We start from the raw sequence: 115343 nt of genomic DNA, 5'->3' as shown, positions 1-115343 counted from the left end.
CCTTCCTTGGCACATTCATGGCCATGCCCATGACGGCACTGGCCCTGGGGATCGAATTCACCCGCGTCGGCCATGACATGTGGTTTCCCATGGCTCTGGCCATGACGTTGTGCGTGGCTGTCGCACATGCCTGCGCGCACCTGACACACCTGCCGGGGCCATTGGTGCGACCCACCGCACCGGGAAGCGTATCCGCGCGGTCGTGAAGGGGAGGGTTTTCAGGAGGCGGTTTGAAAACAAGAAAAGTTTTTGGGTGCCTTTTTCGATCGAAAAAGGCGGCGTCTTCTGAAGCTTTTTGGAAAAAGCTTCACCAAAAACCTTTATAATTTCAGGATGTTATCGAGTCTGACTTTTCAAACAGTCCCTCAGAAGACGCAGCCTTGTTTGAAACAAGGCGCCCCCAAAAACTTTTCTTATTTTCTATCAATGGTTTGGTTTCAAACCGTCCCGAAAAGTTTCTGGCAACGGTTTTTCCCAAACGCTTCGTAAAACGTCACCATTCAGATACTCGCAACACCAGAAACCTTCCTGACCAAGGTGCCCGGCCTGTACCCTTCACTCCACCAGCGGCGGCAGGTCCAGCGGCGCCAGATCATCCGGCAGGCCCACGATCACGCAGGCCACTGCGGTATCACGGTCAACAACCAGCCGCAGATGCACCGCCCCGCCCGCCGGGTCGAACAGGTCGGAATGCACGATATACCCCGCCCCCAGCGCACGGCCCGCACGTACGTCATCGCCTGCCGCTGCTTCCATCAGGCGCGCGATCGCACGGTCCAGACCCAACATCACCCGTGTGGGCGACAGGCGGCCATCCGGCCCATCCACCGGCCCCGCACCGGTGCAATACCGTTCCAGCAGGCGCACCCATCCTGCCGTGGGGACAAAGGCAGGCAGCACCGCATCATCCCCGTCATGGCGAACATGCATGATGCGTCGCGTATTGGCCCATCCCGCCACATCCACGCGCACGACGGCATCGGTCAACCGCATCGCCCCCACGGGAACATCACCCTGCGTCATGGTGCCTAGGCCGCGATTTCAAAACGCGACGGCAGCTTCAGCAGCGCCTGCGACGACAGGGCGGGGGAAATGAAGAACCCCTGTACCCGGTCGGGCTTCATCATATGCACGATCTCGAACTGGGCGCGCGTCTCCACACCCTCGACCGTCACTTCCAGCCCATAGACCTGCCCCAGCCCGATCAGGCTGGCGAGGACCTCGCGATCGCCGGCATTGTCCACGATGCCCGTGACAAGCGACTGATCGATCTTGAGCTGGTTGAACGGCAGGTCGCGCAGGTGGCGCAACATCGTCTCGCCCTTGCCGAAATTATCCATCGCGATCTGAAAGCCCGCGGCCCCGAGTTCGCGGATATTGTGCATGCTCTGCTCCGCCCGGCGGCCCTGCAACATCGGCTCCGTCACCTCCAGCACGAAATTGGCGGGCGAGAGGCCAAAATCACGCAGCGACTGTTCCAGTTCCACGCGATATTCCGCACGCCCCAGGTCCATGCGCGACATGTTGATCGCAAGCTGGCGCGGGGGCTGGCCCGTGCGGTTCCACATCTCCACATCGCGCTGGAAGGAGGCGATCATCGACGGCCCCATCGCCTGCGTCAGGGTGGAGTCGGTGAAAACATCGGCAAAATCCTCCGCCGCCAGCAGGCCGCGTTCGGGATGGTGCCAGCGCAACAGCGCCTCGATCTGGTCCAACTGGCAGGTGTGGCAGTTCAGGATCGGCTGGTAATAAACCTCGAACTGCCCGTTCTTCACACCGCTGCGCGCCTCGATCAGGATCTGGGTGCGCACCTGCGCGCGGTGACGCAGGGCGGATGTGAACATCTGCGCCTGCTTGCCCCCCGCCCGCTTGGCCGCATACAGCGCCATGTCGGCATTTTTCTGCATGTCCTCCACGCTTTCGCGCGCATCGAGGAAGACGGCGCCAATACTGCCGGAAATGCTGACGGTGACGGTTTCGATGTCGATCGGCCGTTCCAGCGCCGCCTGCAGGCGGTCCATGTATTTTTCCAGCGGAACACTGCGCAGCGTCTTGTTCAGCACGATGGCGAATTCATCCCCGCCCAGGCGGCTGATCGGGTCATCGGGGTCCGTCAGTTCCACCAGGCGCGAGGCCACGACACGCAGGACGATATCCCCCGCATGGTGGCCATGGATGTCATTGATCTACTTGAACCCGTCAAGGTCGAACATCACCAGCGCGCGCGATTGCGGCGGCTCCTTGCTTGACAGGCCCAGGGCCGCGGACAGCGCGGTGTTGAACCCCCCACGATTAAGCAGCGCCGTCAGCGTATCGGTCTCCGCCAGTTCGGACAGCCGCTCTTTCGTCTTCATCAGTTCGGTGATCTCAAAGCGGCTGGCGACATAGCCCTCCACCTCGCCCGTGGGGCTGCATTTGGGGATGATGGTGGTCGCAACCCAATAGATCGTGCCGTCCTTCGCACGGTTGCAGATATTGCCCCGCCACGGCTGCCCCGCCTGGATGGTGCGGTACATCTCCTGGAAAAACGCCGCGTCATGATACCCTGAATTCAGCAGGCGATGGGTTGATCCCAGCAATTCCTTCGCAGAATATTTGCTGACCTTGCAGAACTTGTCGTTGACATAGGTAATCACGCCATCACGATCTGTAATGGCGACAATCAGGACATCATCAACCAGATCGGCCCAGAAATCCGCATCCTGGTGAGTAAGGGCGCGCAGCCGATCATCGTGTTGCAATGACATGTTTCCCTCAGACCTGAAAACGGGGGATCAAAAAATTCAAACAACAATCTTCATTCAAAAAATGCACGATCGCCGCCTGCCACGACAGTACGACGACCGGTATCATCATTTCGCGGCCTTGTCCCCGGCGGTGGCGGACGCCACGGTGGGGGCGGCCTTGCCCTTGATTGCGGCGGCTTCCTTTGCCGCCTTCTGCATTTCCAGCGCGCCGGGACGGTCGGCGATCGGCGGGACAAAGGTGCCCCGCGCCTTGCCTGCGCGATACCATTTCTCCAGCTCATGGGCGGGAAGCGGCTTGGCGAACAGGTAGCCCTGCATCACGTCGCACTTCAGCTCCTCAAGCAAAAGGCGCTGCTGCTCGGTCTCCACCCCTTCGGTCACGACGGTCATGCCAAGGCGCGACCCGATGCCGATCACCGCCATGGTCACGGCCTGTGCGTTGGTATCATGCTCGAAATCATTGATGAAGCTGCGGTCGATCTTGATCTCGCTCAGCGGCAGGCGCGTCAGGCGCGACAGCGAGGAATAGCCCGTGCCGAAATCATCCATCGACAGGCCACAGCCCATGTCGCGGATGGCGTGCAGCACGTCGATCGTGTCGCTGCTGCTGTCCATCATCACGCTTTCGGTGATTTCCACCGTCAGGCGATCAGGCTTCAGGTTGAACTGCCGCAACAGGTTGGAGATATATTCCGGCAAAGCGCGGTTGCGGAAATGCACCGCCGACAGGTTCACCGCAACGGTGGGGACATGCACATCCGCATCGTCCCAATGGCGCATCTGCCGGCAGGCTTCATGCAGGGACCACCGGCCAATGGCCTCGATCTGTCCCGTTTCCTCCGCCACCGCGATAAAGCGCGAGGGGAAGATATTGCCAAGGTGGGGATGATGCCACCGCGACAGGGCCTCCACCCCATACAGGCCGCCGCTCGCGGCTTCGACCTGTGGCTGGTAATGCAGGTTGAGCATCCCCTTGGCCAGCGAGTCCCGCAGCGCGGAGCCAAGGACCAGCCGGTCCTGCGCCACCTGGTTCTTTTCCTGTCCGGCAAAGCGGTAGACGCCACGCCCGTCCGCCTTGGCCTGGCGCATGGCGGAATCCGCGTTGCTGAGCAGGGATTCGCTGTCGGGGCCATTGTCGGGGAAGCTGCTGATACCGACACTGCACGAAATGCTGAGTGTGTTTTCACCCACCTGCATCGGCTTGGCGATGGTGGAAATCAGCAGTTCGGCAAACTTGACGGCCTTGGCCTGCGTGCAGTCGGGCACGATGACGATATATTCGTCCCCGCCCGAACGGCTGATGATATAATCATCTTGCACCAGATCGCGGATGCGCTGTCCGATTTCGACAAGGAACTGGTCCGCATAGACATGGCCCAGCGCATCGTTGATGTCGCGGAAACGGTCGATATCCACCATGAACAGATAGAACCGGCTGTCGCCTTCGCGCATGATCAGCGCGTCGATGATCTTGTGCAGCGACGAACGGTTGAGCAGGCCGGTCAGGGAATCAAAGTTCGACAGTTGGGAGATATGCTGGCGCGTCGCGTTCTGTTCCACCGCAAGGGCACAGAACGGGATGCAGGCGTCAACGATCCGTTCGGGCCAGCTCTGCGGGGCGTTGGGGTCGCGCGAATACAGCGCAAACAGGCCCGACACCTGGTTGTTATGCGTGCGGATCGGCGCGGAACGGCAATGTTCCAGCCCCAGCGACATCGCGATCGACTGGTAATTATGCCACAGGATATGATTGCTGTAGGACGGTTCGCGCTGGAGGCGGGCAAGGTCGGCGGGTTCGAGCTTCAGCCCCTCCAGCGCGTTGAAATAGCGCTTGGGCAGGCCGGGGGCCGAAAGGATCTGCAGGCGGTTGTCGGAATCAACAAGAATCAGGCACGCGACCGAATTGGGGACGAAACTGTCCACCCGGCGGCACAGCAGGTCCGCCACGTCCTGGATCAGAAGGTCCGCGGCAAGCGCCTGAAGCACGTCATTCTGGAGGATGAGGATCTTGCGCCGCTGGCTTTCCTCCGTCGCGTCCTTCATCACCGCGATGTAATAGGTCTTGTCTGTACCGGGAAGCTGCACCTTGGAGATCGAAAGCTCGCCGCACACATATTCACCATCGGCGCGCGTGAACTCCACCTCGCGCGAGGTGCCGACGATCTTGTTCAGCCCGGTCTTGCGGTTATGGGTGATGAAGCTGTCATGGTCCTTGCGATAATCGAGCGGGACAAGGCAGCTTACATTACGGCCAATCACGTCGGCGCGCGCCAGACCCCACATACGTTCCGCCGCAGGGTTGAAGAAAATGACGCTATTGTGCTCATCAATGATGACGATGGGGTCAATCGCCTGTTCCATGGCAGGCAACAGAATCTCGGCGTTAATCTTGGGCTGACTCACCACGCTCTCCAGCTCGCCCGTGCGGGCGGCCCCACACGTTTCAGGTTTCACATCATCTCGCACGGCCCGAAGGGATGGCCCCATGCCCGCACAGCCAGACGGCTGCGTTTTCAGACCGATATTTCCCGCCATGCGCCATGCATGAACGGACCCACATCATGCCCCACGATATCCGCTGCGCGGATGACGACACATGATATGCCTCAATGTTTACGATGTTTACAATATTTACGCGGTATTATTTTACACTGCGCGGCATGCATGCCGCACATTCAGGGGGTATGAAGATCCTGTGGCAGCAGGCCGCCAAGCGGGCGGCAGGCATATTCGCACGCCGCGGGGTCCTGTTCCGCGTTCTGCCGCAATTCGGCCGCACCCTGTGATACGGCGCGCCAGGCCGCCTGCGCCAGGGCCTTGCGGCTGGGGAAATCATCGGGGTCGAGCGCCGGGTGCAGCATGACAGTCGCCCGCATGGACCGCCATTTCACCAGCTGCCACACATGGGGGCCAAGTTCCATATCCCCATACCATGCAAAGACCGGGCGACGGGCACGGTTGACGGGCACCCCCTCCAGCCGGTCATACACCACGGAAACCGGCTGGATCAGTGGCGTCATCCCCGGCGGATGCTGGCGCATGGCCTCGGCCTCCGGCGTGTTTTCACGCCCGCGCGGAATGCGGGGCAGCTTTGCAATCGCAAAGAAGGCCGACATGAACGGCAGCACGCGCGACCCGTCCGACGACGTTCCCTCGGGGAACAGTACAAGGTTGTCGCCACCAATCAGGCGATCCATCATTTCATCGCGTTCGCGGCCGGTCGTGCTGCGCTGGCGACTGACGAAGATGGTCCGTCCAATGCGCGAGACGAGGCCCATAATGGGCCATTTCTCGATATCGCCCTTGGCCACGAAGTTCGAGGGCAGCACGGTGCCAAGCACCGGCACGTCAAGCCACGATGAATGGTTGGAGACATAGATCACAGGCCGTTCGCCGCGCGCACGGGCACGCGCGCCGCCCACGGACCCGGCCCTGCGCCCGATGACGCGGATATTCATGGACAGCAGGAAGCACAGCCCCCCCCAGACAAAGCGCGTCCAGCGGATTTTCGCCGTGCCGGGCACCAGCAGCAACACCGCCTCGAACCCGACCGACAGCGGCACCCACACCGTAATGGCGGCAAGGCGACCGATCCCGCGCGCGGTGCGTGCGCGTTCACGCCATGGCCCCTGCGGATGGATGCGCAGCGCCGCGATATCCGCGACATCGCGCGACGTCACGGGCGCAAGGGCACGACGCTCCCGCGTGGGGTGCGGCTGGGGCGTGGGTGTGGTGGAGGTATCGCGACGTCGCAGGATGCGGCGCTTAATGAAATCGGCAATCATGCCCTATCCATAGATCGGTGGGACAGACCGCGCCGACTGGCGTCGCGATCACTGTGGCAGGACCGACCCGCGCGGCCTGCACCGCAGTGCGGGTGCGCGCCGGCCTTGTATCGTCCGGCCCTTCGTCGGACGTAGCCCCCACCTCCCGGCGCGTCAAGTACACCCACCCCCGACCGGGGGCCATGGGACGGGGATGATACTTTGCGTAACGATAAGAGCAGGGCGCAACGAGAAGGGCAGGCGGCGATGGTTCCGTAAAATATTTTTTTGTCACATCCTCCATATCCCGCATTATCAGGCTGGCATTATCAGGTATGAATGACACGGTTACGCGATCACGCATCGCGGCCCCACACCCTCTTTGGCACGCCCTGCCATGCCGCGGGGCCTCTCGTACTCCCCTCTTGCCCTGTATGCCCTTTGCCCTGCGTGCCCTTTACCCTGCGTGCCCTGCGCCCCCAACCAGCCCAAGGAGTGCCCCTGATGTCCGGATGGTCCGGTTACGGCCTGTTATCCGCCGCCACGGCTGTTCTGCTTGCCACCACGCCCCTTGCCTGCCATACGGCCCGGGCGCGCGATGATGTGCTTAACATCCTGACAAGCTGCGACCACGAGGACCCGGAACTGCTGCGCCCGTTTGAACAGGCAAACGCCGTGCAGGTACATTTCCGCGACATCGACACCGTCGCGGTCGAATCCGTAATGTCGGTCATCCAGCAGGCGCAGCCCGGTGACTGGGACCTTGTCGCCACGGACGAGGCAGAGTTAATGCCCATGGCGCGCAACGGCATGCTGATGCCACTGGATGCGGCGGATTTCCCCACCACCGGCATTCCCGCCGCCGTGGCCGACCCACAGGCGGGATCGTTCGACGGGCACCTGTATGCCGTGCCGGAAAAATTCGGGTATTTCGCCCTTGCCTTCGATCAGGCGAAGGTATCGGCACAGGCATTGTCCGATATCAACGAAATCTGGAAGCCAGAGTATCAGGGCCGCATCGCGATCTATGATTCCTACCTGCCTGTGATCTCCTACGTCGCGCTGGCGCTGGGGAAGGACCCCGCGCAGCTTGGCGCGGAAGACATCCCCGCATTGCAGGCAAAGCTTGTCGCCCTCAGGGCGAATGCCGCCATCGTGGGCGACATGGCCACGACACAGCAGGCGCTGGCCGATGGGCAGGTGGATATCGTCGTGGGGGGCGGCGCATGGACCACGGCAGGCATCGGCCATGACGGCGCGGTGCAGAAGGGACAGCCCGCCGCCGCTGCCGTACAGGGCGCCAACAGCGATGGCGATGATGCCGATGCCCCGCCCCTGCCGCCCGGCGCGCATCCCCCCGCGCAGGCAGACGCCGCGCCTGTTCCTGCCGCGGCCGCGGCTTCTATCCCTGCGCAGCAGGCGGCGACGCCGGTGCTGTCGGCGCACCCGACCCTGACCTATCTCATTCCCCGGCAGGGCGCGTTGCGATGGCAGCAGGCGGTGGCGGTGCTTTCATCCTCCCAACGCAAGGACATGGCGCTGCGGTTTGCAAAATACCTGCGCACGCCGCAGGCACAGGCGCACCTTGCCACCTCCTCATGTTACTGGGGGATGCCGGCGGACATGCGCACGCCGCTCGACCCCGCGATCAAAAATGCCCTGCATTGGGAAGACCAGCCGGCACAGATCGCGGCGACACGCATGCTGCCGCAGCTGTCACCCGACATGCGCCACAGGTTGCAGGCCCTGTGGACCAGCGTGATGCAGGCCCCGTAAGACCAGACGCACGGATCATGGCAGGTGGATCATGGTGGACAGATCATGACGGACAGATCATGACGGGCGGCAGATCCCCTCCCCCACGATGATCGTCCGCAGCCCTCAGGCAGGATGGCCCTGATACCCTATATAGAGGCTGTTCAAAAAGTCAGTCTTGATAACATACTGAAATTATAAAAGTTTTTGGTGAAGCTTTTTCCAAAAAGCTTCAGAAGACGCCGCCTTACTTCGATCGAAAGGCGGCACCCAAAAACTTTTCTTTTTCATCAATGAGTTGTTTTCAAACGCTCTCGTAAAAAAGGCGTCGCATTTTCCAAAAATGCGACGCCAGCAACATCCCCGGCAACCTGTCCGGTCGCCTCAGCCGCGCACGACCCCATGGTGGCCGTGCAGTTCGGGCATACGGTCCACCAGCAGGCCGAACACAAGGCCCAGCGCCCCCCACAACACGACCTGCATGCCAAGGGCGGCCTCGCGGAAATGCCACAGCAGGGCGGCGGGGAAATCTGCCGGGACCTCGTTGATCGTGGGCAGCGCCAGTTGCAGCACCGTCACCAGCACGACAAACAGCGCACAGCCACACAGCCATGCGGACCATGCCCCCAGACGCGCCAGCAGCGCCCGTCCCGCCAGCACCGACAGGATCATCGCACAGAGCGAGAAGACGACCATTTCAAAATAGGTCGCGGTGCGTTGCCCGATTGTTTCGGGGTTCCCCACGGCGGGCGGGTTGGCGGGATATTTCAGGTCGGGCACCAGCACGACCGCCACGAACCCCGCCACCGCCAGCAACAGCGCCAGCATCCGTGGCGATACCTGTCCCACACGGCCAAACGCCACCGCAAACGCCAGCGCGAATACCCCCCCATACGCCGCGCCATACATGACGGACGCCGTCAGCAACCCGATGGAGGACTGCACCTTGCGGCTGACCAGTTCTTCTTCTGGCGGTTCACCTTCGGCCGCATCATGCGCGGCCTCGAACGCGATGGCGCGATCGACCTGGGGTTCGCCGACAATCCGCGCGAAGCCAAAGGCGAGGAACGCCGCGAGAATCCCCGCAAGCATACCGCGCAGCAGGACACGCCCGGCCATCAGGCCCGCACCGGCAAAGGGAAAAGGAAGGGAATATGCATATTCATGACTCCTGCGGGGAAATCGCGTCCCCGATGGATGGAAGAAAGGATATCATGCAAAGTATCTGGCTTGGCAGGGTGCGCGCATCGACATGATGCCATGCATGCCCGCATTACAGTGGCGCGACCGCACCGGATTTTCACCGGCTTCCTTTGCATGAAAGGCCCGTTTTCATCGCAGGGCGCACCGCACAAGTCAATGCGGGGCAAAGCCGCCCCGTCGCGCCCTGCACAGCGCATCCCCAACGGAACATCCCCAACAGGGCATCCCAAAGCCTGCATTCAGGACAGCGCATTCGGAACAATGCATCTTGGGCAACGCATTCTGGGCAACACATCCCGAACAGCCATCCGGGATGACCCGCCGATCAGGTGACAGGCAGGCGCGTGAACAGGCGCACCCTCCGCGCCCGCACATCACGCCATGCCGCGTTTACGGAAAAAACGCCGCAGGATTCTTAGAAGCTGTTTGAAAAGTCATTCTTGATAACATACTGAAATTATAAAAGTTTTTTGTGAAGCTTTTTCCAAAAAGCTTCAGAAGACGCCGCCTTATTTCGATCAAAAGGCGGCACCCAAAAACTTTTCTTTTTCATCAATGCTTTGTTTTCAAACACTCTTCTATTCATGAATCTACTGGAACTGTTTGAAAACATCCCCTTGATAATGGAAGGGGAAATTCCAGACGTTACTTTAACATTTTGAAAATACGACGATTTTCAGGACATCTCGGAAAATCTTTACCAAGAACTTTCAGGATCCCAGTGGTATATGGGGACAGATTTTACAAACAGCCTGCTCGGGAATGATCGAAATGTCCGGGCGCTGCCTGTTTGTAAAAAGGCAGCGCCTTTACACGGGGCCGTAAAAAACTTCAAAAAAACCATTGCCGTTTCAATCGGTTGCTGGTCCTGACGTTTCAAACGATCTCCTGTATTCAGGGGGCCGGGGCATGTCCCGCGCGCCATGCCCTGATCGCCTCGAGTGTGCGACGGACATGTTCGTCAGGCGAAAGCGCGCTGTAGGTAAAGATGATCTTGCCATCGGGGGCGATGACATAGGACGTGCGGCTGGCGTAATGGACCACCGGCATGCGTGAATCATACAGCCGCGCAATCGACCCCGACGGGTCGGATGCGACGGGGAAACGGCCATGGCATTCGCTGACGGAAAAACGGTCCAGCGTCTTGAGATCATCCATCGACACGCCGATCACGCTGGCGCCAAGTGCGTGGTAACTGTCCATCGCATCCGCGAATTCATGTGCCTCTATGGTGCAGCCACGCGTAAAGGCGGCGGGGTAGAAATATACCACCACCGGCCCGTTACGCAGCGCATCGGCCAGATGAAAGCTGAACTCCTTGCCTGCCTGCGCGGCGGGGGCGACGAACATCGGCGCATTGCTGCCCGCGGGCAGGGCGGCGCGCGCGGTGGACCATGCGACAATCCCGGCAAAGGACAAAACCCCCACCAGTGGCACGATAATACCCGTCCACGACCATCGCGGACGCCTGTAGAAATATTTCATTCACTTCATCCCGTCATGCATCGTGCGTCATGCGTCGTGCCCTCATGACCCGGAAATCGGTCCCATGACCTGACAGGCATGACTGCCCAGTTTCTGGCACGCCTGCAACGCGCTGGCATGCGACAGGCCCAGCAGGCGGGCGCGATAGACACGTCCCCGCCCCGCCGTGACCGAATCAACCTGTTCACGCGCGCCATGCAGCGCGGCGTTGGCGCGGGCATGCTGCAATGCCTGCAACGCCTGTCCGCGCGATCCATAGGCCCCGACCTGCACCGCCCAGTTGGCGGCATCCATGACGATGGTGGGATGCGCGCCCACCGCCGACATCGGCAACTGCCCTGCTCTGGCGCGCGCGCTCCATGCCGCACGGACGGCCGCACTTTCAGCCGACGGGGCCTCGGCCACCTGCAATGGCTGGTCCGCGCCGATCACCTGCCGCCCGCCACGCCCATGCCGGGTGCTACCCTGCGCGCGGGCCTGCGCGCGGGCCTGTGCCCTGGCCTCGATCATCAGGTCGGCCTGTGAACGGTTGACCGGCGACACACCGGCGATGCGCGGGCCGATAAAGGCCACATATTCGCGTGTTTCACGCGGCAGCGTATGGCTGCGGTCAAGGAAATCATCCAGACGCCCCGGCCCGCTGTTATAGGCCGCAAGGAACCCCGGCGAGCCATAGATGTCATACATCTGGCGCAGGTACGAAGTGCCGGCGATGATGTTGTCATGCGGTTCATAGGCATCCGGCCCAAGGTTGTAACGCCGGCGCATCTCGTCATAGGTGGGGGGCATGAGCTGCATCAGCCCCATTGCACCGGGCTGCGACGTCACGAACTGCCCATTATGGAAAAGCTGCCCGCCGGATTCACGCTGCATCACCGCACGTATCCACAGTTCGGGCACATCGAAACGCTGCGCCGCCTCGGTAATATACGGCCCCCACGGATCTTCTGGCGGACCGGGCGGGGTATAGTTCTGGCGCGCGCGGGCGCGATAGGCGTCGGCTTCCTGCATCATCTGCGCATCCGACATCGCGGCCTCGTGCGGTTTACCCGCGCAGGCCGCCAGCGCCACCAGCAGCGCCAGCGAAAGCCACCGCCCCGCCCGCGAACATGACCGCGAAAGGGGCCAGGCAGGAATTTCCGCCAGAAGCGAAGATGACATGGGCCGCTGTTATCCTGTTGCGATGGTCCGGCACGCCGGAAAGGGTCCACCATCGCGATGAAATGGCGGCGCCCCCTTGTACACCACCCCACAGGACCGATGCAACGCCGTCAGCCCTGCCCTGCGTGCCCCATGACCGGGGGGGGGGCGGTGCAAGCCCGCCCTGTGCAAACCGCCCTGTGCAAGCGGGACCCGGATGGGCCGCCCGGTACGCGCCCTATAGCAGCTTCATCAATTTGAGCAGCAGCCACGTAATGACCATGAACAGAAAGCAGATGCACCCTGCCTCCACCGTGCCGGCGCGCCCTTCGGCCAGGAACATGCCACCGGTATTCATGCCAAAGAAACCGGTCACGAACGTCGCGGGCAGCATCAGCGTCGTCACGATGGACACGGTATACAGCCGCCGGTTCGTCTCTTCCGCCTGCCCCGACGCCAGTTCATCCTGCAACGAGCGCGCACGGTCCTGAAGGGCGAGCAGGTCATCAAGGGCCGCGTGAATCTGGCGCTGCGAACGGTCACGCAGGTCGTCTTCCGCCCATTCGGGCAGTTCGAGGTCCTCGCTACGGAACATGCGGTCGACGGGGGACATGACACGACGCAGTTCGGTCGAACGTCGCCGCACCCGCCCGATCAGGCCGCTGATGCGCCCGAAATCCGTATGCTGGTCCAGCGTCAGCAGCAGGTCTTCCGCCCGGTCAAGGTGATCGTCAAGCAGCGCGATGTTACGCCGCACCGTATCCGCGAATTCCAGCAGCGTGCGGTCCACCACCTCCGCAGGGGAGGCAAACGGCTCGCCCCGCTGCATATAACGGTACACCAGCCCCAGCGCCGGCACCGGCTGGCGGCGGGTGGTGATCAGCAGCCCCGGCAGCACCGCAAACCGCCATGCCGACAGGTTTTTGTCATCTTCAGACATGCTGTCGTCAAAACCGGGCAGCGCGCCGTACACGATGTCGCCTTCCACCTCCAGCCGGGTGCCACGGTCGATATTGCCCAACGCCTCGCGCGCCTCTTCCGGCAGGCAGGGGATCTCCTGCACGCGGGCGCGCGTGGCGCTGTGGACGATATCGTAATGCAGCCATACCCACGCATCAGGCAGCGGGGGCGCACCCCCGGCCAGCGCATGCGCGACCTGTCCTGCATCCAGCTTCTCCGGCTTGTAACCGGGACGGCACGCAATGGCCCATACCAGGCCGTCCGCCTCGGGGAACGGGGCGGCGGCCTCGTGCAGGGGGGCATTCGGGACAGGGGAAAACATGTCGGACATGGGCGCTGTATCCGGAAGGCCGCAGGCAGGCGTCCCCATCTTGCACGATGGCCCCAACGGCGCAACAGCACGCGACGGGGGCCCGACCGGACATACGGGACAGGGCACGCGGCATAAGGCGGGGTACGTAAAAAAGGCGGAACCGGGGTGGCCAGCGCGGGTCGCCCGGTTCCGCCCCAAAGCCGGGCGTGAAGATTACTTCATCAGGTCAGGAGAGACCTTGCCGCCATTTTCCGCCAGCTTGCGCAGCACCTGCGCCTGCAGCCAGATGTTCATCGCGGCCGAGTCGTTCGTGTCACCGGTATAATGCAGTTCCGCCGCCAGTTCCTTGCGCGCGGCAAAGGAGCTGTCGAGGCCCAGCAGCTTGAGCAGATCGACGATGGAGGTCTGCCAGTTCAGCTTTTCCGGGTTCTTCGCGGCCATCGCACTCAGCACCGCGTTGACATCAACCGGGGCGGCGGGGGCAGCAGCCGGGGCGGCCGGGGTCGCGGCAGCAGGGGCCGCGGCGGGGGCGGCAGCGGCGGGCGTTGCCGCCTTTGCTTCGGACGAGCCAAAGATCTTGGACAGGATGGTGCCAAAAATACTCATGCAATCGTTCCTTGTTTCCTGATGAACCCCGGCAGGGCTGCCGGGGCTCTCGGGTTTGTTATAGCAGGGAAACCGGCCTCAGTAACGATACAGATCATTCTTGAACGGCCCGGCGACGGGCACGTCGATATATTCGGCCTGCTTGGGCGTCAGCTTCGACAGGTGGGCACCCACCTTGGCAAGGTGAAGGAACGCCACCTTCTCATCGAGATGCTTGGGCAGGGTATAGACCTTGTTTTCATACTTGCCCGCAGGTGCGGTCCACAGGTCGATCTGCGCCAGCGTCTGGTTGGTGAACGACGCGGACATGACAAAGGACGGGTGGCCCGTGGCGTTGCCCAGGTTCACAAGGCGGCCTTCGGACAGGACGATCAGGCGCTTGCCATCGGGGAAGACGACCTCGTCCACCTGCGGCTTGATGTTTTCCCACGTGAAGTTGCGCAGCGCGTTGATCTGGATTTCGGAATCGAAATGCCCGATGTTGCACACGATGGCGCGGTTCTTCATCGCCCGCATATGGTCGATGGTAATGACGTCCTCGTTGCCGGTGGCGGTGACGAAGATATCGCCGCGCGGCGCACCTTCTTCCATCGTCACGACCTCATAACCTTCCATCGCGGCCTGCAGCGCGCAGATGGGGTCGATTTCCGTCACCAGCACGCGGCAGCCCGCATTGCGCAGGGACGCGGCCGACCCCTTGCCCACGTCGCCGTAACCCGCGACGACCGCGACCTTGCCCGCCATCATGACGTCGGTACCACGGCGGATTGCGTCCACCAGGCTTTCACGGCACCCATACAGGTTGTCGAACTTCGACTTCGTCACGCTGTCATTGACATTGATGGCCGGCACCTTCAGCAGGCCCTTCTTGGCCATGTCCCACAGGCGATGCACACCGGTCGTGGTCTCTTCGGAGATGCCACGCACGTCATTGAGCATCTCGGGATACTTCTCGTGCATCAGGGTCGTCAGGTCCCCGCCATCATCGAGGATCATGTTCGGCGTCCAGCCGTCCGGCCCCTTGATGGTCTGTTCGATGCACCACCAGAATTCGTCCTCGCTCAGGCCCTTCCATGCGAACACGGGCACGCCGGTCGCCGCGATCGCCGCCGCGGCCTGGTCCTGCGTGGAGAAGATGTTGCACGAAGACCAGCGCACCGTCGCACCCAGCGCCGTCAGTGTCTCGATCAAGACAGCGGTCTGGATGGTCATGTGCAGGCAGCCCGCGATGCGCGCGCCCTTGAGCGGCTGCGACTTGCCATATTCATCGCGCAGGGCCATCAGGCCGGGCATTTCCCCTTCCGCGATGGCGATTTCCTTGCGTCCCCACCCCGCGAGGGAGATGTCCTTGACCTTGTAATCTGTTGTCATGACCTGTCCTGATTTCCTGTTTGACGGTTGCGGGTATAGCCCCTTGCCCTCTGCAAATCCAGAGTGCGATAGCCGGTGCGCGCGCGGCCGATGCGCATCAACGCGCGGGCGGCATGGACGTTTGCAGGGTACGGTTGCGGGGTACGTTACTGGATCGGTTACGGGAGGCCGTTATGCGGCCACCTCCTCCGCACGGCGCAGGATGCGCACGAAATTACCGCCCCACAGCGCGGCGATCTGCGTTGCGTCATAACCACGGCGCATCAGTTCCGCCGTCACATTGGGGGCCTGCGCCGCGCTGGCCCATCCGTCGATCCCGCCGCCGCCGTCAAAATCGGACGAAATGCCGACATGCGCGATACCGATGCGCCTGACGGCGTAATCAATATGGTCCACAAAATCCGCAACCCCCACACGATGGGTCTGGCGCACATCGCGCGGACACAGGAAGGCGTCCATGGCGGTGATATGGATCACCCCGTCGCACGCACGCAGGGCGTCAAGCTGCCCATCGTCAAGGTTGCGCGGGTGATCGCACAGGGCGCGCACGCACGAATGGCTGGCGAAAACCGGTGCGCGTGACAGTTCCACGGCCTGCATCATCGTCTTGCGCGACGTGTGCGACACGTCCACCAGCATGCCCAGGCGGTTCATTTCCGCCACCGCCGCGCGCCCCAGCGCCGACAGGCCGCCATGAGGTTCCGCCGCATCGCCAAGGTGCGTCATCGGCCGCGCGGAATCGGCAAGCGCGTTGTGCCCATTATGCGTCAGCGTCATGTAACGCACGCCACGTTCGCGAAACCGCGCCAGCAGGCCGATATCCTGCCCGATGGTATAGCCATTTTCGACCGCGGGGATGATCGCGATGTCCCCCGCGCGGTGCGCCGCCATCAGGGCGTCGGCGCTGTCGCACACCCGTACGCCGGGCACGTCGTCCGTGCCCGCGATGACGTCGAGCATCGCCAGCGCCTTGGCCGAGGCGGCGGCATGGCCCGCATCCCCAACCGCGCCCTGCCCCACATAGGCGACAAGGCAGGCGGCCCCCATGCCGCCTTCGCGCAATTTCGGCAGGTCCACACAGCGCGAGTCCGCGCCCGTGGCGAAATCACCACGATCAGGCCATGGGATGTCCACATGGGTATCGAGTGTCAGGACCGAACGGTGCATCGCCTGCACCGCATCGGGAGTCGGGGTGTTCGTCTGTTCATTCATGGCAGTCATCCTTTTGCCACAATGAAGCATACGCAGGGCTGTCCTGAAAACCGGGCATTAAACCGATCCACCCTCAAGGCGTTACGTTGGGGACAGGCTACTCCATCCCTCCGGTCGCTCCACGCGTCGGGGCGCAGCATGTCGCCCCCGCAGGCCGGACACTTAGCGAGGCGAAGGAACCGAGCATGCACAACATCCCCCTGCTGCCCCTTAATGACGGGCATAAGATCCCCGCGATCGGATACGGCACATACCCGCTGGACAACCCGCAGGCCGAAACGGCGGTGCGTGAGGCCTTGTCATGCGGATACCGCCTGTTTGACACCGCCGCCAATTATGGCAACGAATCCGGCGTCGGCACCGGCCTGCTCAGCTTTGACGTGGGTCGCCCCGACATCTTCGTCACAACCAAGCTGCGGGGCCGCGACCAGGGGTACGACAGCACCCTGCGCGCGTTCGACACCAGCCTGCAACGGCTGAAGATGGACTATATCGACCTTTACCTGATCCACTGGCCCCTGCCGATGAAGGACCAGTATGTCGAAAGCTGGAAGGCCCTGATACAGTTGCAAAAGGACGGGCGCGTACGCTCCATCGGGGTGTCGAACTTCCTGCCCGAACACCTGACACGCATCATCGACGCCACCGGCGTGACCCCGGCGGTCAACCAGATCGAAATGCATGTCGATTTTGCACAGGCCGAATCCGTGGCCCTGCACAAAAAGCTGGGCATCCTGACCGCGGCATGGAGCCCGCTTGGCCGTGGCGCCATATTGGAAAACCCCGTCGTCGGACGCGTGGCGCAACGCCACAACCGCAGCCCGGCACAGGTCCTGTTGCGATGGGTGGTGCAGATGGGCGCGGTTCCCCTGCCCAAAAGCGCGCATCCCGCCCGCATGAAAGCCAATATCGAGGTTTTCGATTTCGAACTGTCGGATGCGGACATGCGCGACCTCGCCACACTCGACGGCAATCACCGCACCGGCCCCGACCCGGCCACCTGTACCGAACAGTAAATAACATCCGGGGGGATGCATACCCTCCCCCCGGCCACAGGTCATGGCTCTTTGGGAACCATGGCGTCATCCCCCAGGGATGGGCGGCCATGGCCCCATATCATCAGGGCAGGCGGCTTTGCACCAGTTCCGCCTTATCGCGGCTGATGGTCCAGATGGTGCCGGGGCGCGTGGCGTCCCAGTCAAAGGCCTGCCCGCCCGTGGGCAGGGTGATCGTGCGGACATGCACCAGCCGCCCCCCCGCATCGGGCAGGCGCAGCACATACATTTCAGGGCGCGTATGCCCCGTCACATACAGCATCCCGTCACGGCCCCACCGGCCACCCGATGCGCTGAAATCCCCAAAACGTTTCAGGACATCCAGCGGGAACAGCCATGATTCGCGTTCCACGAAATCCGGCGAATATTTCACAAGGCGTGTCGATTCCGTGCCCCGACCGACCTCTCCCCCGCTGGCGGTGTAATTGGCAAAGCACGCCCACCAGAACCCGTCATGCCAGTCGATCCATGTCAGCGACCCATGGCCGGGGCCAAAGCTGTGGCTGCGGACATGGCGCATCGTCACGGGATTGAACCATTCAACCGAACTGGTCATCGGGACGTTGGGAAAGTTCGACATGGCGCAGACCATCTGCCCTGCCACTATTTCACAACTGTTGATATGGATGAACACCTGCGGGTCGCCCGACCATGATGCAACATGCTGGCCACTGGCGCGGTCATATTTGCCAATGGTGCTGTTGGAAATGGCATAGACATATTTTGCGTCATTGGTGACGCCCTGATGCGCCTCCTGCGCCTCCATGCGGGTCAGGACCATGGCGGCGGGCGCGGCCTCCGCCGGGGCATCTGCCGGGGCGTCTGCCAGGGCGTCGGCCGGGGCGCCAATCGCGGTGCCCACCGGAGCGCCCACCGCAGCGGCAACCGGGGCGGCAACCGGGGCACCAGTCTGGGCGGCATCACCGGCCCATGCCACCTCTGCCATGACCAGAAGGGCGATGAAAATTGCTGACAGGCGCAGGATGAATGCAAACATCGTCTTAAAACCCTGTTGAAACACTGGCCACGACCGCGAATGGCGCCCCGGCGAAATAGCTTGGTGTCGATGCGCTGACGGCGGTTCCGTTCATGCCCTTCATCGCCTTTGCCGTGCCGCCATATCCCGACACCGCCGACAGGTAATGATTGTCGCCCACATTCATGATGTTGACCTGGATCTGTGGCGAACGAAAGCGCGAGAAGCTGTGGAAACGATAACCCAGCGTCAGGTTGGCGGTGATGTAGGACGGCATCGCGGCATTATCCATCAACGCCGAATATTGCTTGTCCACATAAAGGATGTTGGCATTCCCGAAATAATGCCCATCATCATACTGCAACCCGATGGAGCCTGAGAATTTCGGCGCGGCAATCGCGGTTTTCCCTGCCGTGGGCAGGTAATCTGTGCCGGCGTTGAAATTATTGTCCGTGGTGGCATGCAGGAACTGCCCCGACAGATAGGGGCTGAAATGATGCCATGGCTTCATGCCGAATTCGACCTGTACGCCCCGGATCGTCTCCCCCCCGACATTCAGCGGGACGCTGGTCAGGTAATTGTCACCGGGCAGGTATTCGGACGAGCTGACCTGATGGTTCGTCAGGTTCATGTTGAACAGCGCAAGCGAGACATTGAAAAGTCCCGTGTGCCGATAGCCGACTTCCTCGCTGATGTCATATTCGGGCTTCAGGTTGCCAATCGTCGTCGTGGGCTTGGGCGATGTCAGGCTGTAGCTGTCGATATACGCATTGGCCGACGCGGGCATGCGATATGACGTGGTGCCATTGACATAGACCTGGTCATGGCGGGTGATGAAATAGGTCAGGGAAACCTGTGGCAGGGGCTCGAAATAATTCCTGTTGTTGCTGTATTGCGTGCCGGGAATGTCGTTGGTGACGGAACGCCCGACCATTGAGGCCTTGAACGCCGCATTGATGACCAGACGGTCGTTAAATGCCCTGAACGTATCGGCGATATACAGCGTATTGACCTGCTGTATATAGCTCATGTCCTCTGTCGCCAGCACGCGCCCCGACGGCAGGCGGATCGGGTTGTATCCCCCGACCGTATCGCCCGCGTCATTGACCACACCATAATCGTTCAGGACACTGTAATCCGTATATTGGTACCAGTCCCCGAATGACAGCGTATTATGCCTTGTCACCCAAGAGATTTCCGAACTCAGCCCGCCACTGTCTTCCTGCCAGTTGTTATAGGCCACAGCGGTTGCCTTGCCCTTTTGCGCATAGGGCAGGTTCAGGTTGCCATACTGTTCGCTGCCCATATATCCGCCGCTGCCGGGCACCATGGCACTGCCGAGCGTGGGGCCGGTACGATGGATGTAATAGGGACGGACCTGCAGGCGCAGGCTGTCATTCAGCCGCAGGTCGGATGGCAGCATGACATGGATTTCGTTCTCGTCCTCCATGTGCAGTTTATACCAGTTCGTATTCCCGAAATAATAATCCTTGTTATATCCGGGGCTTTTCCCGGTTTTCTGCCATGCATCCCATTTCGCCATCGTCACCGTGGGGTAACTGGCCTGATTTTCGCGGGTATAGCCGAAAATCAGCGATGTATTGCCAATCGACCAGTCCTTGGTCAGCTTGGAGTCCACATGGTAGCGATAGACACCACCCCCGCCGAACCAGTTATTGCTGCGGGTATAGGAAAACGACGCCATCCCGCGCAGGCCGGTATTGCCGATATCACCGGTTTCGAACCGGGCAAATTCCTTGTTCGACCCGTATGACCCACCCGATGCGGAAACATATCCGTGCATCTGGTGCGACGGGTCCATCATCCTGGTGTTGATTTCGCCGCCAGCCGCCCAGTACACGGGGGAATCAATACTCGAAGATCCCTGAATAACCTTGATGGAACCGATATTTTCCGCATCCACCAACATCTGGGTATGCGCGACATAGGTTGTGGGATTGGACGATGGTATCCCCTCGAACACATATCCGACTTCGGACCCGTCAAGGCCGCGCATGTTCATATGGTCGCTTTCGATCCCCATCGGGTCCTTCGCCCCAAGGACCACGCCAGGCACCATGGCAATCAGCGTATTGATATTGGCGGTGGGCGACTGCTTGGCGATGTAATCGCGTGTCAGCGTCGTCTGCGAACGGGCCTCCGTCTCCACCGACATGCGGCCGCCGCCCGGCGCATTCAGCGTCACGCCATCGGGCATCGAACGGCTGGCATTGACGTGGATATATTCATTTTTCGCGGTGGGCGCCGGCTTCGTCCCATGAACAGCCGCCGCGGTTTTCTTCTTCCCCGTGCTGCCGGCATCCGCGGCCTGCGCGGTGGAGGCCACAGCGACAGCCAGCACAAAAACAATATGCGCACATCCGGCACGATGGGGAATATATCGTAAAAACGCGGCCCCTGTATTCGCGAACATCAACATCACCTCGCGCAATTTCCTTGCTGCGCGGGACGATAGTTTTTTTCAGTCGCTGCGTTTATGAACGTTTAATGAAACATCATCTGGTAACGGAACATTTTACCACATATTTCATGGTATTCATTTTTCCAATACCTGAATCCCGGATGTGGCGTCCTGTAACACCACATCCGTGCGGCACGACCCGCAGGTTCCGTCCCCTTCAGGCATGGCCAATGGCGGGGGCAGCCGCCACGGATGTGTAATGCGGCGCGCAATGCAGCATCGGCCGCGCCACCCGCACCCCCAGCCAGTATCCCGCCCCCGCCAGACATGCGCCAAGCAGCGTGATGGCCGGCATCAGGCGCGTCACCACCCCGTCATGGTCGGATACATCACGCAGGGCGATGCGTGCTTCGTCATCATGACCGGCCTGTGCCGCCGCCGTGGCCGCCAGCAGGCGGCGTTCCACATCGGTTACATGCATCACCCCGGCCATCGCGATATCCAGCAGCGGCAGCCGCTGGCGCGCCATCCATGCCAGTGCGTTGTGAAAAGCCTGTGCCACATCGGCGAATTCCCGGCGATTGCATGGCAAGAACAGCCCAAGCGCCGAACGCGCATTGACCGACAGGCCCGCCGCACCGGAACATGAAGGCATCGGATGCACAGGCCCGACAAGACGGCGGACGGTCCATACCGCCAGTCGTTCGCCACAGGGAAGATCGGACAGAACGGTCGCATAACTGGACATGGCATTCCCGGACACGCGAAGTCCGGCTCCCTAGAGGTTTATCATGTCGCCGACCTTAGATGATAATGATTATCATTTTCAATATAAAAATCACACATACCCTCACTTCGGCGTGACCATGCGCGGATTTCCCCTTGCCAGGACAAACGACAGGACCGCGCGCAGGTTCTCATGCCGCAAGGGAACACTCCCCCGAAACAGGGGAAGGCCACAGCCCAACGGGAAACATCCGCAGTGATATATGCTGTCTTATCAACGGGCCGTTTGCACACGCCCTTTACAGGCATCGCGTGCAGGCCCCTGTTGCGCGCCGGTCGGAAATTTACGGGTCGGTTCGCGATGCGTCATGTGGTGACGCGATGGATGACGATGCAATAGACGGCGCTGCGATGGACGGCGATACCACGCGGTGCCGTACCACCTGTCCCACGATAATCAGCGCCGGGCTGCCGACCCCATTTTCACGCGCCAGCCCCGGCAGGTCGGCCAACGTGCCGGTAAAGACGCGCTGGTCCGGGCGGGTGCCGCGTTCGACGATGGCCGCGGGCCAGTCATCGGGCAGGCCATGGCGCGCCAGTTCGGCACACAGCACCGGCAGGGCCGCAACCCCCATGTAAATCACGATCGTCTGTCCCGGTCGCGCCATATTGGCCCATGGCAGGTCCAGCACCCCATCGGCGCGGGCATGGCCGGTCACGAACATGCAGGCCTGCGCACAGTCGCGATGCGTCAGCGGAATCCCGGCATAGGCCGCACACCCGTTGGCCGCCGTAATGCCGGGCACCACCTGGAACGGAATGCGTGAGTGCAACAGCGCCTCGATCTCCTCCCCCCCGCGGCCGAACACGAACGGGTCCCCGCCCTTCAGGCGCAGCACACGCTGCCCCGCACGGGCGCGACGGACCAGTTCGGCGTTAATCTCCTCCTGCGGCATGGTATGACGATTGCGCCGCTTGCCCACGAACACCAGTTCCGCATCACGGCGCACACGATCCAGCAGGTCGGGGGAAAGCAGTTGGTCATACAGCACGCAATCCGCATTCTGCATCATATGCAGCGCACGCAGCGTCAGCAGGTCAGGGTCCCCCGGCCCCGCACCAACCAGCCAGACCTCCCCCCCCGGCCCGTCCCCCGACAACAGCGCGTCCAGCACATCGCGCGCGCGCGCCATATCCCCCGCACGGGCGGCGGATGCGCCCTGCCCGTCCAGAAATGCCTCCCAGACGCGGCGGCGGCGCACGATGTCGGGACAGGCCGCGCCGACACGTTCACGCTCGGCCTGCATGAAACCGGCCAAGGCACCGGTACCGTCGGGAATCGTCGCCTCCACCTGTTCACGCAACCGCCGCGCCAGGACCGGGGCCGCGCCACCTGTGGAAATGGCGATACGCACCACGCCGCGATGAACCTGCGCCGGTGTGATGAAGGAGGAGGGCTGCGGGTCATCCACGGCACAGGCCAGCACGTTGAGGTCATGCGCAATCGCCGCGATCCGGCGATTCAGCGCGCGGTCATCGGTCGCGACATAGACCAGGCGGCAACCGGGAATGGCCGCGCGCACGGCCGCATCGGACGCATCCTGCGCGATATGGGTCAACACCCCATCTTCCACCCACCGGCGCATGTCCGCCACCAGACGGGTCGCGATGACCGAAATGCGCGCCCGGTGCGCCAGCAGCAGGCGCACCTTGTTCACGGCCACCTCGCCCCCGCCCACGACCAGGACGGGCACGTCATCAAGGCGCACCGCCAGCGGGAACCAGGCAGGATCGGAAGAAGAAAGGGTCATGCACCATTCACCGGCTGCGCGCCGGTGGCTCCAGAACACAAAGGGGCGCGCACGGAACGGGCCATGCACGCAATGGGAAAACGCGGGGCGGGCTATGGCGACTCTGCCACCGGACGGGCCGCCATGGCGCGCAGGATCAGTAGGAGGCGACTTTCTTCAGCCCCTCGGCATAGCCCCAGCGTTGCCAGTCGGCGCGATTATCCACCTTTCCCGGCGTGGTGGAGGCACATGCGGCAAGCGCAAGCACGAAGGCGAACAGGCCAAGGATATGGACGATGCGGGTCAAGTAAGCCTCCTGCTGGACACGGCGGCAACATAACAGAAAAGCGAACCATCGGTCACGACCCATCATGCAGGTGGCGTTTGCATATTGCGCGCGCTGCACGGATAACCGATCCACACGTAACCGATCCACATGGGCGACGCCACCGGCGCGCCCACCCGTCGCCCACCCCCGTAACAGGACACACGGCCCCATGACGACCACCGCGCACATGACCATCGCCCACACCGTCCACGACCTGCGCACGCGCGTCATGCAATGGAAACGCGATGGATTGCGCGTTGGCATGGTGCCAACGATGGGTGCGCTGCATGACGGGCACCTGTCGCTGGTGCGGGCCGCGCGCGCGGCATGCGACCGTGTGGTGGTCAGTATTTTCGTCAACCCGACGCAGTTCGACGATGCGTCCGACCTTGCCGCCTATCCCCGCACGGTGGAGGCCGACGCCGCACTGCTGCGCACGGCGGGGGTGGACGTGCTGTATGCGCCGGACGCCGCGCAGATGTATCCCCCCGGCTTTGCCACCACCATTTCCGTGCGTGGCGTGTCCGAAGGGCTGTGCGGTGGCGCGCGCCCCGGCCATTTCGACGGGGTGGCCACCGTGGTGTGCAAGCTGCTGATGCAGGCGCTGGCGGACCGTGCGTTCTTTGGTGAAAAGGATTTCCAGCAGGTGCATGTGGTACGCCGCATGGTGACGGACCTGAACCTGCCGGTGGAAATCGTCACCTGCCCCACCCGGCGCGAGGAAGACGGCCTGGCCATGTCATCGCGCAACCGCCGCCTGTCCCCCGATGCCCGCACCCGCGCCCGCGCCCTGCCGCAGGTTCTGGCACACTGCGCCGAACGGATCGCGGCCGGGCATGATGTGGCCGATGCCCTGCGACAGGCGCATGCCGCGCTGCTTTCAGCGGGGTTCGCGTCCGTCGACTACCTCGAACTGCGCGATGCGCGCGACCTTGCGCCAATGACGCAGACACCCACTACCCCCGCACGCCTGCTGGCGGCGGCGTGGCTGGATTCAGTCCGCCTGATCGACGGGGTGGACGTCGCGGCCGACATCCAAGAGACTGTCTGAAAACAACTCATTGATAAAAAACAAGAAAAGTTTTGGGTGCTGCCTTTTGATCGAGAAAGGCAGCGTCTTTCGAAGCTTTTTGGAAAAAGCTTCACCAAAAACTTTTATAATTTCAGTATGTTATATCGCCTGACGTTTCAAACAGTCTCTACGGCGCAGGCATATGCCGCCAGGGGGCATGGCCCCCGCACTTTCACCGGCGCTATCCGGCTTTTGCAGACCGTTGCGGCATAAACAGGGTTAAGGGGGCAGGGATCGCACTCCCCGTCGGGTCAGGGCCACGTTGGGTCAGGGCCGCGCCCGTGGCTGGTCCGTGCGCCAAGGGCGTCACATGGCGAAAGGCCAGCCCACAGATCAGTCCGCCAGGCGACGCGCCTCGTCAGGGAGCATGATGGGGATGCCATCACGAATCGGGAAGGCAAGGCCCGCGCCCTTGCTGATAAGTTCGCCGGCCTCGCGGTCATAGACCAGCGGCCCCTTGGTCACAGGGCACACCAGCACCGACAGAAGACGGGGATCGAGCGGTGGGAAAGTAGGCTTTTCGGTCATTGCGGGGCGGCCTCCTGCATAAATCATGTTGGATCAGGACGGGGATGCACCCTCGTCCGGCTCATGTCCAGCCATGTCCAGCAGCGTGCGCAACGTATTGGCGCGTTCCGCCAGCGTCGCGGATTCCAGCAATGCCTGTTTTTCCGCCGTCGCGAACGGACAGATCATCGGCAGCATCACCAGCAGGGTCACGTCGTCCATTTCATACAATGCATCCCACTGCGTGCTCAGCCCCTGCTGCGTGCAGAACCGGCGCAGCGACTCCAAAAGGCGCTCCCGGTCATAGGCGACGTCCTCGTCCGGGTCGGTCACATCGGCGGCAAAGCCTGACACGTCGATGCGCGCGACACGGTATCCCCGGCGCATCCCGGCCTCGCGCAGCAGGCGAAACCGCGCCAGTCCCGTCAGCGTGATGCCATATGTGCCATCCGCGCGTTCGGTCATGGATGTAATGCGCCCGATGCACCCCACCGAATACAGGGGCGGGGTTTCATCCGCGCCCCCCGGCAGGCCGCCAGCCCCACCGGCCCCACCGCCATCACCGTTGCCGTCACCATCGGCGAACACCCCGTCACCGGGCGTCATAGGTTCCGCCATGCCCATGCCGGGCCAGTCGCGCGTCTGGATCATGCCGATCATCCGGCCTTCACGCATCGCATCTTCCACCAATGCGACATAACGCGGTTCGAACACGTTGAGCGGCAGCTTCCCATGCGGCAGCAACATGGCCTCATTCAACGGGAACAGGCCGATTTCCGCCGGAAAATCCGCCAGCGTCATGTCCTGTATCAGCGGGATGCGGCGCGGGATGTCGTCATGTTCGACCACATGGCCGACCCGGTCATGGCGTGGCGTCATGAAAACAGCAGCGAGGACATGCGCCGACGCGCCGCCACCGTCGCGGGATCGTCATGGCCCCATGCCTCGAACAGGCGGATAAGCTGCAGGCGCGCACCGTCATCCTTCCATGCGCGATCTTCCTTCATGATCGTCAGCAGTTCGTCGGCGGCCTCGGCCTTCTTTCCCGCCGCGTTCAGCGCGGTCGAAAGCGCGAACCGGGCCTCGTAATCTTTGGGGTTGGCAACAAGGCGCGCGCGCAGGCTTTCCGCCTCCTCCGCTGCCTTGCGGCCTTCACGCTTGAGGTCGAGGGCCGCGCGCGCGCCCTTGATCTCCGCATGTTCCGCAATGGCCGCGGGCACGTCACGCAGGGCGTCGGCCGCCCCTTCCTCGTCCCCCATGACGATCAGGGCGCGCACCAGCCCGCCCCACGCGGCGGGATTTTCGGGTTCGATCTCCAGCACCTGCGAATAGGCGCCGGCCGCGGCCTCCGCCCGCCCTTCGTCCAGTTCCTTGCGCGCCAGGGCGATCAGGTCGGCCGCAGGCAAGCCCCCCCCCGCCGCCTTGAGCACACCTTCGACAAAGCGCCGGACCTCGCTTTCGGGCTGTGCGCCCTGAAACAGGTCAAGGATCTGCCCCTGCCAGAACGCCGCGACCAGCGGGATCGACTGCAACGGCAGGCCGATTTTGCCCAACTGCTGCGCCAGCGCCTGATTGGCGTCCACATCAATCTTGACCAGGCGCACGCGGCCACCGGCCGATGTCACCACCTTTTCGATCACGGGCGTCAGCTGTTTGCACGGCCCGCACCACGCGGCCCAGAAATCGACCAGCACCGGGACCGTGCGGCTGGCATCGACCACGTCACGCATGAAGGTGTTCTGGTCACCATCCGAAATCACGGCCGCCCCGGCGGACGGCGCCGCACCCGGCGTGGCGGCGGGGGCGCCGGGACGCGTGTTGGGGGACGGGGACTGACCGATGATATAGTCCATGGAAACTTGATCCTGCCTTGGCTTTGTGTCTTCGCCACCGCATCCCCTGTCGGGGCCGGTGGCCTGCGTTTCATAACGATAGATTGTCATTCCCACGGCGTCGCGCAACCTCAGACCGGGCAGATCAAAAAAAACATCCCACCCTGCATTTTCCCCCTTGCGCCACAGATGCTTATTGCGTAAACACCGCTTCACCGACACGGAGCGCGGGCGTAGCTCAGGGGTAGAGCACAACCTTGCCAAGGTTGGGGTCGTGGGTTCGAATCCCATCGCCCGCTCCAGTTTCCTTACAGGAAACAATCGGACACGAGAAAGCCGCCGCAAGGCGGCTTTCGTCGTTTATGGCCCCCTCCCCCCATCACAAAAACAGGCACCATGACCGGGCATCGACCCATCCCATGCCACCAGCACCAGATCGCGGGCCGGTCCCCTTCCCCCTGATAAGGGATGATCTGAAAGCAACCTGTTGAGAAAATAAGACAAAGTTTTTGGGTGCTGCCGTTTTTCAAAAAGGCAGCGTCTTCTGAAGCTTTTTGGGAAAAAGCTTCACCAAAAACCTTTATGATTTCATTACGTTATTAATCCTGACTTTTCAAACAGCCTGCTAAGACATTACTTGAGAAGCAAGGCCCGGCAATAACCTGAATTCGTCAATGGACCGGATGGTTTTTTAAAACTGTCGCCATTCCCAAAGCTTTTTGAAAACTCTTCGAAAGGCGTTGCCCAAAAACTTTTCCTATTTTTATCAACGGGTTGTTTTCAAACAGTCTCTCAGGAAGAGTGAAATGACGCCCGGCCGCAGTGTTTGCTCGGACTATACCACCCCCCCCGCAAATAAACGACGCGGTATCGTTATTCAGATTCCCGCATGGAAATCCCGGCATTCGCCCTTTCCCGATGCCATGAAGGCATAAGCGTGATGTACCCACCATCCGATCTTTCCTGAAAACGACCGAAGGAGTCGCGAATGGGGGCGACAGCACATGCCCCGCACCGGCTCCCTTCGCGCATGCCGGACAGATATTTTGTCGTCACCTGCCATCACGAAGAAATTCCTGAATTACAAGTAGGAAACAAATCCATCACTTCCAGACACCGAAACTGGACTCCCCACGCGGGTCCAGACCACAGGTTCTCTTGGTTTTTTCATGAGATATCCACCTCCACATAGGAAATAAATCTTGTAATTGTTTTTTGACCCCGAATTTTATTGCGATACACCACCGCATCTATTTGAAAAAATTCTTTTCAATTTGAAAAATTCCTTTACTTCGAAATAAAACCCTCCTACGTGGAAATTATATTCCCGATATATAAATGTTTTCAAAGCAACATTTTTCCGCGCATTACATGCCGAGGGCCAAATGTTACGATCAGGCACCGTTAATTTCCTTACAAAACAGGCATTCCATTCCCGGTGGGGCACATATCATGCGTGTCTCAAGGTTTCGCTTCTGTCGGCAAGCTGCCTGATTTTCGTTGTTCCGGCCCGGGGCTTTGCGCAATGCGTGCCGACCACGACGACCGTGGGCACGACCACGGTTTCAAGCATGACCTGTAGCGGTAAAGTGGGTGACACGACGACCGCCACCACGTCCGGCACCGCCCTGATCGGTAAAGGCAACAGCACGCCATCGTATAATTCCGTGACGATCGGTTCGGCCGCGACGGGCGCCACCGACACCGTCGTCAGCAATGACCGCACGGTCATCAGCCTTGCATCCGGCACGACGACCACCCCCAATACCATCACGATCAACGGCACGGTTGACAGCGGCGGCCTCAATCAGGGGCCGGACGGCATTGGCGGCAACGCCATCGAATTCGGCAGTTCCACGAACCTGACGATCAACAAGGGCGGTTCCGTCATTGTCGAGGCCACGGGGTCGACCAATTCCGAAGCCATCAACCCGACCGGGTATGACAACACGATCACCAATTACGGCACGATCGACACCAAGAACAACGCCGCCGACATCTGGCTGCAGGGTTCCGACGCGGTGGTCGGCACCAACAACGTCAACACCATCGACAATTATGGCACGATCACCGCCGGGCCGGACGGTACAGGCAGCGTCATCGGCAACAGTGACGCCAGCGTCGTGCATTTCACCAACGAAAGCGGCGCCACGATCAACGGCAACATCACGCTGGGTGATCTAGCCAATGTCGTGACCATGGATGACGGATCGGTGGTCAACGGCAATGTTGATGGCGGCGGTTCAAAGGCGACGCTTGTCCTGACGGGCGCCACGGGTGCGGATACGCTGTCGGGCACCGTCAGTGGCTTTGGCGAACTGGACAAGGATCAGGGCGGGACGTGGACCGTGGGTTCGGCCACCGCGCCGTTAACCGACCTCAGCCCCAACCTGGCGGTCAATGTCAATGACGGCACGCTGATCCTGGCGGGTGACACATCCGTGACGCAGGCACAGGTCGCGATCAATGGCGGCACGCTGCAACTTGGCACGGGCGGCACGAATGGCTGGATCAGCGGCATTACCGTCGATAACGGATTACTGGCGTTCGACCGGTCCGATACGAACACATTCCTGGGCGACATCAACGGTACAGGCGCGCTTAGCCAGATCGGCACCGGCACCACCATCCTGACCGGAACCAGCACCTATACCGGTGGGACGACCATTTCGGCCGGAACGTTGCAGATCGGCGATGGCACCACCACGGGATCCATCACCGGCAATGTCGCGGATGCGGGGACGCTCGCCTTCGACCGTTCGGATGTGTCCACTTTTGGCGGTGCGGTTTCCGGCACCGGCGCGCTTAGCCAGATCGGAACCGGAACCACAATCCTGACCGGAACCAATACCTATACCGGTGGGACGAATATTTCCGCAGGGACATTGCAGATCGGCGATGGTGGCACCACCGGCTCCATTACCGGTGACGTTGCCGATGCGGGAACGCTCGCCTTCGATCGTTCGGATGTGTCCACCTTTGGCGGTGTCGTCTCCGGCACCGGCGCGCTCAACCAGATCGGAACCGGAACCACAATCCTGACCGGGGCCAGCACCTATACAGGTGGCACGAATATTACCGCAGGAACGCTGCAGGTCGGCGATGGGGGCACCACGGGGTCCATCACCGGTGACGTTGCGGATGCGGGAACGCTCGCCTTTGACCGTTCCGATGTGTCCACCTTTGGCGGTGTCGTCTCCGGCACCGGCGCGCTCAACCAGATCGGAACCGGAACCACAATCCTGACCGGGGCCAGCACCTATACAGGTGGGACAAATATTTCCGCAGGAACGTTGCAGGTCGGCGATGGTGGCACCACCGGCTCCATTACCAGCGATGTTGCCGATGCGGGAACGCTCGCCTTCGATCGTTCCGATGTGTCCACCTTTGGCGGTGTCGTCTCCGGCACCGGCGCGCTCAACCAGATCGGAACCGGAACCACAATCCTGACCGGGGCCAGCACCTATACCGGTGGCACGAATATTTCCGCAGGGACGTTGCAGATCGGCGATGGGGGCACCACGGGGTCCATTACCGGCGATGTTGCGGATGCGGGGACACTTGCCTTTAACCGTTCCGATGTCTCCACCTTTGACGGTGCGGTCTCCGGCACGGGCGCACTCAACCAGATCGGGACCGGAACCACGGTCCTGACCGGGGCCAGCACCTATACCGGCGGCACGAATATTACCGCAGGGACGTTGCAGGTCGGCGATGGGGGCACCACCGGCTCCATTACCGGCGATGTTGCGGATGCCGGAACGCTCGCCTTCGACCGTTCGGATGTTTCCACCTTCGGCGGTGCCGTCTCCGGCACTGGGGCGCTCAACCAGATCGGAACGGGCACGACTGTCCTGACCGGAACCAACACCTATACCGGTGGGACGAATATTACCGCCGGAACATTGCAGGTCGGCGATGGTGGCACCACCGGCTCCATCACCGGTGACGTTGCGGATGCGGGAACACTCGCCTTTGACCGTTCCGATGTGTCCACCTTTGGCGGTGTCGTCTCCGGCACTGGGGCGCTCAGCCAGATCGGAACGGGCACGACTGTCCTGACCGGAACCAACACCTATACCGGTGGGACGAATATTACCGCCGGAACATTGCAGGTCGGCGATGGTGGCACCACCGGCTCCATCACCGGTGACGTTGCCGATGCGGGAACGCTCGCCTTTGACCGTTCCGATGTGTCGACTTTCGGCGGCACGGTTTCCGGCACGGGCGCGCTTAGCCAGATCGGAACCGGAACCACAATCCTGACCGGAACCAATACCTATACCGGTGGGACGAATATTTCCGCAGGGACGTTGCAGGTCGGCGATGGCGGCACCACCGGCTCCATTACCAGCGATGTTGCCGATGCGGGAACGCTCGCCTTCGACCGTTCCGATGTGTCCACTTTTGGCGGTGCGGTTTCCGGCACCGGCGCGCTTAGCCAGATTGGCACGGGCACCACGGTCCTGACCGGAACCAATACCTATACAGGTGGCACGAATATTTCCGCAGGGACATTGCAGATCGGCGATGGCGGCACCACCGGCTCCATCACCGGTGACGTTGCCGATGCGGGGACGCTCGCCTTTGACCGCGCCGACACAACCACCCTTGGCGGCAATGTATCAGGCATTGGGACGCTCAGCCAGATCGGCACCGGCACCACCATCCTGACCGGAACCAATACCTATACCGGTGGGACAACCATTTCCGCAGGGACGTTACAGGGCAATACCAACAGCTTTGGCACAGGGGATGTCGCCATCGCATCGGGTGGCGACCTGACCCTGACCAATGGCGGCACGTTCACCAATACCCTGTCCGGCGACGGCACACTGACCAAGGCGGATGATGACAGCACCCTGGTGGTGTCGGGGGATGGCACGGCCTTTGACGGCGCAACCGATGTGCAGGGCGGCGCCCTGACGGCCACGGGCACGACACTGGCGAATTCCATGGTGACGGTCGATGCCGGCGCGACCCTGAATGGTAACGGCACGATCGGCGGGGCGGACATCCGGTCGGGGGGCACGGTGTCCCCCACCAGCACGACATCCGCCACGGCCACGCTGAACGTGAACGGCAATTACAACCAGGAAAGCGGCTCCACCTACATCACCCATGTCACGCCCGGCACCGACAGTTCGGACCAGATCGCCGTGACGGGGGCCGCGACCATCGCATCGGGCGCGACGCTCGATGTGATCAAGACGGTGGCAGGGTCCTATACGCCGGGTTCGGTCTATACCGTGCTGAGCGCGGGTGGCGGCGTCAGCGGCAGTTCGACAGGCGGCACCCTGTTCCAGCACCAGGGCGAATTTGACCTGACCGCCCTGTATGGCCTGGAGGAAATCGACAACGCCAACACTGTCCAGCTTGTCGTGGTGCAGAACGCCACGACAAGCGACATGGCACAGACCACCAACGAACGTGGCGTGGCCAAGGCAGTGGACAGCATCGTCCCCGCGCAGGCAGGCACCACCACGCTGGCGACCGCGATCGGGTCCGAAGCGACGGCAACCGGCGTGCGCGAAGCCCTGAACCAGAGTTCGGGCGAAATCCATGCCTCGATCAAGGCGGCGATGCTTGATGACAGCCGCTTCAGCCGGGACGCCGCGTTCGACCGCCTTAACGATGCGTTCTGTTCCATCGGGCCGAACGCCCCGCGCCGCATCAGCCAGCAGACCAGAAACCGCGCGGCGGGGGACTGCATCCCCGATCCACGGCGCCTGTCCTTCTGGGGCGGGGCCTTTGGCGGGTGGGGCCATTATGACGGCAACGGCAACGCCGCGCGGATGGGGCAATCCATTGGCGGTTTCCTGTTCGGGGCGGATACGCGCGTGGGCGAACACTGGCGCATCGGGGCGATGGCGGGGTTCAGCCGTTCCAACTTCGACGTCAGCGAACGCATGTCCTCCGGCTCCAGCAGTGATGTCTATGCCGGGGTATATGGCGGCAGGCAGTGGGGGCGTCTGGGGCTGAAACTCGGCGCGACCTATACCTATCATGACATCTCCACCCGCCGGTCCGTCATGGCGCCCGGATTTTCCGCCAGCCCGCGCGGCCGTTACGACGCCAACGGGGAACAGGGGTTCGGGGAACTCAGCTACCGGCTGAATGCGGGGCCAGTGGTGATTTCACCATTCGCCAACGCGGCCTATGTCAATCTGCGCACCTCGGGCTTTCGTGAAAGCGGGGGCGAGGCCGCGCTGACGGGCCATGCGGGCAATACCGATGGCGTGTTCACGACCGTGGGTTTCCACAGCTTTACGGATTTCCGTATCGGACGCATGGCGGTGCGCGCGCAGGGCACGCTGGGCTGGCGTCGCACCTCGGGCATGAGAACGCCCAAGCAGAAGCTCGACCTGTCCACCGGGAATGGCGACGATACCGGCTTTGCCGTTTGGGGCGTGCCGCTGGCGGCGGATTCCGTGGTCGTGCGCGCGGGCCTGGCGATGCAGGCAGCGCCCGGCGTTACGGTCGGCCTGTCCTATGGCGGTATGTTCAGCACTGCCAACAGCTATCAGGGTGTGACCGGGAATGTCCGCGTCAACTTCTGATTCCGGCGATGAAATGAAAGTTTTTGGGGATTTTTTGCAAAGGCCGTGCTTGTTCAAGGGACAGGGCAACGCCTGAAACTTTCCCCATTCTTTAGAAATCGTTTGAAAACAAACCATTGGGAAAAAATAAGAAAAGTTTTTGGGTGCTGCCGTTTTTCAAAAAGACAGCGTCTTCTGAAGCTTTTTGAAAAAAGCTTCACCAAAAACTTTTATGATTTCAGGATGTTATTGATCCTGACTTTTCAAACACCCTGCCCTTAAAACCCGCTTTCACGGACCAGCAGCGACGCGGCCCGGCGATAGACCTGAAGGGCAAAGCTGCTTGAGGGGGCATCCAGCACCATAAGGCCGAATATCCGTGCCGCAGGCGCAGGTGCAGGCGCGTCCACGCGGGCCACAACACGATAAAGCGGAAGATCGGCCTGCCAGGTGTCATGCCGGTCACGATGCACGGCCACATGGCCGCCCGATGGCTGCGCCAGTTCCAGTTCCTCGATGGCCTCCGCATTCGCATCCGACACACGCTCCACCGTCAGGCAAAGGGGCGGACCACCCGTTTTCGACCAGAAACGCCCCTTTGTCCCCGCGTGAATCCCACGGATATCGGTTTCCCCAACATAGCCGACAACAACGCCCGGCCCCTGTGAAAGAAGGCTGAACAACGGCGTGTGCTTTGGAAAGACTTCGCCCTGATACGCCTGCGGGTCAACATCGACCACGACCCCATCGAATGGCGCGCGGATATCCAGTGCGTCGATGCGCCCTTCGGCTGCGGCCACGTCGTGGCGTCCCCGCGAAACCTCCTCCTGCGTGTCGGCCATTGTCGAAAGCATGGCGCGGTCGCCGGACTCGCCCGCGAATCCCGCGCGCCGCAACTCGGCCAGACTGGTCTGAAGCCGGGCCTGGGCCACATCGCGACCGGCCTGCAGGTCCTCGGACACCAGATGCGCCACCACCTGCCCGCGCGTCACCTCTGTCCCCGGCGCCAGCAGCCAGACCAGCGCGCCCGCTTCGGCGGTCCTAAGCCGCGCCTGCATTGCCGGGCGCCACAGACCGTCCACCCGCACCGTGCGGTTCCATGGCACGACCGCCACCAAAACCCCCACCACCATGACCCCGAGCACGACGCCCCGCCGCCACCTTGATGCCGCCTGCATCAGCCTGCCCCACTGCCGGATTTCACGCAGGATCGGCCCGACCAGAAAAAACCAGATTTCGATCCCGAACAGGACGATGCCCAACGCCTTGAACACCTCACGATAAACCAGAACCGCGATGCCCAGAAACAGGAAGAAGCGATAGACCATCGAGGCAAAGGCGTAACACAGCACCCCGATGGCCCGGCCCCTGCGCATATGTTCGGGCGGGGGCGCCTGATGTCCGAACAGCCATGTCCGCAACTGCCAACGTCCCAGAGCATAGCCCCGTGATTGCAGATTGGGCACACCCAGCAGGTCGGATGCGATGTAATACCCATCAAATCGCATCAGCGGCGACAGATTCAACAGCACGGCGCTGATCCAGACCGACCCGCTGAGCACAAGTGCCGCCTGCCGCGCGCCGCCATCAGGCAGGACCGCCCACAGTACGGAGGCAACCGCCGCCAGAACCAGTTCCGACAGCATCCCCGCCGCATCAATCGCCACCCGCCCGCGCGCATCCTGCAACCACCATGCATCGGTGGTATCGGTCCAGAAAACCGGCATCAACACCAGGAATGCGACCCCCATCGCGGGCACGTCACATCCCATGCGCCGGGCCGTGATGCCATGCCCGAACTCATGCACCAGCTTGGCCGCACCAAGGGCCAGTGCAACCGAAACCAGCCCGCGCATCGACAGCAATCCATGCAGTCCCGCGCGATACTCCTCCCATCGCAGGGCAATCCCCCAGAACCCAAGCAGCGACAGCACACCGACCCCGCCCCAGAACCAGCGCGAAAACATCCAGCCACACCAAGGCAACATGGCCGAAAGCAGGGCATTGGGACGGACCAGCGGAATGCGCAGGAACAGGTAATGATGCAACAGCCACTGCCATATTCCCTGCCGTTGCGCGGCGCGTTCATGCGCCAGGGTGGCGGGCGAAACAGCATCCACCAGATGCATCCTGTGGCAGAATTCCGCCACGGCCATGACTTCACCCGGCGCGCACACCCGGCCCATGACGGCCGATACGCTGTGTGCGATCGCCTGCGCATCGCCCAGCGACCAGTGAACCAGAATTTCCGTTTCCTTCCAGCTCAGTCGAAAAAACCGGTTGGAGACCGGATCATGCAGGGTCCATGTCGGCAACCCGTCCAGCATGGGGCCGCGCACAAGGTCAAGGTCATCACGCAGTGGTGGCCAGTCCGTCATTCCCTACAGCCCCAGCCACGGGCGCAGCCAGAAGATCGGGCGATGCAACAGCCACAGGACCAGTGGCCGTCGCCCACCCAGTATCCGTGCCTCCCCCTTGGTGCCCAGCCGGATCGCCGCACCATCAAGGTCCGCGCGCAGCAGGACGGACGCGACCCCCTGCGCCGAGGTTTCCGGGAAATAGCCACGAAAGACCAGATGGCCACGATGCGGGCGGTCCGGGCGCAGGTCATCAAAAAACTGTACCGGCGCGTCATCCGCCAGCGCGATCATTTCCGCGGCCGGGACATGGATTGCGATGCGCGTCGATTCCGGCTGGGCCAGCAGCGCCAGCTTTTCGCCCTTTTCCACGGGACGCCCCATCCAGTCCGCCGGATCGTCATAAATCACCACCCCGTCGCCCGGCGAGCGGACATCGGCATGGTCCAGCATCCATTGCCTGCGCCGCAATTCGGCTTCCTGCTCGCCCACCCTTGCCTGTAGCGGGCCGATTTCCGATCGCACCTTGGCATCGTCCATCCCCCCCTGAAGCGCCTCGCTATAGCGTGTGCGGGCCACCTCCAGTTCATGGGACGCGGCATCGCGCTCGCTTTGCAGGACCGCCCGGTCAAACCGTGTCACCACGTCGCCCGCATGAACCGCCATGTTGGGCGCGACCGCCATGTTCGCGACCGTGCCAGCAATAGGCGCACGCACGGGCATGGGCACCACGGGCACGACTTCGGCCGGGGCAACCACGAAACTTCGGACCGGCAGCAGCAAAAAGAGCGCACAGGCCACAACAGCCCACCATTTCCAGCGATCAAGCCGCCGCCACACCGACGGGCGCGGCGTATCGGGTGTGATGAGCACGCGCGCCAGAACATGCGCCATCGACCCCAATGCGGTGGCGTCGGCGCGGCTCCATGGGGTTTCCCCCATCACGACCCATGTGCCCACACGCCCGCCCGGCATGCGCAACGGCGCGCAAAGCCCATAATCAGGCCACGAGGCCGGCCATGAATCCTGCACCGGCGGGGGCAGGTCGGCCCGGTCGAATGCCTGTGCCTCCTCGTGCGGTTCCACCGTGCGCACCAGCTTGCGCATCCATACGCTCAAGGGGGCGTCGGCATCCGGCAGGCCCGCGCCGGAAACACATTCGATCCGGGGCGGGTCCTCCAGATAAAGAAAGGACAGCGTACAGCGAAACAGGTCACGCGCACCCTGCACCGCCTCGAACCCGGCCTCGTTACGCGGCAGGGATGCAAGGCGGTCCATCAGGCTGACCATCCGCGCAAGGCGTTCGACCACCAGCCTGTCGCCCGACGCCCCCCCCGCAAAGCCCCCCTCAGGGGGGGGAGACATATTCACGGGAAGACCACCTCCCCCGTCATGCCCGGCAGGAAGGCGGCCGCGTCTTCTTCCGGCACGGCATAGACCCGCACCGTCCGGCTGACCGGATCAATGACCGGGCTGAGGCGGATGACCCTGGCGCGGACCTTTTGCGTATGCCCGGCAAGCATGACAGAGAATTCGGCCCCCGGCTGGATTTTGGGCAACAGCGCCTCAGGCGCGACCATGTCCAGTTCGACCGATCCGGGATTGACGCTGGAAAGGAGGGGCGCACCAAGCTGAAGGAACTGATGGGCATGGGCGCTGACACCCGACACCACGCCGTCAAACGGGGCCTGTACGGTACAATGCGCGACATTGGCCTGCGCAAGGCGCCGGTCCGCATTGGCCGCCTGCAATTCGGCCTGCGCGGTGCGCATGTCCGCCTCTGAATAACTTTTCAACTGCCGCAAGCGGTTCTGGATCGTGACCAGCCCCGCATGCTTCTGCTGTTCTGCCACCGCATGGTCGAGCGTCGCCCGCTGGACGCCGCAATCGAATGACGCCAGCAGGTCATCCTTATGAAAGGATTGCCCATCGCGCAGGGGCAGATCATCCACGATCCCGGCCATCGGCGCGGCAAGAAGCGCCTGCTGGGTTGCGACGGCCTGGAACTGCACCCCCTGATTCGGGGGTTCCTGCGCCTGCGGATTTTGGGGGGCTGGCGCATCCACCGCCATGGCGGGAACGACGAAGGCCAGCATTCCTGCAACCCCCAGCGACATTGCTGTTTTGATCAATTTATGAATCCATCCTTTCTGGCGGTTTCCATCGTTGTCGGGCGTGTCCCCATGCCAAAATGCAGCGGGTCGGATGGGATCTGGGCGGGGTTGGCAGGCGGCGGCAGTTCAGGCAGGCGACCGGCCAGCCAGTCCTTGATCGAGGCATCGACCTGTTTGTTAAGCGTCGCCAGATCCTCTGTCGTCGCGTTAGCCGGGACAATGTCGATGCCGACGGATTCATACAGGTTGGCCAGCGATGAATGCGCCAGTGCATATGCCCGCGCGCAATCGACCTCCGCCAGCACCCCGGACAGGCGATGGCGCACGCGGTCGGATCGTGATTCCGCGCCCGCGCGTTCGACCCGGTCCGCCACCGTTTCCATCTGCCGGCCGACCTCATCCGCATCACGTGCGGTGCGCAGCATGTCCAGTGCGTTGATATATTGCTGATCGCTCAGGTGGATTTCAGCCAGCGTCGAAACCGAAAGGGCAAGGCGGCGAAGCTGTGACACCGCGATCGCCCCGTGCGCCTTGGAGAACTCGGCCGGGGCACGGACCAGATTCATCAGGTTATAGGTCGCATGGACCCCGATCTGCCCCCAGTAATTGTGATACAGCAATGAATTGGAATCGAAATTCAGATTGCCAATGCCACCGATCCCCGGCAGCACGCGGATGATTTCCTTATAGACATCCTGCTTGTCGATTTTTTGCTGATATGCCTCCATGCGCAGTTCGGGACGCATGACAAGGCCGATATCCTCCAGCTTGCGCACGTCCATGTCCCCACCTGCCAGCGATGTCTCGACCGGGGTGGTCAGGTTCAGCGGCGTATTTTGCGCGACATTGATGAGCGAACGCAGCTCGATCTGTGCGGATTGCAGGTCGTTGCGCAGACGATGCAGTTCACGCGCCGTACGCATCAGGTTCGCCTGATAATCCAGCAAGACCACAGGATTCTGAAGATGCTCGCCCTCCGACGTGCGTGATGCCCGAAGCATCGCCTCCGTCTCGTTGATCATCGGGTCGATCTTTGGCAACAGTTCCTGTGCCGTCGCGGCGCGCCAGTACACATCAGACGTGTTGCGTACAAGGTTATTGATCGCCTTGCGCCGGCGCTCGACCGCAATCAGGGCGCGATAGGCTTCCTGCCGGGCCATGAAATAGCTGATGCCCGCATCCATCAGATCCCACGAAAACTGGGCATCGCCCGTCCCGTGGGTCGGCATTTCGGAATAGGAATAATCAAGGTAATGCTCACCCGTCAGCTGGGAGATGCTCTCGGCCGAATTATTGTTGCCACGATGCGAATATCCTGCATCTGCCGACATGTTCGGCAACATCGTCATCAGGGTCAGGTCAAGGTTCTTTTCCTGCTGCGTGACCTCCAGCTTTGAAACCTCGATATCGTAATTATAACGCAGGGCACGCGCGATCGCGCCAGAAATGCTCAGCCCACCCGTCAGCGGCACATAATGTTTGTCGATGGTGGCGCGGTCTTCCTGCGCGCGCAACACGTTCTCCGCCAGGGTCATGGGCTGGGGCTTGACCGAACAGGCGGTCATGCAAAGGATGGAGGCAAACCCGACGGTTCGGGCCAGTGGCCGACGCAAAGAATGGCAAAACGTCATGACGGCAGGGAACTTTCGCTATTCACGGGGTTGGCGGCGCGACAGGTGGGGCGCACATCTTCGACAAAGGCAGGAAGGACGGGATGTGACGCCTGCGCCGGGCTTTTTATGGAAATGACATTATTGCGGAAATGAAACATACGGCCTGCGCGGCGGGTTATCTGGCCCCCCCACCACGCAGAAGGTGCCGCCCATGGCCATGGCGCGCCGCCTGATGATGGGCACGCAGCCGGTCATGCAGGGTCGAACGCTGCCGCGGGGCCTGCGCGCGCGACGGCGCGGACATGGCGCGATCATCCAGAAGCCGCGACATCAGCCCGTCCATCTCGCCCTGGACATGCACGAACATCTCGACAAAACCACGATGGCCGTACCCGTCCGCAAGTTCGACATGCAGGACCAGATCGCAGGATTCCCCTTCGGGGGGATCGCCCTCGAAACGCCGGGTCACAGGGTCAAAAATCAGCCACGCCGGCAATGGCGCGCCGTCCTGCATACGGACATCCATCGTCCAGTTCTCATCAGGATGGGGCGAGGCCCCCAGGACATCGCCGTCCACCACCGGGATGGAAAAATGGCTTCCCGCCTGGACAAAGCTGCGCGACACGAACCCTGCGACCCATCCTGCGTCCATGGGCGTTCCCAAACGATGGACGTTATCGCGGCCATAGCGATCGAACAGGTCCCATGTGGCCTTGCCGGTCAGTGCTTCTTCGGAAAAACCGTTGCGTTGCGTGTCATCCGACAGGACGGGATTGCGCGCACGCATCGTCACCACCGTCGAAAGCGCGGACAGGTTGGCCGAAATGGCCGTGATCCCGCCATTGGCCGACACATCCACCCCCGTCCCCGTCGCCACGGGGCCGCTGCTGCTGTCAATCAGGCGCGCCATCAGTGCGGGCGGCGTGCCGTTCCAGTTCGGCGCAGGCAGGAACGACAGGAGGGCCGACGACGGCAGGATGATTGCAGTCCTGTCCGACACATTGGTTGCAACCGCCGTCCATGTCCCGCCACCATCGGTCGAATACCGCCACACACCTTCGGTCGCGGGCACCGTATTTCCGACAATGGCAATCCCCGCAAGGTCATTTGCCGACGACCCGCCCGGCACCGCATCCGTCTGGTCATTGAAAACCGGGGTGAACAGCGACGCCACAGAGGCCCCGGGCGGGTTGGTCGTATCCGCCGACACGGGGGGCAGCGTCGCATTCCCCGTGGCAACCGGGGCGTCATTCACCGGCGTCACCACCGTCGAAAGCATCGACGTCCCGGCCGAAATGGCCGTGATCCCGCCATTGGCCGATACATCCTCCCCCGTTCCCGCCGTCACGGGGCCGCTGCTGCTGTCGATCAGGCGTGTCGTCAGTGCGGGCGGCGTGCCGTTCCAGTTCGGCGCAGGCAGGAACGACAGGAGCGCCGACGATGGCAGCACGATTGCGTTCGTATCCGACACATTGGTTGCAACCGCCGTCCATGTCGCACCACCATCGGTCGAATACCGCCACACGCCATCGGTGGCGGGCACCGTATTTCCGACAATGGCAATGCCCGCAAGGTCATTTTCCGACGACCCGCCCGGCACCGCATCCGTCTGGTCATTGAAAACCGGGGTGAACAGCGACGCCACAGAGGCCCCGGACGGGTTGGCCGTATCCTCCGGCACGGGGGGCAGCGTCACATTCCCGGTGGCAAGCGGCGCATCATTCACCGGCTGCACAATGGCGGGAAGATCGACCGTGCCAATGGATATGGCCGTCGTCCCCCCATTTTTCGTCGCATCAATATGCGTGCCGGTTGTCACGGCACCGCTGCTGCTGTCGATCAGGTGAACCGTCAGCGGGTCGGGCGTACCGTTCCAGTTCGGCGCAGGCACGAAGGTCAGCCGGTCCGAGGCCGAAACCACAAGGCCATTCTTTTCCGACACGGCCCCCACCGGGGTGCGTGACCCATCCGCATGGACCACGATCCATGTCCCGTCCGATGCGGGCGTATCATTTTTCGTAATGACCACCCCCGCCAGATCATTTGCCGACGACCCACCCGGCACCGCATCCGTCTGGTCATTGAAGCTCGGCCCGAAAAGGGTGGACACCGATATGCCCGGTGGTGTCGTCGTATCCTCCGCCACCGTCATCGCAGGCGGCGTGCGCCCTGTCGTGACCGGGGCGTCATTCACCGGCGTCACCGCCGTCGAAAGCATCGACGTCCCGGCCGAAATCGCCGTAATCCCGCCATTGGCCGATACATCCACCCCTGTTGCATCCGCCACGGGGCCGCTGCTGCTGTCAATCAGGCGTGTCGTCAGTGCGGGCGGCGTGCCGTTCCAGTTCGGCGCAGGCAGGAACGAGATGAGGGCCGACGATGGCAGCACGGTCGCGTTCGTATCCGACACGTTCGTTGCAACCGCCGTCCATGTCGCGCCACCATCGGTCGAATACCGCCACACGCCATCGGTGGCAGGCACCGTATTTCCGACAATGGCAATGCCCGCAAGGTCATTTGCCGATGACCCGCCCGGCACCGCATCCGTCTGGTCATTGAAAACCGGGGTGAACAGCGACGCCACAGAGGCCCCGGACGGGTTGGCCGTATCCTCCGGCACGGGGGGCAGCGTCACATTCCCGGTGGCAAGCGGCGCGTCATTCACCGGCGTCACCACTGTCGAAAGCGCCGAAAAATTGGCCGAAATCGCCGTAGTCCCGCCATTGACCGATACATCCACCCCTGTTGCATCCGCCACGGGGCCATTGCTGCTGTCGATCAGGCGCGATGTCAGTGCGGGCGGCGTGCCGTTCCAGTTCGGCGCGGGCAGGAACGAGAGGAGCGCCGATGGCGACAGTACGGTCGCGTTCGTATCCGACACGTTCGTTGCAACCGCCGTCCATGTCGCGCCGCCATCGGTCGAATACCGCCACACGCCATCGGCGGCGGGCACCGTATTTCCGACAATGGCAATGCCCGCAAGGTCATTTGCCGACGACCCGTCCGGGTTGGAGGCCGATACCTGCTGATCGCGCGAATCATTGAACACATGCGTAAACAGCGATGATACCGATGCGTCCGGCGGGTTCGTCGTATCCTCCGCCATGGGGGGCAGCGTCACATTCCCGGTTGCAACCGGCGCATCATTCACCGCCGCGACATTGACGATCAGTGTATCCGTCTGCGCGGAATAGGACGTGCCCGGGGAATTGAGGGCCGCCGCCGCGCCAAGTGTTGCAGGCAATGCACCGGTTGAACCATTGGCATGCGGGTCGAACCCATCCCATGCCTTGAACTGCAACGCATCACCGATCGTGCCGTTGTAATCTGTCGTGGTCGGGACGAAGGCGATGCGGGTATCCGGGCCACCAGCCAGGAACAGGGCGTTACCCGACGAAATGGCCGCCGTGGAAGCAGAGGCGAACAGGGTCCATGTCCTGCCCGCGTCCGTTGAATAATACCAGTTTCCCTTGGACGTATCGGCCCCGACAACGGCAATGCCCATCGCCACGCCCACCGCCCCGTCATGCACGCCATTGGCGTCCGGGTCGATCACGGATGTCACCAGCGAGGAAACGGCGACACCCGCCGTGGCGGACGGGGGCGATGTTGCGTCCTCACGCGCCGGGACCACGTCATCGGCCACGGGGCCAAGCACGGGGGAATCATTGGCGGCGATCACATTGACCGTCGCGACAGCGTTCGCGGTTGTGATATCGCCTGTGGCGGCGTCGGTCACGCTGAGTGCGACTGTGCGCGACACGGCCGTATCGGGCGTGTCGGACATATTGACGAACCCGACATCGGCCAGCGCCCGGTTCCACTGCGCCGTGGTGGCGCCATTTGATGCCGATGCCAGATGCAGCGACCCGTCCGCCCCCACCGTCGCAACGATGTCGCCCACATCACCCGCCCCCGAAAACACCAGCGCGTCCCCCGTCTGGGCATTGCCCAGCGTGAAAACCGCCGTGGCGGCAGGCGCGACCACGCCGGGCGCTGTCGCGGCGGTGAAAAGGGGCGTGGGCGTGGGCGTCGCGTCGTTCGGTTCCACAAAGGTCACGTCCGTCTGTCCCGACGCACTGGTATGGAAGGTGGTAATCGCCACGGCGCTGGTCATAACGCCGCCGGTGCCCTGCGAATTGTCGGTATTGCCGTCACTCAGCGTGACACCGATGGCGATGGGGAACTGGAACTGGTTGGCTTCCGCCGTGTTCGTCCATGTGATGTCATTAAGGACCGACTGCACCGTCGCCTGCTGGACCTCTGCTGCATTCACACCAAAGGTGATCTTCAGCGTCCCGCCACCCTGCGTATAAGTACCGACCTGGGTGCCATTCAGCATTACCGCGCCACTGGCGCCAAAGGACAGACCGGACTGGCCGCCGAACACGTCATTCGCATCGGGGGTCGCAACACCCGCCGCACTGACACGCGAAACGCTCAGGACCGCGCCGTTATACCCATATTCCGAAGGATAGGCCGCAACCAGCCGGGCGATTTCGGCATCGTTGACCCCCGCACCGTTCGAAATGAGGTTCGTGCTGCCCCCCGCGACCGTAACGGTCCCGCGTGAAAAGCCCGAAATGACCGGCGCGGTATCAGGCAGTTCATAAACCACGTTCTGGCCCGTCACCAACCTGCCATCCGGGGTTTCGACAAGCATCCAGTGCCCATCGGACTGTATCGCCAGTCCTGCCACCTGCGTCGCGTTGGCGGGCACGGTCACGGGGTTCCCGCTTCCGGCATCGGGAAGGGTCAGGGTCGTCGTGCCGTCAAACAGGGGCGTTGCAATGTAATTGCCACTGGCATCCGTCGTATAGACGAACTTCTGCCCCGTGGCATCCACACTGCTCAGCGGCACGCCACCCAGTGGCGTATCCAGATTCGGATCGAACGTACCCCACGTATCGGGACGGCCGATCACCTCGTAAACCTGCCCCGTCACCACCCCAATCCCCGATGAGGATGCGGCGCGGATATTGTTCTGCGGCGACGATAACGTCCCGTCGCGCGGGCCTTCGGCGGACCCGACCGCCCCGATTGCCGTGCCCTGGTATTCAGTTATCGCGGGGTCCATGTCCTGGGCCGTGGCCACGGCGGTATGTTCGGCCACCGGCTGCGCAATATCGGTGATCCGGGCCTGATAGAGGAGTGTCAGCGTCTGTCCCGCCGCAAGCGATGGCAGCGAGAAAACCGGATGGCCATCGGACGGGTCCGTCCCCACCGTCAGCGTACCCGTGCTGGTGGTGCCATCCGCGTTGGTGATGGTGTACCGCTCGCTTCCCGGGATATAGGTTTCGTTGGGACCGATCAGCCCGGTGATCTGCGCGTTATAGGCCGTGGCGTCGCCGGTATTTTTCAACGTCGCCTGCATCTGCACGATACCCAGCGCAAGGTCCTGCGCGGTCTGCGCCGGTCCCTCGGCCTGCGTCAGGCCCAGCGCAGGCGTCACAACCGTCAGGTGCGCGGTATTGGTGGTGATCGGCGTGGCGCTGCCGTTGGCCGTCACCTGCATGCCGACATGCAGGCTGGATGCGTCGATGTTGGCGATCGAATTGTCCACCACCGCGTTGAACACCAGCGCAACCGCATGCGCGCCGGACAACTGGTCATTATTGACCAACGTGCCCAGCTTGATGACAAGCGACGAGGTGCCATCGTCATGTGTCGTAATCGACCAGTCACCAGCAGGCAGCGTATAGGTCGGCCGGATCAGGGTGACATCGGTTGCGGTGGTGGAAGTGACCTGCAGGCCGGGTATATTGCCATCCGGGTCCACGATGTCGGACGTCGTATCCCCCCCTGGCGAAATCAGGGCAATCGTCAGGTTCGCAGAAGCCGCCGGGATCGTCAGGCCGGATGGCACGGTGATGGTCACGGTCGTATCGGTGTTGCGACCTTCGGGAATATGCGCCGAACCCTGCAGGCGCACCACATCGCCGGGCACGACATTGGCCGAGGTCGGTTCGGTATGGCTATAGGTCGGGTCCGGGATGACCGTGCCGGAATTCACCCCCGCCGCCTCGCCCACGATTTCCAGATGGGCATCGCTGAAACTGTCAATGGTGGCCGTGGCGGAAACCGAGGTCGCAAACCACTTGCCCGTCGTGGACGTGCTGTAGGGGATGCTTTCATACCCGCCAACAGTCCCAAGGGAGGCAGGAACGTGCGATGCGGTGGTCGTGCCAGACGCCAGCTTCTGCGAAGCAATCGTCAGGCGCGTGCCGGATGCGAGGTTGTCGGCGACCTTGACCTGGAACGTGAAACTTTCCGTCGCCCCCGTACTGCCGGTCCCGGTCAGCGCCTAATCATTGCCGCCGATATGGATGGTGGTCCCGTCCGATGACGCGGCAACGGTCATGGACCCGTCATTGACCAGCGAACCGGGCACCAGCACATAACCGTCGGGAATTGTCAGCGTATCCTGGAAATCCGCCGCAACCGCCCCCGACCGGTTCGTCGCGGTATAGGTATAGGTCACGATCTCGCCGCTTTGCAGGTGGCTGCCATTATCCGGCGTCAGGGTCGTGACGACGTCGGGGTCCACCTCCTGCATCGTAATCGTGTTCGATTGCACCGGGGCCCCTGAATAGATCAGCGACGCGGAGGTGTTTTCCTGCGTTCCGGTTTTCCCGTCCAGATTATGTGACAGGGGGAAGGACGCATTGAAATTGATCGTCACATCGTCATCACCGCTGCCCGATGCCAGCACTGATGGCCCAAGATCGACCACAAGGTTGCCCGACGCATCGAGCGAGACGGCCGACGGGGGCAGCGTGGCCGTAAGCCCGTTCCCCAACGTCACCGTCACGGACGAAAGATCGACCTCTTCGTGCGACGGGATCGCGACCTTTACCTGCACGTCGCCCGTGCCATTGCTCAACTGGCCCGGCGGCACGGATACGGTCACGCTAAAGGGCCGCGTCTCGCCCACGGCATAGGCCGATGCGTTGGAGGCATCCGCCAGATGGTCATCGGCCGCCATGTTGGACGTCCCGACCTGCATGCTGATCGTGGGGTCTTTGGAACTAACCGTTGCCGTATCGGTCATGACCGCGCCGGAAATCGACGTCGGCACACCGTTGCTGACAAAACCATTGCCCGCCTTCACACCCCCCGTCACGGCGGCATAATTCACGATCGTACCCGTAAAGACGTAATCCTGCCCCAGCCCCACATTCGGCGGGGTGGCGACATCATAAACCACCACAAGGGCATCGGCAGGGGAACCATTGGCCATAAGGACGGCATTGCCGCTGCCGCCGGGGGCCTCCACCTGCACGCCGTTATCGGAAAAATAATCCGCTATCGTGGCCTGCTTGCCAGCGGATGTGACCGCACCAAGCAGGTTTCCGCTGGCATCCGCCGTCACAAGGACGGTCCCGTCCTCGCGCACGATCTGGAAATTCGTGATCTGTGACGTTTCGACACCCGTGGGCAGGGCGCCCGAAACCGTCACGTCATACGCGGCCCCGCTGCCGTTGTTCTGCACGGTCTGGGCCACGCGCACGGTCTCGCTTCCGACAAGGTTGCGGGCGTCCTCGTTGGTTGCGGGGGCGATCCCCTCTGGCGTGGCGCCTGTGTTGAATACGGACGACGATCCTGCAGTCGCGAATTCCGACGGGCGCGCCGTCACGTCGCCACTGATCTGGTTGGTATAGGTCACGCCGCCATCCTCGGCCCCCGACGCCGTTGCCACCGACGCAATGCCCGTGGTGGTGGTCAGGTCGGGATTTTGCACCGTCAGCCGGGCCGGGGCATAGGTCTGGCTCATGCTGTCCGTGCTGGTCGTCATCGTCCCCTGCTCCAGCGCGTTGAGCACGAGGTCATTGGCGAACGGCTGCTGTGTGGCCGTCAGCGTAAACTGCACGCCAAGCTTTTCCGGGGTGGTCGTCGCCGTTGCCGACTGATACCCCGACAGGTCAAAGGAAAGGGCGTTGTTCGTTGCATCTGTCGTCATTTTCGAAATGACGACACCCGAAGGTGCGTTCACCAGCCTGTAGCCGCCTGATGATGGATAGGTGCTGCTGTCGGTTGCGTCTGTATACCCCGTCGTACCGCCATCCGAATTGGGGTCCACCACGTTGAACACCGGCGACGGCAGGTAAGAAGACAGGTTCAGTGCCGTGTAATTCCCCGTTATGGTCTGGTAATCGGCCTCGTACGTCACGGCGTCGCCGGGCTGCACCTGTGGCGTCGTGCCATCGGGAACCGCCTTGCCATTGATCGCAACGATTTTCAGCGTCACGCTCCCCTTCGCAACGCTCAGGGTTGTGCTGCCGCTTTCCATCTCGCTCACCGGGGTTGTGCCCTGCTGCGCACCGTCCTTGTCCAGCAGCGTACCGCTCAGTCCCGCCGTACCCGACAGCGTGTCGCCCTCCTCGATCATCGCAGGCTTGCCGGATGCCTGATTGATGGGCGCATTGGTATGGCCGCTCAGTACCGTTGTGCCATAGCTCAGGTTCCCTGAAACGCCGGGGGGCAATTCGCCGCTATATCCATTGGCCAGAAGGGCCTGGGAGATGTTGAAGGCCAGGCTCGTGCTGCCATCGGCATTGCGCGTATAGTTCCAGTAGCTGTTGGAACCGGAGGTCGAGACGACCTGACCATTCTGTGTCGCGGAAACCGGATTGTCCGGCAGGCCCAGCGAAATTGAGTGCTGGCCCGACACATCGGTCCATGTAAAGACCGGTGCGATCGCCGGATTGACGCTTTGTTCGTCATCAATCCTGGAGGTCAGGGTCAGGTTGCTGGTGGCGTTATAATTGCTGACCTGAACCGCCATGTTATAGGTCAGGTTGCTGCCCGCGGCCACGGCGGCATTGTTATCCGTGGCCGATGTTATCTGCACCGCCACGGCGCGCGCGATGAAGGCGGCGGAGGTTGGGGCATTCGGGTCCGACCCATCGACCGTTACCACCGTACCGGACGGCGCGGTCCAGTTCACCGCGCTGTTATAGGTCACTGTCGGCCCGACGATGTTCGCCGACGCCCCCGTCGTTTCATTGACGATCTGCCTGCCGCTGGCATCCGTTTCCGGGACATAGAACGGGATGTCCACTTTCGTCATGCCATCAGCGGCGCTGAGCGATGCGAAATGGAGGGTCACGGTCCCGCCGGGATTGGTTGTCGCGGGCACTGCCGTCACCTTCCCGTCGGAACCGGTGACGTTAATGGTGCCGCCCGTATACTGCACGTCCGCCGGCAGGGCGACAGTCAGGTCCACATTCCTGATCGGGTCGCCCGTTGTCGCCGCGGCCGGCGTGATCTGCACCTCGTATATGCCGACATGCGATGGCCCGGCCGCCAGTTCACCATCCTTTGTCGTCAGGGCCTGGGTCTGGATATTCAGAAGGTTCAGGTTGACCGTACTGGTCGCAAGGCCATCGGCCGGATCACTGGCGGAGGCGACGCCGGTGCCCCGGATGGACGGGTCGGTCGCGGGATTGTTCTGCGCATCGGCGCCATACATGAAACCACCGATGGCATCGATATCCAGCGTCGCCCCGGGCGTCGAGGAGGTATCCGCCGTCAGCGTCACCACGATACTGGCCGCCGGCGTACCAGGCGCATAGCTGGCGAAAGGCAGGCGCGCAGCGACGAGTTCGTCACCCGCCTGGTACCCCGCGGGCGCCACCACGAAGACGGGATGCCCCGTCTTGTCCACCGCGAACGGGTCCAGCGCGCCAAGCGTGCCGACATGCCCCGCGACCGTGGTGGACAGCGTGACGGTTTTCGTCGCCAGCGCCTGACCAAGATAGGTCATGCTCTGGACGGTTGCGCTGCTGTTCTGGGTATGTGGGACGAACATTTCCACATACGGGCCGTACCCTGCCGCCGATCCGGCCCTGTTGGAAAATGAGAGGGTCTGGGTAAAGCTATTGCCCAGAAGGGCCGTGGCGTCACCCGAAATCGTGACGGCCGGATCAGGCACATCCAGCACGCCGTCATAGGCCGCACGCGTGGCGCGCGTGAACAGGTCACGCACCGTGAAATCACCGCTACGTGTTTCCAGTGTCCAGTCGCCCCCCTCGGCCGCGTCACCCGTGGCATTGGCGGAGGCCGCGACATTGGCACCCGTCAGGCGATGCAGATCCTCCACCAGCATCCGGCCATCCTGCCCCGCCCCCACATCACAGCCCCAGAACAGGATCTGCCCCCCGGTGCCAAGATGCGTCCCCCACGCCGCAACGGCGGACGCCTGATCCATGACCGACGCCGCATTGAACATGGTGGCGCCAAGTTCGGCCGACCCGTCGGTGCCGTAAGACAGGAACTGGATGGAGGCCAGCCCGCTGCGGTTCGCCACGGCGGAGGAAACGGTGGCGAATGCGTTGTCACCGGGCCGGATGACGACGACATGGACATTTGCCGACAGGCCGGATGTCAGTTCCCGCCAGTTATCGACCCGTGAATCGACAAACAGGACCGATGGCGCATTTGCCAGTGCCGCATTCGCCTGATTACCGGTTTCGCGTTCCCCGTTCACCCGCGCCGCATTCGCCTGTTCCGCACGCGACCGGTCATGTGTGGATGGGGATGTGGCCGAAGCTGGCGTCGCGGTGTCGGCGCTTTTGTCCGCCACGCCCCCCGGCGCGTCGTGCGGAAGGGTGGCCGCGATGCCGCCTGCATGGCTGGTGTCATGATGATGGCCCTCAAACACACGACGGTGTTCCAGCAGGATAGGCATACGCATCTCCGCGTCCACGGCGCACATGCCGTTTCTTTTCGTTACAGAAGAAACGAAACAGTTCCTTTGGTCAAGTACTGACGATGGTATTAAATTCATCCCGGATGAATATGAATTAATTCCTAATTAAAAGTCCGAGATTTTCATGGGGTATCCAAATAAAAAGTTAATATAATCCCCTTAAATATTAACTTTTTATTGACATCTCCCCCGGTGCGGGCTGCATCCAGAAATCGCCCCATGCCCCGTTTTTCACAACATAACCATATGATATAAAACGATATTTTTATAAATCAGGCCCACCCGTTGCGTGAATATGATGCCGGGCTGCATGGCATGGGCCTGCGCCAAACATATCCGGGTTGTCTCCCGGACATGGTGTTGGCGTGCGAAAATCAGGGGGCGTGGAACAGGCCGCCGCCTTCGCTGGGTCAGGGGTGGAAGCGCCAGATATGGATCATTACCGCATGCCGGGGTGTCCCCTGAACAGGTTTTTTAGATTAACCTACTGAAATCATAATATTTTATTATGAATTATTCCCTAACACACCTGCACGGAAATGCTGCCTTCGCGAAACAAAGATGCCTCCGAAAAGCGTGTTTTTTTTCCTAGGAATGGACCGATACCGCACCGCCCACGAAGCCGGCCTGTTCCGGGCAGGAAAAAAGGCCCGTTGAGCTGGTCCGCACGCATTGTGATCCGCACGCATCCGGCGGCCCCACATGACCGAACATCTGTCCGCAATGCTCAGAGACTGTTTGAAAAGTCAGGATCGATAACACCCTGAAATTATAAAGGTTTTTGGTGAAGCTTTTTCCAAAAAGCTTCAGAAGACGCCGCCTTTTTGAAAAACGGCAGCACCCAAAAACTTTTCTTTTTATCAATGACTTATTTTCAAACACTCTCTCACAGGCGGCCGAGACACAGGACATGCGGCACAGGGGCATGGAGTATGGGGCATATGATTGCCCCGCTCCGTCGCGTCGCGCCCCGTCGCGCCGGGTACGCACGGCCTGTCCGCCCCGGCGGGGAAATCATCACGGTTTTCGGGGGCCGCCCCTTTTGAAAAGGCCGCAGCCTGCAATGCTGTTTGCAAACCGGCATCCGCAGGAGAATGCCACCGGTTGCGCGCGCCGCGTCCCGCTGCGGCTCCCGGCACGGAAAGGGGGAGTCCGCCGCCCCGGAGGTCAGGCACCGGGGGTCAGGTATAGGAGGGGATCTGCGTTTCGGCCTGAAACGTCTGCGTCATGCTGTCACGAAGATGCGCCTGCACCGTGGAGATTTCATGACGCACGGACGGCAGGCGGTCCAACAGCCTGTCGCCAGTCTGATCTATTGTCCTGATCGTGCGCCCGGCACGGCAATATTCGGCCCATGTCTCCATCAGGGCTGTGCCCGCCGCGTCATTCACCGTGGTAATGTCCGTCATGTCCGCCCTGATCTTCTCACGCATATCCGTGACGGGCATGACATCACGTTCCATGACCGAACGCCCCGCCGCGTCACGCCATGCCGCATCCAGCCCTTCGACCGTCTCGCGCCATGCAAGCAGCATATCGCGCAGTTCCTCCAGCCTGTCGCGCACCTCGTTCGCACGCATATGCAGGAATTCAAGGCTTTCGGGCGCCGTCACGTCGTTGCGCTGGATGCTGAACATCGTCGGGTCTCCTTGGCCTTACAGGGTGCGGTTATCGAATTTCTGCATCAGTTCGGCTTTTTCAAGCAGGCGGTCATCCATGCGCGCCGCATCCTGCCCGTTCGTGGTGGCATCCGTATGGGTGGTATGGAACTGCTGCATGCCCTCATCGACACGGCTGCGCGCGATACTGGCCTGGCTGGTACAGAGATTGACATGCTCCCGCGTGACCACCAGCAGGCGCTCCATTTCATGCACCAGGGGATAGACGTCGTCTGCGCATGACAGGGCCACCCTGGCGGCGGCCACGGCCCGCCCTGCGGAGGCACAGGCGGACTGCGCCACCACCAACGCATGCTCCGCCTGCATGTGGCGACTGGTGCAGGTCTGTTCGTGCCCCTGCGCCCGATTCAGTTCCTGATTCGCGGTGTTAAGCGCCCATGCGGCATTGTTCGCCTCTGACTGGGCATATTTCAGGTTGCTCTGCGCGGCATAGACATTGCTGGAATATCCTGAACAATTCGGATAGATCACACGACCTTCGAGGTCATAACGGATATCGCTTTCACAGGCACTCAGCGCGGCATAGGCATTGTCCAGACGCGAATGCGCCTCCCCCAGTGCGGTATCCGCCTGCAGCTTGCGCCCCTGCGCGGCGGTGAGTGCTGTTTGCGCTGTGATACGGGCGGCCACGGCGTTGCTCAACTGCAACCGCCAGTGCTGTAGCATCGTGTCGGCCCGGCCGCGTACGTTGCGCGCACGCATGTCCTGTGCATCGGCATCATCACAGGCCGACTGCGCCGCCGCATGGACGGCATCAAGGTCGTCATTCCACCGCCGCACGCGCTGTCGCGCATCATGCAGGTCCGCCGTTGCGTCGGACACGCGCCGCATGGCCTCCGACACCCCGTCCTCCAGCAGGTGCTGCACGGTGCCGAGGGTCTCCATCACCTCAAGCAGCGCCTGTCTGGAATCATAATGACGGTATTTCACGTCCTCCAGCAGCGCAATGAGCCGTCCGGGTTCAATCATGTCCATGCCACAGGATCAGAGCCCGCCATGCGCCGCATCAAGATTGCGCAGCAATACGATACGTTCCTGCAACTCCTTCTGGATGGCGGCCATCGCCTCGTTACATTCGCGCATCTTCATGACGCTGGCTTCGAACATGGCGCTGAACTGTTCCGCCGCCTGCCCGGAATAAACCGCGGCAAACATGCCCCAGCTCTGCTCCAGATACCCGAAGGACTTGTTAATCCCCTCCCGGTTGCGCTGGATCGCCTGATCATAGGCTTCCAGCGCGGTGATGCGGGTTGTCAGGTCGCTCATCGCCCGGCCTCCATATATTCCTGCAAGATCATCAGCTTGTCGGCAATGAATTCGCGATAGACCGGGGCATCCTGCTCGCTCCACAGCCGCAGCGCCTCGCTCAGCTCCTCCCACGAGGCATTGTAGCGCTGCGAACTCTGGTCCACATCCCACGCGGCCATCGCCTCGTTATGGAAGCTTGTCAGGTCAACCAACGATGCGGCCAGCACGTCGCTGAATCCTTCCAGCGCCCTGTTGAAACTGGTCATCTGTTCATAGGTCTCGTCCAGAGAGGCCATCATTCATCCTTCCGCAAAATCTATCCCTAAAATCCAGCCCTGCCCCCCGGAAAAATCCCGCCAAGGGCACCGGTGCAGGCCCAAACCCGGACACAACACCGGAGGCAACAGCGGACGCAAACCCGCTGACGCAGCCCCCCCATAAGGCATTCCCGGCACAACGCGCGCTGAAGGTGGCGCACCATGCCCGCCATATCACGCGCACCCCCCATATGTCGCCTGTATGCCGCCCTTGCCCGGTATTACCCTTGCCCGATGTTAGCGTTACCCGGTGCCGCTCGCCCGGTGTCCCCCTTGGACAGTACCTCCTTGTGCTGTCATGACGGGCGGCACCGGCCATCGGCCGCGCGGCGCGCCATCGCTCATTCCCCGAAAAGCGTAACGCGCGTCGTCGCCTGTGCCGGTCCCATGACATATACCGTCGTCAGGTTTTCCTGCGTCTTCATGTCCGTGCGCTTCAGAAGGGTCGTAAGGTTCAGCGCCTTCTTGAGGTCATTGGTCATGACATCATACACGACCCATTCCATCCCCTTTTCGATCATGGGCCGGGGGATCACCTTTTCCGCCTCTGTGATCGTATCGAACAGCATGATCGTATGCTGCCCTTTCTCCGGCCCTTCCTTCAGCCGCTTTTGCAAGGCACTGTCGGGCTGGCGCGCGGGAAAGGCGCCGGCCGCGGCGGGAAGCCGCAGGTCCACGGCCCGGTCGGGGCCAATCAGGATCAGCACGTCGGTGCCGCCTTCGGGCGATGATGGCGGCACAAAGGCGTCCGCATCGTCGGGATTGTCCGACATGCGCCAGTGGTCGGGCATCTGCGCATGTCCCGCCAGCGCAAGGGCGTCGGCGATCACCTTGGCAAAATTATCCGCATACAGCGCCGTATTGAGGATACGCACCGACCCCACCACGTCACGCGACAGCGTGGCAAGCGAGAGGATGACCCCCGCCAGCATCTTGCATTGCACGCGGTTGTCCTTGACCACCGCCATCATGTTCTGCCGGTCCGCGCGCCGCAGCACGACGCAGGCCTGCCCATACAGGCTGGTGTCACGTCCCAGCAGCAGCGGCACGGGCCTGATCTGCGCATCAAGGACGTTCGGCGCAAGCCCGCCCCTGTCCGCCGTTTCCGCCGCCAGCGCCACAAGGGCCGCCGCATCGAGCGGCACGCCGGTTTCACGCATGCGGCACAGCAGGAAGCTGCTGGACAATGTCGGCTGCGCCTTCCCGTCGATGATCTCCAGCCGGGGCCAGTGGGCCTTCTGCGCGTCGGTGCGCGTGGCCGCCAGCGCGGCGAATTTCGCAAACACGGGGGCCAGACGCACGTTCACGTCGTCCTTCGACGTATCGCGTCCTTCACGTTCTGCCGCGGAACGCCCGTCAAGGACGGCGACATACCCGGTCTGATACTCGCTTCCCGTTGCGCCGCTGTGGCTGTTGACCAGAATCTGGCCCGGTTGCGTGACGTCACTGCGCAGCAGGCGCCTGCCCTCGCGGCTGAATTCCTCCATCGCGTCAATCGTCGCATCCGGCAGCTTCATCGCCATGCGCAGCGCGATGTTGTTGAACAGGTCCTTGGCCTGCATCATGCCCGATGGCCGCATGCTCTGCGATGCCAGCAGCATATGTATCCCCGCCGAACGGCCCCGGCTGGCCAGGTTCTTGAACACGGCCATGGCCTGGCCCGCCTGCTCGGTATCCTCGAACAGCTTCTGGTATTCATCAACCACCAGCAAGATGCGCGGCGCCGGACCACGCGGCTGCCCCCCCTTGTGATAGGCGGTGATGTCCTTGAACTGCCCATGCCCGTCATTGCAATCGTTGAACAGGCGGGTATTGCGGCGGTCCATCTCCTCCTCAAGGGTCCGCAGCATCGCGCTGACATAAGGCAATGCCTCGTCCGTGGCGATGATGCGCACATGCGGCACCTGACGATAGATGTTGAACTCCGTCCCGCCCTTGAGGTCCACAAGATAGAACTGCAACTCCTCCGGCGGGTAGCGCATCGCAAGGCCGAGGATCAGCGCCGACAGCGTAAACGACTTGCCACTGCCGGTCTGTCCCGCCAGCACGCCCGCCGTCACCGTGCGTCGCTGCCCGTCGGGTTCCTCCCCGAACAGGACGGTGGGACCGTCTTCCCTGTCCGACAGGGGGGTCTGCACGAAATGCGCGGCCCGGTGTGTCCACCACGCGCCGCGCGGGATGACGTTGAACGCGCCGTCCGCCGCGGCACGGCCCAGCGATTGCAAGATGCGCACATGCAGGGGCGGCGGCGGCAGGCGGTCCGCCTCGACCCCGTCGCGGGCAAGGGTGCGCAGGTCGATGATATGGACGCAATCGCGGAGACGATCGAGGCCCAGCGGCAGGCGGTTGGGGTCATTCCCCCGGATGCCGGCATGTTTTTCATCCGCGCTGACATCGACATGCGCCAGCAGGTACCGCCCCACCGCCGGCCCCTGACGCGCGATATCCGCCAGCATGTTCACGATATTCGCATTATTGTACGCCGTCGTGCGCGAACTTCCCATATCCAGCGCACACACGACCTCATACCCGCCCGCAAGCTTCTGCTCCTCGCGACTGCGCTGATGGAAACCCGCGCCCCCCATCATCTTCTGCGTCGTGGTGGTGATGTCGCCCTTGATCCCCTCCAGGATCTCGGACAGGTCCTCGGCCCTGATGAAACGCCGCGACGGCAGAAGTTCCTGCCGGGGGAAGGCCTGCGCACCACTGACCGGGGCGATCAGGCTGAAACGCACGTCCTTTGACATCATGCATGCAAGGCGCAGCACCAGCGTGCGGACCAGTTCATGGGCCGCATCCTTCGTCGCGTCATCCGACAGGACCAGCCATGATTTATGCCCCGCGATCAGCGGCAGGTAACGGATCGGGCCAGAAGGCCCACGCCCCTTTCCCCAACGCAGCAGGAAACCGTCTTCGCCACCGCGCGTCAGGCCCATCGCGTCATCGCCGGGGCACCAGCGCAGCCATTGCGGCGCCCATTCGGCCCGAAGCCCCGCGCAGTCATCGGCGATGAATGATGCGGTCAGGTGGAAATTGTCGGGTGTGAACATCGCCTCGCGCACGGTGGCGCCCGCCACACCGACGATATGTTCGCACAGAGCGATCGAAGGCGCGTCTTCAGCCCCCCCCGCCCGCCACCAGCAGCCGGTCATATTCCGCACGCCATGCGTGTTCCAGCGCTTCGGCCCCCTCTATGGCGATATCCTTGAGCAGGGCATGCGCGGGCCGGTCGGACGGGGCGGACGCCACGCGCGCCACCACGTCGGTGTCGGGCGCAACGGCCGGGGGCGCAGACGGGCTGGGAACGAGGTTCAGAAGATCGTCAAGTGACTTCATACGGCTGTTCCCTTGCTGCCGGAAAAGAGCGCGCGCCCGCGCATCGTGCTGTCATTCATCAGGACATGGCCTTGAGGATCTTGGTCGAGGGCAGGACGACACCGTTAAAGCAGGTCTGCACATCCTGTCCCATCCGCGTCGCCATCCATTCCCTGCTGCATGGCAGGATGTCCACAAGCGTCAGGGCATTCACATGCATGCCAAGGAGGGCGAATATCCGCGGGACGCAATATTCGGGATTGGGGATGTCGATCTGGCTTTCCACACCGGCCAGCGGCGCAACAAACCGGCGTTCCGACTTTGATTTGCGGGCGTTCTCCAGCGACGTCGCCATCATTTCGCAGTTATACGCAACAAGCTGCGCCGCCCCGCCGGAGGGTACCAGTGCGTGGGCGTCATGCAGCAGCCTGATGCCACCGTCGTAATTATTGAAGAAAAGGGAACTGTCCTGGTACAGGTAATACATCCCCTCCCCAAACAGTCCCCAGCCGACCTTCTCTTTTGCAAGATATTCGAAAATCTTCAGGGCTGTCTTGTAATTCTGCGAAACACCAATCCCAAGGCAATGGCAATAGGCCAGCCGCAGCATCGCCCACGCATCGCCCTTGTCCGCGGCGCGCTTCGTCCACAGGAACATCCTGTCGGGGTCGGCGCAGGGATTCTGGGGATGCGCCGAATGCAGGCATGACAGGACCTTCATCGCCGCGACATCGCCATCCGCGGCGATTTTCTCATATTGCTGTATCGCGCCCTGCCGCAGGACACCGCCCTGCGACGAACCGGCGCCAAGGGCGACATATGCCCGGAGATAGAGGGAGGGGTCTTCGCCCGCCTTGTCCGCAAGGGCATAGAACTCCGACGCACGCACGAAATCGCCCTGCATTGCGGCGATATCAGACGGGCCTGCCGTGTATTTCTCCTCCGCCAACTGCTTGTAAAAATCACCGATGGCCCGCAGCGGCGTCGTTAAACCGCCAAAGCGCACCAATATGTTGATATTTTCCGGCGTGCCAAGGAAGGCGAGGCACCGTGACGCCGGGACAAGGCCCGGTTCCGCCAGCCGGACCAAAAGCAGCGACCCGCGCGCCGAATAACTGCCCAGTTCCATGGCCCTGATGTACCATCTGGCGGCCTCCGACAGATTCTTGCGGTCATATTCGGCCCTGCCCAGCCAGTAGCAGGCGTCCACATCACCATCGGCGACGCCCGGATCGCCCAGCAGCCGCACCCCGGCATCAAGGTCCCTGGCGATATTCGCCCCAATAATCAACTGGCATCCCAGCATCCGTTTCGCCGGCACGAAACCATCGCGGACCGCAAGCTTCAGCCGCTCTATCGCCTTGGCCCGGTCGGGCGCGCCGGGCACGTCGGTACGCAGTGAAATCCCCGCCAGATGCACAATCGCCTCGGCAAAGCCCCCGGCCGCGGATTTCTCCAGCCATTGCAAGGCATGGGGCCAGTCCTGCGCCGCCGCATAAATCTCCCCCAGGCGACACATCGCAAGCGTGCTGTTATTGGCCTTTACGGCATTGCCGAACGATGTGATGGCACGCTCACGGTTCGCAACCGTGTCATCCGTCGCATAAAGCTGCCCCGCGCGCAGCATGCCCGCCACCTCGCCCCGTCCGGCCAGGTTCAGATACAGCGCCAGCGCGGCATGGACATCACGCGTGACCCCATTCCCATCGCGCAGGCAGTCGGCATAGCGCAGCATCGCCACGCCATCGCCCATCTGCGCGCCGATCTGGTAATAATGGGCCGCCTGCGCCATATCCACCGCCAGCACGCTGCGTCCCGCCACGCGGCCCATGCGGTTATCTTCCGTGCCGTACAGATCCCCCAGAATGCGGCCTGCCTGATCGTGGCCAAGGTCAAGTGCGGCCTCCAGCAGGCGCAGCCCGGCTTTTACATCGGCCTTTACGACGGAATCCACGCCGATGACGTAACAAAAGCCAAGCCTGCACATCATGTCGGGATCGTCAGTGGCGGCGGCCTGTTCCATCCAGTACAGCCCCTGCCTGTCCAGCCCCCGCACAGGCGCAATCCCGTCAAAGCTGTGGCAGGTGGTGTCCTGTGCCATCCACCGGATGGCTGTGGTCGATCCATGTTGCGCCGCCATCTGGTAATATGTGCGCGCCTGTTCCCCATCGGCCGCACAGCCGGTGCCGTGCGCATAACATTGCGCCAGAAGAAGGGCGGCCGCCCCGCGCGTCTCATGGGGGACGCCGCTGTCCTGTGCCGTTACCCTGTGCAACAGTTCGACCGCATGCGCGGCCGCCGTGGCGTCAGGGGTGGCAGCATGCAGGATGTCCGTCGCCGTTTCATAGGCGACATCCATATCCCCCAGTTCCAGCGCCCGTGCCTTCCACCGTTCCAGCGCGGCCGGATCGGCGTCATGGCGATGCAGCGCCACAAGCGCCCGCACCGCGACGGGCGCATACCCGTCCGCGCCCTGCGCGCCCCTGGCCAGCCATGTCAGCGCTTTCTGCCGGTTCACCCCATCCCGGTTCGCCCCCCCATCGTCGGGCTGTGCCGTCCACAGGGCGGCATATGCCTGCCCCGCGCGCACCATGGCCTCCACATTGCCATATGTGGCTGCCTTTTCATGCCAGTACAGGGCATTCGCCGCGTCAGTGCTCAGCCGCGCGGCTTCCATCATGCCCGTGACATTGCCCACACGACCGGCCATGCCATACCATTTCAACGCGGCGGTTTCGTCCCCACTCAGGCGGGCGGCATCCATCATGGACGATACGACCCCTGCCTGCGCCGCCTTTTCATGCCAGTGCAGGGCCAGCCCAAGGTCTTTTTCAATGCCCATGCCGCCTTCGGCCGCGCGGGCATAGCGCACCATCGACCATTGATCGCCCTTCTGCGCGCCCATCAGGTAGAATTCAGCCGCAGCGCCAGGGTCAACGGCCAACGGGCTGGTGCCCGTCAGCTCCCCCAGGGAATTTTCCCTGTACGCATAAAGGTCGCCCAGTATCCGCATGGCATAGCTGGACCCAAGCTTGACCGCCTCCCGCAGGAGGCGTTCGCCCGTTCTGGGGTCGGCCTTCAGATCCTTGCGCGGGCCGACCATATAACACCAGCCCAGCTCGGCCATGGAGCTTGTCTTCTTTGCCGTGCTGGCCTTCGTCAGCCAGTCCAGCGCCTCATCCGCGGCCACGCCCCGGGCTGGATTCAAATAGCAGTTGCCCATCCACCACAGGGCGTAATCATTCCCCAGTTCCGCCGCCTTGCGACGATATTCCACAACCATGCCGGGGTCTGCGGCGATACCGATCCCGCGGTCCGCACAATCCGCCAGCAGGTCGAATGCCTCTGCCCGGCTGGCATCGGACACGCCCTGCGCCTGCGTGCGCGTAATCTGCCCCAGCAGGCTGGCCGCACGCGCGCCACCGGCGGCAGAGGGGAATGGCCCGTTGATGATCCGCTTTGCCACACCCAGGGCAACCTGCATGTCCCCCAGCGCGACGGCCCTGTCTTCCCACCGGTGCCGTTCGGCGGGGGCTTTATCGAAGGGATGGGCCTTGATAAGGGCGCGCGCCGCAGACAGCGCAACCGCGCCATTGCCCCGCGCCACCTGCGCCAGCAGGGCAATCCCCCTGTCACGGTCCGGCCTGACGGAGGCCGGGTCGCAATAAATCTGCCCCGCGCCCAGCATGGCCCACAGGTTGCCGTCGTCACTCGCCCTTTCATACCATGTCAGGGCCGTGGCCTGATCCCCGCACAGACGCGCAACCCCCAGCATGCCGGGAACATAGCCCGCCTCCGCCGCCTTTTGGTACCACAACAGGGCATCGGCCGTGTTCTGCGCAACGCCCTCCCCCCGGCTCAGGCAATCGGCATAGCGCGCCATGCCGATGACCTCGCCCAGCCCGGCGGCCTTGGAATAAAGCGGCGCCGCCTGCTCCATATTCACCGCAAGCGGGCTGGTCCCGGAAATGGTTTCAACCCGGACATCCCTGTGCGCATACAGGTCGGCCAGCATCCATGCCGCCTCCCCGCACTGGAGGTTGATCGCCTCGCGCAGCAGGGCCTGCCCGGCCGGGACATCGGCGGCCACCGCCCCGCCCACGCCGATGACAAGGCAGAAGCCAAGGCCGGCCATGCTGCGCGGGTTTTTCGCGGCAGCGGACCTGCGCAGCCACTCCAGCGCCTCGTCCGGCGCAACCCCCATGTCACGGAAGAAATAGTCATTGGCCAGCCATTCCATGGCGTCGTCATTGCCCAGCTCCGCCGCCACGCGACGACATGACAGGGCGGCGGCGGCATCGGCGGCGATGCCGGTCCCATCGACAAGGCAATCCGCCAGAAGGTCGGACGCCTCGCCACGCTGCGCGGCGTCGGCCCCGCTGTCCTGCGCCGTGACCTTGCGCAGCAGCATCACCGCGCGTTCGGCCGCCGTGGCCTCCACACCCCCATCCGCATGGAGGATCCGCCGGGCCGCATCAAGGGCGACGCGCATATCGCCCAGCGTGACGGCCCGGTCCTCCCACTGGTGCAATGCGGACGGGTCGGTGTCATTGTAATGCAGGCCGATCAGTTCGTGCGTGGCGGCCAGCGCATTGGCGTCCCCCCCCACGCGCGGCCTGCGTGAACAGCGCAATGCCCCGGTCACGGTCCGCCACCCCCGATGCCGGGTCACAGCAGATCCGCCCCGCGCCGAGCATCCCCTCGACATCGCCTGCATCGGCCGCCTTCTGATACCATTGCAGGGCGGCGGCCATGTCTGCTTCACACCCCGTGCCCGCACGCAGGCAGTCGGCATGGCGCACCATCGCGACCACGTCCCCCCGTGCGGCGGCCGTGGCATAGGCGGCGGCGGCAAGATCAAGGTCCACCGCAAGCTGGCTGGTGCCGCGCACGGCCCCGATGGCGACGTTCTTTGTGGCGTGCAGGTCGCCCACCAGCCGCTTGGCATACCCGGAATCAAGCTTCGCCGCCTCATCCAGCAGCATCAGCCCGCCACGGATGTCGCGCGATACCTGTCCCGCCATGCCGATGATTTCGCAAAAACCGAGGTTGGCCATGCTGATCGGGTTTTTCGCGGCGGCGGACCTGCGCAGCCACTCCAGCGCCTCGTCCGGTACAACGCCACGGTCGCGGATGAAATATGCCTCGCCCATCCATGCCATGGCGTCGGCATTGCCCAGTTCCGCCGCACGCAGGCGGCTTGCCGCCTCACGCGCGGGATCGGCCCCGTGGCCCTGCGCGCAATAGGCCACCTGCAGGTTGAATGCCTCCCCCTGCTGCGCGGGGGTCGCGCCACTGCCGTCCGCCGTGACACGATCCAGCAGGTCCACCCCACGCGCGCGCATCGTGGCATCGGCCGCCGGGTCGTCGAATATCCGCCTTGCCGCATCAAGCGCGACCTGAAGATCACCCAGCGCGATCGCCTGATCCTCCCACCGGTGGCGTTCGGCGGGATTGGCGTCGTGGGCATGAAGGGCAATCAGCGCATGCGCCGCGACGCGGGCATGGGCATCGGTCCCCCATGCGACGTGCTGAAGCAGCCTGACCCCTTCCGCCGGGTCCGTAACCCCCGCCGCCGGATCGCAGCAAAGCTGCCCCGCGCCCAACATCGCCTCGATATCGCCCTGTGCCGCTGCCGCCCTGTACCACCCCAGCGCGGCGGCGGGGTCGCGCGCAACGCCCGTGCCGTCACGCAGGCAACGGGCATGGCGCACCATCGCGCCGACATCCCCCCTGTCGGCCGCCATGGCGTAATAATGGTCCGCCTGCCCCATATCCACCGCAAGCGGGCTTTCGCCACGCACCGCGCCAGAGGCCACGTCCTTCGTCGCGTAAAGATCCCCCAGCATCACCATCGCCAGGACCGATCCCGCCCCTGCCGCCTGCTGCAACAGGGCCTCCCCCTGCCGCGCATCGCCCGTCAGGCCCACGACCTGACACAGGCCAAGCCGCGCCATGCTGTCGGCATCGCCGGCATCGGCCGCCCGATGCAGCCATTCCAGCGCCTCGTCGCGCGGGATCGGCCCGTTATCGTCCATGCAGGTCGCGCCCAGCGCCGCCATGGCCCCGACACCGCCAAGGCGCGCGGCCTCGCGTCGCCAGTGCATCGCGCGCGCCGCATCGGCGGGGACGCCCACCCCGTCACGGCAGCATTCCATCAGGCGCGTGGCCGCCCATTCGTGATTCAGCGGCGTCGCCCCCTGCATCGCGACCACATGTTCCAGCAGGGCCACCGCGCGCGCCGGATCACCACCGCCCGCACCACCCGCGCGCGCGGCCCGCAGCAGGCCGTCCGCCACCAGCAGCATGGACAGCACATCCCCCCCGTCCGCCGCCCTGCCAAGCAGTGCGCGCGCCTCCCCTCGCCGGGCCTCAGTCGCCAGCGGGTCCACCAGAACACGGCGCGCGCCCGCACCCATGGCCGCGACCTCCGCCCCGGCAATCGCGCGCTGCAACCACGTATCCAGTTCAGGCAGGTCGGGCAGGTCGGGCAACATTGCCGATGCGCGCGCATCCATGCCCGGCGGCACAAGGCCACGATATCCCGCAAGGTCCGCCAGCCATGCGGCGGCACCGGGGGTCGCGCCCGCCGCCGCGCGGGTCATCCATGCCACACCTTCGGCCGTGGGGGCGTTGGCCATGATGGCGCCGGCAAGGCCCGACAGGTCCTCTTCCCCGTCCGCGCCCACATGCACGACATCGAAATAATTGGCGAGCGCACCATCCACCCGTACCGGCCCCCACAGGCGCGCCATGCCAAACAGCGACGTCCCCTGCGTATCGCCATCGGCCACGGCTTCGGCATAGAATTTCCGCGCCAGTTCGTACCCCTGCGCCAGCACGGCGTCATCGGGCGCGGCACTGTCACCGCCCAGTGCGTACCAATCGGCCAGCGCGACATACCCTTCGGGGGCGCCGGCCTTTACGGCGGCGGCGCAGGCCATCCCGCGCGCCAGACGATAGGCCTGCATATCGGTGGGGTCATCGACCTTCAGCCGCGCGGCGGAGCGCGCACGCGTCATCTTTATTACCAGCGGGACTTCGTCACTGCCTGCCTGTGCGTCCTGCTGTGAAATATCGACCGCCATATACGCCCCGTACACTTTTTTTGACCAGAAGGTTATAGCAGGCTGGCAAGTTACGCGTCGATACGATATTTGGAATAAATAGGCCGGGTACGTGTGGCGGTTCACATCATTTGCCACAAAACGGCGATACCCGCCCGTGCATGCTGCAACAATTCCGTCATAATTACAGGCAAAAGCATAAATATGACCCTTCGTGCCATTCCCATTACTTTACCACGGACCGCCGGGTCTTTCGCCCATGGGCAGGAGCGACGCACGCGCATGCGCCATGCCTGGGGAATGCTGCTTGCCACGACATGCGCGGTTTTGACATCACCGATGGCCCATGCCCAGGAGGGGCGCGACACGCGTGAGACATTTTCCTATCAGGCCCACACGATCGGGTTGCAGGTGGATGCCCGGGGAAATGGTTACATCACAGTAATGGATAAAAACGTGTCCTCGGCACTGAAGATGCGTGATCCGCATATCATCCAGGTCTTTGAACTGCGCGACGAAACCGTTGCCGTCCTGCGCGGGCGCCATGAGGGATGCGACAGGAGTTATGAGGTCGTCTCGCTGTGGGATGGGCACCACCTGCAGACCGACAGGCTTGCCGCGCCATGCGTGGACCATACCGTCACCGCGCGCGATGCGGACAGCATCAGCTTTCCCCCCACGACGCCCCCGTCCGACACGATTTATGTATACCAGCACCGCAGGATCAGGGAATTCCGGCAGCCGGGCCTTGCGCCCGACACCAGCGCCAGCAGTGCCGCCATCGCGGCGGCGCATTATGTCCCTGTCACGCGGCTGGATCATTCGGTCGTGGAAAACCCGTCCGACCCGTTATCACCATTAAGCCAGAAATGGCTGGATGACCCGACGGCATATGCACAGGCGGCGGCAGCGGCGGCACAGGCGCAACAGGCATCACAGGTGGCGCAGGCCCCCGCCGCCCCGGCCCGCCCACACCGCGTGGTCCATCACCACAGCGCACCCGTCGCGCATATGGAAAAGATACCCCTGAGCATCCCGCACGCCGATGAAACCGATACGTCACAGCCGGTCAAACTGGATCTGACACAGTGAAGCTTCTCGATTTCGAACGGTACAGGGAAACACGCGAAAAACGTGCCTATGCGCCCCTCATGCTGGTGCTGACAGCACTTTACCTGGTGTTTGAACTGGCCTTCAACGCGCGCCTGCTCGATATTACCGGCAGTTTCGCGACACGGCGCGATGTGGACGCGATCGAGTTCTATGGGCGGCTCATTTCCAGCCTTGCGCTGACACTTGCGTTCTGGGGCATGATCCTGCGCCGGGCGAATGCGACATACCAGGCACGGCCCAATGTGATCCGCGCGCTGTTCCTCAGCACGATCATCCTGATGCCTGCGGCCTATTACGGGGAAAAGGCGCTGCTGAACCGGATCGTGGCCCATTCCACGGGCGAGCAGCGCCGTGACGCGATGTTCTTGCAATATATCAAGCGCGACATCGTCCATAATGAAATGGACCCGCAAAAGATCAGGCTTGACGCCGAAACGCGCCAGTCCCCGGCGGGCAAGGCATTCCTGTCGATCCTGCCCCTGATGGGCCTGTCGGTCAGCGAGGGCGCAAAGCAGCAGGCCGAAGCCGCGGTCAAGGAGGCGATGGCCAAAACCGTGCGTCATGACACGGGGGGCACGGACGGCCACGTCTTTAACGAACAGTTCGCCGGCCCCGCAATACAGATCCGTGCAAGGTTCAACCGGTATGAAGACCTTGCGACCACCTACCTTCGCAACGGGCGGTCATCTGCTGCACGGATGGCATATATGAATGCCCTGGGCCGCGATGTTACGGGCGAACGGGAATTCATCCCGCCGGGGCTGGGTTTCGCGGCATTTGCCAACCTGCCCCCCTGTGTCGCGATGATGCGCCAGGCGCTGCATGTTCCCGATGACATCCCCATTTCGGCCAACATGACCGCAGAACAGTTCGCATCCGAAGTCCGCACCCCGATGGTCACGCGTGAGGTGGAACGACGGATTTCGGAACTTGATTTCCCTGCCGACACTTTTGTCGATGGACAGGAACACGCGCAGATCGGGCGCGAGGCGATGGAGGCGGTCATTGCCCCGGCCCTTGCCCTCGTCTTTTCCGTGCTTGGCGCGCTGGTGCATCTGTATAAAAGCACGTTCTACCTGCTCTATAGCGCGCGGACCCCGACCGGTGTGGCCCACGCGGTCGTCAGCTGCATGCTGATTGCCGTCATCATTGCCCTGATACGTTCGCCCAATGACATCACGCGCTCTGACCTGTTCTCCTCGCTGGAGACACAGGTGAACGCCGCAAGCCCGTGGGGGCTGGGCCATGTGCTCAACACCTCGATCCGGTGGATGATCCAGGCGCAGCCGCATCTGTATCCCCTTAATGAGGCGGATCGCCGCCTGCTCCACCTGACCTTTGGCACCAGGGACATCGACACGACAGAGGCCGGGACGGGTGTAAAGGCGCCGGCATAAAGGCTGCCGGCACCGCGGCCCGTCCTGACGCGCCTGATGGCACGTGATTACATATGACGGCATCGCCCGCGCGACGGGCGGTGCCGTTTTTCATTATTCCCCCACCGTCGCGCACGGGCACAGTCGGGACCATCATCAGGGACGGCATAATAAGGGGCACAGTCACGAAGGATTGGCTTTCCCCCACATCCGTGCGGCGCGACAGTAGGGGGATGCAACGCCACGGCCACCGTGCCGTTTGTATGGCCGGGGCCGTGCGGGGAACCGTGCAGGAGGGGGCGGGACATGACGGACGGGACAGGCAGGACACGGCGGACAGGACAGGGTCTGCTATGTTATGCCCTGTTTCATGGTTATGCCCTGCCGTGCCCTGTCATGTTCCGCCACGACATCCCGGCCACGCCCCACCGTGACACCCGCGAGATATAAAGGAAATCCCATGTTCCCACGCCTTCGACAGCTTGCCCTGCTTGCCTGTGGCATTGCCGCGTTCACCACCCCGACCCTGTGCACTCGCGCACTGGCCGCCGATACGGCATCAGGCAGCCTGCTGGGCACGGACGGCACGGCACATGGTAATGTGCATGTCACCGCCGCCCCCCATGGTGTCCTTGTGCGCATCACGGCACAGGGGCTGATCCCTGGCTGGCACGGCATACATTTCCATGAAAAAGGTAATTGCAGCGCCCCGAAATTCACCAGCGCGGGCGCACATGTCCATGCCACGACCCCGGTGGTGCATGGCCTGCTGAACGCCAATGCCAATGATGCGGGCGACCTGCCGAACATCTTTGTCGGGCCGGACGGCAACGCAACCGTGGAACTCTATTCCACGCTGGTCACGCTTAATGGCACGGATGGGCGCCCCGGCCTGCTCGACACGGATGGGTCTTCCCTCGTCATCCATGCCAACCCCGATGATTATCGCAGCCAGCCCATCGGCGGCGCGGGCGATCGCGTGGCCTGCGCCGCGCTCAGGTAATCCTCTGCCCCCTTGGGTCAAGGCAGCGGGGCCAGGTGCCCTGACCGGCGGCAGGCGCCCGGCCCTGCCGCCGCGACCGTGCCGGGCGCATGTCCCGCGCCATGTGATCGGACCCGGATCACGGCTGCCTGCCCTCCCCGCAACGAGAATGTCCAGAATGCCAGCCCCTGCATGAAGGCCCTGCCTGCTTCCCCTGCATGCCCCCTGCATGTCCTCTGCCGGCCACTTTGAAAAACCCCGGACAACGCCGTTGCCTTCGACAAAAGACGGCCCGGAAATTTCCCGGAATTGTTTGCAGAACCAGATCCAGCAGCCGCCTGACATCATGAATGTTTTGCGGACGCCTTGTGCAAAAAGCCTTGAAAAACATCGCATTTTCAGAACACGGCATCATCCGATAATTTTTATCACGTCTTATCAACGGGTTGTTCACACTCCCGCCCCCTCTCATTCCTTATGACGGTCTGTTTTCAGGCTGCGCCCAAGGCCGCATGCAAAAAGCACTATTTTATTTCGTATAATATACGGACAAAAATCACGTCTTTTTATGTTGTTTCCACATGCAAAAAGACAATTTCTGTTGTGGTTTAGTTGACTCCCTATAACCCATGTGTTTTTATCCATCCCGAGGCAGGCAGTCCTGCCGGGAGGGAATAAGCCGATGGCGTTATTTTCAGGACACAGGGCACCCGATTTCACGGCCCGGACCACATTGGGCCGTATCTGTTTCCATGGCTGGCGCGACGGGGCATGGGCTGTTCTGGTGACGCACCCGCAGGATTTCCGCCCCAGCAGCATCCCGGAACTGGACCGTTCGGTAAAGGTTCTGGCCCTGTCGCCCACAACCGGCCATGATGGCGTGCATCCCATTACGCCGGGAGTACCGTCCACATGGGCGACGGTGTGCGATGCGGGCGATGTTGCCGCCATATGGGGCCTGTATTGCGGGGCAGAGTTCGATGACCTGCCCACCGCACCGGTGGAAGAACATGTCGTTTTCCTGATCGCGCCAGACGGGACGATACGGACCACGCTGTCCCATCCCCCTGGTGGCAACCGGGATTTTGGCGATGTGGTGCGGATGCTCGACCTGTTTCGGCCGGGGCATGCATCCCCCCGTCCCCACATGGCCGCGGCATAGGCGAAAGGCGAGGCAACACGATGACCCCCGATCCAGCATCGCGGCCCGGCACCGCGCATTCCCCCCTGCCCATACCGATGGCGCATGGCCTGCCCCCCGCACCCGAAGACACCGCAGCACTGGCGCGGCGGGTGCGTGACCTGCTTGTTCCCTATGACCTTGTGATCGTGCCGGGACTGCATGATTCGGGGCCTCTGCACTGGCAATCGCGCTGGCAATCGCTGCTGCCGTCACACCGCGTCCGGCAGGCGGACTGGGACCACCCCACCTATGACGCATGGGCACGGGGTCTGGAACGGACGCTTGTGCAGTGCCACCGGCCGGTGATCTTTGCCGCCCACAGCCTTGGGGCCGTGCTGGTCGCGCGCTGGGGCGCACAGCAGACGCGCATCCCCGTGGCGGGGGCATTCCTTGTCGCCCCGGCGGACCTGCATGGCCCGCGCGCGCGGCAGGTGCCGGGGCTGGTGCGTGATTTCGCGCCCCCTGCGCCCACGCCGCTGCCCTTTGCCACACGCCTTATCGCCAGTGGCAATGATGAATGGCTGTCCCCCGCCCGCGCACGGGCCTTCGCCACCGGATGGGGCGCACGCCTGCTGTCGGCGGGGGCGCAGGGGCACCTTGGCAATTCATCCGCCGTGGGCGCATGGGCACAGGGCCTGCGCTGGCTGGCGGAATTCATCGAAACCCTTCCCCCCACGCACACCGCGCCATGACGGCACGACGCACGGCCGGACATGCGGGCGCAGGCCCGGCGCCCCGGCGGTCCGGCCGGTCGTGACGCGGGCATAACCACGGGACATACGATATGCAGGGCCTCCGCGACCGCACGGTTACGGCAATCTTCATCATGCTGGACATTGCGTTCCACGGCATGCACGGCAACACCGTCAGCGCCACGGAAATCGCGCAACGATCAGGCATGGCGCGACGCGGGATCGAACCGCTTTTGCAGGTGCTGTCGCGCTCTGGCCTGCTGTCGGGGGTGCGGGGGCCGCATGGCGGATACCGGCTGGGCCATCCGGCGCGTGAAATCCTGCTGTCGGACATCCACCAGGCCATCATGGCGCGTCATGACCGGATGGAACGGCGTAATGGCCCGCTGTTCAATACCGTCATCCGTCCCTTCCTGAACCAGATGGAAGGAATGCTGGAACGCGAATATCGCAAGGTCACGCTTGACGAACTGGTACGACAGGCCGAAAACCACGGCCTGCCCCGGCCAGAACGCCCACCGGCACAGCCGGCGACCTTTTCCATCTGACAACACGCCCCAGGACAACCGCCTTTTGCGCATAAAGGCGGTCCCTGTCCCACATCAGCACGCCACAGTCCCCCCATGCGGGCACATTGCCTTTGTCTCGCAGCGGAGAAAGGTCTGGGTGCAGCATGCGCCAAAGAGGCTGCCTGAAACGTCTGTACCAATCCCCCTGAAATTATAAAAGTTTTTGGTAAAGCTTTTTCCAAAAAGATTTGAAATAAACCGCATTTTTGGAAAAAGTCGGCACCAAAAAACTTTTCTTAGATGACTGTTTGAAAACAAGCCGTTGAGAAACAATGGAAAAAGATTTTTGGTGGTACCTTTCGATCGAAAAGGCAACGTCTTTCGAAGCTTTTTGAAAAAAGCTTCACCAAAAACTTTTATGATTTTACGATCCTATCGGACTTACCTTTTCAGACAGTCCTGAAACAAGGTGCAAGGAAGTCCCCGGATGACATATATCCTGTAAAAATGTTATATATTACAAAGGTTTTTTGAAAACATATTTTCCAAAAACCTTTAGTGTCACCGCAAGGTGCGGGCCGGAATTTCCGAACAGCACCAAAGACAAACCCCAGCCTTCCCCAGCGAAATTTTCATTCCACTTCCCCTTGTCCCACCAACGCGCCAAAGGCCGCATTCACCCCGTCATGCGTCCCATGGTGGCGCAGCAGGCCATATGCGAACACCAACGCCGCGCGCCTGCGGACGGTGCGGGCATCATGCGTGGGGATCACGTCGAAATCCGCGGTATGGGCATAACCGATGATGCGACGGATGATTTCCGTGGCGGCATATCCCACCATGTCCTCAAACACCGCACGCAGGAACGCCGCGCGGCCCGGCGGCAGATCCTGTAACGGGTCCTGTGACGGCCCCGGCGTCCGTTCGCCACGCGATGATGCATCCTCCGCATCAGGCAGGAAAAATGCGCACGGCCCGGACGGGTCGGACGGCGTGGGATGCGCCGTTGCCCATTGGCGCGTGAATTCGGCCACGAACCCGTTCCAGAACCGGTGGATGTCATGCACACACGCCCGCCCCGCATCGGGTGACGGATCGGCAAAGCGACGCAGCACCAGATTGCCCACGAACATCCCGCAATCGAACCCGATCGGCCCGTAAATGGCGAATTCCCCGTCAATTACGCGCGTATCGGTGGCCGTGGCCATGATGGAGCCTGTATGCAGGTCCCCATGCAGCAATGCCTGCGGGCAGGTCAGGAAACGCAGGCGCAGCCCGTCCACCACACGCCGCACCGTGCATGAGGCGCGGATACGCCCCACCACGTCATCCAGCCGCCGGTCATCCCAATGGTTGCGCGGATGGTCGTGGTACGGATCATCCAGCACAAGGTCGAGCGTAATACGCCGCAAGGTGGTGTTGCGGGCATAGACCGCCTGACGTTCGAACACATGTTCAAACGGTGCGCACAGGACCGACGTGCCGAATGTGGCGCGCGCGACAAAGGTGGCGATGTCGGGCACCACACGCGGCCATTGCGCCCCCGCCATCAGGGCGGTGCGATACACCGTATGTCCCGACAGGCTTTCGACCACCAGCACGAACAGGTCGGGGTCGAAATGCAGGCACCGCGTTGTCAGGCCGGGCACAAGGGGATGGATGTCCCGCAGGTACGACGCCTCGAAAAACGTGCGGTCCAGAGGCATTTTCCATGACGGGTCCACACGGACATAGGGCAGTGACTGCTTGACGCACACGCCGCCATGCGGGCCATCGACCACGAACACGTTATTGAGGTTGCCGTCACTGACCTCGCATATCGTCCATTGCGCGCCATCCCCGCCAAGGCGGGCGGCAATGTCAGGCAGGCCGGACAACAGCGCCAGAATGCCGGGCATGTCGAGTGTGCGATATCGGGGGGCGTGCGCATTCATCAAGGCTTTCTCCACTCTGCCATGGCCACCGCACCGGGCTGCCTTTCCCGACATGACGCGACCTGCCCACGGATTGCAAGAGGGGGCGGGGCGGCCATGCAGCGGATAATAAACTATTTAATATCGTTAATTTAACCGGACCCGGGAATCCGGCCCGGTTTCTTATTATACCTATTATATATCAATTACATACAACCAATACCCTCCTGCCCTGAATGCCCCCTGCGCGCCCTTTTTCACGCAGGGATATGCGGCAATTTTCCGCCATTATCCTCTGCGACTCCTGAAAATACAAAAAATATCCGTCAAATATTTTATTGACTCGCATTGTACTGTTGATACTGTTGTTAATGTAACAATGCGCACATGGAATCGTTAATTCCTGCATCACTTTCCCAGAGGTCGCCATGACAGGTCCGGCACATCCTTCACATGATCTCCCCACCCCCCGGCACGACGCCATCGCGCGGCTGCGGGCGGTGTTTGCACGCATTGCCCAGGGCGCGGTGGAACGCGAACACAGCCGCACGCTGGCGCGCGATGCGGTACAGTGGCTGGTGGATGCGGGGTTCGCGGGGCTGCGGGTGCCGGTGCGCCATGGTGGCCTTGGCGCAAGCCTGACGGAAACCTTCGCGCTGTTATCCGAACTGGCGGAGGCGGATTCAAACCTGCCGCAGATCTTTCGCGCGCATTTCGCCTTCGTCGAAGCCCGCCTGCGCGAAGGCGACACGCCACAGGCCGCGCGCTGGCTGGACCTTGCGGGACATGGCGCGGTGTTCGGCGCGGCGATGGCCGAACTGGGCGACAGCACGGGCGTGCGCACCACGCTGCGGCGTGAGGGGGGGGACGGCGGACACTACGCTATGGCGGCTGGATGGGGTAAAATACTACTCCACCGGGACGCTGTATGCATCATGGATCGTCGCGGTCGCGGCGGATGGGCCGCATCGCATTACACTTGCCGTGCCGACCACCGCGCCGGGGGTGGAGCGCATTGACGACTGGGACGGGTTTGGACAACGCCTGACCGGCAGCGGCACAACGCGCTTTGACGCCGTGGTGGTGCCCGATGAAAACATCCTGTCGCGCACGCCGCTGTCGCAATTCCCGACCGAGGCGTATTTCACGACCTATTACCAGCTTTTCCACCTCGCCACGCTGGCGGGGATCGGGCGCGCCATCGTGCGTGACGCGGTGGCGTTCGTGCGGCCACGCACCCGCACGTTCGGTGTGCCCGGACAGGTGGCGCAACGCCATGACCCGCTGGTGCAGGCGGTGGTGGGGCGTCTGTCGGCGCTTTCCTTCTCTGCCGATGCGCTGGTGGAACGGGTGGTGGCGTCACTGGCGGCGGCATATCCGCAATGGGTCGCGGGCGCGGATGACGGCCCGGAACTGCAACGCGCGCTGACCCATGCCTATCAGGCGCAGCAGGTGGTGGCCGAACAGGTGCTGTCGGCGGCGACCACCCTGTTCGAGGTCGGCGGCGCCTCCGCCACGAGCGAGGCGCGACGCCTTGACCGCCACTGGCGCAATGCACGCACGCTGGCGTCGCACAACCCGCTGATCCAGCGGCAGCGTGAACTGGGCGATCACATACTGAACGGTACACAATTTGGTGCGCAATGGCAGGCCCGCGCCACGCAGGCCGCGACGGGGGCGGACGCACAGCCAGAGGTACAGGCCGGGACGCAGGTTGGGACGCAGGTTGGGACACCCCCGCGCAAGGAACATGCGGCATGAGCGCACGCCCGAAACAACTGCATGTCAACCTGTTCGAAATGGCGTGCGTCAGCCATATCGTCCACGGCATGTGGCGCATGCCCGGCAATAACCGCCACCGCATGGGGGAAATGGCGTACTGGCTGGAGGTTGCGAAACTGTCGGAAGAGGGGCTGTTCGACGCGGTATTCCTGGCCGACGTGATCGGCACCTATGACCGTTTTGGCGCAGGCGACGCCCCCGCCCTGCGCGAAGGGGTGCAGATCCCCAATCTGGACCCGCTGATGCTGGTTCCCGCCATGGCGGCGGTGACGCGGCATGTCGGCTTTGGCGTCACATTTTCGACCACCTATGAACCGCCCTTCGCCTTTGCCCGGCGCATGGCGACGCTGGACCTGCTGACGGGCGGGCGTGTGGGGTGGAACGTGGTGACGTCATACCTGCGTTCGGCGGCGCAGAATTTCGGCCTTGACGACGAAATCCCCCACGACCGCCGCTATGCCATCGCGGATGAATACATGGATGTGCTGTACAAGCTGTGGGAGGGGAGCTGGGATGATGCGGCGGTGCGCAATGACGCGGCGGCCGGTATCTATACCAACCCCGACGCCGTGCGGCGCATCAACCATACGGGCACGCATTTCCGCGTGGCGGGGCCACATCTGGTACAGCCGGGACGGCAGCGCACGCCGGTCGTGTTTCAGGCCACCGGGTCGCCCGCCGGGCTGGAATTCGCCGCCCGCCATGCAGAAGTCGTGTTCATCGGCGGGCAGACCACGGCGGACGTGCGCGCCAATATCGCGCGCACCCGCGAACGCGCCCGTGCCCATGGGCGTCATGGCGATGACATCCGTTTCATCGTCATGGCGGGCATCGTGACCGACACGACTGATGCGCTGGCACGCAAAAAGCTTGAGAAATACCAGCAATATTACAGCACCGAAGGCGCGCTGGTGCATGCACAGGCGGAAATTGACCTGCGCCGTTACGACCCGAACGAACGCATTGGCGACGTCCTGCGGCGCGAGGGCGTGACCTTTGGCAACATGAACCGTCGTTTCCGCCCCGACCAGACCATCGGCAGCGCCCTGCGCCAGATCGCGACCTTTGACGAAGGCCGCTTCTTCGCCGTTGGCAGCCCCACAACCGTCGCCACACAGATCGAGGGATGGCTTGATATCGACGGTGTCGATGGCATCAACCTGCGCCAGTACCATTCCTTTGATACGGCGCGCGACTTCATCGACCTCATCATCCCCGAACTGCAACGCCGCGGGCGTTACCGCACGGCCTATACGCCGGGGGAAAGCCTGCGCGAACGCCTGTTTGAACGCCCGGGGCAGGCCCGCCTGCCGGAGCGTCACTTTGCCGCGCGATACCGCGACCCGGCGGCGCTGCATGCCCCGGCCGCGCCGCTGTTCCCCGACGAACCCGCCCCCTCCCCCCTGTCGAAGGCATCATGACCATGTCAGACACCTATTCCGTTCCAGAAAAGATCAACGCCCTGTGGTTCCTGCCCACCCATGGCGACAGCCGCTATCTCGGCACGCAAAAGGGCGGGCGCCCGGTGGACCTGCCCTATCTGCAACAGGTGGCGCAGGCGGCGGACACGCTTGGATATTACGGGGTGCTGATCCCCACCGGGCGCAGTTGCGAGGATAGCTGGGTCGTCGCCTCCGCGCTGGCGCCACTGACGCGGCGGCTGCGCTTTCTGATTGCGCTGCGTCCCGGGCTGCTGTCGCCCACGCTGGCCGCGCGCATGACCGCGACGCTGGACCGGTTTTCACAGGGGCGGCTGCTGATCAATATCGTCACCGGGGGCGACCCGGCGGAAAATGCGGGCGACGGGCTGTTTGCCGACCATGCCACGCGGTACGAAATCACGGACGAATTCCTCGACATCTATCGCGCGCTGCTGCGTGGGGAACATGTCACGTACGAGGGCAAGCACATCACCGTACGTGACGGCCACCTGCTGTTTCCCACATTGCAAAAGGACGGGCCGCCGATCTATTTCGGCGGATCGTCGGAGGCGGCGTCCCACGTGGCGGCGAAATCGGTGGACAAATACCTGACCTGGGGCGAACCCCCCGCGCAGGTGGCCGAAAAGATCAGCCATATCCGCGCCCTGGCGCGCGCACGCGGGCGGGAGGTGTCGTTTGGCATCCGCCTGCATGTCATCGTGCGCGAAACCACGGCCGAAGCCTGGGCCGAGGCGAACCGCCTCATCAGCTATCTTGACGATGCAACCATCGCCAAGGCGCAGTCGGTGTTCGCACGGATGGATTCCGTGGGACAGTCACGCATGAGCGCGCTGCATGGCGGGCAGCGTGACAGGCTGGAAATCAGCCCCAACCTGTGGGCGGGCGTGGGGCTGGTGCGTGGCGGCGCGGGCACGGCGCTGGTGGGGGATGCGGCGACGGTGGCCGAACGCATCGACGAATACCGCCGCCTTGGCATCGATACGTTCATCTTCTCCGGCTATCCGCATGTGGAGGAAGCCTATCAGTTCGGTGAACGTGTGCTGCCGCTGCTGCCGACGGCGCATCCGGTGCGCGCGGGCGCAACGCCCAACAACATGGGGCCATTTGGCGAAACCATCGCAGGCGACCACCGCCCGCCCCACGCGGCCTGAAGGCGGGAATGCGCGTCATGGCCACGACCTTGGCTGATACACTGTCAGATACAGTGCCCGACACGTTGCCCGTCCCCCATATCGCCATCATCGGCGGGGGCTTTTCCGGCGCGGCGCTGGCATGGCACCTGACGCGCAGGGAGGGGGAGGGTGATGGCGCCGATGCCGGTGGGCCACCCGCGCGGCGCGTCACCGTATTCGAACCCCGCCCCACCCTTGGCGCGGGCGTGGCCTATGGCACGGCGGACCCGCATCACCGCATCAACGTCACCGCCACGCGCATGAGCCTGGATACCGACAATCCGGGGGATTTCATGGACTGGATCGTGCGCACCGACGCGGTGGCGGGCGACGATGCGGCCTGCCGCCCTGATGGCACATGCTTTCCCGCGCGTGCGGTCTTTGGCCGTTATGTCGCCGCGCGCATCGCCCCCCTGCTGGCATCGGGGAAGGTGACACACCACCGCGCCAGCGTGGTTGCGGCATACAGGCGTGATGATAACCGGTGGGTCATCACCACCAGCGATGGGGCCGAGATGGTGGCGGACATTGTCGTCATCGCCACCAGCCATCCGCCGCCACGCCCGCCGGGGCCGCTGCGTGCGCTGTCGCTGCGGCCGGGGGCGCATCCCGTGCTGGTGGCCAATCCATGGAACGCGGGCGCGCTGGATGACATCGCGCCCACGGACCGGGTACTGGTTGTGGGGACGGGGTTAAGCATGGCCGACGCCATCGCCACGCTGGAGGCGCGCGGACACCGGGGGCCTGTTGTCGCGATCTCGCGCCGGGGGCAACGTTCACGCAGCCATGCCACGCGGGAGGTCGATGCATTCGGCGCCTTTACCACCCCGCCCGCACGCACCGCGCGCGACGTGCTGCGCCGGGTGCGCGCCACCCTGCGCGACAATGCGCCACAGCCATGGCAGGCGGTGGTTGACCGCCTGCGTGAACAGGCCCCCGACATCTGGGCCGCGCTGCCGCTGCCTGAACGCCGGCGCCTGATCCGGCACCTGCGCCCGTTCTGGGACACGCACCGTTTCCGCCTTGCCCCCCCGACGGAAGATATCGTGCGCGGGCGCGAACGTGCGGGCCTGCTGACCTTCATGGCCGCGCGCCTGACACATGCGCGGGTGGAGGACGAGACCTTTCGCGTCACCCTGCGCCATGGCAACGGCCATGCGCGTGAGGCGGCGTTCGATGCGATCATCACCACCACCGGCCCCGCCCATGGCGACATCATCGCGGCACAGCCCTTCCTTGCCGGGCTGGCGGCGCGCGGGATGGTGGAAATGGACCCGACGGGGCTGGGCCTGCATGTCGATGCGCTGGGCCGGGCCTGTGTGGGCACCCACCCCGAGGCGACGCTGTTTGTTGCGGGGCCGCTGGCACGCGGGCGCTTTGGCGAGCTGATGGGACTGCCGGAGGTTTCGCGTCAGGTGGCGCGTCTGGCCACCGTCCTGCGCGCGCTGGTGGCGCAGGGCGCGCACCGCGACAGCGCCGCGCGCCACGGTAGCGACCGTCACAGCGCCGACCACACCATTACCGACCGCGCCAATACAGACCGTGCCGATACCGACCGTGCCGATACAGACCATGCCAGTGCGCCCGCGCGCACGCCGCAGCCGGAGCCGGAGCCCGCGTCCCCGGAACCTGCGCATCCGGAAGCTGAGCATCTGGAAGCTGCGCACCGGAAACCTGCGCACCGGGACGGTTTGCATGAGGACATTTCGCATGGGGACATCGCCCGCCCGGACATCCCCCAGCATGAACAGGTGACATCATGAACGCCACCCCCCGGCCCGCATCCCCACCCGGCCCCGTGATGGAACATGGCCGCCCCGTCGTGCGCGACGCCGATGACATTTCGGCCATCATCAATGCAGGCCCGCGCGCGGGGGGGCATGCGCGCATTGTCGTCGCCCTTGCGCTGGGTGGCGTGTTCCTTGACGCCTATGACCTGACGACGCTGTCATGGGGCATCAATGACGTGCAGGCGCATTTCCACCTGTCCGCGTTCCAGACCGGGCTGGTTGCCGCCGCGCTGAATGCGGGCACCATCGTCGGCAGCATCGCGGGCGGGTGGCTGACGGACCGGATCGGGCGGTACGCGGTGTTCATGGCGGACATGGTGTGCTTTGTCATCGCCGCACTGGTCGCGGGGTTCGCGCCGACGGCGGGCGTGCTGATCGCCGCGCGCTTTGCCATGGGGTTCGGGGTGGGCATGGACCTGCCGGTGGCCATGGCGTTCCTGTCGGAATTCTCCCGCCTTGACGGGCGCGGCAGCAAGGCCGCGCGGGCCGCCGCGTGGTGCCCGACATGGTATGCGGCATCGTCGCTGTGCCTTGTCATCGTCCTGGCGCTGGCGCAGGTGCTGCCGGCGGGGCATTCACAATGGCTGTGGCGGGCGTCACTGGCGTTCGGGGCGGTGCCCGCGCTGATAATCATCATGGTGCGCGGGCGGTATATGAGTGAATCCCCCGTCTGGATCGCCCGGCGCGGCGATCTGGTGCGTGCGGCCGACATCATCCGCCGTTCCCACGGGGTGGACCCGATCGTACGCCCCCGGCCCACGCCGCCGCCCGTCCCCGCGCCCGACCCGCGCCGCCTGCTGCGCGCGCCACTGCTGCGGCGCGGGCTGCTGATTGCGGGAATGACGCTCATCAGTTCGTTTTCATACTGCGCCATCATCTTTGGCATGCCCGGCCTGCTGGGCGCGATGCTGCATGCCAGCGCGGTGCAGGTGCTGGTCATTTCCGTTGTGCTCAACCTGCTGGTGGCGTTTCCCGGCGGGCTGCTGGGGGTGCGGCTGACGCGTTCGGTGCGGTCGCGCCTGCCGCTGATGTGGGGATATGCCTTACAGATGGCCGGCGTCGGCGCGCTGGCGCTGGTGGGGACGCCACATGACAGCATCGGCTCCGCCATCGTCGTCGCGGGGTTCGCCGCCTTCATCTTCGCACAGGGATTTGGTCCCGGATGCCAGCTTATGGCCTATCCCACCCTCAGCTATCCCACCGAACTGCGCGGGATGGGCATCGGGCTGGCGCGACTGGTGTCGGGGGTGGGTTCCACCCTTGCGCTGACATTCCTGCCATGGCTGGGCACGCATCTGGGCACTGCGCTGTTCTGGCTGGTGCTGGCCGCGCCGTCGGGGGGGCTGGTGATGACGCTGGCATCACGGTGGGACGTGTTCGGATACGACCCCGACATGGACCCCGCCCTGCGCGCAGCCCCCGCCGCCGCCACGGTGCATATGCCCGCCCTGTCCGCCGAAAGCCGCGCCTGACCGGGGGCCACACCCGCCATGGCCGTGCGACCGTGTTCCGGGCGGCCGTGTTCCGGGCGGCCGCATTTCCCCTTCAACATGATCCGAGGACGAGACCATGACCGTACTGCTTGAAACCCGTCCCGCCCCCGTGGTTTCCGCCGCGACCTTCCGCGACGGCATGGCCGCGCTGGCAAGTGCCATCAGCATCGTGACCACCGATGGCGATGGCGGCGCACATGGCTTTACCGCATCGGCGGTGTGCAGCGTGTCCGACACGCCGGCGACCGTGCTTGTGTGCATCAACCGCACCGCAAGCGCGCACGCGCACATCATGCGCCACGGTGTTCTGGCGATCAACGTGCTGCATGCGGGGCAGGCGGGCCTGTCGGACCGCTTCGCCAGCCGTGCGCACACGATGGCCGAACGTTTCGCCGGGGCCACATGGCGGCGTGGACGCAGTGGCGCGCCGCTGCTGGACGGGGCGCTGGCGAACCTTGACTGCCGCATCAGCGACATCCGCGATGTCGGCACACATACGGTGGTGTTCGCCCATGTGATCGACATCGCGCTGTCGGCCGCGGCACAGCCCGCGCCGCTGCTGTGGTTCAACCGCGCATATGGCCGCACCGCAGCGCAATGACCCCACACCCCGACGGAGACGGCACCCGATGATGTCCCCCATCCCCGCACCTCGCACCCCGCACGGATCGTGTCGATGCTGATGCCCGATCCCCTCCCGACCTTCCCCGCTGCGACAGACATGTTCCATGGAACCCCCTCCTATGCCACGTCCCTTCGTGACTTCCCCACCTGACGCGCCCCCACGACGTCCGACGCACCGGACATTGGTTTTCGGTTCGTATCTTTTCAGTTCCACCATCTTCCTTCCCCATGCGCTTGCCGCGCCGGGCGGCGAAACGCAGGCCAGGCATGCGACGGTGCATGCCGCGCGCACGCCCCACGCGACGACAGCCCCCGATACGGCACGGGGCACGTCACGGGGGCTGTCACCGGCCGCGGTGCGCGCCGCCACACCCACCGCCACACCGCCATCGCGCCCGGAGGTCATCTCCGTCTCCCGCCAGCGCCAGACCCCCGCCACCCGCGCCGAAGCACGTCTGGCCTCCATCCCCGGCGCAACCAGCGTGATCGACGCGCAAAAGACGCTCAAGGGCCGCAATTTCACCAGCGCCGACGCCCTGTCGTTCCAGCCCGGCGTGTTTGCGCAATCCTCTGGCGGGGGGGGACGGGCTGCGCCTGTCGATCCGTGGGTCGGGCATCGCCACGGGCACCAACTATTTCCGTTCGGGCATGCTGATGATGTTCGACGGCCTGCCCGTCACCACGCCCGCCGGCACGCCCTATGAACTGTTTGAACCGCTGGGCCTGCGCTATACCGAGGTGCTGCGTGGGGCCAATGCGTTCGATTATGGTGGTCTGCAACTGGGTGGGGCGATCAATTACGTCACACAGACCGGATACGACGCACAGAAATACCAGGCCCGTGTGGAGGCCGGAAGCTTTGGCTATGTCAAGGAACAGGTCAGTTCGGGCGCGGTCATCGGCAAGTTCGATTATTTTGTCAGCGTGACCAATTCCTATCGCGGGGGGTATCAGGAAAACACCAAGGCGACGAGTTTCGGCATCAACGCCAACTTTGGTTATCGTTTCAATGATCGCGTGTCCACACGGGCATTTTTCCGGTATCGCCAGACGGTCAATGGCTATCCCGGCTATCTGACGCGCGACCAGATCCTGTCCGACCCGAAGCAGAGCCAGTCGCCCTATTATTCATGGGGGGCGCACCGCATCCAGCCGGGGACCAAGTATTACGGCGACATGACCACCATCCGCATTGACGATGCGTCGAAAATCGAACTTGGCTTCAATTACCAAGATGCGCCGATCGACATTGAAAACAACGCCACATCGCAGGTATGGGGATACAAGACCGTGGCGGGCGTGCTGAATTACGACCGCCATGACGTACTGTCGGGCCACAAGAGCGATACGCAGTTCGGCATCCTGACCTACAGCGACCTTGACGCGTGGCAGACCAACCATATCCGCGTCAATAGCGGGGCGAATGCCGGGCTGTTTGCGGGCCAGCCCCTGGGCGAGACGCTGCGCCATGTCAAATATGGGGGGACGGAAAATTATTTCCACCTGCGCAATAATACCGAGGTTGCGCATAACCTGTGGCTGACGGCGGCGGGCGCGCTGGCGTTCATCGGGCGGGAATCTGACGTGACCTATCCCAACCGGTCGCACCTTGGCACGTCGTCGGTCAATTTCATCCCGCGCGGGGGATTTCGCTATATCCCCTATCATAACATAGAGATTTACGGAAACGTCAGCCGCAGCATCCAGCCGCCCAACGACTGGAACTACAACTATGCCGGGGCATATTACAATGCCGCCGCATATCCGTTGCAGAATTATGCGGGGGAAAATTCGACATCGGGCCGGTTGCGCAACCAGACCGCGACCACGTTCGAAATCGGAACGACGGGCCATTATTTCCATAATAAATGGAGCCTGTCGTACTACCATTCCGCCGTGCGCAACGAACTGCTGACGGTGATGACCCCACAGTCGGAGGCGGCGGGCACGTCGATTTACGGCAATGCCTCGCCCACCACGCATCAGGGGGTCGAATTCTCGCTGGAGACGGAGTTGCTGAAATGGTCGGGCAATACGCTGTCGCTGCGTCAGGCCTATACCTATCAGGATTTCCGTTATCGCCATGATGCGGTGTTCGGGCATAACCGCCTGCCAGGCATTCCCGAACATTTCTATCAGGGGGAAATCCACCTTGACATGCATAACGGGTTTTACGCCGGGTTTAATGCGCAGGTCTCGTCAAAGGTCGGGGCGTCATATGACATGACGTATTTCGCACCGTCCTATCACATCTATAACGCCAATATCGGCTATGCCTGGCCGCGCAAGCATCGCGAAGTCTTCCTCAGCTTCAACAACCTTGCGAACAAGCATTATGCCGCCATTGTCGTGCCGGGATACCAGTCCGCGGGCAAGCAGCTTTCGGTCATGCAGCCCGGTGACGGGTTTGGCGTGTTTGCCGGTGTGTCGATGGGCTTTGACTGACGGATCAGGCGCCGGGTGGCCGGCGCCTGAACGATGGTTTTTGGAAAAACATATGAATATGACGTGTTTTTCAAGGAACACGGCATTGCGGAAACTCTTATGACCCAATCCTTGGCCACAGGGGGCCTGACATGAAGGAAATACGCCTTAACGCGTTCGACATGAACTGTGTCTCCCATCAGGCCAGCGGCCTGTGGCGGCATCCACGCGACCGTTCCGCACAGTACAACACCCTGTCCTACTGGATCGAGCTTGCGCGGCTGCTTGAACGCGGGCTGTTCGATACGCTGTTTCTGGCTGATGTGCTGGGTGTTTATGACGTGTATGGCGCATCGCCCGACGCGGCGTTGCGCAATGCATCGCAGGTGCCGGTGAATGACCCGGCAATGCTGGTGCCCGCCATGGCGGCGGTGACGCGCAACCTTGGCTTTGGCGTGACATGCACGCTGTCCTATGAACATCCCTTCCCCTTCGCACGGCGGATGTCCACGCTGGATCACCTGACGGACGGGCGGGTGGGGTGGAACATCGTCACCGGATACCTCAACAGCGCGGCGCGCGGCACGGGACAGGCACGACAGCACGGGCACGATACGCGATATGACATCGCGGATGAATACATGCAGGCGGTCTATGGCCTGTGGGAAGGAAGCTGGGAGGACGGAGCGGTGCTGCGTGACCGCGCCAGTGGTGTCTTTACCGATCCGTCCAAGGTACATCGCATCCGGCATGAGGGAAAATACCTCAGCGTCGATGCGATCCACCTGTGCGAACCCTCGCCACAGCGCACGCCGGTCCTGTTTCAGGCGGGGGCGTCGCCACGGGGGCAGGAATTCGCGGCGACACATGCGGAATGCGTCTTCATCGCCGGGCCATCGCGCGAGGTGGTGCGCCAGACCACAACGGGCATCCGCGAACGCGCCCGGCGCGCCGGGCGGGCACCGGGGGAACCGCTGGTCTTTGCGCTGCTGACGGTCATTACCGCGCCCACGCATGAAGAGGCGGTGTTCAAATACAATGAATACCAGCGCTATATCAGCACCGAAGGCGCGCTTGCGCTGCTGTCGGGATGGACGGGGGTGGATTTTTCGCAATATGCGCTCGATGCGCCCGTGCGCCATGTCCGCAATGATGCGATCCATTCCGCCATCGACAGCCTGACGGTCATGGACCCCGAACGGGTATGGACGGTGGGGGAACTGGCGCGGCATGCGGCGATCGGCGGAATGGGGCCGACCATCGTGGGCAGCCCCGCCGAAATCGCGGACCAGATGGAGGCATGGGTGGCGCAGACCGGCATTGACGGCTTCAACCTTGCCTATGCCGTCGCACCGGAAACGTTCGAGGACATCGTGGATCTGGTCATCCCCGAACTGCAACGGCGCGGGCGTTACAGGACGGCGTACCCTCCCGGCACATTGCGACAGAAGCTGTTCGGGCGTGGCGACCGGCTGGGTGCGGAACATGCCGCACGGCGCGTCGTGCGCGAACGCGTGCAGACCGACGACTGACTGCACGGCCCCCTACCCTGCCCTGCCCTGCCCGGCCCTGCCCGGCCTGCGTGCCCAAGGGGCGGGGCGGGGGAGCGGATTTTTTGAAAACACGGTGGCAGAGGGTGGCTTTCACCTTGTTTATCAGCACGTTGTTCCCCAACACAACCGCCGCCGGGGTCCTGCGCGCCCGCAGGTCACGGCTTCACAGGGTGGGGAGAATGCTTTTCGGGCTTGAAATACCACACGACCAGGCATAGAAGGATCGCAGCATCAGGAGTTGGGGCGACGCCCAACGCCAACCTGCCATTCCGGGCAAGGTGGCGCTTCCGCAAGGAAGGATGTGGCCGGACCCGGCAACCAAACGGATCAAGCCACATGCGTCTGTCCCAACCAAGAAGTTGGAGAACGGACGTAAAATGCCAATCAAGATTCCCGACGACCTGCCCGCCCGCACCACGCTGGAGGGTGAAGGCGTCATGGTCATGGGCGAGGCCGACGCCATCCGTCAGGATGTGCGCCCGCTGCGGATCGGTCTTCTGAACCTCATGCCCAACAAGATCTGCACCGAAACGCAGATCGCCCGCCTGATTGGCGCAACGCCGTTGCAGGTCGAACTGACGCTGGTGCGGATTGGCGGCCATATCCCACGCCATACCTCTGCCGATCACATGACGTCGTTCTATCGCGCGTGGGAAGATGTGCGCACCGAACGTTTCGACGGGTTCATCATCACCGGCGCCCCGGTGGAGCGGCTGTCATTTTCCGATGTCACATACTGGGACGAACTGCGCCGGGTCTTCGACTGGACACAGACGAACGTGCATCGATGTCTCAATATCTGCTGGGCGGCGCAGGCGGCGGTGCATCATTTCCACGGCATGCCCAAACACTGCCTGCCGCAAAAGGCGTTCGGGGTGTACGGCCATCGCGTGCTGGTGCCTGCATCGCCGTATCTGGTCGGGTTTTCCGATGATGTCTGCGTCCCGGTTTCGCGCTGGACAGAGGTGCGGCGCGCCGACATCCCCGCCCACAGCGGCATGGCCGTACTGGCCGAAAGCGCGCAGACGGGGCTGTGCCTGCTTGATGACCCGTCGCACCATTCGCTGCACATGTTCAACCATCTGGAATATGACTCCACCTCGCTCGCCGATGAATATTTCCGCGATATCGCGGCCGGGATGGATGTCGGCGTGCCCTACGATTACTTCCCCGAAGATGACCCCACCCGCGCGCCGATCAACCGCTGGCGCAGCCATGCGCATCTGCTGGCGGGGAACTGGATCAACCGCATTTACCAGACCACGCCATTCGACATCACGCGCATCGGCCGCCCCCATGCCAGCCCCGCGCGTGTCCGTCAGGCCATTGCCGCAGGCCCGGCGTAAAGGGCCATGCCCCACATTGCCCGGTGGCGCCCTTTTGCAAACAGGCGGCACCGGGCAATATCCGCCATGCCCATGTCGCACAGGCAGGCTGTCGGATCGGGGATTTTTTACGCAACAACATTGCGTCAATCATGAAAAACATAAAACTATATTTTCATAAGAGATTATTTGAAAACAATTACTTAATAAAAAAACAAGAAAAGTTTTTGGGTGCTGCCTTTTTTCAAAAAGGCGGCGTCTTTCGAAGCTTTTTGGAAAAAGCTTCACCAAAAACCTTTATAATTTCTAGGGTGTTATCGAGCCTTACTTTTCAAACAGTCTCTTAACAGGGCGGCGTTCTGTCGAGGCTGTCTGGAACACTCCTTCGCCAGAACCTGCCTTATGATTTCGGGGCATTCCCTGTGCTGACTGTTCAAACATCCCCTTATCAATGGGGTGTTTTCAGGCGGTGCCTTATGCCGCATGACATGCATCAGGAATGCGATGCCACGCCGGTTTGCCACATGTCACCATTCGTGGATACAACAGGGGCCGGACATCATCAGCGGAGCATTCACACATGAAAATCAGCGCACGTAACCAGATCGCCGGGACCATCACCCAGATCACCAAGGGCGCGACCACATCGCATGTCAGCATCGACATCGGCGGCACGATCCTGACGGCCTCCATCACCAACGAAGCAGTGGCGGACCTGAACCTGAAGGTCGGTGAAGCCGCGACCGCCATCATCAAGGCATCCGACGTCATGGTCGGCGTCTGATAACGTCACGGCCTGCCCCTTTCCTGCAATGGAGTCGTATCAAAGGCCATCTCCCGGGCCGGATCGGAACGCCTGTACCATGATCTGGCTACGGTGAATGCAGACAGCGTTTAGTGTTCTAGACTAAACAAGAATGTCGAACACATTCATTTTTTAAGTGAAGGGTAAGGTCGTTCAATAACTTACTCTTCACTCTAGGTATGACCCAGTAAAGATCGATAGCAAGGCGATGGCCGGGAACGATTTCGATCAGACTGCCTTGAGACAGATATCTGTCCACGAGGCTGAGCGGCTGTAACCCCCATCCAATATTGTTGAGTGTAAAATCAAGGAAGCCGTGCGTAGAGGGAATATAATGTACCCGCTGCGGTAAATCTGTATTGTGCAGAGTACGCAACCACCGGGCCTCCAGGCCATCGTTTCGGTCGAAGCATATGCAAGGTGCGCTCTTAAACTCGATCGCCGTCGCTCCAGCGCTGAAGTATTTCGCTATAAAATCCGGAGAGGCACAAGCAACATACGGCATCGCCCCTAAGTGAATGGAGCTGCATCCGGGGACCGGGTCTGTCTGGGATGTGATTGCCGCTATAACCTCGCCTGATCGAAGACGCTCGGCTGTACAGGTCTCGTCCTCGACGAGAAGGTCGAGACAAACTCCTGCTTCTGTAGCAAAACATGAAACAGCTGCTGGAAACCACGTTGCGAGACTATCAGCGTTTACGGCAATTCTGAGAGTAACATCAGGAGAGGACAAGAGCCCTGACGTATGGGAAAGATGAGGAATCTCTGCCTCAAGCAGATGAACTTTGTCCAGATGTGTCACCAGGGCCTGCCCTAAATCCGTTGGTCTGCATGGCTGTCCACGGATAATCAGCAAGGCGCCCAGCCTGTCTTCATACCCTCTGACGCGTTGAGAGACTGCAGAAGCCGTGATGTTCAATTTCCTGGCCGCGCCATCAAAGGAGCCTTCCCGGATGACAGCGCTGACCGCCGCAAGAGCATTATAATCCAACATCAATAAAGGATTGCTTCATCAGGATAAGAAAAACAAGTTTTCCTTCATTGACTGCATTGCGTAGGAAGGCTGAATGATGCCTTTCATGATCAGCTTTCTTTCCGGGTTTGCGCTTTCTGCCTCGCTGATTGTCGCGATCGGCGCTCAAAATCTGTTCGTTCTTCGACAGGGCCTGAAGAACGAACATGTCGGTCCTGTTGTCCTTTTCTGCGGCTTCTCTGACGCTGTCCTGATTATCGCGGGGGTGGGCGGAATGGGGGCTTTGTTGGGGGCGCTCCCACAAGTCGCCAAAGGATTTACGCTCGCTGGTGCTGGATTTCTGTTTTGGTACGGTGTGAGAACGCTACGACAAGCTATGCGAACAGAGAGCATGACAGTCGCCAAGGGCGCTTCTGTCTCTTTACCAAAAGCCTTGGCTTCAGTCGCCGCGTTCACCTGGCTCAATCCGCATGTCTATCTCGATACGGTTCTCTTGATGGGTACGGCTTCGACAGCGCAGCCACTCCCTCTTAGACCATTTTTTGCAGCCGGGGCGGCATCTACCAGTTTTCTGTGGTTTGGAGCGTTAGGCTATGGCGCACGCTTTTTGCAACCGCTGTTTGCCACGCCAAAATCCTGGAAGATTATGGATCTTGTTATCGGGTGTATGATGCTTTTCCTTGCAATTCTTCTGCTGCGACAGGGTCTCTAAAATTTCTGAAAATACAGGAATATTTCAGTGCACTGGATTGCTCTTATCGTTGCGGGTATCTTCGAGGCAATCTGGGCTTCTGCTATGAAGCAGTCAGAAGGATTTTCGAAATTCTGGCCTTCCATGATTACGCTTGTCGGGATGCTCATTAGCTTTGGCCTTCTGTCTCTGGCTATGAAGTCACTGCCGTTGGGAACGGCTTACACTGTCTGGACAGGAATAGGCGCGGTTGGGGCATTCCTGGTTGGGATAGTTATCCTGGGGGAAGCGTTCACGCTGACCCGAGCTTTAGCTGCCATCTTCATTGTTTGTGGTCTCGTCTTAATGAAAATATCCAACCACGAGTAATGTGCTTCACCATCAAGACGCTGCAACCGACAACTGAAAGCTATCTTTCAATACTGTGTCCGCTTTGTTAGCCACATCTTCTCCCCCCATAACTACCTATCTGCTTTATGGATTTCAGCAGACAGGCAGCAGCATTGAGTGTGGACCTGCTATTTCTGGCACAGCCACAGCGGATCAGCGATCCGGGCTTCCCAGCGCCATGCGCACCGCCAGTGCGCGCCTTTGCTGACGCCACAGGAACAGCCCCACCCCGGCACCTGCCGAGATGAGGCCGCCTGCGAACCCGACCAGCAGGCCCGCGACAAAAAGGCTCACGATGCCTGAATGGCGGCGTTATCGGCCTTGCATCTGGCATAGATCGCCTCGATCTCCGCCAGGGTGGGGCCGGTGGTGCTTTTGGTGGTTTCCACCGCTTCCTTGATGGTGGCCCATGCTTCGGGGCCATATTTTTCAATCAGGGCCAGCACTGCGCTGGCCGCGCTGGCGATCGCGCCGATTTCCGTTACGTCCATGATGTGTCAGTTCCCCGCTGTGTTGGTGGTGGTAGCCGTGGTTTTGCTGCCGCTGTCGACGCAGGCCGGGGGCTGCTGCCCGGCCTTGATGCCGGTCCAGCAGGTTTCGAATGACGCAAAATCCGCCTCCAGCGCGGAAACGGCGGTGGCGGTGATCGAACTTCCCCCCGCGATCGAGGTTTCAAGGGATGCGATCTCGTCAAACACGCCCTGACTGGCGGATTTCACCAGCGTCTTTTCGGCGGCCGTCAACGTGACACCCGGCAGCTTGCCCGCCATCACGTCGGGCATGGGGGCGGCAATGACGTGATAGGCGCTGTCGATGTCATAGACCGACTGCCGCAGCTTGCCCTGCGGGCTGCTGGCGCAGGCGGCAAGGCCACAGGCCAGCACAAGGATAACAGGACGCAGGTTGGGTCGGTTGGGCATATCCGTGCCTCCATCAATATGTCGCCTGCGATGCGGCGACGGATCGTTAATGTTCTGGCGGTATAGACGGGGCGTGGCGTTGGCCGGGATCGACCACCATTGCGAAGGACCAACGTCACACTTCACACATCAGGCCGGCGGCCTGCTGGTGCGCGGCGCATTCGGGCGCGTATCGGCCGGATGCAGGCCCAGCGTCGCGGCGGCGGCGGCGCGCGACGTATCCTTTGGCACCATCACGGCCTTGCGGTCGGGCTGATACGCCGATGCGTTCCACCCGCGCGCCTGCGCCATGGCGGACACCACCATCCAGACGACCGCCGCGCGTGACCCCGCCGCAGGGGGCCGCCAGTAGCGCATGGCCAGCGCGGATGCGGCGATGACAAACGACACCCAGTCCACCACCGCGCCGACATAGGATGCGGGGATGAAGGGCAGGAGTTCGGACAATATCGTCGAAGGGTCCATGTTCACGCCTCGATCGCGCGCTGGAACAGGGCGATATGCGGCCCATCCGCCGCCCCCGCGCCCAGCGCCGTGTTGTAATTGGATTTCCAGTACCGGCACTGCGCCGCCGCATCATCGGCCGCAGGCAGCGGCCCCGGCGCGCGGTAATATTTCAGCCGCGCCATGGCGCAGGCATAGGGCAGGTTGCCCGGAAGCTGGGACACCCGCGCGGGCCATTGGGAGGCAAGGTCCAGCACCGCCCCGCGCAGGGAGGCCATGCGCGCATCCGACAGGAACGTGGCCCAGATATCGTCATGGGTGAAGGGTTCCATCTGCCACAGGCCACGCGCGGGGCCGGTGCCCCCTGATACGACCTGCGCCACATAGGTCAGGCCGCTTTCCGCCAGCGCCGTCCCGGTCAGCAGGCTGACCGCCGCATCCCCGCCCAGCCCGATATGCGCCAGGGCGGGGGCGACGATTTCATGCCGGAACTGCGCGATACACAGGCCGGTCATGGCCCGTATCCAAACGCATGGCGGCAGAACGACCATGCGGCATCACCGACCTGTCCCCAGCCAAGCAGGCCGGTCGCCAGCACGATGAACGTCATCGTCACCCATGAGGTCAGTTTAAGCCCACCCTCGATCCGCGCCAGACGGCCCGATATTTCCGTATCACGCGCGGTGGCCGTGTCGGTGATCGTGTCCACGCGTTCGGTGATTTCGCGCCGGGTCTGTTCCGCCGTTTCCGTCATCGCCCGCGTCAGGTCACGCCGCAGGTCGGACACCTGCGCCGAAACATTGCGCAACCCTTCGCGCAGGTTGTCATGCCCGCCCTCCACCCGGGCAAGGCGTTCGCGCACGCGCGCCAGATCCTCCACCGTGGCGCAACGGACGGGCGCACCACCCGCCGCACCACCCGGCGCCATGGGGATGGTCCGTGTCATGTCGTCGTTCATTCATTCTCCGGGCAATAAAAAACCGCCCCGAGGGACGGTGATGGCAGGTGCGTATGGCAGGCGCATATGACAGGGCATGATCCATGCAGTGCGCCGTCAGGTCGTGGTGGATGTCGCCGCGGTCGTGCTTGCCGCCGTGGTCGCGGTGGCTGTCGTGTGCGTTGTCGTCGTGGGCGTGGTCGTGGCTGCTGTCGTTGTTGCTGTCGTGGCGGCTGCGGGGGCGCCATAGGTGCTGCCGATCGGGTATTTGCGATCAGGGTCAGCAATGGCGGTGGTCCCGGCTGGGGGCGTCCATGCGGAGGCACCGTCCCATTCGACGTTATCGACCACGTATCCACCCGGATGCGCGCTGGTCGCGGCCGTCAGGTAAACGGCATAGGTCTGCACTGTTGCGGTTGTCATGAATGTTCCCCATCACGGCCATGGAAATGCGCCGGTGCTGTTGAGAGAGTGTTTGAAAACAGGAAAAGTCTCTGGGTGCTGCCTTTTGATCGAAAAAGGCGGCGTCTTCTGAAGCTTTTTGGAAAAAGCTTCACCAAAAACCTTTATAATTTCAGGGTGTTATCGCGCCTGACTTTTCAAACAGTCTCTGGGCTCGATTTTGCAGGCGATCCCCGATCCCCGGCCCCCATCGCCGCCGCCAATCCTGTGCATCCGCACATCACCCGGCTGCATTATGTGGATCGCGCGCGGTGGAATGGCCGACGCCCCGCCCCACGCCCCTGCCGGGACAGGTCCGTGCCCTGACATGCCGTTACGGCAGCCATTTGTAATAAAATTTGCCTGACGCACCGTTACCACCCGCATACGAATTCCCGGTGAAGCCAGAGTCATACGCACCCCCGCCACCTGCACCGGGGGCCGCACCGGACACACCGCCCAGATCCCCCGACCGTGCGCCGCCCACGCCCCCCGGCCCGACACCCCCGGAACCGGAAAGTTGCAGCGCCCCCGATTGCCCGTCCAGTCCGCAATTCCCGCAATCATTGCGAAACGTCCCGGACATGTCCGACGTCCCGGCAGGTGCGCCACCACCGCCCGCAGTATTGGTGACGGACGCCACCTGCCCCGCAAATCCGCTGGGCAGCCATTGCAGCGTCTGGCCTGCGCCATTCACGCACGACGTCTGCCCGCCGCGATATCCATTCCCCGAACTGGCATTGCCCGCACCACCAGAACCGATCGTGAAAACAAGGTGATCGCCGGGGGTTACGGTATAAATCCCCTCCATGATGCCGCCACTGCCGCCGCCTGCGCCGGAAAATGTCTGTGACGTGGTGGTGGCCGAACATCCCGTTGCGCCCGCACCCGCACCAATCCCCCGCAGGTAAACCCGTGTCACGCCAGATGGCACCACAACGGTGGTCGAGGCACTGACCGGATAAAGCGACGAGGACGCAAGGGACACATCCGTTGACAGCACGGCCTCCGCCGCCTCCGCCCGTGTGGTTTCCAACGCCAGTGCGGATGAAGGCGCAAGCCCCGTGAACAGCGATTGCCACGATGCCCCCGATGCGCCAGGCGTGGTCATGTTGTCATCAACGGTGGAGATGTAATACGCCCCCGCAACCGCCCCCGACACGATGGCGTTCAGCGGGTATCCACCGATCGCGGTTGCGAAATCCCCATCCCATGACCCGAAATATCCCGCCTGATACACCCGCAGCACGGATGTGATCCAGTTCAGGATGCCATTCATGTCCGCCCCCGATGGCGGGGTGCCACCGGCGGAAACCGGGTCGAATGTCACCGGCGGGAACCCATCCGTCAACGACGCCGCCCCCGCCGTCACCCCCACCTGTGAAGCCTGCGGGATCGTGCGGATATAGCTGGCCCCGGCACTGCCTGCAAAGGGAAGCGCGAATTTCGCGGGAAAGGAACTCTGTTTCACGAAACCTCCATACGGTAGGCAACAGCAACACCGGCAGGACGGGGCAGCACGCCCGAAGCCTCGACAATGGAAATCTCCACCGGGGTCAACTGAAAATCGAAACTGTAGGTCATGGTCATGTCGCCATTATCGGCAACCCACGCATTGCCCCGCCCGGCAAACAACGTCATCAGAATCGCATTCAGCCCGATGACCGACCCGTTGGTGATGTTCGCCATCGCCTTGGCATAGATCAGGATGCGCAACGCATCGTCGCCAAGGCTGTAATTCGCGGTGGAAACCGTGCCGTTATAAAATGGCCCCTGCCCAAAGGGCGCGGCAGAGGTATTGCCCGCCTCGCCAAATCCCCAGAACAGGTCTTCGGTTATCGTCAGGACACGGCTGATGCCAACAATGCGCCCCCATACATCCAGGCCATAGCCACGCGCCGTTTCCACGTTCCAGACCAGGTTATAAAAACCGTCGATGTTCGCGCCGGGGTCAATGCACTGGTTCCATGCGTCGATCAGGGTGCAGATGGTGGGGCTGCTGGCATACTGGCTGATGATCGTCTGTTGCACATTCTCCATGTCACACCAGCGCCAGCGTGATGTCGTCGGGGTCGAGCGTGGGGGCCTGGTTGATGTCCATCTGCACCGTAAACCCCGTGGGCATGGCGGTGGTGCCGATCGTGATTTCCACAATCTGCGCCCATGCGCCCAACCCCGCGATCCCGGCATAAAACCGGCTGGCATACAGGCGTGAAGCAATGCGCGCCCGCGTCCCGCCATCCGTGCCGTCAAACGCCGCCGCCACCGCCGCCTGCACCTGCGTCAGGGCGTCGGATGGCACGCAGGACGCGTTGCCCATCGACACGGCGACGAAAACCGGTGTCGGCGTCGCGTAATCGAACGACACGCCATAGGACGGCGCGGTGGTATAGGCCGCATTCGGGTCCGCAACCGTCACCATGGTGGTGCCGGTATAGCCACAGCCCGGCGGCTTTTTCTGCATGATCGCCAGCGCGATGGCCGCGCTGTCGCCACCCACCACGCAGGCATAGACACTGTGCGCGGCAATCGTCACCCCGCCGGTGGTGATGGCGGCGGATGTGGGATTGTCCGTCACATACGCATCCGTCACGCCCGGCACCGACAACAGCCCGCCAAGGATGGCGGCGTTGGACCCGATGGAATTCCCCGCCACGGTGGCGGCGCGCCGGGCCTCGAACGCGGTGCGGCTTTCCTGTTCCGCGCCGGTGACACCGGCCACCATGTTCGTGACCGACGTCAGGCCCGCCACCGACTGGTACAGCGAAATCGCCCCCGCCGGGCATGAAACCGGCCCCGTGGTGGTGCAGGCGAATTCCATCGCCAGCGTGCCAGTGGCCGGGATCACCCCCGCAGAGGTCGCGGCGTAATGATATCCGGCCCCGTCCTGCACCAGCGTGCCAGAGGGTATGACCGTTCCCATCGCCCCCACGCACATGCACGATACCACCGTGGCCGTGGCGGGATTGCGCGCGATGAAGTAAATGCGCGCAATTGCATCCTGCATCCGCCCCGATGCAAAGGCCGGGTCCACCCCGTTCGCCAGGGCCACGAACGCATCGTTGCAATCGCCGATGATGGCGGTCAGGCTGCTGGCCAACTGTCCCTGCGGGGTGGACAGGTCGGGATTGAGGCTGCCGCCAAAGGCCGCGCCGAGATCCGCCATCACCCCGGTCAGGACATCACTTTCGGCGGGTGCGACAAACCCCGTCGCACCAAGAGAGGCGGCAGGAACGGATGTGGTGCTAGAAACTGACACTTGTGGTCCCTCCGGTGGTTAGGGTGACAAGGATGGAGCCCGACAGCACGCGGTCCGCACCGATGGCCGTCAGGACACATCGCGCATCGGACACGCCCGATACCGCGCGGGCCGTGGCCTCCACCTGCGTGCGAAAGGCGGCGGGCGACTGCCCCACGCCAAGGACAAGGCGGAAATACGCAATCCCCTTTGACGTGTCGTACCAGCATTCCCCGGCAAAGGTCCGCACGGCGGTCGCCACGTCCTGCACCACGCAGTACGGCGCGGACGCCACGGCAATGTCGCGCGACGCCGTGACACACAGGTCCCACGTCGTGCGATCCAGAAGAAGTGAGGTCATATATGGCCCTGTGCGTTATGTGGGCGCACCCGTCGTGCCGGGCGCACCCGTGACCGGATGGGTATGCGACCGGCCCGAAACCGTGCCCGCGACCACATCCGTCCGGCCGGTGATGGTGCCACCGGCCGTGATGTCGCCGGTCGTGGAAACCGGGCAGTTGATCTGCATGCCGGCGGCGTCCACCGTGAACGTGCCGGCCGTTTTCACCCTCACCCCATTTCCCGTCAGCCAGATATATTCCTCTGGCGTGGCATTGAGGATGGGCGCGACATAGATTGCATCGGCCATGTCATGGATGCGGAAACTGCCCGGTGCGGCGGGCGCGCGGCTGGCCTTGGCGGCGCTGATGTCGCGCCCGCAGATGATGACCGCGCCCAGATCCCCCACACAGGGGTCACAGATGACCGCGCTTTTCCCGCCCTGCATGCGGACATACGGCACGTTGTGGATGACGCCGTGCGCCATGGACCGCCCCAACGCATCCTGCATATGGACCAGCGGCTGCACATCGACAAAGCCCACGGGGTTCAGCCCCACGCCATTGACCGCGACGACACGCACCGGCGTGTCCGCCCCCATCATCGCCAGCAGGCGACGGCCCACCGCCTCGACCGAGCCAAAGTCAGATCCCCCGTCCTGACGCGTCTGGAACCCGGGATAGGTCGTGTTCTGTATCGCCATCACATCATCCCCCCATGGCCGGGTTGCCCGTGCGCGTGGCCGCGACATGGGTGAACCATGCGCCGTCGGGCACCTCGCTTTCCAACTGGTGCGTAATCAGGTACGGCGCCCAGACACCGTCCGACGCCATGGGCACATCACCCTGCACCGCCGGGGTGGCCTGTATCCGCACCGGCGAAAGATAGGTGATGTCCGGGCGGAACAGCGTGCGAAACGACACGCCATCCTGGTTATAGGCGGGATAGCCAAGCATCCCGGTCGCGGCGCTGATGACCGGGGGCGTGGCCGTGTCATCGCCCGCAAGGTCACGCCCCCATGCCGTAAGGGTATTATCCTCGATCGTGATGACGATGCCCGCCGCATGGCGGATGCGTTCGATCCGGTCACGCGCGCAGCCCCAGCCGTAATAATCATGGATCATGACACCCCCCAGCCCATGCGTCACAAGGCCAAGCCCGCATTGCGCGGCAATGTCCGACAGCACCGTTTCCACCGACACCGCCCCGCAATACCCCCCCGGCGGCAGGGGCTGCACCTGCAACCCGGCAAGGGAACTGGCGGTGACGATGAACGCCACGTCCGGCGCGGTGGTGAAATCAATGAATGCCCCCACCACCACGCCACGGAACACCGTGACCATGCCGCCATCATGGGTGGCGCGCAGGGTGACGGTGTTGCCGCATGCCTGCATCTGCTGTTGCGGTGCATCGGCGGCCGGCATGGCCGACAGCACCGACAGGCGGTTCATCATCGACAGGGCCATCCCCCCCACCCGCAGGGACAGGGTGCTGCCACCCGGCAGGCCGGCATTCGTCACCTGCGCATGGCACCGCAGCCCCGACAGCGTGACGGTATCCGTCCCCCCTGCGCCGAACCCGCCCGACGCCACGCCAAAGCTGACCTCCAGCGCCTTTTGCGTGAAGGGTGCGACAGGATCAGGCGACATTCTGCCCCTCCCTGTAGGTCAGCACATACCGCCCCCCCAACCCGTCACAGGACGGGTCGGAGGTTCCTTCGAGGTCAAGGAACGCGAAATCGCCCGGCAGCCCGAAATAACCATCGCGCACGATCCATGTCCGGTCGCGGCACATGACACCGCACAACACCGGCATATCGCGACACGAAATATCGATGAACAGCCCGGTGGCGCGCTGCCGGATGTCAAGGCGCATCACCTGTTGGGACACGACGACATTGACCGACTGCGCCGCGATGGCGGACAGGGGAATGACCTGTGGGGTCGCCATTTATGACGCCTTTTCAAAAGGGTTTTTTGGGAATGGGGAATGCGCGAACAGATATTTCCAGACAGAGGCTTTTGCACAAAACTGTCTTGGGGACTGTTTGGAAACAGGCCACTGATAAAAAGAAAAGTTTCTGGGGGCTGACTTTTGATCGAAAAATGCGGCGTCTTTCGAAGCTTTTTGGAAAAAGCTTCACCAAAAACTTTTATGATTTCATGATTTTGTCGGACTTGCCTTCTCAAACACTCTCTTATGGCTGTCGCGATCCTGTCGGGTCGGGCGTTTCAAATAACGCGCAGAGATCACCTGACGCGGGATTTTTCAGAAATGCGCCCTATATAAAGGCTTTTTGGAAAGAGACCGACCAGACCCCTTATCAGATCACATCCGCCAGGCTGGCAAGCTGCGCCGTGGTGGCATCGGTGGCCTGCACCGTGCCGCCGGACCGCATCACCTGCCCTGCCGCCGTCGCGGTGGTGGCATAGGATTGCGTCGCGGTACAGCGCACCTCCACCACCATGACCTGCACCACCAGCAACGTGATCCCGCCGCGCGTTTCACGACGGTAACGATGGCCGACCACATTGACCGACGCCAACGAATATTCCGGCGTATGCACGGCATAGGTCGCGGTGTCGTCCTCCATCGCCGCAAGCGTCGCCAGAAATGACGCACGCACCATCCGTGCCCCGCCACCCGTCATATTGCCCCACGCGGCAATGGGGGAATATTGCGAAACAAGGCTGTCGAGGCCGCCGCTGCCTGTCTGCGACCCATCACACAGCATTTCAAGCAAAAAGCGACGGGGGGTGGCAACCTTGTTATAGGAAACAAAAGCCCCGTCTTCCTGCGGGGCGTCGGAAATGGCGTGCGCGCTTTCGAATTCCACCGCGCGCACATGCGCCGCCGTCAGGACCTGCGCCCCCGTGGCGTCGAATATCCCCCACAGGCTGGCGGCGCTGCTGATCTGGTAATCATCAAGCATGGTGCCCAGCGTGACCGAACCCATGGCCCGCACATCATCCGCAACATTCCCCAGAACGCGCGGCACCCCCTGCATCGACGGCAGATTCCATGTCGTGGGCATGGTGACGGGAATCATGGTCATGGGCATCTCCTGCATGATAGGCGGGCATTCCCGCACCGCATCGGCGTTAACCGCGCTGGTGTGCACAGCTTTCTGGAAAAATATTTTCCAAAAAACCTTTATTATTTCATGATGTTATTGATATTTACTTTTCAAACAGTCCCTTATGCGGGCATGACGTCATCGTTGGCCGGTATTCGCCAGCGCCGGAAGCGACTGGCGCAACTGGTGCTGTATCTGTGTTGCAATCCTGTTCCCGTCATGGGTATTGGCATGCACGACAATATCACCGATATGCACTTCTGTTTTATGGCCGCCCGTCGCGCCGGGCGCTATATTCGCCATTTCCATCTGCCGCGTGATGATATCCGCCCAGGCCCCACGTTTGCGGTCTTCAGTGCCGTCACGACTGACGGGGCGTTCATCAAACCTGCGTATGGGTGCGGTGGCCTGACGGGGGGGATGGAAACCTGACATCAGCGCCCGTCCTACCTTTCGGGAATAGAGATCAAGACCAGACGGCATCTTCTGGGCATAGGCCTTTACCTGATCGGCGAATTTCGCACCATGCACATCAATGCCAAATGCCTGCATGATGTCCTGTGCGCGTGGTGCATGCCATTGCCCCGCGCCCAAGACATCACCCGCATCGCCGCGATGCCATGCACCAGATCCGCTTTCCTGCCCAATATTCGCAGCCACCCCCATCGCAGTCACACCCATTGCAGCCACCCCCATCGCAGCCAAACGGGAATAACCCATTCCCGCCGGCATTCGGGCCGTCTGCACTTTGCGTAACCTGACCGCCTCACCAGACAGTTTCCGGTCCGACGGGGGCGGGTTTTTCGCGGCGACGACAGGCCGGGCGGCATCCGCGGCGATGGTTTCCGCTGCCGTGACGGGGACGGTTGCATCCTGTGGCGCAAGGCCCCCGGCGTTCCCATCCGCTTGCCCCTGCTGCCCCTGCACCGGCATGGGGGGCGGATATGGTGGCGCACGCACAACGACACCCGCCCGACCTGCGATGGCCTGACGCTGCGCCGGGGTCAGGGTAGAGGTCGGGACGGGGGACGAATTCGCCTCCCCTGTCACAGGCACAGCGACAGGCGCAACGACATGTCCTGTGCCCGGCCCAATGACAGGCCCAGTGACAGATCCAGTGACAGACCCGGTGGCATCATCCCTGACGGTGCGTCCTGTCATGCGTCCTGTCACGCCCCCCGTCACATTCCCCGTCACGTCCCCCATGACATCCCCGCGCATATGATCCCCACGCATGGCCGATGGAGGCGCGGCGGCACCGGCCCGCCCATCGACGGCGGCCCCTTCCCCCATAACAGGGGGAAGCATGGCGTGCGGATGCAACGGGGTCCGCGCCCCCGCGCGGCGGGCGACGGCGCGCATGGCAAGCAGGGAGGGCCGCGCCATGTGAAATGCCGCCATCGCCGCCCGGCGCCGCGCCGCCACCCTGCGGGCGGCCCCGCGCCCTGCCTGTGCAAGCTGGCGCACCTGTTCCATGGCGCGCGACACGCCGTTGGCGGAGGAATTGGTGACAGGTGCCATTTCACAGATCCACGATGCTGTTATGGTTGCTTACCGCCGCGATTTCCAGCAGGTCATACAGGTCTTCGGTGTCATAGACGTCCTGCAGTTCATGCAGGCTTGCCAGGCGGGATGCGATCACGCAGGCGATGGCGCGCGCGACGTTGGCGCATTCCGCGCGTCTTCGCCCACCGCCAGCAGAAGCTGGGCGACGGGGAGGAAGATGAACACGCTTGCGCCCGAAAAAAAATCCGTGTGCAGCTTCATCGCCTCCATCTGCAACAGGCCCACCGTCGCGATTTCCTGTATGTCGGCGGGGATCACCGGCTGTGGGGTGGGATGGGCGGGATCGCGGATGATGCGCACGCACTGCATCAGGCGATCCAGCAGGGCATCCGCCGCATCGGGCGCCATCATGCCAAAAATGCGCATGCCGGCCTCTGCAATGCCGCCCATCCCCTCTGCCGCGTCATCCGCCACCGCGCGATAACCACCGGCAATCGCTGCATGCAGCACATGACGGCCCCAGCGGTCGGCATCAAACGCACTCATGCGGGTGATGACGAAAACCTTGCCCAGGTCCTCGCCCTCTTCCGTCACGCTATATTCGATGGATTTCAACGCCATTACAGGGCTGCGGGCAAAACCCGCTCCCACAGGATGTCGAACCGCCGCGCATCAAGCACCCGCCCCGCATTGGGCAGGGCACTTGCCGCACGCAGCACGCCACGCAACAGCGTATAACGCCGCCCCACCGACGGAAGCTGGATCTCGCCCCCGATGCGATAGATCGTGCGCGCCACATCCTGCGCCGTGACGATGGATTCGAACACAAGGCAACTGTCGGAACTTGCGGCAAGGGAGACGGACTGATGCACCGGCTGTGGCACCCACCCTGCGGACAGATAGCCATCAACCGACATCTGCGTTTCCGCCAGTTCGCGCTGGTCCGCCTCGAACGCGCGGTCGGCGCTGTAATTCGACAGCGTGACCGGCGCGTTGAACAGGCTGCTGACGGTGATGGTAAAGACCGAGTTGGCGTCGGAAATGTTATAGTCGCTCATGGATTACTGCACCTCCAGCGAAGACAGGCTGATGGACTGGACCGATCCGCCATCGGTGTACCAGAACTGACATGGGGGGGAGGCACGGGCCGCGCGCACGGTGGCGGCGGCGGTGGACGCACCGGGCAGGAAATACCACCCCCGCGTCGCCAGCGTGTCGGAAATGGTGCGCGCGGCCGCGTTGTTGACCTGCTGCTGCTGTGCCGCCGTCAGCGTGACGCCCGCACGGATCAGCCCGAACGCCAGCGCCTGGTTGATCGTGTCCTGCACGCTGGCGGCGATCAGCACGTCCCCATCCGCATTATACGGGATCTGCCCGGTATTGAGCAGCAGGCCAAGCAAGGCGCGCTGGAACGATCCGTTCAGCCATACCTGCCCGATATAGCTGTCGGCCCATGCGAACGGCCCGGACACCGCGCCATCGGACAGGAATTCGAAATCCGTGCCCGACCCGGCATACCCGCCGTAATAGCTGTAGCCATTGGCCGCAAGCGTACTGGCCATGGCTGCGGTCTGGACGGTGGGGGTAATCAGGCCGTTTTGCCGGAATTTCAGCGTCGTGCGCCCTGATGTCGTGGAAAAATCCTGCGACGCCATCCATCCCAGCGCAAGGGCGGCGACCATCGGATCGGCATAGATCGGGGTGACGCCCGCCACATCCTGGGCCGCGACCCACGCGCCGAACGCCACCGTCGTGCCTGATACCACCGCCTGCGGATCGGTATCCCACGGCACGTACCAAAAACGCGCCCCCTGTGCGGCCGTCCATTGTGCGAATGCCTGTTTATCGGCCAATGACGGTTCGAACGCGGTGGTAAAGCCGGTCCAGCCGGTATTGACCGCCACCAGCGCATCCATCACGGCCCCCGGCGTGGTGCCTGATGTCGCACCCGATGTGCTTCCTGCCGGTGCGGACAGTGTAACGGTCGGGACAGAGCTGTATCCGCTGCCGCCTGCGCCCACCGTAATGGCGACGACCACGCCGCCCGCGACCGTCGCGGTGGCCGTGGCCCCGCTGCCGCCGCCGCCCGACACTGTGACACTGGGCGCGGTGGTATATCCACTGCCGCCATTACCCACCGCGATTGCCTGTACCGCCCCCGCCGACAGCGTGGCGGTGGCCGTGGCGGTCACGGGGCCTTGCGCGCCATCGGCAAAGGTGGGACATGCGGCCATCAGCAGGGTCGAGGGCGTCTGCACCGCATTGGTGTACCCCGTGAAATAGACCTGCGCCATGTCGTATTCGACGCTGTTTTCCCCGCATGTCGCCGCGACATCGGCGGCGGAGGTGAACACGCTGACCCCCGATGCAGGCAGCCCCGCATTGCGCGACAGCACCAGCGCATTGAGGAACGCGACACCGCCCCCCGCCGCAAGGACGCCGGGTGTAACCCGGACGATGGAAGAAACAGGAATGCCGGCCATATCTTACTCCGGTGGAAAGGTTGCGTCGGTCTCGAAAATCCCGACATTGAGTGCGTTTGCGAAATCCTGTGCAAAGGTCGCGGTGGAATTGACCTGCAATGACACTGTGACCTGCCACACATCCTCGTACTGCGCGGCGTCGGACACGAAATCGCGCTGCCGGGGCGGGGCGGCGTAAAGCGGCGCGATCGCGCCATATCCCGCCAGGAACGCGGCGCAGGCCGGGTCACGAAACAGCAGCGCGATGCGCCCCGCCCCATCGCCCGCACCCGCGCCATGCAGGTCCACACGCACATCGACCTGCTGCTGCATCCACACGATGCGGCATCCCGCGCCATAGGTCGTGCGGTTGGTGGCGATCCGCCCGCGTCCCGCCACCGTCATGATGGCGAACGCGCCACAGGGCGGGGCCACACGGTTGACCTGCCCCACCATCACCGCATCCGCCGGAAGGGGAATGGTCGCACACAGCCATTGCCCCAACGCCGTCAGCACCGTGCCCTCGGTCACGTCACCTGCGGCTGCCTGCGCACCATCAGCTTCGACCATGCTGTCCCCCATTGCTCCATCTGGCGCACCACCAGCCAGTCCGCGCCATCAAAATTCACAATGTCCCCGCCCGTGCCCGCCGCACGGTCCATGCCGCCCACATCGCCCGCGACATACACGACCCTTAACGCGCCCTGCTGGCTTAAATCCCCCACATGCGCCAGTTCGTCCGACGACAGCGCCTGCACCCACACCGTCGCCGCAACCACACGATATTGCGGCGTGCGCGTAAAATCGGCATTGCCCACACTGCCGGTGGACAGCTTCAGCGTGGCCGCAGACCCCGGCCCCACAGCCCCCACCACAGCAACCGCCGCACCGAAAAGGTTCATGTCGGCCGTCCTTCATCCAGCAAGGTAAATATCCTTTGGAAATCATGATTTTTAGAGATGCAGGAGGCGCGGTCCTGATCGGGAAGGCCGACGGCATCAGGGGCGTTGCCCCCGAACCCCCACCAAAGGGCATTGCCCTTTGGAAACCATGACTGGGTAACAGATCGTGGTGCGGGGGGGGGGCGTTCCCGGTCGGGGGCGGGCTGTGACCTGAGGGGTAACCTGCTGATTGCGTCAGGGGCGTTGCCCCTGAACCCCACCAAAGGGCATTGCCCTTTGGAAACCATGACTGGGTAACAGATCGTGGTGCAGGGGGGCGCTCCCGGTCGGGGGCGGGCTGTGACCTGAGGGGTAACCTGCTGATTGCATCAGGGGCGTTGCCCCTGAACCCCACCAAAGGGCATTGCCCTTTGGAAACCATGAATTTTAACGATTCAGGGTGGGGCGGGGCATTCAGGGCCACACACATGCCGGCTGCGGTCGTCCCGGCACATACCGTGCCAGGCGCATGCGACGCGACATGGCCCAGAACTGCGCGCCATAAGGGGTCTGGTTGAACCATGCGGCAGAAGGGGCCTGCCCCTCCATCTGGGCGCGGACAGTAATACTGCCCTGTGTGGCGTCGCTGATGCGCCCGACAAGGCCATTGCCCTGCATCACCTGCTGATCCAGTTGCGCGATATGCGCCACAAGCAGGTTCAGCAACACCCCCCGTCGCGCCGCGTCCTGCGCGGTGCGGGCACGCGGGGACAGGATCACCGTGGCCTCCGCAAAATATGCGGCGGCCTGTGACGCATTCACCTGCGCCGCCAGCACCACGAAACGTTGCGCCCATGCCGCATAATCGAACGCCACGTCGGCGGTCATGCCGCGTCGCGACGGGTGACACCCACAACCGGCAACGCATCGGGGTCCAGCGGTTCCAGACCCGTGCGGGTGCCCCCATGTTCACGCAGCCACGATGTCGCGCGATCCGCCGTGCGCTCCGCCGCGATCAGGCCGTGGCGCAGGGGCGCAAAATCCGGGTTCTGCGCGCACCATGCGCTCCAGAAATCGGCAGGCACCTCCGTCCGGCCCGCCATGCCCAGCAGGCGGTTATCACGCGGGTGATAACGCGGGTCGCGTCGCGCACCGGCCAGGCGGACGGACGCACGCGGCACCGGCGGCGCCATTGCGCCCTGCCCCCGCCGGGCATCGCCCGCCCGCGCCGCCAGCAGCGCATCATCATACAGGTCCAGCACCAGCCCCGAGGGCATGCGGCACAGGACCGTAACCATGCTGTTCGATGTCGCCATATCCATCAGATCCCCGTCATGGTGGCGCAGGCCTGCGGATAGAACCACAACGTTCCCCACGTGCCCTGCGATTTTTTCTGCCGTATGGAGGTGGAGTGACGTTCCACCGCATGCGCGCGCATCTTTTCCGTAAAGCCGGTGGACACGCTGGCCTGTCCTTCGACCTCATTGACAAAAAGCTGCATCATCGTGGACGCCACCATGCCACCACCCAGCGCGGTCCCGGCCTCGGGCAGGGTCTCGATACGCAGGTTCGGCAGGCTTTCGGCCAACAGTTCACGCAGCTTTACGTTATACTGGTTGGCATAAAGCAGACACTGCTGACGCTCGGTCGGCAGTACCAATGTCATCGGCGTCTCCAGCGTCAGGTTGCCGCCCATCTGCGTGACCAACTGCGCATACAGGCGCAGCACATCGTCAAAACACTGCAACGGATCGGACATCGCCAGCCAGTCGGCCGCCCCCGTGGCCGTGCCATTGCCCGTGACCTTCGGCAGCGGCTGGATCGCGGCGGGAAGCTGCGGGTCATTAAGCGCACCGTAACATTCCAGCCCCGCCACCCCGAACAGGTAGGTCAGGTTCTGCTGCTTGCCCAGCACCGAGATCGAGGCCAGGTTGCGCTGGTTCACCAGGTCGATGCGCGCGGCCCCCATGCGCGCGACCTCGCGTTCGCCCCAGCGGGTCCAGGTCTGGTAATGAAAGGACTGGCGGCTGATCCAGTTGGCGTTGGCGTCCACCTCCCCATCGGCGCTGTAATCGCCATAGGCGGCGGTGCGTCCCGACAGTTCGACCACAGGGAACATCGCCGTATCCGTGACCCAGTCGCCCTTGCGCACCTCGCCATAGATCTGCGCCGCGCGGGTGGGCGCGACCAGCGCGCGGATCACCACCGGATCGGTATAGGTGGTGAAAATGGCCGGAATGCCGGAATTGGCCGCCGTCACCGCGCCATCGGCATCCATGGCGAGGCCACCTGCGGGGAAATAGTCCCGCACGCCCTCCAGATGGATGCCATATTGCCGCGCCAGCACCGGCGCGTCGTTGCGAAACAGGGATGCGTTCATCAGGAAGCAGCTTTCGTAATGGCGATCAGGCCGCCGGTTGTGGCAGGCAGGGCAACACGCCAGCCGGTCGCGACATAGCCGTCGGGCACGTCCGCCCCCGGTGCGATGGCGCTCACGCTGCCGTCCGTGATGGAGGCGCAGACCACATCCCCCCGCGCGGCGTCATCGGCGCAGGCGCAGAACACATCGCCCCCGTCCGCCAGCGTGACCATGAAACCCTGCGGGATGGTCATCGTCGCTTCCTGCAGGTACTGCGTCATCAGCCCCTGCTGTTCACGCACGACAAACCCGTCCGGTGCGGCGGGCGTCGCCACGGGGGATGCAATCGTGACCGTCGGCGCGGTGGTATAGCCCGTGCCCCCGGACGTGACGGTAATGCCCGTCACCACGCCGTTGCTGATCGTGGCCACAGCCACCGCCCCGCTGCCGCCGCCACCCGACAGTGTAACGGTCGGGACAGAACTGTATCCCGCCCCGCCCGATGTGACCGCAAGGGCGGACACGGCCCCGGCGGACACGCTGGCGGTGGCCGTGGCGGTGGTGGTGGCCGTCGCACCGGACGGCGGGCTGTTCAGCACCGATGCCCCGTCCGCCTGCACCCACGCAAACGCCGCGACAGCAACGCCGCCCGCACCCGCCCGCAGGCCATTGGCCCACGCCAGCACCGACCGGCGCGGGTTTTCCGACGCCCACGCACCCGCAAAGGATACGGGCCAGTTATAATTGACCGTATTGGGAAAAGGCATGCACAGCCTCCATGTTTTTTAAGTAAAACCGCATGCGGGGGCACAGGCCATCAGGGGCGTCGCCCCCGAACCCCCACCAAAAGGCATCGCCCTTTGGAAACCGGTATTTTCAACAGATCAGGGTGCAGGGCGCGTACCCGCTGCCAGAGCCAGAGCCAGAACCGGGGGGCTCCACGTGCCGACGCGCCTCATGCACCCAGAAAAAACGGATACCGGATCACACCCCCGGACCCAGAGACTGTTTGAAACGTCAGGCGCTATAACATACTGAAATGATAAAGGTTTTTGGTGAATATTTTTCCAGAAACCTTCGAAAGACGCTGCCTTTTTCGATCAAAAGGCAGCACCCAAAAACTTTTCTTGTTTTTATCAATGACTTGTTTTCAAACAGTCTTTCATAACCCCGAAATTACAACCCCGGACTGGGATGCGCCGTAACAATGAAGACATCCACACCCGACATGGAACATTCCTCATTCGACGCATCGCTGGTGGTAATGACATCGAATGTTTTGCCGGTCTTCTCGCGAAAGGTAATATGATAAACCTCGCGATACAGGCCGTGCCCTCTGGGCTCTGCCGCAAGGCGCGTGGCCTTCGTGGCCGTGAAATCCATCTGATCCGGGTCAATCATCCCGGCATTTTTCAGGGTTCCATACGCGATACTGCCCGGCCAGTCGGCACAGTCCGGCGCCTTTGCAGGTGCCGCCATGACGCCGGATATACTCGCCACCATCAGGAACGATATCAGACAGGGAATACGGACATTCATTCTGTTACCTTGATAATATGGTCGTTACTCATCCATACCTTCTGACGTGCAGAATATGAAACAATCATACAACCATTCAAAGCACGACCCGGATGTGCCTTGCTGTCACCATGCATCATGATACCAGTACGCCCCGAAGCGATATTCCCATTTATCGGCGTCAGGCGCATTGTATATGCACCGGAATGCGAATGAAAAAACGGCGCACCAATCGAATAATCACCTGCTGGCGTTGGTCCGACATGACGAACGCCCTCCATTGCAGGATTGTTCTTTCCTGCATCAATACCGGAATATCCCTTCGTCACGAGAACACCGTTATATTTCAATTGTCCGGTAGATTGACGATAGACCCAAGGCATTCCACATCCTGCCATGCTTTTGCGTTGCCCCTGCCCCCCAGCAGGGGGCATCCCCCTTTGGACACCGGTATTTTCAACAGATCAGGGTAAAGCGCCCGGATGCCGCCTACAGCACGCGCGGCGCACGGGTCACGCCAAAGCGGGCGTTGAAATCCGGCGCGGCGTCAGTGGCCAGCGCGGCACCGGGGGCGGCCTGTCGTGTACCGATCACCATATCAACCATCGGGCGCAGGGCCGACGGGTGCAGGGCCGCCACGTCATGTCCCGCCTGCGTCAGCGCATAGCGGTAGATGGCGTCCGCGCTGTCCATGCCAATCACCTCGCCCACCAGCGGGCGGACGGCGCGGCGTGCGTCGTCGATCGCGCCAAGGCGGCTGCGTTCCCCCGCCAGCGCGCGGGCCACGGCGTCACGCACGGCGGCGTCTGACGCCATTTCGGGTGCGGTGGCGGGCACGATGCCGGACGGTGTTGCGGACACTGTTTCTGGTGCTGTTTCTGGTGCGGCGCCTGACGTGGCGCCTGACGTGGCGCCTGACGTGGCGCCTGACGTGGCGCCTGATACGGTGGCAGGGGGACGGCCCACCGCCGCACGCGCCGCCAGCAGGGCCGCCGACAGCGCATCGGGCGCGGTGTCGGGCGTCAGCGCGCCGGTGCGCAGGGCGTGGCCGATGACCTGCAACGTAAAGGTCGCATCGGGTTCGGGTAAGGGTGCCATCATGTTCTCCTGTAGTGCGGAATCGGCCACCAGCACGTCCGGCCCCGCCCGCCCGGCGGGGACAAGGGCGACATGGTTGCCGCGAATATTGCGCATCACCCCGTCATAGGGCTGCCCCCGCCAGCGCCCCGGCGTCATGTCCGCGTCATAGCGATAGGCGCACGACAGTTCACGCCGCCCGCCATCGCGCACCATGGCGATCGCATCGGCGTCCCAGATCGCCAGCGCATTGTCCAGATACGGGTCAGCAAAGGCGCAGTCGGTGCCGGTCGCGCCCACGGTGATATCGCGGCGCGGGTTGTCCGCCGACACATGCGCATGATCGGCCAGGACAGGGATGGCGTTAAAGGTCGGGGCCGCGCGCGCCAGTTCATCGGGCGCGCGTAAAAGTCGGTACAGGCCATCCGCCCGCAGGCCCAGCGCCACATGACCGGGGATTTCCGACCCCCGATAGGTGTTGACGCCTGCCTTTGAAATATGGGTCCGCGCGACATATAACCGCCCGTCCTCGTCCGTTACACGGACCGAACCGATCCGGTCATGGGCCAGCATATCGGTCATGAATGTCCTTTCGTCGGGGCGACGCCCGCCGCCGCGCGCAGGGCGTCGATACGTGCGCGGGCATGGTCAATGTCCGCGCGTTGCGCATCGTCCATCTGCCATAACGGCACGAATGCAAAATCCAGCCGCGGATCGACCTCCCCCCACAGGTGCAGTTGCACCATGCGAAACATCCGGTCGAGCACCGGGGCCACATGTGCCTCCTGAAATGCCGTGATTTCGTCGTAAAAGACACGGATTTCCCCATCAGAGGAGGCATTCAGCCCGGCAGGCTGGATACCGAACAGCTTGACCAGCGGGATACCGGGGATCGAGGCCATGAATTCCTGTGACTGGGCCTGAAGCTCGCTCAGTCCCGACAGCGGGGTGGCGACGATGTCGAAATCCTCGTGCGTGCGGTCGATGACAAAAGTGCCGTGGTTCGACTGATACGCATTCATCGCCTCCACCCGGCCCGTCAGGCTGTCGGTATCGACCTGCGCGGGGCCGGTCCCGTCGCCATCGCCCATCGCACCGGCCATGTCGGTTTTCAGCACCTTGGTCGCAAAATTGCTGACCAGATCGGACACGGACTGGCGCGTGCGCAGGAAGTTATGGACATAGGTGCGCAACATCTGCGTCAGGCTGGGGCCGCCGAAATTGAAGGCGGGCTTGAAAATATCCGATACCTCGAACGGCACCATCGAAAACAGGCGGCTGGCATCCACCAGCGTCCCCTGCACCCACCATGCGCGCGGGCAAAAGTAATCGGGGCGCAGCGGCATGTCGGCGTTATAGCTGTCGGGGGTGGTCCATAACGGCTCCACATTCAAAAAACGCCTGATCGCGCCACGGGCGATGCCATTCGGCCCGATCACCAGCGGCGTGCCCTGTCCCGCGCTGCTTAACGCCTGTCCCATGTCCGGCCACACATGCCCCAGACCAAAGCCCAGCGCATGGATCACCTGCCGGCGCAGCACCTCGCGCACGCGCAGGCGTCGCATCTCGGCCCGTAATTGCGCCATGCGCGCCACAAGCGCATCGTCGGGCGTATCGGTTTCGGGCGTGGTGATGCGCACCCATTCGCGCGTGGCTTCGCGCGCGATGACCTCAACAGGCTTGCGGAACTCCGCGCGCTGCATCATCTGCGCCAGCAGGGGATAACCGACAAAGCCCAACGCATCGCCAAACGCGCCATCACCGTCCCCCAACCCCATACCGGCCCAGTCATGCACCCCCGACAGCGCCCGGTCCATCGCCAGCGCCCCCGCCCCGCGCACCCCCGGCGGCGGGACATAGGGACGCAGGCCATCGCGCGCACCCGATGGCAGGGCGGACGCCATACGGCCAAAGCGCGGCATGGCGTCGGGACGCGGCACAACGCGCGGTTCACGCCGCACGCGCGGGGGCGTGGGCGCGCGGTGGAACCAGTGTTTCATGATGCTGTTTCCTGAACGCATGCAACAGCCGGACACCGCCCATGGCCTGCACGCTGTTTTGTTAAAGTCACGGTTTCCAAAAGGGAAATACCCACCCCCCACCAGACCCGATCAAAGTCATGGTTTCCAAAGGGCAATGCCCTTTGGTGGGGGGGCGGGGGCAACACCCCTGAGCAACACCCCTAGGCAACACCCCACCCACCAGCCACCACCAAAACCCGGCAAAAAACACACCCCACCCGGACCCGATCAAAGTCATGGTTTCCAAAGGGCAATGCCCTTTGGTGGGGGTTCGGGGGCAACGCCCCTGAGCAACACCCCTAGGCAACACCCCCACCCACCGACCACCACCAAAACCCGGCAAAAAACACACCCCACCCGGACCCGATCAAAGTCACGGTTTCCAAAGGGCAATGCCCTTTGGTGGGGGTTCGGGGGCAACGCCCCTGAGCAACGCCCCCTGAGCCACACCCCCTGAGCAACAGCGGTCAGATCCTGCGGATCGCAGCAGGCGTAAAGGCAGGCATGCGGCGGCGGTTACGGATCACCCCATCCAGCGCATAGCGCAGCGCGTCGATCCCGTGGTCCCACCCATCGGCCAGCACCGGCAGCACGTCACCCGTCAGGCGGTCCACGCGCCATGAATACAGCCGCAATTCACGCGCAATGTTTTCGCAACGCGGATGCACGCGGATACAGCGGAACGCGCGCAGGCGGGCGATCCCGTCCTGCACCGATCCGGGCCATTTCGCCGCCGCCGTCATGCGAAAACCAAAGCGCGTGGCAAGGTAGCTGATTGTTTCCGGCCGGGAGGCATCGGCGCGCACGGGCCATTCGCGCGCCCCTGGCACATGATCGAACAGGGCGGCCAGATCGTCCATTTCCACCCCCGTTGCAAAGACCTCGTGATCGACATGCACGATGTCATCGGCGATAAAGCACCGCACCATCACCGTCGGATCCCGCGCAAAGCCCCAGTCCACGCCAAAATACAGCCGCGCGTCGGGCGGGGTCGTGAACTCCGCCACCTCCACATGCCCGCCAAAAACCACGGCGTCACTGCGGGTGCGGCATTCGCCCTCCCACACATGGTCATAACTGTCGGGGTCATGACGCAGCATGCGGCGGCGTTCCGCGTCCAGTTCGGGCGGAAACCACGGATTGTCACGCCAGCCCACATGACGCACAATGGCGTCGGGATCATCACGCAGGGCACGCATCATCTGGTGCATCGGCGCGTCCTCGCGCTCCGGGTTATAGGTGAACCAGATTTCCGACCCCGGCGCGCGGATCGTCGGCAAAAGGATGTCCAGACTGGCGCGGCTCAGGCTCTGCGCTTCCTCCACCCAGCAGATATCGACTTTTTCAGTTGACTTGATCGCCTCGACATTACGGCCCAGACCCCGAAACAGGATTTCCGAACCGCATGCCGTGGTCAGCAGGTTTTCACGAATCCGAAACCATGGCCCCAGCCCCAGCGCCGCAACCTGATCCGACAGCAGCCGCCGCACCGAATCGGCCATCGAGCTGTGATATTCCCGACAGCATAATATCCGCAACGGGCGGGCGGCGGCCATCGCCACGATCACCCGCGCGACGGTCCAGCTTTTGCCGCTGCCACGGCCGCCATACAGGATTTTGTACCGCGCCGGACGCATGATATCCGCACAGGCGGGCGGGATTTCAATGCGCACCACCGTCATGCCCGCACCATCGCACCGGTTTCAGGCGATAACAGCGCAGGCGCAATCAGCAATGTGGGCGCACCGGATACAGGCGCACCGGGCACGGGGGACGCATCGCCGGTCCCGGCCGTGGCCTTGCCCCATCCGCGATCAAGTATTTCCTTTAACGCGGCAAGGCGCGTCGCCTCGCTGGCGGCATGGCAGGCAAGGTCAAGCAACGCCGCAACCACGACATCACGATGGGTGCGCAACATTGTTTCAAGCGCGTGCTGCGGGGATGCGCCGTCGCTGTGCCCGGACATCGGCGTCTTTCCTTTATGCTGCACTGCAAAAAGGATGGACCGGGCACAAAAAAAGCCGCGCCGATCACATCATGGATCGGGGCGGCCCGGCATCGGGGCGAAATGTATCAGGTCCATCCCACGGCCCGGGGCGCACCCCTTGCCGAGTAATCGCAATATGTCGCGGAACCTGACATCCCTCAAGAAAAAAAAGCGTCCATGGCGCCGACCGCCATCACGCATACGTCAGCCCCCATCCCTCAGTCCCACTGAATCGCGGCCGCCGCATGCATCGCGATCCATTTCTGAAAATCCGTTATGGTTTCATAAACGATACCATCGTCTGGCAACTGCATGTCGGTCACGAACCCCACCCGGCCCGTGGAACATTCCAGCACGATCCGCTTTTCCTTGCCCCGGAACAAAGGGGTCCATATCTGGCCGCCACAAATATGGAAATGATGATGCTTCATGACCAGCATATCTCCCTCACATGCCTGAAAATGGATTGCATTTATATGGATAAATAATAGTTAACGCATAGCTGAAATCAGGTAATTGCTTTAGATTTTCACCCAGATTTCGCAAACGCACTTATATTTTACACATAACCTTCATGGCAGATATACAGATTTTCGTAATATGAACATCCGTTACATCACAGGTGTCGAAGCTTATGTAGAACAGCAAAGTTTCAAATGCGTACCTTCATCACATTTTATAATCTTCACGTTATCACAACATCCGTTGACACCAAAGCATAACCCTTTTGCCGTGAAAGAAAGCTAATGGGTTATATTTTGGTTCGGCAACCAAAATAATCGGTCCGGTCCAATATTCCGCGCACCTGCGCCCCACAAAGCACACCTGCCGCGACGGCCCTTCGCGCGCGGCGCACATGTGCAACGCGGTGGGGGTCTGTTCCGTTGGGGGCGTACTTATTGTAATATGCCCGCGCGACACAGACGCCGAGACGGACAAGGACGCCCATGAACACCCCCCTTACCGACCATGACGAAACCGTTGCCCGGATTGGGGAACTGTTTCGCACACACGGATATGCCGGCACGTCGCTGTCGCAGATCACGCAGGCCACCGGCAAGGGGAAGGGGAGTCTGTACCACTTCTTCCCCGGCGGTAAGCATGACATGGCCGAACAGGTCCTGGCGCAGGTGGAGGCATGGTTCGCCACCAATGTGTTCGACATTCTGGACGCCGCCGCCCCCGATGACGCGATCGCGCGCATGTTCGCCGCCATCACACAATGGTATCAGGAAGGACGGCGCGGCAGCCTGTTCGCCGCCTTTACGCAGGAAGCCGCGACGCGCGCGCTGTTTGCGCGGCGCATCGACGTGTTCTTCCGCCGCTGGGTCATCGCGCTGCGCAACATGCTGCGTCGTGCGGGGGTGACGGGGGGACAGGCGACCTACCTTGCCGAAGACACCATCGCCGCCATCCATGGCGCGCTGATGCTAGCGCAGGGGCTGGATACGCCACGGCTGTTCACCCGCATGATGGACCGCGCCGCCGCGACCTTGCGTGATGCATTGCCACACAGGACACAGCCCGCCCGCCGCTGATTGCTGCAACTGGTGCGGGGGTGGGATATGGGCGCCGATGGGGGATGGGACGCCGTCCCCCATCGCATGGGCACTGCCATTGTTGACATGCGGGACGGTCCTGTCACGGATGATGGTGCCCCCCCCCTGTATGGGATAGCTATCTGGGATAGCTGCCTGGGATAGCTGCCTGAAACATCAGGCTTAATAATATCCTGAAATCATAACGGTTTTTGTGAAGTTTTTCCTAAAAGACTGTTTGAAACGTCAGCCTTAATAACATACTGAAATTATAAAGATTTTTGGTGAAGCTTTTTCTAAAAAGCTTCAGAAGACACCGCCTTTTTGAAAAAAGGCGGCACCCAGAAACTTTTCTTTTTTATCAATGATTTGTTTTCAAACACATCCTGACACTCATCCCGCGTCACGCCGCATGCCAGAGTAAGGCGGCATAAATGCGCCTTATCCACAGATTCTGGGGAAGGATTTACGCACAATCCTGTGGATAACACGTGTGCGCCCCCTGAATCATGGGGGGCGACAGGGGGTCATGCGCCCCCGTCCCCCTGCAGGTCGCGTGCGGCATCGGCGGCATCGGCGGCGCGGCTTTCGCCCATGTCGCTGGCCCATGCCTCCACCTCCTGATCCACCCGCGCCAACGCCGTGCGCACGGTGTCACATTCATCATCCAGATACCCCAGAAGGTCGGCCCCATCATACGCCCCCTCAAACCGGGTGGCCGACAGTTCGGACCGGATCTGTGACAGGCGCAACAGCCGTGCCCGCAACTGCGCCACATACCGCACCGCCCAGCGCGGATGGTCCGCACATATAGTGTCCATCTCTCCCCCACCATGCATGCGTATCGTCCCTGACATCCTGTTACAGGGGCATAATGTGCATTTTTTATATACAAATGCACAAGGCCAAACTCCTCCCCATACCGTCACACACGCCCCCTCCCCGCGTGCGCCGGACCCGTTCAATCGTGGTAATCAAAGGGTTTCGTCCTTTTTCAGGGCAGGGTGCAAGGGCGTTTGGGGCGCGCATCCGGCCTTCTGGCGATGTGCAAAATTTTCGCTTGCATTTTGTGCGTCTTTGTCGCACACCATTTTGTATGAAAAAAATGCACACACAGCCGGACCCTGTTCCGGCCCCCCACACCCGGCGCGCGCCCTTGCGCCCGGGCATATCGCACCGCACGCGGCCACCGCGCATTGACTGGTCCCGGCTGGACCCACAGGTCGCGCACCTGCGGGACAGCGGGCTGAGCAATCGGGAAACGGCGCGTCGGCTGAACCTGAATGTCAAGACGATGGAAACCCGCCTGCGGCACCTGCGGCTGCATCAGGCGGCGACGCATATGGCCTTGCGCGGGGACGAAGTACGACGCGCCTGCCTGAACTGTGACGCGGCGTTTATTGCGGATGGGCGTTTCCTGCGGCTGTGCCCCACCTGCCGGACGATGTTCGGATGAACGGCCCCCCCGACATGACTGCCCCGGCCCCGTTATCACCGCCGGATTGTGACCTGCGCGGGTATGAGTTCATGCCCCTGTTCGGGCATCGGCTGTTTTGCGGGCCGTTATATACCCAATGCACCGATGCGGAATTCCGCGCCGCGCTGCGCCTGTGGTGGTCGGCATGGAATCAGGTGCCCGCAGGCAGCCTGCCGATGGAGGATCGCGCACTGGCGACGCTGGCTGATTTCGGGCGCGATGTGCGGGCATGGCGGCGGGTGCGCGCACGGGCGCTTGACGGGTTTGTCGCCTGTTCCGACGGACGCCTGTACCATCCGTTACTGGCGCGCGAGGCCACACGCGCCCATGTGGGCCGGGTCCGGGCGCAACGGCGTCGCAATGATGATGCCGAACGCCTGCGCCGGTGGCGGGGGACACGGTCTGACCCGCCCGATACCCACCCCGACCCCACACCCGCGAAACGCGTTTCATCCGGCGTGGACAGGAACAGCGAGAGTGAGAGTAAGAGTGAGCCCCCCGCCGCGCCGTACGCGGCGCGTCCGCCGGTCCCCGGCGCGGCGACGGCTGACATGATGCCCCCCGATGCAACGCGAACCCGGGACATGGCGGCGATGGTGGCGCAGGCGGGGGACCTGACGGGACGCGGCCCGCGACAGGCACGGGCGCTGGTGGGGCAATGGATGA

Annotated in this window: 96 protein-coding genes, 1 tRNA gene, 2 pseudogenes and 2 riboswitches (2 of these 101 running past the window's edge); of the genes and pseudogenes, 30 read left to right on the top strand and 69 right to left on the bottom strand. The window is 62.8% G+C overall.

From position 1 onward, the window contains the following. Positions 1-206, top strand: partial view of a chloride channel protein gene (locus tag FYB92_RS04225; protein ID WP_332828224.1) — the 3' portion only. The gene continues 1180 nt to the left of window position 1, outside the view; 206 of the gene's 1386 nt are visible here — the last part of the coding sequence; its start codon lies beyond the left edge, outside the window; the stop codon is at positions 204-206. A 349-nt stretch (positions 207-555) separates the two neighbouring features. Here FYB92_RS04225 and FYB92_RS04220 read toward each other — a convergent pair whose 3' ends face one another. The 4 genes and pseudogenes from FYB92_RS04220 to FYB92_RS04205 form a co-directional block, all read right to left on the bottom strand. After that, positions 556-1023 (bottom strand): hypothetical protein, encoded by a 468-nt coding sequence (locus FYB92_RS04220; RefSeq protein ID WP_040511072.1) that lies wholly within the window; start codon positions 1021-1023, stop codon positions 556-558. Between the two features lie 5 nt (positions 1024-1028). Continuing rightward, a pseudogene (locus FYB92_RS04215) lies at positions 1029-2747 on the bottom strand (putative bifunctional diguanylate cyclase/phosphodiesterase). A 105-nt stretch (positions 2748-2852) separates the two neighbouring features. Continuing rightward, entirely contained in the window at positions 2853-5150 is a 2298-nt protein-coding gene (locus tag FYB92_RS04210) for an EAL domain-containing protein (RefSeq protein WP_371861402.1), read from the bottom strand. Between the two features lie 272 nt (positions 5151-5422). After that, entirely contained in the window at positions 5423-6532 is a 1110-nt protein-coding gene (locus FYB92_RS04205) for a 1-acyl-sn-glycerol-3-phosphate acyltransferase (RefSeq protein WP_062809461.1), read from the bottom strand. Between the two features lie 483 nt (positions 6533-7015). On the opposite strand from FYB92_RS04205, the gene FYB92_RS04200 reads away from it, so the two are divergent. Further along, the gene (locus tag FYB92_RS04200) at positions 7016-8287 is read left to right on the top strand and encodes an extracellular solute-binding protein (RefSeq protein ID WP_332828223.1); all 1272 of its coding nucleotides are present in this window, start codon (positions 7016-7018) and stop codon (positions 8285-8287) included. Between the two features lie 363 nt (positions 8288-8650). Here the strand turns inward: FYB92_RS04200 and FYB92_RS04195 are convergent, their stop codons facing one another. The 7 genes from FYB92_RS04195 to FYB92_RS04165 form a co-directional block, all read right to left on the bottom strand. Further along, a complete protein-coding gene (locus FYB92_RS04195) occupies positions 8651-9385 on the bottom strand; it encodes a CbtA family protein (RefSeq protein WP_332828222.1) in 735 nt (244 codons plus the stop codon). Between the two features lie 45 nt (positions 9386-9430). Next, a riboswitch (adenosylcobalamin (AdoCbl) riboswitch) is annotated at positions 9431-9607 on the bottom strand. A gap of 756 nt (positions 9608-10363) precedes the next feature. After that, positions 10364-10954, bottom strand: coding sequence for a peroxiredoxin (locus FYB92_RS04190; protein ID WP_003621884.1), 591 nt, complete (start codon positions 10952-10954; stop codon positions 10364-10366). Between the two features lie 42 nt (positions 10955-10996). Continuing rightward, positions 10997-12115 (bottom strand): lytic transglycosylase domain-containing protein, encoded by a 1119-nt coding sequence (locus tag FYB92_RS04185; RefSeq protein WP_062809463.1) that lies wholly within the window; start codon positions 12113-12115, stop codon positions 10997-10999. A 217-nt stretch (positions 12116-12332) separates the two neighbouring features. Beyond that, a complete protein-coding gene (locus FYB92_RS04180) occupies positions 12333-13376 on the bottom strand; it encodes a CorA family divalent cation transporter (RefSeq protein ID WP_239016097.1) in 1044 nt (347 codons plus the stop codon). Between the two features lie 204 nt (positions 13377-13580). Further along, positions 13581-13973, bottom strand: a complete 393-nt coding sequence (locus FYB92_RS04175; protein WP_332828221.1) for a DUF3597 domain-containing protein — start codon at positions 13971-13973, stop codon at positions 13581-13583. Between the two features lie 78 nt (positions 13974-14051). Beyond that, positions 14052-15344, bottom strand: coding sequence for an adenosylhomocysteinase (gene ahcY / locus FYB92_RS04170; RefSeq protein ID WP_062809465.1), 1293 nt, complete (start codon positions 15342-15344; stop codon positions 14052-14054). A gap of 171 nt (positions 15345-15515) precedes the next feature. Next, entirely contained in the window at positions 15516-16556 is a 1041-nt protein-coding gene (locus FYB92_RS04165; protein ID WP_003621873.1) for a dipeptidase, read from the bottom strand. A 185-nt stretch (positions 16557-16741) separates the two neighbouring features. On the opposite strand from FYB92_RS04165, the gene FYB92_RS04160 reads away from it, so the two are divergent. Continuing rightward, entirely contained in the window at positions 16742-17572 is an 831-nt protein-coding gene (locus tag FYB92_RS04160; protein ID WP_003621871.1) for an aldo/keto reductase, read from the top strand. Positions 17573-17675: 103 nt separating this feature from the next. On the opposite strand, the gene FYB92_RS04155 is transcribed toward FYB92_RS04160, so the two are convergent. From FYB92_RS04155 to FYB92_RS04135, 5 genes are all read right to left on the bottom strand, one after another. After that, positions 17676-18608 carry a hypothetical protein gene (locus FYB92_RS04155; protein WP_332828220.1) on the bottom strand — a complete coding sequence of 311 codons (933 nt, stop codon included), beginning with the start codon at positions 18606-18608 and terminating at the stop codon, positions 17676-17678. A gap of 4 nt (positions 18609-18612) precedes the next feature. Then, entirely contained in the window at positions 18613-21027 is a 2415-nt protein-coding gene (locus FYB92_RS04150) for a TonB-dependent receptor (RefSeq protein WP_081385199.1), read from the bottom strand. 199 nt (positions 21028-21226) lie between these two features. Further along, on the bottom strand, positions 21227-21757 hold the full coding sequence (locus FYB92_RS04145) for a hypothetical protein (RefSeq protein ID WP_003621865.1): 531 nt from the start codon (positions 21755-21757) through the stop codon (positions 21227-21229). A gap of 322 nt (positions 21758-22079) precedes the next feature. Then, on the bottom strand, positions 22080-23546 hold the full coding sequence (gene cysG, locus FYB92_RS04140; RefSeq protein ID WP_003621863.1) for a siroheme synthase CysG: 1467 nt from the start codon (positions 23544-23546) through the stop codon (positions 22080-22082). A 136-nt stretch (positions 23547-23682) separates the two neighbouring features. After that, positions 23683-23832, bottom strand: coding sequence for a hypothetical protein (locus FYB92_RS04135; RefSeq protein ID WP_167614000.1), 150 nt, complete (start codon positions 23830-23832; stop codon positions 23683-23685). Positions 23833-24022: 190 nt separating this feature from the next. Here FYB92_RS04135 and panC point away from each other — a divergent pair, with 190 nt between their 5' ends. Beyond that, positions 24023-24904: a pantoate--beta-alanine ligase gene (gene panC / locus FYB92_RS04130; RefSeq protein WP_003621860.1), complete on the top strand. Its 882-nt coding sequence runs from the start codon at positions 24023-24025 to the stop codon at positions 24902-24904. Between the two features lie 354 nt (positions 24905-25258). Here the strand turns inward: panC and FYB92_RS04125 are convergent, their stop codons facing one another. Genes FYB92_RS04125 through FYB92_RS04115 form a run of 3 tightly spaced genes read right to left on the bottom strand, consistent with a single transcriptional unit; the run spans position 25259 to position 27285 of the window. Beyond that, positions 25259-25453 carry a Trm112 family protein gene (locus FYB92_RS04125; RefSeq protein ID WP_062809470.1) on the bottom strand — a complete coding sequence of 65 codons (195 nt, stop codon included), beginning with the start codon at positions 25451-25453 and terminating at the stop codon, positions 25259-25261. A gap of 33 nt (positions 25454-25486) precedes the next feature. Then, a complete protein-coding gene (locus tag FYB92_RS04120; protein WP_003621855.1) occupies positions 25487-26311 on the bottom strand; it encodes an LON peptidase substrate-binding domain-containing protein in 825 nt (274 codons plus the stop codon). Further along, entirely contained in the window at positions 26308-27285 is a 978-nt protein-coding gene (locus tag FYB92_RS04115; protein WP_332828219.1) for a tetratricopeptide repeat protein, read from the bottom strand. Before FYB92_RS04115 ends, FYB92_RS04120 begins: the two co-directional genes overlap by 4 nt. Positions 27286-27491: 206 nt before the next feature. On the opposite strand from FYB92_RS04115, the gene FYB92_RS04110 reads away from it, so the two are divergent. Both FYB92_RS04110 and FYB92_RS04105 read left to right on the top strand, forming a co-directional pair. Next, positions 27492-27566: transfer RNA gene (locus FYB92_RS04110), tRNA-Gly, on the top strand. A 1227-nt stretch (positions 27567-28793) separates the two neighbouring features. Further along, positions 28794-33824, top strand: a complete 5031-nt coding sequence (locus tag FYB92_RS04105; RefSeq protein ID WP_332828218.1) for an autotransporter-associated beta strand repeat-containing protein — start codon at positions 28794-28796, stop codon at positions 33822-33824. Positions 33825-34081: 257 nt separating this feature from the next. On the opposite strand, the gene FYB92_RS04100 is transcribed toward FYB92_RS04105, so the two are convergent. The 5 genes from FYB92_RS04100 to FYB92_RS04080 all read right to left on the bottom strand — a co-directional run bounded on the left by FYB92_RS04100 (position 34082) and on the right by FYB92_RS04080 (position 45900). Further along, positions 34082-36181 (bottom strand): HlyD family efflux transporter periplasmic adaptor subunit, encoded by a 2100-nt coding sequence (locus tag FYB92_RS04100; protein WP_332828217.1) that lies wholly within the window; start codon positions 36179-36181, stop codon positions 34082-34084. Positions 36182-36184: 3 nt separating this feature from the next. Beyond that, positions 36185-37531, bottom strand: coding sequence for an HlyD family secretion protein (locus tag FYB92_RS04095; protein WP_247067118.1), 1347 nt, complete (start codon positions 37529-37531; stop codon positions 36185-36187). Further along, entirely contained in the window at positions 37528-38292 is a 765-nt protein-coding gene (locus FYB92_RS04090) for an efflux RND transporter periplasmic adaptor subunit (RefSeq protein WP_332828216.1), read from the bottom strand. The genes FYB92_RS04095 and FYB92_RS04090 overlap by 4 nt, the downstream gene beginning before the upstream one ends. Next, entirely contained in the window at positions 38289-39905 is a 1617-nt protein-coding gene (locus FYB92_RS04085) for a TolC family protein (protein WP_080937624.1), read from the bottom strand. Before FYB92_RS04085 ends, FYB92_RS04090 begins: the two co-directional genes overlap by 4 nt. A gap of 157 nt (positions 39906-40062) precedes the next feature. Further along, positions 40063-45900 carry a hypothetical protein gene (locus FYB92_RS04080; protein WP_332828215.1) on the bottom strand — a complete coding sequence of 1946 codons (5838 nt, stop codon included), beginning with the start codon at positions 45898-45900 and terminating at the stop codon, positions 40063-40065. Between FYB92_RS04080 and FYB92_RS04075 the strand changes: the two genes are divergently transcribed. Continuing rightward, a complete protein-coding gene (locus FYB92_RS04075) occupies positions 45887-46009 on the top strand; it encodes a hypothetical protein (protein ID WP_332828214.1) in 123 nt (40 codons plus the stop codon). The two genes, FYB92_RS04080 and FYB92_RS04075, sit on opposite strands and share 14 nt — an antisense overlap. A gap of 182 nt (positions 46010-46191) precedes the next feature. Here FYB92_RS04075 and FYB92_RS04070 read toward each other — a convergent pair whose 3' ends face one another. The 9 genes from FYB92_RS04070 to FYB92_RS04030 all read right to left on the bottom strand — a co-directional run bounded on the left by FYB92_RS04070 (position 46192) and on the right by FYB92_RS04030 (position 64245). Continuing rightward, positions 46192-50583 carry a DUF4347 domain-containing protein gene (locus FYB92_RS04070; protein WP_332828213.1) on the bottom strand — a complete coding sequence of 1464 codons (4392 nt, stop codon included), beginning with the start codon at positions 50581-50583 and terminating at the stop codon, positions 46192-46194. Positions 50584-51779: 1196 nt separating this feature from the next. Then, the gene (locus FYB92_RS04065; RefSeq protein WP_075596391.1) at positions 51780-52235 is read right to left on the bottom strand and encodes a hypothetical protein; all 456 of its coding nucleotides are present in this window, start codon (positions 52233-52235) and stop codon (positions 51780-51782) included. 18 nt (positions 52236-52253) lie between these two features. Continuing rightward, positions 52254-53252, bottom strand: coding sequence for a hypothetical protein (locus FYB92_RS04060; RefSeq protein ID WP_075632713.1), 999 nt, complete (start codon positions 53250-53252; stop codon positions 52254-52256). Positions 53253-53261: 9 nt separating this feature from the next. Next, a complete protein-coding gene (locus FYB92_RS04055; protein ID WP_332828212.1) occupies positions 53262-53543 on the bottom strand; it encodes a WXG100 family type VII secretion target in 282 nt (93 codons plus the stop codon). Next, positions 53540-53824 (bottom strand): hypothetical protein, encoded by a 285-nt coding sequence (locus tag FYB92_RS04050; protein ID WP_003621831.1) that lies wholly within the window; start codon positions 53822-53824, stop codon positions 53540-53542. The genes FYB92_RS04055 and FYB92_RS04050 overlap by 4 nt, the downstream gene beginning before the upstream one ends. 359 nt (positions 53825-54183) lie before the next feature. After that, positions 54184-56994 (bottom strand): FtsK/SpoIIIE domain-containing protein, encoded by a 2811-nt coding sequence (locus FYB92_RS04045; protein WP_332828972.1) that lies wholly within the window; start codon positions 56992-56994, stop codon positions 54184-54186. Then, on the bottom strand, positions 56960-57178 hold the full coding sequence (locus tag FYB92_RS04040; RefSeq protein WP_332828211.1) for a hypothetical protein: 219 nt from the start codon (positions 57176-57178) through the stop codon (positions 56960-56962). Before FYB92_RS04040 ends, FYB92_RS04045 begins: the two co-directional genes overlap by 35 nt. A gap of 58 nt (positions 57179-57236) precedes the next feature. Further along, entirely contained in the window at positions 57237-61040 is a 3804-nt protein-coding gene (locus FYB92_RS04035; protein WP_332828971.1) for a hypothetical protein, read from the bottom strand. 664 nt (positions 61041-61704) lie between these two features. Next, positions 61705-64245, bottom strand: coding sequence for a hypothetical protein (locus tag FYB92_RS04030; RefSeq protein ID WP_332828210.1), 2541 nt, complete (start codon positions 64243-64245; stop codon positions 61705-61707). A 183-nt stretch (positions 64246-64428) separates the two neighbouring features. Here FYB92_RS04030 and FYB92_RS04025 point away from each other — a divergent pair, with 183 nt between their 5' ends. The 4 genes from FYB92_RS04025 (at position 64429) to sodC (ending at position 67716) form a co-directional block, all read left to right on the top strand. After that, positions 64429-65316, top strand: a complete 888-nt coding sequence (locus tag FYB92_RS04025; protein ID WP_332828209.1) for a hypothetical protein — start codon at positions 64429-64431, stop codon at positions 65314-65316. After that, the gene (locus FYB92_RS04020; protein WP_075632709.1) at positions 65313-66734 is read left to right on the top strand and encodes a hypothetical protein; all 1422 of its coding nucleotides are present in this window, start codon (positions 65313-65315) and stop codon (positions 66732-66734) included. Before FYB92_RS04025 ends, FYB92_RS04020 begins: the two co-directional genes overlap by 4 nt. Positions 66735-67019: 285 nt before the next feature. Further along, positions 67020-67163, top strand: a complete 144-nt coding sequence (locus FYB92_RS04015; RefSeq protein ID WP_003621820.1) for a hypothetical protein — start codon at positions 67020-67022, stop codon at positions 67161-67163. 10 nt (positions 67164-67173) lie between these two features. After that, a complete protein-coding gene (sodC, locus tag FYB92_RS04010; protein WP_332828208.1) occupies positions 67174-67716 on the top strand; it encodes a superoxide dismutase[Cu-Zn] in 543 nt (180 codons plus the stop codon). A gap of 17 nt (positions 67717-67733) precedes the next feature. Here the strand turns inward: sodC and FYB92_RS04005 are convergent, their stop codons facing one another. After that, complete coding sequence (locus FYB92_RS04005) at positions 67734-67889, bottom strand: hypothetical protein (RefSeq protein WP_332828207.1); 156 nt, start codon at positions 67887-67889, stop codon at positions 67734-67736. A 488-nt stretch (positions 67890-68377) separates the two neighbouring features. Between FYB92_RS04005 and FYB92_RS04000 the strand changes: the two genes are divergently transcribed. From FYB92_RS04000 to FYB92_RS03990, 3 genes are all read left to right on the top strand, one after another. Further along, complete coding sequence (locus FYB92_RS04000; RefSeq protein ID WP_003621818.1) at positions 68378-68857, top strand: hypothetical protein; 480 nt, start codon at positions 68378-68380, stop codon at positions 68855-68857. A gap of 20 nt (positions 68858-68877) precedes the next feature. Continuing rightward, entirely contained in the window at positions 68878-69570 is a 693-nt protein-coding gene (locus FYB92_RS03995) for an alpha/beta hydrolase (protein WP_247067134.1), read from the top strand. 92 nt (positions 69571-69662) lie between these two features. After that, positions 69663-70118, top strand: a complete 456-nt coding sequence (locus FYB92_RS03990; RefSeq protein WP_003621816.1) for an Rrf2 family transcriptional regulator — start codon at positions 69663-69665, stop codon at positions 70116-70118. A 593-nt stretch (positions 70119-70711) separates the two neighbouring features. Here the strand turns inward: FYB92_RS03990 and mtnK are convergent. Further along, a complete protein-coding gene (gene mtnK / locus FYB92_RS03985) occupies positions 70712-72013 on the bottom strand; it encodes an S-methyl-5-thioribose kinase (protein ID WP_247067135.1) in 1302 nt (433 codons plus the stop codon). 407 nt (positions 72014-72420) lie between these two features. Between mtnK and FYB92_RS03980 the strand changes: the two genes are divergently transcribed. The 11 genes and pseudogenes from FYB92_RS03980 (at position 72421) to FYB92_RS03930 (ending at position 86381) form a co-directional block, all read left to right on the top strand. Next, entirely contained in the window at positions 72421-73011 is a 591-nt protein-coding gene (locus tag FYB92_RS03980) for an acyl-CoA dehydrogenase family protein (protein ID WP_332828206.1), read from the top strand. Next, positions 72977-73753 (top strand): hypothetical protein, encoded by a 777-nt coding sequence (locus tag FYB92_RS03975; protein WP_332828970.1) that lies wholly within the window; start codon positions 72977-72979, stop codon positions 73751-73753. Before FYB92_RS03980 ends, FYB92_RS03975 begins: the two co-directional genes overlap by 35 nt. After that, positions 73750-75195: an NtaA/DmoA family FMN-dependent monooxygenase gene (locus tag FYB92_RS03970; protein WP_062809484.1), complete on the top strand. Its 1446-nt coding sequence runs from the start codon at positions 73750-73752 to the stop codon at positions 75193-75195. Before FYB92_RS03975 ends, FYB92_RS03970 begins: the two co-directional genes overlap by 4 nt. Then, the gene (ssuD, locus tag FYB92_RS03965; RefSeq protein WP_003621809.1) at positions 75192-76367 is read left to right on the top strand and encodes an FMNH2-dependent alkanesulfonate monooxygenase; all 1176 of its coding nucleotides are present in this window, start codon (positions 75192-75194) and stop codon (positions 76365-76367) included. The genes FYB92_RS03970 and ssuD overlap by 4 nt, the downstream gene beginning before the upstream one ends. A 17-nt stretch (positions 76368-76384) precedes the next feature. Next, positions 76385-78151 carry an FAD/NAD(P)-binding protein gene (locus FYB92_RS03960; RefSeq protein WP_332828205.1) on the top strand — a complete coding sequence of 589 codons (1767 nt, stop codon included), beginning with the start codon at positions 76385-76387 and terminating at the stop codon, positions 78149-78151. Then, on the top strand, positions 78148-79650 hold the full coding sequence (locus FYB92_RS03955) for an MFS transporter (RefSeq protein WP_003621807.1): 1503 nt from the start codon (positions 78148-78150) through the stop codon (positions 79648-79650). The genes FYB92_RS03960 and FYB92_RS03955 overlap by 4 nt, the downstream gene beginning before the upstream one ends. Positions 79651-79747: 97 nt before the next feature. After that, a complete protein-coding gene (locus FYB92_RS03950) occupies positions 79748-80272 on the top strand; it encodes a flavin reductase family protein (RefSeq protein ID WP_075596401.1) in 525 nt (174 codons plus the stop codon). A gap of 142 nt (positions 80273-80414) precedes the next feature. Beyond that, positions 80415-82740: pseudogene (locus FYB92_RS03945) on the top strand (TonB-dependent receptor domain-containing protein). Between the two features lie 131 nt (positions 82741-82871). After that, on the top strand, positions 82872-84251 hold the full coding sequence (locus FYB92_RS03940; RefSeq protein WP_003621803.1) for an LLM class flavin-dependent oxidoreductase: 1380 nt from the start codon (positions 82872-82874) through the stop codon (positions 84249-84251). Between the two features lie 244 nt (positions 84252-84495). Further along, a riboswitch (SAM-I-IV-variant riboswitch) is annotated at positions 84496-84604 on the top strand. Positions 84605-84649: 45 nt separating this feature from the next. After that, complete coding sequence (metA, locus tag FYB92_RS03935) at positions 84650-85618, top strand: homoserine O-succinyltransferase (protein ID WP_048858817.1); 969 nt, start codon at positions 84650-84652, stop codon at positions 85616-85618. A gap of 559 nt (positions 85619-86177) precedes the next feature. Further along, positions 86178-86381 (top strand): molybdopterin-binding protein, encoded by a 204-nt coding sequence (locus FYB92_RS03930; RefSeq protein ID WP_003621800.1) that lies wholly within the window; start codon positions 86178-86180, stop codon positions 86379-86381. A 118-nt stretch (positions 86382-86499) separates the two neighbouring features. On the opposite strand, the gene FYB92_RS03925 is transcribed toward FYB92_RS03930, so the two are convergent. After that, positions 86500-87396, bottom strand: a complete 897-nt coding sequence (locus tag FYB92_RS03925) for a LysR family transcriptional regulator ArgP (protein ID WP_332828204.1) — start codon at positions 87394-87396, stop codon at positions 86500-86502. Between the two features lie 76 nt (positions 87397-87472). Here FYB92_RS03925 and FYB92_RS03920 point away from each other — a divergent pair, with 76 nt between their 5' ends. Together FYB92_RS03920 and FYB92_RS03915 are read left to right on the top strand one after the other, a co-directional pair. Then, entirely contained in the window at positions 87473-88087 is a 615-nt protein-coding gene (locus tag FYB92_RS03920) for a LysE/ArgO family amino acid transporter (protein ID WP_196758592.1), read from the top strand. A gap of 27 nt (positions 88088-88114) precedes the next feature. Beyond that, a complete protein-coding gene (locus FYB92_RS03915) occupies positions 88115-88435 on the top strand; it encodes a multidrug efflux SMR transporter (protein WP_332828203.1) in 321 nt (106 codons plus the stop codon). A 174-nt stretch (positions 88436-88609) separates the two neighbouring features. Here FYB92_RS03915 and FYB92_RS03910 read toward each other — a convergent pair whose 3' ends face one another. From FYB92_RS03910 to FYB92_RS03755, 32 genes are all read right to left on the bottom strand, one after another. Then, a complete protein-coding gene (locus FYB92_RS03910; protein ID WP_332828202.1) occupies positions 88610-88750 on the bottom strand; it encodes a hypothetical protein in 141 nt (46 codons plus the stop codon). Then, entirely contained in the window at positions 88747-88947 is a 201-nt protein-coding gene (locus tag FYB92_RS03905; protein ID WP_003621791.1) for a hypothetical protein, read from the bottom strand. Before FYB92_RS03905 ends, FYB92_RS03910 begins: the two co-directional genes overlap by 4 nt. Positions 88948-88953: 6 nt before the next feature. After that, positions 88954-89376: a hypothetical protein gene (locus tag FYB92_RS03900; RefSeq protein WP_332828201.1), complete on the bottom strand. Its 423-nt coding sequence runs from the start codon at positions 89374-89376 to the stop codon at positions 88954-88956. A gap of 129 nt (positions 89377-89505) precedes the next feature. Then, on the bottom strand, positions 89506-89841 hold the full coding sequence (locus FYB92_RS03895) for a hypothetical protein (RefSeq protein WP_075596405.1): 336 nt from the start codon (positions 89839-89841) through the stop codon (positions 89506-89508). Between the two features lie 2 nt (positions 89842-89843). Then, on the bottom strand, positions 89844-90335 hold the full coding sequence (locus tag FYB92_RS03890) for a hypothetical protein (protein WP_075595107.1): 492 nt from the start codon (positions 90333-90335) through the stop codon (positions 89844-89846). Further along, complete coding sequence (locus tag FYB92_RS03885) at positions 90332-90766, bottom strand: hypothetical protein (protein ID WP_332828969.1); 435 nt, start codon at positions 90764-90766, stop codon at positions 90332-90334. Before FYB92_RS03885 ends, FYB92_RS03890 begins: the two co-directional genes overlap by 4 nt. Positions 90767-90874: 108 nt before the next feature. Beyond that, on the bottom strand, positions 90875-91180 hold the full coding sequence (locus tag FYB92_RS03880; RefSeq protein WP_332828200.1) for a hypothetical protein: 306 nt from the start codon (positions 91178-91180) through the stop codon (positions 90875-90877). A gap of 352 nt (positions 91181-91532) precedes the next feature. Next, positions 91533-92669 (bottom strand): hypothetical protein, encoded by a 1137-nt coding sequence (locus FYB92_RS03875; protein ID WP_332828199.1) that lies wholly within the window; start codon positions 92667-92669, stop codon positions 91533-91535. Continuing rightward, entirely contained in the window at positions 92666-93238 is a 573-nt protein-coding gene (locus FYB92_RS03870) for a DUF2612 domain-containing protein (protein WP_075632426.1), read from the bottom strand. The genes FYB92_RS03875 and FYB92_RS03870 overlap by 4 nt, the downstream gene beginning before the upstream one ends. A 1-nt stretch (position 93239) precedes the next feature. Next, positions 93240-94457, bottom strand: coding sequence for a baseplate J/gp47 family protein (locus tag FYB92_RS03865; protein ID WP_075625159.1), 1218 nt, complete (start codon positions 94455-94457; stop codon positions 93240-93242). Continuing rightward, the gene (locus FYB92_RS03860) at positions 94444-94797 is read right to left on the bottom strand and encodes a hypothetical protein (protein WP_003621772.1); all 354 of its coding nucleotides are present in this window, start codon (positions 94795-94797) and stop codon (positions 94444-94446) included. Before FYB92_RS03860 ends, FYB92_RS03865 begins: the two co-directional genes overlap by 14 nt. A 15-nt stretch (positions 94798-94812) precedes the next feature. Further along, complete coding sequence (locus FYB92_RS03855) at positions 94813-95526, bottom strand: Gp138 family membrane-puncturing spike protein (RefSeq protein WP_003621770.1); 714 nt, start codon at positions 95524-95526, stop codon at positions 94813-94815. Further along, positions 95483-96424 (bottom strand): baseplate hub protein, encoded by a 942-nt coding sequence (locus FYB92_RS03850; protein ID WP_332828198.1) that lies wholly within the window; start codon positions 96422-96424, stop codon positions 95483-95485. The genes FYB92_RS03855 and FYB92_RS03850 overlap by 44 nt, the downstream gene beginning before the upstream one ends. Continuing rightward, positions 96414-96725, bottom strand: coding sequence for a hypothetical protein (locus FYB92_RS03845; protein WP_332828197.1), 312 nt, complete (start codon positions 96723-96725; stop codon positions 96414-96416). The genes FYB92_RS03850 and FYB92_RS03845 overlap by 11 nt, the downstream gene beginning before the upstream one ends. A gap of 373 nt (positions 96726-97098) precedes the next feature. Beyond that, positions 97099-97830 (bottom strand): hypothetical protein, encoded by a 732-nt coding sequence (locus FYB92_RS03840; protein WP_040512814.1) that lies wholly within the window; start codon positions 97828-97830, stop codon positions 97099-97101. Between the two features lie 159 nt (positions 97831-97989). Continuing rightward, complete coding sequence (locus tag FYB92_RS03835) at positions 97990-99372, bottom strand: hypothetical protein (RefSeq protein WP_332828196.1); 1383 nt, start codon at positions 99370-99372, stop codon at positions 97990-97992. A gap of 117 nt (positions 99373-99489) precedes the next feature. Further along, complete coding sequence (locus tag FYB92_RS03830) at positions 99490-99978, bottom strand: hypothetical protein (protein ID WP_003621763.1); 489 nt, start codon at positions 99976-99978, stop codon at positions 99490-99492. Beyond that, entirely contained in the window at positions 99978-100415 is a 438-nt protein-coding gene (locus FYB92_RS03825; protein ID WP_003621761.1) for a phage tail fiber protein, read from the bottom strand. Before FYB92_RS03825 ends, FYB92_RS03830 begins: the two co-directional genes overlap by 1 nt. Before the next feature lie 3 nt (positions 100416-100418). Then, the gene (locus FYB92_RS03820; protein ID WP_075625164.1) at positions 100419-101840 is read right to left on the bottom strand and encodes a DUF3383 domain-containing protein; all 1422 of its coding nucleotides are present in this window, start codon (positions 101838-101840) and stop codon (positions 100419-100421) included. A gap of 3 nt (positions 101841-101843) precedes the next feature. Then, complete coding sequence (locus FYB92_RS03815; protein ID WP_281650054.1) at positions 101844-102389, bottom strand: LIC_12616 family protein; 546 nt, start codon at positions 102387-102389, stop codon at positions 101844-101846. Beyond that, positions 102347-102721, bottom strand: a complete 375-nt coding sequence (locus FYB92_RS03810; protein WP_003621757.1) for a hypothetical protein — start codon at positions 102719-102721, stop codon at positions 102347-102349. Before FYB92_RS03810 ends, FYB92_RS03815 begins: the two co-directional genes overlap by 43 nt. Before the next feature lie 453 nt (positions 102722-103174). Continuing rightward, positions 103175-103588 carry a DUF4054 domain-containing protein gene (locus FYB92_RS03805; protein WP_003621756.1) on the bottom strand — a complete coding sequence of 138 codons (414 nt, stop codon included), beginning with the start codon at positions 103586-103588 and terminating at the stop codon, positions 103175-103177. Further along, the gene (locus tag FYB92_RS03800) at positions 103585-104022 is read right to left on the bottom strand and encodes a hypothetical protein (RefSeq protein ID WP_003621755.1); all 438 of its coding nucleotides are present in this window, start codon (positions 104020-104022) and stop codon (positions 103585-103587) included. The genes FYB92_RS03805 and FYB92_RS03800 overlap by 4 nt, the downstream gene beginning before the upstream one ends. Then, positions 104022-105080, bottom strand: a complete 1059-nt coding sequence (locus FYB92_RS03795; RefSeq protein ID WP_075625165.1) for a hypothetical protein — start codon at positions 105078-105080, stop codon at positions 104022-104024. Before FYB92_RS03795 ends, FYB92_RS03800 begins: the two co-directional genes overlap by 1 nt. Continuing rightward, complete coding sequence (locus FYB92_RS03790) at positions 105080-105826, bottom strand: hypothetical protein (RefSeq protein ID WP_192266616.1); 747 nt, start codon at positions 105824-105826, stop codon at positions 105080-105082. The genes FYB92_RS03795 and FYB92_RS03790 overlap by 1 nt, the downstream gene beginning before the upstream one ends. A 409-nt stretch (positions 105827-106235) precedes the next feature. Next, positions 106236-106598, bottom strand: a complete 363-nt coding sequence (locus FYB92_RS03785) for a hypothetical protein (protein WP_332828195.1) — start codon at positions 106596-106598, stop codon at positions 106236-106238. Continuing rightward, positions 106595-106960, bottom strand: a complete 366-nt coding sequence (locus tag FYB92_RS03780) for a tlde1 domain-containing protein (protein WP_332828194.1) — start codon at positions 106958-106960, stop codon at positions 106595-106597. The genes FYB92_RS03785 and FYB92_RS03780 overlap by 4 nt, the downstream gene beginning before the upstream one ends. 106 nt (positions 106961-107066) lie before the next feature. After that, positions 107067-108236 carry a DUF2213 domain-containing protein gene (locus FYB92_RS03775; protein WP_332828193.1) on the bottom strand — a complete coding sequence of 390 codons (1170 nt, stop codon included), beginning with the start codon at positions 108234-108236 and terminating at the stop codon, positions 107067-107069. Next, positions 108233-109654 carry a DUF1073 domain-containing protein gene (locus FYB92_RS03770; RefSeq protein ID WP_003621749.1) on the bottom strand — a complete coding sequence of 474 codons (1422 nt, stop codon included), beginning with the start codon at positions 109652-109654 and terminating at the stop codon, positions 108233-108235. Before FYB92_RS03770 ends, FYB92_RS03775 begins: the two co-directional genes overlap by 4 nt. A gap of 488 nt (positions 109655-110142) precedes the next feature. After that, a complete protein-coding gene (locus FYB92_RS03765; protein WP_003621747.1) occupies positions 110143-111357 on the bottom strand; it encodes a PBSX family phage terminase large subunit in 1215 nt (404 codons plus the stop codon). After that, positions 111354-111641: a hypothetical protein gene (locus tag FYB92_RS03760; RefSeq protein WP_003621745.1), complete on the bottom strand. Its 288-nt coding sequence runs from the start codon at positions 111639-111641 to the stop codon at positions 111354-111356. Before FYB92_RS03760 ends, FYB92_RS03765 begins: the two co-directional genes overlap by 4 nt. A 239-nt stretch (positions 111642-111880) precedes the next feature. Further along, the gene (locus tag FYB92_RS03755; protein WP_139312538.1) at positions 111881-112093 is read right to left on the bottom strand and encodes a hypothetical protein; all 213 of its coding nucleotides are present in this window, start codon (positions 112091-112093) and stop codon (positions 111881-111883) included. A gap of 516 nt (positions 112094-112609) precedes the next feature. Between FYB92_RS03755 and FYB92_RS03750 the strand changes: the two genes are divergently transcribed. Continuing rightward, on the top strand, positions 112610-113200 hold the full coding sequence (locus FYB92_RS03750) for a TetR/AcrR family transcriptional regulator (protein WP_332828192.1): 591 nt from the start codon (positions 112610-112612) through the stop codon (positions 113198-113200). A 527-nt stretch (positions 113201-113727) separates the two neighbouring features. Here FYB92_RS03750 and FYB92_RS03745 read toward each other — a convergent pair. After that, positions 113728-114021: a hypothetical protein gene (locus FYB92_RS03745; RefSeq protein ID WP_139312539.1), complete on the bottom strand. Its 294-nt coding sequence runs from the start codon at positions 114019-114021 to the stop codon at positions 113728-113730. Between the two features lie 335 nt (positions 114022-114356). Here FYB92_RS03745 and FYB92_RS03740 point away from each other — a divergent pair, with 335 nt between their 5' ends. Further along, on the top strand, positions 114357-114656 hold the full coding sequence (locus FYB92_RS03740) for a transcriptional regulator (protein ID WP_075596453.1): 300 nt from the start codon (positions 114357-114359) through the stop codon (positions 114654-114656). Continuing rightward, a protein-coding gene (locus tag FYB92_RS03735) for a hypothetical protein (RefSeq protein ID WP_332828191.1) crosses the window boundary here: on the top strand, positions 114653-115343 show its 5' portion. Its footprint extends 185 nt past the window's final position; 691 of the gene's 876 nt are visible here — the first part of the coding sequence; its start codon is at positions 114653-114655; its stop codon lies off the right edge, out of view. Before FYB92_RS03740 ends, FYB92_RS03735 begins: the two co-directional genes overlap by 4 nt.

It is taken from the genome of Novacetimonas sp. GS1 (genome assembly GCF_036686925.1).
Lineage (GTDB): Bacteria > Pseudomonadota > Alphaproteobacteria > Acetobacterales > Acetobacteraceae > Novacetimonas > Novacetimonas hansenii.
This window is presented reverse-complemented; position numbering and strand designations above follow the sequence as displayed.

What these genes read in the sequence shown, in the direction of transcription:
- FYB92_RS03785 (WP_332828195.1), bottom strand. Translation starts at nt 106,598, where the DNA reads ATGAATGTCCGTATTCCCTGTCTGATATCGTTCCTGATGGTGGCGAGT.
- FYB92_RS03825 (WP_003621761.1), bottom strand. Translation starts at nt 100,415, where the DNA reads ATGAGCGACTATAACATTTCCGACGCCAACTCGGTCTTTACCATCACC.
- mtnK (WP_247067135.1), bottom strand. Translation starts at nt 72,013, where the DNA reads ATGAATGCGCACGCCCCCCGATATCGCACACTCGACATGCCCGGCATT.
- FYB92_RS04040 (WP_332828211.1), bottom strand. Translation starts at nt 57,178, where the DNA reads ATGAAGTCACTTGACGATCTTCTGAACCTCGTTCCCAGCCCGTCTGCG.
- FYB92_RS03780 (WP_332828194.1), bottom strand. Translation starts at nt 106,960, where the DNA reads ATGCCTTGGGTCTATCGTCAATCTACCGGACAATTGAAATATAACGGT.
- FYB92_RS03880 (WP_332828200.1), bottom strand. Translation starts at nt 91,180, where the DNA reads ATGACAACCGCAACAGTGCAGACCTATGCCGTTTACCTGACGGCCGCG.
- FYB92_RS03845 (WP_332828197.1), bottom strand. Translation starts at nt 96,725, where the DNA reads ATGGCGACCCCACAGGTCATTCCCCTGTCCGCCATCGCGGCGCAGTCG.
- FYB92_RS04175 (WP_332828221.1), bottom strand. Translation starts at nt 13,973, where the DNA reads ATGAGTATTTTTGGCACCATCCTGTCCAAGATCTTTGGCTCGTCCGAA.
- FYB92_RS04185 (WP_062809463.1), bottom strand. Translation starts at nt 12,115, where the DNA reads ATGTCATCTTCGCTTCTGGCGGAAATTCCTGCCTGGCCCCTTTCGCGG.
- FYB92_RS03955 (WP_003621807.1), top strand. Translation starts at nt 78,148, where the DNA reads ATGAACGCCACCCCCCGGCCCGCATCCCCACCCGGCCCCGTGATGGAA.
- sodC (WP_332828208.1), top strand. Translation starts at nt 67,174, where the DNA reads ATGTTCCCACGCCTTCGACAGCTTGCCCTGCTTGCCTGTGGCATTGCC.
- FYB92_RS03760 (WP_003621745.1), bottom strand. Translation starts at nt 111,641, where the DNA reads ATGTCCGGGCACAGCGACGGCGCATCCCCGCAGCACGCGCTTGAAACA.
- FYB92_RS03885 (WP_332828969.1), bottom strand. Translation starts at nt 90,766, where the DNA reads ATGACACGGACCATCCCCATGGCGCCGGGTGGTGCGGCGGGTGGTGCG.
- FYB92_RS03775 (WP_332828193.1), bottom strand. Translation starts at nt 108,236, where the DNA reads ATGACCGATATGCTGGCCCATGACCGGATCGGTTCGGTCCGTGTAACG.
- FYB92_RS04025 (WP_332828209.1), top strand. Translation starts at nt 64,429, where the DNA reads ATGACCCTTCGTGCCATTCCCATTACTTTACCACGGACCGCCGGGTCT.
- FYB92_RS04195 (WP_332828222.1), bottom strand. Translation starts at nt 9,385, where the DNA reads ATGGCCGGGCGTGTCCTGCTGCGCGGTATGCTTGCGGGGATTCTCGCG.
- cysG (WP_003621863.1), bottom strand. Translation starts at nt 23,546, where the DNA reads ATGACCCTTTCTTCTTCCGATCCTGCCTGGTTCCCGCTGGCGGTGCGC.
- FYB92_RS03925 (WP_332828204.1), bottom strand. Translation starts at nt 87,396, where the DNA reads ATGTTGGATTATAATGCTCTTGCGGCGGTCAGCGCTGTCATCCGGGAA.
- FYB92_RS04200 (WP_332828223.1), top strand. Translation starts at nt 7,016, where the DNA reads ATGTCCGGATGGTCCGGTTACGGCCTGTTATCCGCCGCCACGGCTGTT.
- FYB92_RS03870 (WP_075632426.1), bottom strand. Translation starts at nt 93,238, where the DNA reads ATGGAGAATGTGCAACAGACGATCATCAGCCAGTATGCCAGCAGCCCC.
- FYB92_RS03990 (WP_003621816.1), top strand. Translation starts at nt 69,663, where the DNA reads ATGCAGGGCCTCCGCGACCGCACGGTTACGGCAATCTTCATCATGCTG.
- FYB92_RS03950 (WP_075596401.1), top strand. Translation starts at nt 79,748, where the DNA reads ATGACCGTACTGCTTGAAACCCGTCCCGCCCCCGTGGTTTCCGCCGCG.
- FYB92_RS03755 (WP_139312538.1), bottom strand. Translation starts at nt 112,093, where the DNA reads ATGAAGCATCATCATTTCCATATTTGTGGCGGCCAGATATGGACCCCT.
- FYB92_RS03860 (WP_003621772.1), bottom strand. Translation starts at nt 94,797, where the DNA reads ATGACCTCACTTCTTCTGGATCGCACGACGTGGGACCTGTGTGTCACG.
- FYB92_RS03745 (WP_139312539.1), bottom strand. Translation starts at nt 114,021, where the DNA reads ATGGACACTATATGTGCGGACCATCCGCGCTGGGCGGTGCGGTATGTG.
- FYB92_RS04085 (WP_080937624.1), bottom strand. Translation starts at nt 39,905, where the DNA reads ATGACGTTTTGCCATTCTTTGCGTCGGCCACTGGCCCGAACCGTCGGG.
- FYB92_RS03750 (WP_332828192.1), top strand. Translation starts at nt 112,610, where the DNA reads ATGAACACCCCCCTTACCGACCATGACGAAACCGTTGCCCGGATTGGG.
- FYB92_RS04145 (WP_003621865.1), bottom strand. Translation starts at nt 21,757, where the DNA reads ATGTCCAGTTATGCGACCGTTCTGTCCGATCTTCCCTGTGGCGAACGA.
- FYB92_RS04030 (WP_332828210.1), bottom strand. Translation starts at nt 64,245, where the DNA reads ATGGCGGTCGATATTTCACAGCAGGACGCACAGGCAGGCAGTGACGAA.
- FYB92_RS04035 (WP_332828971.1), bottom strand. Translation starts at nt 61,040, where the DNA reads ATGGCGCGCTATGCCGATTGCCTGAGCCGGGGGGAGGGCGTTGCGCAG.
- FYB92_RS03815 (WP_281650054.1), bottom strand. Translation starts at nt 102,389, where the DNA reads ATGGTCGAAGCTGATGGTGCGCAGGCAGCCGCAGGTGACGTGACCGAG.
- FYB92_RS04045 (WP_332828972.1), bottom strand. Translation starts at nt 56,994, where the DNA reads ATGACCGGCTGCTGGTGGCGGGCGGGGGGGGCTGAAGACGCGCCTTCG.
- ssuD (WP_003621809.1), top strand. Translation starts at nt 75,192, where the DNA reads ATGACCATGTCAGACACCTATTCCGTTCCAGAAAAGATCAACGCCCTG.
- FYB92_RS03830 (WP_003621763.1), bottom strand. Translation starts at nt 99,978, where the DNA reads ATGGCGTTGAAATCCATCGAATATAGCGTGACGGAAGAGGGCGAGGAC.
- FYB92_RS04115 (WP_332828219.1), bottom strand. Translation starts at nt 27,285, where the DNA reads ATGGACTATATCATCGGTCAGTCCCCGTCCCCCAACACGCGTCCCGGC.
- FYB92_RS03855 (WP_003621770.1), bottom strand. Translation starts at nt 95,526, where the DNA reads ATGTCGCGGCCACGCGCACGGGCAACCCGGCCATGGGGGGATGATGTG.
- FYB92_RS04015 (WP_003621820.1), top strand. Translation starts at nt 67,020, where the DNA reads ATGACGGACGGGACAGGCAGGACACGGCGGACAGGACAGGGTCTGCTA.
- FYB92_RS04165 (WP_003621873.1), bottom strand. Translation starts at nt 16,556, where the DNA reads ATGAATGAACAGACGAACACCCCGACTCCCGATGCGGTGCAGGCGATG.
- FYB92_RS03980 (WP_332828206.1), top strand. Translation starts at nt 72,421, where the DNA reads ATGACAGGTCCGGCACATCCTTCACATGATCTCCCCACCCCCCGGCAC.
- FYB92_RS03970 (WP_062809484.1), top strand. Translation starts at nt 73,750, where the DNA reads ATGAGCGCACGCCCGAAACAACTGCATGTCAACCTGTTCGAAATGGCG.
- FYB92_RS04000 (WP_003621818.1), top strand. Translation starts at nt 68,378, where the DNA reads ATGGCGTTATTTTCAGGACACAGGGCACCCGATTTCACGGCCCGGACC.
- ahcY (WP_062809465.1), bottom strand. Translation starts at nt 15,344, where the DNA reads ATGACAACAGATTACAAGGTCAAGGACATCTCCCTCGCGGGGTGGGGA.
- FYB92_RS03905 (WP_003621791.1), bottom strand. Translation starts at nt 88,947, where the DNA reads ATGGACGTAACGGAAATCGGCGCGATCGCCAGCGCGGCCAGCGCAGTG.
- FYB92_RS04180 (WP_239016097.1), bottom strand. Translation starts at nt 13,376, where the DNA reads ATGTTTTCCCCTGTCCCGAATGCCCCCCTGCACGAGGCCGCCGCCCCG.
- FYB92_RS04100 (WP_332828217.1), bottom strand. Translation starts at nt 36,181, where the DNA reads ATGACGGACTGGCCACCACTGCGTGATGACCTTGACCTTGTGCGCGGC.
- FYB92_RS03795 (WP_075625165.1), bottom strand. Translation starts at nt 105,080, where the DNA reads ATGAACGCATCCCTGTTTCGCAACGACGCGCCGGTGCTGGCGCGGCAA.
- FYB92_RS04050 (WP_003621831.1), bottom strand. Translation starts at nt 53,824, where the DNA reads ATGATGGCCTCTCTGGACGAGACCTATGAACAGATGACCAGTTTCAAC.
- FYB92_RS04065 (WP_075596391.1), bottom strand. Translation starts at nt 52,235, where the DNA reads ATGTTCAGCATCCAGCGCAACGACGTGACGGCGCCCGAAAGCCTTGAA.
- FYB92_RS03960 (WP_332828205.1), top strand. Translation starts at nt 76,385, where the DNA reads ATGGCCACGACCTTGGCTGATACACTGTCAGATACAGTGCCCGACACG.
- FYB92_RS03940 (WP_003621803.1), top strand. Translation starts at nt 82,872, where the DNA reads ATGAAGGAAATACGCCTTAACGCGTTCGACATGAACTGTGTCTCCCAT.
- FYB92_RS04205 (WP_062809461.1), bottom strand. Translation starts at nt 6,532, where the DNA reads ATGATTGCCGATTTCATTAAGCGCCGCATCCTGCGACGTCGCGATACC.
- FYB92_RS04190 (WP_003621884.1), bottom strand. Translation starts at nt 10,954, where the DNA reads ATGAAATATTTCTACAGGCGTCCGCGATGGTCGTGGACGGGTATTATC.
- panC (WP_003621860.1), top strand. Translation starts at nt 24,023, where the DNA reads ATGACGACCACCGCGCACATGACCATCGCCCACACCGTCCACGACCTG.
- FYB92_RS04120 (WP_003621855.1), bottom strand. Translation starts at nt 26,311, where the DNA reads ATGACGCCACGCCATGACCGGGTCGGCCATGTGGTCGAACATGACGAC.
- FYB92_RS03810 (WP_003621757.1), bottom strand. Translation starts at nt 102,721, where the DNA reads ATGAACCTTTTCGGTGCGGCGGTTGCTGTGGTGGGGGCTGTGGGGCCG.
- FYB92_RS03890 (WP_075595107.1), bottom strand. Translation starts at nt 90,335, where the DNA reads ATGACCGGCCTGTGTATCGCGCAGTTCCGGCATGAAATCGTCGCCCCC.
- FYB92_RS03930 (WP_003621800.1), top strand. Translation starts at nt 86,178, where the DNA reads ATGAAAATCAGCGCACGTAACCAGATCGCCGGGACCATCACCCAGATC.
- FYB92_RS03850 (WP_332828198.1), bottom strand. Translation starts at nt 96,424, where the DNA reads ATGTCGCCTGATCCTGTCGCACCCTTCACGCAAAAGGCGCTGGAGGTC.
- FYB92_RS03800 (WP_003621755.1), bottom strand. Translation starts at nt 104,022, where the DNA reads ATGGATATGGCGACATCGAACAGCATGGTTACGGTCCTGTGCCGCATG.
- FYB92_RS04070 (WP_332828213.1), bottom strand. Translation starts at nt 50,583, where the DNA reads ATGCGTATGCCTATCCTGCTGGAACACCGTCGTGTGTTTGAGGGCCAT.
- FYB92_RS04150 (WP_081385199.1), bottom strand. Translation starts at nt 21,027, where the DNA reads ATGTTGATGTTCGCGAATACAGGGGCCGCGTTTTTACGATATATTCCC.
- FYB92_RS04055 (WP_332828212.1), bottom strand. Translation starts at nt 53,543, where the DNA reads ATGAGCGACCTGACAACCCGCATCACCGCGCTGGAAGCCTATGATCAG.
- FYB92_RS03995 (WP_247067134.1), top strand. Translation starts at nt 68,878, where the DNA reads ATGACCCCCGATCCAGCATCGCGGCCCGGCACCGCGCATTCCCCCCTG.
- FYB92_RS03770 (WP_003621749.1), bottom strand. Translation starts at nt 109,654, where the DNA reads ATGAAACACTGGTTCCACCGCGCGCCCACGCCCCCGCGCGTGCGGCGT.
- FYB92_RS04220 (WP_040511072.1), bottom strand. Translation starts at nt 1,023, where the DNA reads ATGACGCAGGGTGATGTTCCCGTGGGGGCGATGCGGTTGACCGATGCC.
- FYB92_RS03835 (WP_332828196.1), bottom strand. Translation starts at nt 99,372, where the DNA reads ATGGCACCTGTCACCAATTCCTCCGCCAACGGCGTGTCGCGCGCCATG.
- FYB92_RS03840 (WP_040512814.1), bottom strand. Translation starts at nt 97,830, where the DNA reads ATGACCATGATTCCCGTCACCATGCCCACGACATGGAATCTGCCGTCG.
- FYB92_RS04155 (WP_332828220.1), bottom strand. Translation starts at nt 18,608, where the DNA reads ATGTTTGCATTCATCCTGCGCCTGTCAGCAATTTTCATCGCCCTTCTG.
- FYB92_RS04160 (WP_003621871.1), top strand. Translation starts at nt 16,742, where the DNA reads ATGCACAACATCCCCCTGCTGCCCCTTAATGACGGGCATAAGATCCCC.
- FYB92_RS03790 (WP_192266616.1), bottom strand. Translation starts at nt 105,826, where the DNA reads ATGCCTTTTCCCAATACGGTCAATTATAACTGGCCCGTATCCTTTGCG.
- FYB92_RS03820 (WP_075625164.1), bottom strand. Translation starts at nt 101,840, where the DNA reads ATGGCCGGCATTCCTGTTTCTTCCATCGTCCGGGTTACACCCGGCGTC.
- metA (WP_048858817.1), top strand. Translation starts at nt 84,650, where the DNA reads ATGCCAATCAAGATTCCCGACGACCTGCCCGCCCGCACCACGCTGGAG.
- FYB92_RS03805 (WP_003621756.1), bottom strand. Translation starts at nt 103,588, where the DNA reads ATGACCGCCGACGTGGCGTTCGATTATGCGGCATGGGCGCAACGTTTC.
- FYB92_RS03920 (WP_196758592.1), top strand. Translation starts at nt 87,473, where the DNA reads ATGCCTTTCATGATCAGCTTTCTTTCCGGGTTTGCGCTTTCTGCCTCG.
- FYB92_RS04060 (WP_075632713.1), bottom strand. Translation starts at nt 53,252, where the DNA reads ATGGACATGATTGAACCCGGACGGCTCATTGCGCTGCTGGAGGACGTG.
- FYB92_RS04005 (WP_332828207.1), bottom strand. Translation starts at nt 67,889, where the DNA reads ATGCAGGGGCTGGCATTCTGGACATTCTCGTTGCGGGGAGGGCAGGCA.
- FYB92_RS04125 (WP_062809470.1), bottom strand. Translation starts at nt 25,453, where the DNA reads ATGACCGAAAAGCCTACTTTCCCACCGCTCGATCCCCGTCTTCTGTCG.
- FYB92_RS03765 (WP_003621747.1), bottom strand. Translation starts at nt 111,357, where the DNA reads ATGACGGTGGTGCGCATTGAAATCCCGCCCGCCTGTGCGGATATCATG.
- FYB92_RS03900 (WP_332828201.1), bottom strand. Translation starts at nt 89,376, where the DNA reads ATGCCCAACCGACCCAACCTGCGTCCTGTTATCCTTGTGCTGGCCTGT.
- FYB92_RS03895 (WP_075596405.1), bottom strand. Translation starts at nt 89,841, where the DNA reads ATGGACCCTTCGACGATATTGTCCGAACTCCTGCCCTTCATCCCCGCA.